Below are 111,752 nucleotides of genomic sequence, written 5' to 3'. Positions count from 1 at the left end.
GAAGTCAGTAACATATATATACGGCAAGGCGACGCTGACGTGGTTTGAAGAGATTTTGAGTATAATCTTTCTCGAAGCGCTATTACCCCTTTTTTGTCCCCTGAAATCGAGTAGGAGCTAAGACTAGCTCCCTTATCTAAGTATCGGAATACGGCTGTTCAACTAAACTTTAGAAAGAACTTCTCCCCCTTCTCTCAGTTCACAGAAGCGTTTTATACATACCGTCCTATATTTCATGAACAAGACGTTTTCAGGCTAGCATCCTATCAGACAATCTATTTTAAAGATAACCGTGACTCAGGATCACTTCTATCTGTCGTTTTCTCTTTATAGTGATAGACCTCACGGGATAAGTCATACATCTTTCCTCGTGTATACAAGATATGAGGACGTTAAAAGGTTACAGTGAAAATAGAAAATCTTAGTCCGAATTCAATTACTCTCGTGCTTTATGTATATAGGTTACGACTACCTTTTTAGAATTTAGAGTTTTGAGCCCCCTTATCTACTATATACGCCTTACTATCACGTTCCTGTTCGTAGAGCCACGATTTCGCTATCCCTTCCCCTGACGATTCTTATTTCCAGCGTCAGACTTAAAACGATCTATCCCCAGACCGTTTTAATCCGCTACCTCACGATAGTCAGGCTTGGGAATCGCTATTTGACTCGCCGAGAACTTTGACATCAGATATACTATAACAAAGTGAAATAAGAATTAAACAATTTAATTTTGAAATCCAAATCAATTGATAACAATATTTTAGAAGATATGCTGTGCTATTCCAAATTCAGTTTGCTATATATCCAGTCGTACCACAAAATTCCGTGTCTGATGAGGCACGGAATTGTTTAGCTTCTTTACTGAGATGGATTTTCCTTTTTAGTTCGTGCCAATCTCAGAGCACGATTTGGATTGAGACGATTAAATAGTTCTTCCAATTTCTTTTCATTCCAAACGTCTGCGGCGGAAACAAAATTGCCATCCGCATCTCGGAAAGATATCGGTTTATCTCCCATACCAATCTCCTAGTCTACAAATTCAAACTCAAATTTACCAATGCGAACCAAGTCCCCATCCTTAGCACCACGCGCACGAAGGGCTTCATCAACCCCCATACCACGAAGCTGGCGGGCAAATTTCATGACTGATTCGTCACGATCAAAGTTGGTCATATTGAAGAGTTTTATGAGTTTTTCACCAGAAAGTACCCATGTCGCATCGTCATCACGACTAATTTCAAAGGCTTTCTCTTCCTCGTCAAAGCCGTAGTAAGCTTCTTCTTCCATATCTGACTCGTCATAGAGCAAGAATTCTGGTGTCTTGTCTAACAATTCAGCTGTCGCATCCAAAAGCGTTGCCAAACCTTGCTTGGTCAATCCAGAAATTGGGAAAATAGCTGGTAACTCTTCAAATTCATCGTAGTTTTCAGCCAATTTTTTCTTAAATTCTTTAAGATTTTCTTGACTCTCAGGCATGTCCATTTTGTTGGCTACGATAATCTGTGGACGCTCCATGAGACGAAGATTATACGACTCCAGCTCTTTATTGATCGCTAGGTAGTCCTCATAAGGATCACGACCTTCGCTAGCTGACATATCAATGATGTGAAGGATAACACGTGTACGCTCAATGTGACGGAGGAACTGAGTTCCCAAACCAACACCTTGACTAGCGCCTTCAATCAAACCTGGTAAATCAGCTACTGCAAAGGATTCACCTGATTGGGTGCGAACCATACCTAGATTTGGCACAATGGTCGTAAAGTGGTAGGCGCCGATTTTTGGTTTAGCAGATGTGATAACACTTAAAAGAGTTGATTTCCCTACAGATGGGAAACCTACTAAACCGACATCTGCCAAGATTTTTAGTTCCAATTGTAACTCACGTTCCTGACCTGGTTCTCCATTTTCAGAGATTTCCGGTGCAGGATTTTTTGGTGTCGCAAAGCGGATGTTTCCACGTCCACCACGACCACCGTGGGCTACAATAAATTCTTGCCCATGTTCAATCAAATCTGTTAAAACTTTGCCAGTCTCTGCATCACGGACAGTCGTACCTTGCGGCACTCGAACTCTGAGGTCCTCTGCACCACGACCATGCATCCCTTTAGTCATTCCTTTTTCACCAGAATCAGCCTTGAAATGACGGTTATAACGGAAATCCATCAAGGTACGTAGTCCTTCGTCTACAACGAAGACGACATTGCCTCCACGACCACCGTCACCACCCCAAGGACCGCCATTAGGGACATATTTTTCACGGCGAAAGGCAACCATGCCATCACCACCATTACCAGCCTTGACCTTAATCTTGGCTGTATCTAAAAACATACTCATTTTTTCTTCTCACTTTAAAAAAGGGCTGGGAAATCCCAGTCACTAAATTTTCTTGAATCTATTTTATAGATTACTGAGGGCACCAATTGCAGTTGCGAAAATTCCCAATAAACTTGCTACTAGCATGATAATCACGATAAACAAGGTTATTTTCTCAAACATCGTTTTTTTACGATTTCCATTATCTCCAAATGCCATTTTTATCTCCTTCGTTACATTCTATTTTCTATTATCTTAGCATGAATTGAGCTAGTTTTCAATAGTCACTTGCTACTGGTGCAATAATACATAAAATGATATAAGCTACAATTCCCGCTCCGTAACAGCAAGCAAGAACACCCCATATTACGCGAACGATAGTTGGATCAATATCAAAATAATTTGCGACCCCAGCACATACTCCAGCAATTTTTTGATCACTACCACTTCTCATCAATTGTTTTTTCATAGCTATTCCTCTTTCTATTCTTCATGGTCTTTCCAATAATCTCTGATGCTGATTAACTGTGTTTTTGAAGCCTTCAGCATGCGTCTAGAGCCTTTTACGGGTACAGCAACCACCTGTTGTGGAAGATACAAAACTGTCTTAAAGATACGCTGACTGACCGTATCATCTTTGGCTAAATCTTTCTGGAAATTATTTGAAATAATAGCATCAAGATAAAATTCATGCACCCGTTTTCCAAAATTCTCAGCTGAAATCTCATACAATTTTTCTGATAAGGTATGCTCATTCATATCTGGCGTTGCAATCAGGGCTTCTAAAATGGCTCCAGCCAAATCATACTCGCCGTAATACAAGGTACCAAACATTTTATCACTAATAAGATTGTCCAGATACGGATTTCCGTGAGCAATAACAGGCGTTCCACTAGCTAAGCTTTCCAAGTAGGTCAAACCCTGCGTTTCACTTGTCGATGCCGAGATGAAGAAATCTGCCGCCTTATAATAAAGAGCCGTCTCACTAGGAGCAATCATCCCTGTAAAGACAACAGAGTCTTGAATCTCTAGTTTCTGAGCTTGCTCTTTGAGATCATCCAGATAAGGACCATCCCCAGCTACCACCAGTTTAACCTTGTCTTCTTCTTTCAGAACTTCTGCAAAGGCTGCTAAAACTGCTTGAATATTTTTTTCATAGGAAATTCTCGAAAGACTCAGCAACATCTTTTCATCATCTTGAATTCCTAGTTTACTACGCAGTTCTTTCAAATTTTCCTGCTTGATTTCTGGACGCTCAAACTTAGCTAATTCAATCCCTGTTGGAATGACCCGCTTTTCAACCTTGACCTTATAGTCAGATAACAAGTCACGGACAATCTCACTCGGGCAAATAACCCCATCTACATCATGCAAGAAACCTCTAACCAAGTACTTGACCATACTCGGACGAATCAGCATTCCCTTAGCAATATAATGCACATAGTCTTCGTACTGGGTATGATAGGTATGGATAACTGGAATCTTCAATTCACGCGCAATCCAAATCCCCAACAAGCCAAGAGAAAATTCTGTCTGGGTATGGATAATATCTAACTGGTACTGTTTGGCAATTTCCAGTGCCTTGCTAAAACCTCGATAGGCAAAGCGGCGGTCCTTAAAAGCAAAGAAGGGAACACTTGGGATGCGGATAATTTGCCAATCTTCGTAGCGATTGACATCCTTATCTGTCGTCGTAAAGATAAAAACAGCATGTCCCTGCTTTTCAAGTTCTGTTTTCAAGGTTCGAATACTGGTTGCAACACCAGAAACCTGAGGAAAATAGGTATCTGTAAATAAACCAATTCGCATAGATTACCTCACTTTTTACTTTCTCCCTAAAGCGGCTTGTTTCTCATAAAAGTTCAACCAGATTTGTAACAGATGCTCTTCAGAATACTCTCTGGAAATATTCTTAGCCTTTTCTTTGAGATCTTTTAAGGCAGCAGGATTTGCTTGATATTCCAAAATAGCCTCTTTCATCTCTTCTCTACCCGCTGTCGCCCGATAATTTCCCTCCAAAATCACCTTATAGAGATCTAAATCACGCAACATAATAGGAGCCTCACAACTCGCAGCTTCTAAAATAGTCATAGGAAAGAGCTCATTGTAACTAGGCAACAAGAAAAGATCCGCTAGAGCATACAATTCGCGCATCCGCTCTGGCGATACAATGCCTGGAAACATCAAATTTTCAGGTGGATTTTCCATGATTTTCTTGTAGCGTTCATAACCATCTGTCATGCCACCAAAAGAGAAACCGCCAGCCCAGATAAAGGTAATCTGTGGCAATTCCTCAGCCAGACGGATAAAATCATCAATCCCTTTGCGTTTCTGAACTTGACCAGCACCTACTACGATAAACTGATTGTCACTAAGACCTAGCTCTGTTCGCAGTCTGACTACCTCTTCTTGTGGAAGTGGATGCCATTTTTCCTTGTTTACAAAGTTAGGAATATAAGTCACTTTTTCACGTGGAATACCAGCTGCCACCAAATCCTCGATAAACATCGGATTGACCACCACCAAGTGCTCCATCCGGTTGTAAAAAGAAAATACATAGCGTTTCACAATTCCCTTTAAGAAAAATGGAATTTTCAAACTTCCCTCAAGTGTATCAGGCAAGAAATGCACATAGCCAATCTTTCTCCCTGAGCGTTTCTTTTGGAATGTTGATAAATAATAGGGGAAATCAATTGTATGAAAGTGAGTCACATCTGCCTCTATTGGAAGATTTTCTGTAACAATCAATTGGTCCTTGGCATCACGGTGAAGAAGACGAACTAATTCACGGTAAGCACCTGAAACTCCTTGTCCTGCTACTTTCTCACTTGAACTCAACATATTGATGCGTAATTTCTTTTTTTCCATAACTACTATTATATCATTTTCTTTGAATAAAATCAGCAAAAGAAAGGAGAGACTAGAGGAAAAGAGGGGGAAATTTCCTCACTTTTCCAACGGTCTCTCACATGCTTTTATATGTTTACTTAATGCCTAGGGCAATGCGTGCATAGCGACTCATTTTTTCAACTGTCCAGGCCGGATACCAGACTAATTTGACCTCAGTATCCGTTACTTCTGGCACCTCTGTCATAGCATCATAAATCTGATCCGTCAAAAGGTCTGCTAGAGGACATCCCATAGTTGTCAAAGTCATATCAATCTCTGTTTGCCCTGTGTCGCCGTCAAAACGAATCTCATAAATCAAACCAAGATTGACAATATCGATTCCCAACTCAGGGTCGATAACTTCTTCCAAGGCTGATAAAATTCGTGTTTTGATATTTTCAATTTGCTCTTCTGTATAAGCCATATTTTCCTCACTCTTAGTCTTCAATAAAATCACGAAGCGGTTTGCTACGACTTGGTTGGCGTAGTTTTCTCAAAGCCTTGGCTTCAATCTGACGGATACGCTCACGAGTGACATTAAAGACTTTACCCACATCTTCAAGGGTGCGCATTTTTCCATCATCTAGTCCAAAACGTAGACGCAGAACATTTTCTTCACGGTCTGTAAGAGTATCCAAGACCTCATCCAACTGCTCACGCAAGACGATACGAGTTGTATAGTCCACTGGATTTTCAATCACTTCATCTTCGATAAAATCCCCAAGGTGGCTATCATCCTCTTCACCGATCGGTGTTTCAAGGGATACCGGTTCTTGAGCAATCTTCAAGATTTCACGAACCTTATCAGGTGTCATATCCATACGTTCAGCGATTTGTTCTGGCGTTGGATCCTGTCCCAATTCTTGAAGGAGATTACGCTGTTCACGAACAAGCTTGTTAATCGTTTCAACCATGTGAACTGGGATACGAATAGTACGAGCTTGATCCGCAATAGCACGAGTGATTGCTTGACGAATCCACCAAGTTGCGTAAGTTGAGAACTTGAATCCTTTAGAATAGTCAAACTTGTCAACCGCCTTCATCAAGCCCATATTTCCTTCTTGAATCAAGTCAAGGAACTGCATACCACGGCCGACATAGCGTTTGGCAATAGAAACAACCAAACGAAGGTTGGCTTCCGCAAGACGTTGTTTGGCTTCAATATCACCAGCTTCAACAGCTAGTGCCAATTCTTTTTCCTCTTCATTGGTCAAGAGAGGAACGACCCCGATTTCTTTCAAGTACATACGGACAGGGTCATTAACCTTAGCCGAAGTTGAACCAATCAAGTCCTCATCGCTGAGTTCTGGCTCTTCTTCAGTGCTAAGAACACGCGCACTTGGATTTCCTTCGTTATCTGTGATAGAAATTCCTGCATCTTGAATCCGTTGCAAGAGATCTTCAATCCCATCAGTGTCCAAGGTAAAAGGAACGACAAGACTAGCATTGATTTCATCATCTGTTGCTGTCCCTTTTTGCTTATGATTACGGATAAATTCTGCTACTTGTACGTCAAATGTTGTTACTTCTTTTTGTTTTGTTGCCATTATTACTCCATTCTTCTCTTTTGGGAAATTAAACGTTCCAATTCTTCTAGGGCTGTGTCTGTATCTCCTACATGGCTAGCTTCCTGCACCTTCTTTTTGATTCTCATATTGTCCTGATTCAAGAGAGCCTTGTTTCGAGTCATTTCTACTTCACTAAGTTCCTGCGGTGACATCTCAGCAGGCAAATCCTGAGCTAAGACTTGGTACCAAGCTCTTTCAACTTCCTCTGTCTGTTCTGCTAGAACTTCTGGAGGAAGATTGCCATACTGGCCAAGCAAGTCATATAAGACCTGAAATTCAGGTGTGTTAAATGAAAAGTCTTCTCGCAAACGGTAATCGTTTAAAACAAGAGGGGAGTCCATCATTCGATAAAGTAGATGAGCTTCTGCCCTCATAATAGCCGATAACTGCTTGGTGACAGGCATAGTGATTTGCGTCGGTCTGGAAACCCCTTCCATGCGATTCTGCCTTTGTGCCTGACGGCTTTCATTAACAATCTGCTCAATCTGGGCATAATCAAAGGATGCCAGACTGTCAGCTAAAATATGAATATAGCTGTTTTGAGCAGTGATAGACTTTTCTTGAACAATCAAGGGAGCTATTTTTTCAATAAACTCAATCTGGGCCTGCAGATTTTCACTGTTTTCAGGCTTGTACTGGTGAATGTAAAACTCAATCGGACTAATACGAGTTTTTGTTAATAGATAGGCCAAGTCTTCTGGTCCATTTTTTTGTAGATACTCATCTGGATCCAAGTTATCAGGCATGCTGACGATTTGAACAGGTATATCACCAATTTCGTCCAGCGCTTTCAAAGTCGCGGCTTGCCCAGCCTTATCGCCATCGTAAACAAGAACCAACTTCTTGGTTAACCTTTTCAGATGCTCAACATGCTCACGACTCAAGGCTGTTCCCATGGACGCCACAGCATTTTCGATTCCAGCCCGATAGGCTGCAATCACATCCATGAATCCTTCCATCAGATAAATCTCACTGGCTTTTCCAGAAGATTTTTTTGCCCTATCCATATGATATAATTCGTAACTTTTGTTAAAAATTGCAGTCGATCGGCTATTTTTATACTTAGAAGTTTGTGAATCCGTTTTCTGCCAGATACGACCTGAGAAGGCAATAACCTTTCCTTGGTCATTTGTCAGGGGAAACATAATCCGATTGTGAAAGGTATCTACAAATTGATTTGCATCTGAGAGGTAAAACAGTCCTGAATCTAGGAAATCCTCATCACGATACTGACCAGACAAACGTTGATAGAGATAGTTTCGTTCTGGAGGTGCTAAACCAATCCGAAAATGCTTGAGCACTTCATCTGTCAAACCACGCTGATAAAGATAGTTTCTGGCCTCCTCCCCTATAGTCGTTGTCATGAGAATAGCATGATAAAATTTAGCCGCATCTTCATGCATATCATAAAGAGCTTGGTGAGGCGAGGCTGGTTTCTGTTCACTATAAAGCGGTTTTTCCACCTCAATCCCAACACGCTGACCTAAAATCTGCACAGCCTCCATAAAGGGAACCCCTTGGTACTCCTCGATGAACTTAAAGACATCACCTGAGCGACCACAACCAAAACAGTGGTAAAACTGCTTGTCCTCTACAACGTTGAAAGAAGGTGTTTTTTCACCATGAAAAGGACAGAGCCCTAGATAGTTCCGTCCTGCCTTTTGTAAAGAAATCACATCTCCTATGACTTCCACAATGTTGGCATTGTTTTTGATTTCTTCAATGACTTGTTTGTCAACCATACACAATACCTCCATGTTATCATAGTTTACTTTATATAGTATACTTTATTTCAGAAAAAAAGTAAACCATTTCACTCGTTTTCCCTACTTTATTCAAAGAGTTGATAATAATCAGAGATTTTCATTTTTGCTTTTTCTTCTTGGTTCAAATCTTGGATAATTCGTCCTTCTTTCATGACAATTAATCGATTGCCATACTTAAGAGCATCTTCCATATGATGAGTAATCATAAGCGCTGTCAGCTGGTCATTCTTAACAAATTCATCTGTCAATTCCATCAAAGCAACACTAGTCTTTGGATCAAGGGCTGCAGTATGCTCGTCTAACAAGAGTAATTCAGGACGCTTCAAGGTTGCCATCAAGAGACTCAAAGCCTGTCTTTGCCCACCTGATAAGAACTCAATCGGTGTATTCAAGTGTTTCTCAAGACCATTTCCTACTTTTTCAATGGTCGCCTGAAATTCATCCTTATAAATAGTCAAGCGTCGTGGTAACAATCCACGCTTTTCACCACGAAACTTGGCAATCAAGAGATTCTCTGCCACTGTCATACGAGGAGCTGTCCCCATCTTTGGATCTTGGAAGACTCGAGACAGATACTTAGCCCGCTTTTCTGGTGAAAACTTGCTAACATCCTCACCTAAAATACGGATGGTTCCACTGGTTAAGGACAAGGTTCCTGCAATAGTGTTAAAGAGAGTTGATTTCCCAGCACCATTTCCACCTAAAATCGTGATGAAATCCTGTTCAAAAATTTCTAAGGAAACATCATTTAAAATAATCTTCTCTTCATCAAAGCCATTTTTAACGATTTTGGTTGCATTTTTTAATTCTACAATTGCTGTCATTTGCTTAACTTGGCTCCTTTCAAGATGGTTTGCTTAAATGTTGGAATCATGAGGCAGACTGCTAAAATCACGGCGCTGTACAAACGAAGGTAACTTGTATTAAAGCCAAGCGCAATAACCGCCCACACTAAGAATTGATAAGCGATAGAACCTACAACGATGGTAACCAGATGTTCTGCCAAACTCAAACTCTTGAAAATAACTTCCCCAATAATCAAACTTGCAAGCCCCACAACGATAACCCCGATCCCTCGAGATACATCAGCATACCCTTCTTGCTGGGCAATGAGAGCTCCTGCAAGGGCAATCACACCATTTGATAAGACCAAGCCCATGAGCTCCATGCGTCCAGTATGAATCCCGAAACTTCTAGCCATATCAGGATTGTCACCTGTAGCAATATAGGCTTGTCCGAGTTTGGTATCCAAGAAAAAGAGCATGAGAGCAATAACAAAACTGACAAAGATAAGACCTGTCAAGAGTTGGTTCAAATCTGAATCAAAAGGCAAAACATCCTGGATTTGCTTGGTTCCAAGTAAGCCTAAATTGGCACGTCCCATAATCAAGAGCATGATAGAGTGACAGGAAGTCATCACCAAAATCCCTGAGAGCAAAGTTGGGATCTTCCCTTTTGTATAAAGAAGTCCTGCTGCCATACCAGCCAAACAACCTGCTCCTACAGCAAGCAGTGTCGCTAAAAAAGGGTTCACGCCTTTGGTTATCAGAGTGACAGCAACAGCTCCCCCAAGAGGGAAGGAACCTTCTGTTGTCATATCTGGAAAGTTTAAAATCCTAAATGTCATAAAGATTCCCAGACCTAGAATAGCCCAGACAAATCCTTGAGAAATAATGGAAACAATCATATTTTATTTAATCCTTTCTATATTCATCTTTTTAAAAAATGGGAAGAGTCTCCTCCTCCCTACCTTATTTATTCGATGACTTGTCCTGCTTCTTTGAGAACAGACTCAGGAATCGTAATACCTAGTTCTTGAGCTATTTTTTTATTGATCACTGACTTACCAGTTGAAAAGACATTGACTGGGGTATCAGCTGGTTTTGCACCTTTCAGAACTTGCGCAATCATTTTTCCAGTTGCCACACCAAGGTCATGTTGGTCAACTACAACGGATGCCAAACCACCTACTTCTACCATAGCTGCCGCACTTGGATAAATTGGTTTCTTAGAACTTTGATTGCTAGAGACAACCGTTGGAAATCCTGATGCAATGGTGTTATCAATTGGAACCCAAATAGCATCTACCTTGCTAGTCATAACAGTGACAGTTGAGGCAATTTCATTTGTTGAAGGAACTGCAAATGTTTCCACTGTCAGACCTGCTTTTTCAGCATAAGCCTTAAATTCTTCGACCTGTGTTTTTGAATTGTCTTCGCTACTTGAGTAAAGAGCTCCGATTGTTTTCACATTCGGTGTCAGGGTCTTGATGAGTTCAACTTGTTGTTGAGCTGGATTGTGGTCAGATACCCCTGTAACGTTGCCACCTGGTCTTTTCAAATCTTTAACCAAGTTAGCACCAATTGGGTCTGTAATAGCAGCCATGATAACCGGTAGGTCTTTTGTGGCACTAGCCAAACCTTGAGCAGCTGGTGTTGCGATACCAACCACAAGATCATTCCCATTTGCAACCAATTGTTTACTCATTGTCGCAACCTTACTTTGGTCACCTTCTGAGTTCATAAAATCGATTTTAACTTGGTCATCTTTATAACCTTCTTCTGCAAGCCCATCTTGGATTCCTTTATAAATCAAATCAAGAGATGGATGGCTCACAAACTGAAGCACACCAATCTTGGTTATTTTCTTCTCATCCTTATTATTCTGAGCTTCTGATTTATTCATTGAAGAGTAAATCAAGCTTCCTGCTACTAAGACTGCTAATGCAGCGATAATTCCAATTAAACGTTTATTTTTCATTCTATTTCTCCTTTTTAATTCCTTTAAAAACTTCACTTATCTAATACTATTCGAAAATCTCTTCAAACCACGTCAGCTTCACCTTGCCGTAGCTATGGTTACTGACTTCGTCNNGGCTAGCTTCCTAGTTTGTGCTTTGATTTTCATTGAGTATAAACAAGTGACGCCATCGTTTTCTTTCCATACTAACCTCCATCAAAAAAATCCTCACACAAAAAACTTGTGTGAGGACGTCGATGCGCGGTACCACCTCAATTATAGGGAATTTCCCTATCGCTCTGTCTCGCAATAACGAGATGCACTGTAAGGTGTGCTCACCGAATTTTTATGATTTCAAATTCTAAATAGCATTCAGCCCAATTTTCATCATTACCACTTATCTGTTTTCAGCTATCACAGACTCTCTAAAAAGTTTGAATGATTACTTTTCTGAATGGTTAAATTATATCATTTTTAAACTACTTGTCAAGACTCTTTTAGCATTTTTTTGATACTCACTCTTGAAAATTATCAACCTGAATTACGCAATCCTGTTGCAATTCCGTTGATGGTGATATGAATCAATCGTTCTTGATCACTGGACAATTCTCCACGACGTTGGCGTTTAATCAACTCTAACTGAATATAGTTGAGAATATTAAAGTAAGGCATACGGTAATCCAGACTAGCTTTTAGATATGGATTGTCAGCTAAGAGTTCGTCATGTCCTTCAATAGCCAAGATAACGTTCTTAGTAACTTGCCATTCATTTAAAATAGTCTCATAGATGGCCTTAACTTGCTCGTCTTCACAAAGTTTAGCATATTCAAAAGCAATATTCATATTTGATTTTGACAAAACCATATCAACATTTGAAAGAAGCGATTGGAAGAAAGGCCAATTTTGGTACATATCTCGTAAGATAGCAATATTCTCTGGATTTTTATCGATAAATTCCTTGAAGCTTGAACCAACCCCGTACCATCCAGGGAACATAACACGACTCTGTGACCATGAGAATACCCAAGGGATGGCACGCAAACCACCGATTTCAGTAATCGTCTTACGAGCTGCTGGACGAGAACCAATATTAAAACTTGAAATAGCCTTGATTGGACTTGACTCGAAGAAATAATCATAGAAATGGTCATTCCCAAAGACCAAATCACGGTAGATATCGTAACTACGGTCCACTACTTGATCCATAATGGCTTCATAACGATTTGAGGTATTGGTATCGCTCTTCTTCTGAGTAATCATACGGTTAATAGCTGCCGATACTAGCATTTCAAGATTATAGTAAGCGGCGTCTTTGTTACCGTATTTATTGCCAATTACCTCACCCTGCTCCGTCAAGCGGATACGATCCTTGATAGACTTGAGCGGTTGAGATGTGATGGCTTCATAGGTTGGCCCACCACCACGACCGACAGTCCCACCACGACCATGGAAGAAGGTAACCTTAACGCCAAATTCATCTCCAATAGCAGTCAATTGTTGTTGAGCCTTGTAAAGGGTCCAACATGATGACAAGTAACCGCCATCTTTATTACTGTCAGAGTAGCCAAGCATGATTTCTTGGTAGTTATTTCGTGAGGCAATCCATTTTTTGGCAAGAGGAAGAGAAAGATATTGTCTCATTGTTTCCTCTGAATGATCCAAGTCTTCAATTGTTTCAAAAAGGGGAACAATCTGAACACGCGCCCTTTCCGTATCCACCAGTCCTACTTCTTTTAATAGAATAGCTAATTCTAGCATATCAGAAAGGCTAGTAGCGTGCGAAATGATGGTCTGGCGGATGACATCATCTCCCAACTTATCTTTCAAAACACGAGCCGTCTTAAAAATAGCTAGTTCTTTTGCTAATAATTCTGATTTTTCTGCGTGAGTCGCAGAAAGAATTCGGGGATCTTCTTCTAATTCTTTCAAGAGAAGGTCACATTTTTCTTCTTCACTCAACTCACTATAGCGAGAATGAATTCCTGCTGATTTCAAGAGTTCTGCCACACAGGCTTCATAGACGCTAGAGTCTTGTCGCATATCAATTGATGCTAGGTAAAAACCAAATATCTCTACTGCCTGCAGTAATTCAACAAAATCACCTGAAATCAAGGACTCGCCCTTATTTTCTAGTAGAGAATCTCGAATGGCAATCAAATCCTTGTAGAAATCATTGGCGGTTTCATAACGAGTCCCAACTTCCTTATCCTCAATCAGATAGGTTTTTGTTGCTTGGATTTTTGACTGAATATCAAACAAGGCACGACGGTAAAGCTCTTTTTCGCGGTAAATCGAGTTATCCTTGGATTGACGAGCCATTTCTCTGACTTGCTTGCTGACATTGACAATGCTAGTTGAAAGAGAAAATTCACGATAAAGTTGGTAAATCTTTTCATCATAGTAGTTCATGATGACTTCACACTGAGTGAGTGCAGACTGTTTCAAGGTCTCTGATGTAACAAAGGGATTTCCATCACGGTCACCACCTATCCACATACCCATGGTGATCGGTTTAGCCTGTTTTAAATTCAATCCATGCGCTTGCGCTAAGCGCTTATACTCCGTCGTCAAGTGAGGTACAGCTTTCAAAAAGGAGCTGTTGTAATATTCCATAGCATTCGTGATTTCGTTAGTCACTTTTAATTTTTTCTCACGAATCATGTCTGTCTGCATGATAATTTCGATGTAACGACGCAAATCATTGTGCCATTTTTCTTTATTGATCAACCCCAACTTAACATCACGGTATTTACGCAAAAGACTATGGATATGATTTGTTAAATCCAACATACTTTTGCGTTGCACTTGTGTTGGATGGGCTGTCAAAACAGGGACAACATTCAAGTGTTCTAGGATCTCAACGGCATTTTCTTTTTCAGCAACCATTTTGATCGTTGTAGATAATTTACCTAAATAGTCCTGATCAATATTATTTTGATGATTGATTTCATAAGCTAAATCCACATCCTCTGAAATATTAATCAAAAGAGGTAAGATTGAAAAATAGCGTGAAATATAGACCATTTCATCATTTGATAAGCTAGTCACTAGACGGTTTAGACCTTGATAATCTTCCTGCGTTGATAATTCTTTCAACTGCATGATTTTTTCAAAGGTCTCTGGGGCAAGCATATTTTTAGTAATATCTTCCAGCAATTCTGTTAGAATCAATACTTCTTCTTGCACAACACTTTTATTACTATAATTTTCTAATTTTTGAAGAGACATAGACTATCCTTTCTTTATTCTACTTCACAGAAGGTTCATTGGTTGATTTTCCAATTCTCGGTACAACTTAGCGCGTTTTTCACTGGCATCAATATTTAAGACAAAGGCCACTGCCACTGACAAGACTAGAAGACTATTCCCCCCCTGGGATAAGAAGGGGAAGGTTACTCCTGTAGATGGAATCAAGCCCGAAATCCCTCCGATATTGACAAATACCTGAACCAACATCATCCCTCCGACACCGAGTGCAACCATGGCATTGAAAGGATTCTCCGCTCGGATACCGACCAAGATAATCCGCAAAATCATGAAAAACAAGAGAGCTAAAATAAGACTGGCACCAACAAAGCCAAATTCTTCAATCACGATAGAAAAGACAAAGTCTGTATGAGCTTCTGGTAAATAACCTCGTTTTTCAATCGAATTCCCAAGACCTAGACCAAACCAACCGCCATTGACCATGGCAAAATAAGAATTAGATAACTGGTGACCCGCATCCGCACGATCGGCAAAAGGATTAAAAAAGGCACTAAAGCGCTTGGCTACATAGCCAAATACTGGAATTTTTGAAAAGGTCTCAACACCGATTAGGCTGATAGTGGTCAAGAAAAAGACAGAAGCGGCAGATACGAGGGCCAGAATGGTTGAAAACCAGCGATAAGCGATTCCACTAACTGTATACATAATCAAGGAAACCAAGACTAAAATAGTCGCATTTCCTAAATCAGGGAAAATTCCCAAACTTCCAATCAGAACTAGGAGAACGAATCGCCAATCATTAAAAGCACGGGGAAGCCATTGATTTTGAGTCAAAACTTGAAAATCATAAATAGCTATTTCTTCTTGCTGTTTGGAGAATCGGTGAGCCAAATACCAAATAATAATGATTTTTAAGTACTCAGCTGGCTGAATAGTTACTCCTGCAACCGAAATCCAACCGTATGCCCCGTTTACGGAAATACCAATAAAACGAGCTAAGAACAATAAAAGCATTTCTATCAATATAACTAAAATGATTAGTCGCTCATTTCTCAAAAAATCTAGTCTCAATTTATAAATTAAGGCAATCAGTATCAAACTAACAATCCAAAAGATTCCTTGGTTTCGAACCAATTGCAAGGCGCTCTTGCCTTCTTCAATTAAAATAGCGCTGGTGGTCGAATAGACCACAATCAAGCCCAAAATAGATAAAAGCAAGTAAGGAATCAAGATGGAATAATTTAATAAGTGCCTCTTACTAATCTTCATAGTATCACCACTCTACTAGGATACAGACAAATCTGTTCCAAATTCCGTTTTATTTTCTAGTTTTGATTGCTATTATACCATTTTTTCAGAAAGAAAAAAACTCTTACCTTACAATCCTTCGAATTTTACTGTTTTTACAGAATTAAGGCAGAATTTGAAATCGTAAAACCATTTTGAATAAGAGTTGCTTCAATCCATTGACTCCGACTAATTATGTTGCTTTCGTGAATGCCAAAATCAGCCGCAATTTGTTCATAAGTGCACTATTCTCGCATGTATTGAATAGTTACCATGAGGAGATCGTCTAGGCTTAATTTGGGTTTTCGTCCACCTTTTGCGCGTTTACGTTGATAAGCTGTTTTTAACACAGCTAACATCTCTTCAAAAGTCGTGCGCTGAACACCTACAAGGCTCTTGAAACGGCTATCGCTTAATTGCTGACTTGCTTCAGAATTCATAGTTTTATTGTATTATATTTTGTTTCGCAGAAAGTCTATTATTCCTTTCGTTCAAAGGTTTCTACGCTTTTAGCAACAAAGCTACACACTGAGCGTTTCGGACTTACCTTATCGTTTCGTCGTAAACTCCTTACTCTACGACAGCTATCCCATTGGCGGAGAATCTACTTCTACTTCGCTGATGACTCAGCTCGTACAAGCAATCCTACACACTCCACGTGCGTTGTTTTCTTTATTTGTACACTTTTTTTCGTCATCGGTTACGGCATTAAAACACAATTTATCATTATCTATTTTAGCATTCTTTCTTTTAGATTTGTAAGATTTTGCATCTTTAGTCGAAGAATCTCCCGTTTTAAAAATTATAGTCAACATTGCTGGATCAATTTCTCCATCAGAATTTATTCCGCCTACTATTATTTTTTCAACGATACTTTCAAAAATGTCCTTGTCAAACTCCGTCAAAGTTTTTTGTGAAGTTAAAATTTCTTTAAAATTCTCTAATCTACTTTTTATATCAACTTCTGATTTTAAAGTTACTTCTAAATTTACTTTTTCTTCTAAAAGTTTTTCTTTCTCAATTTGTATTTGATTGAATTTATCTTCATATACAGAATCACTTATTTTTCCATCTAGATTCATTGAAACTAATTTTTCTTCTTTTTTGTACAACGAATTTAATTTACTAACTATCTTAGTCAACTCCACTTTTAAGGTATCATCAGTAAGCTCTTCTTTTATAATTTCAAGAAAGTCTTCAGTTAGGTTATTATTTTCATAAAACAACTGTTGGTAGCTCTGTAAAAAAGCATTTTCTATTGCTTTTTCCTCTATTCCTTTACTATGAGTGCAATACTTTTTACCTCTCTTTATAGATGTTGTACAGTGCCAAATAATCTTTTTGTACTCTGAACTAGAGTGCCAACTTCTTCTAGACAGAACAGTACCACAAAAACCACATTCTAATCTACTGCTAAAAGGGTACATTCTTGAATATCTTTCTCGTTTACCTTTTGTATTTGCTATGGTTTTTTTGTTTCCTGATCTCCGTAATCGAATTTCTTGCGCCTGTGTAAAAATTTCTGGACTAATTATCGCATCATGATTATTTTTAATGTAGTATTTATCTTCTTCACCGAAATTTATTAAACGTCTCTTACTAATGGGGTCAACAGTGAAAGTTTTTCCCATTAGAATATCACCTTTATACTTCTCGTTTTTAATAATTCCTAAAACTGTTGTATCTTGCCAGTGATCAAGACCTCTCGGAGTTTTATAACCTAGTTCATCAAGTTCTCTAGCTATTGCCCTACCCCCAATACCATCAATGTATCGTTCAAAAATATAACGTACTATCTTGGCTTCTTTTTCATTTATTGATATCGACTTTGTATCTTGATTATAGTCATAACCAAGACAACCTTGAAAACCAATAAGTTCTCCACGTTGCATCTTCATTTTTAACCCCTTTTTAACATGGGCAGATGTATTTTCAACTTCCTGTTGAGCCACTGAACTTAATATCGTCAATAGTAACTCACCATCCATAGTTAAAGTATCAATATTTTCTTCTTCGAAAAATACACCAATTTGTTTATCTTTGAGCAAACGAACATATTTGAGAGTATCTAATGTATTTCTAGCAAAGCGAGCAATGGCTTTGGTAATGATATAGTCTATTTTTCCATCAAGGCAATCTGAAATCAATCTTTGAAAATCTTGTCTTTTTCCAACTTGAGTTCCTGAAATCCCTTCATCAGCATAAATGTCAACCAAAATCCAATCTTGGTGCTGTGATATATACTCTCTATAATGACGAACTTGAGAATCATAGCTATTTTTTTGATCATCACTATCGGAACTAACACGACAATATGCTGCTACTCTCCTCGATAAAGAACCACTATTATCATTTCTTCTAGTTACTAAAGGATTTGCTTTTATAATTTCAACGTTGTTTGACATGGCTTAACCTCCTATTTCTCTGCATTTATTTTACCGCAACCAATAAAAAAGGTCAGCTAATTTGTGTATATTTTACGCAGTTTCAGCTTTATTTTTTCATATTCTTTTTCGCTAATAAGTTTTTTTAAGAATAATAGATTTAGCATCTCTAGCTCGACTATATAATTTTCTAAATTTGATTTCAAAAAATCACTTCCCTTTTATCTTTTATTAATCTCCTCCATGGCATGACTGATGAAGTCATCATAAGAATTTCACTTGCTGCTCTTTTACGTTGGCAGCCTGAACGGTCAGAAGTATCATTGTATATCATTTGTATCATGGCATATAAAGTATCGCTCTATTTTATTGATGGTTTTAATGTCGCTCTTATCATGGCGAGCCATTCAAAACTGCTCCACAAATGAGGAAAGTACCATTTTGGACTATTCAATTGTCAATGTGCTTTCTTAACCTAATACTTTTTGGAGTAATGGTCTTCTTTATTATCCACTCGACCTACAAGGTAATCTAAACTTACATTATAAAAATCTGCAAGTTTGATAAGGTCATCTATAGAGATTAACCTGGTACCTGATTCCATTTTAGAATACGCTGATCTTGTACAATTTAAGATTGTTTTTGCAACATATTCTTGTGTCAAATCATCATCCTCGCGTAAATCTCTAATCCTTTTCAACATCCAATGTCTCCTAAAACAAGTATAATATAGTTATTTTCTTATTTTTAAATATGTGACAAATTGGCACATGAAACTATTCTATATATACTTTTTAGGAAACTGTTTACTCTAAATGTATCTCATTTTCCTTAATAGATTTCATATTTTGTTTTTCCTTATATTTCTTTATTGTTTTATTAAACATTTCAAATAAATTTATTGCTTCTCTATGTTGTTCCTTCAGTGTTTCAATCTTTCCTTTATATATGTATAAATCCTTCTCTATTGTATCTACTGAACTTTTACCTTGAATACTATTTTCTAAATTGCTAGAACTATTTGCCATATTATTCAACAATACTTCCTCTAAATTAGTTAAATCATCAATTTTATTTTGGACTTGTTCAATCATATTCTCTAGATATGATATTTGGGCAATGAAATCATTTGTTATATCTTCAAAATCATTCGGACTATTTTCCGCAGATATAAGAAAATCTAATTGTTCTATTTTTTCTTTAATTTTTCTAAGAGGAATTCTTCTATACATATGCTGCGGTTCATACTGAAGATTAAATTGCCTAATCAAAGTTTTACCTTTCATAAAGCGATTTTTTTCTGCTGAGTCTTTATGGTATACATAGTAAGAACTAGTTTCTCTGATAAATACTTTAACTTTTTCTTCTTCCATATTGATTTGAATATTTGGTACAAAAATAAGTCCTTCTTGTCGGATACCAAACTGTACTTTAATGTAAATTCCATCGTCTACTACTTCTTCTATTTGATTAAGATTTAACTCTACTTCAAACTCATGAACTGCATCCCTATTTCTCTTGAAATCTTGATAGGATTTCCATACCACCTCTTCTGTCGGCAACTCTTTTTCTTTAATTAGCTTTTCTTCATTGTAAAGTTCAACTAAATTTTTATTATCTAAGACAACAGTTTCATTTTTGTTATTAAAATATTCTTGAAAATAACTAACACTATACCGATTCGTTTTTCCCAATTCCTGTTCTGAAAGCTTTATCTCATCAAATTCAAATTGAACATGTTTTTCTTTCGGAATTATTTTTAATCCAAAAAATTCTGCTCGTTGAATCAATTCATTCATATTCTTCATTTTCGGAAGTAAAAATTCTAAGATGTTTATGATTTCCCTTTGAACAAACTTTTTCTTAAAATAAGTTTCATTATAAGGTTGTTTTCTACTCAATTTACTATCACGTACGACTTGTTTCATATTTGAATCAGTCATAAAAAAAGTAACATGCTTGTGTCTAAAATCAATTTTTAAATGTAAAGCTTTAGCTTTTTTCTTAAAATCTTCAAAATTTTTTGAGTTCTTGATTAGAAAATATACCCGTTGTTTTATTTCATATTTGTAATTTGTTTTGCGATAAACTTCATACTGACGATGCGAATAACGATTTTCTATAATTTTTGCCCCTGCAATTTTTGAAAGACGATCAGAAACCATTCGTAGATTACGTTCTGACTTATAATCCCATAGAAACTTTTTATCAGAATTCTGATCAATTGAATTTAGGATGATGTGATTGTGGATATGATCTTTATCCATATGAGTTGCTACGATAAAACGAAATCTACCTCCTGTCAACTCTTTAACTGTCTCATAACCAATCTGATTGATTTGTTCGGGAGTAAGATTGTCATCTGGAGAAAAGGACTGAATGATGTGATGAGAATGAATTTTTCGTTGATTTACTTCTTGCCTATCATGACGAAATTCGTAAAGACTATCATTACTTAAAAAATTATCATTGTACATCTTCACTAGTTCTTCATAACTAGGAAAATCTAAATAATTTCTCATTCCAAAATCTGAAACTAGTGTTAGTTTTTTTGTTTTACTTGGATTCAAAATATATTTGATTAGTTTACTACGATAATTTTTTCCATGAATCGCAAAGTGTTTAGTGATGACCATAAAATTTCCTCAATTTTTCAGATTGAATAAGAAAATCTTTCTCCACTTCTACTATTAACTCTTCTATACCTTTTCTCAATTCATCTAATTCAACTTTCTTTATTAAATTCGAATAATTTATGCTTCTGGCTATTTGATTAATATTATTTCCGATTCGTTTTAATTCAAAAATCAAATCTTGATAACTATTTGTATCAATGGTGATAAAATTCATACCAGGATTTAGTAGAGTTCGTCTAGCATATTCTGAGAATGATAAGCAGTTACTTTTCGAGATATTTTCATTCAATTTGACTAATTCTAGGTCAGATAAAAAGACTTTTTTTAAATTTGTTCTATATCGGTGCTCCACTCTACTACCTCATGTATTTGTTACGAAAATTTTCACTAAGAGGAGCTGTTTTTTCTACCTCTTTAATTAATTCCTGAATACAAGTTAACAAAATAGAAACATGTTCGTGAGTAACCTGATGATTTGTTTTAGCAATTATCAATACTTCATAAACATCACGGCTAATTTGTTCCAACTTTTGCTGTTTCCAAAGACTGAACCATTTTTCCATCTGTTTTTGTCCATCAGACAATAGTAAGCTTTTACGGAGAAAATCAGAAAAATTATCCTCTCCTTTCTCTCTCATTAAATCTAGTATTTGTTTTTCTTCCGTTTCTGTTAAGCGAAATTGTTTCCGAATACTACGTATATCTCTTTTCATATGACTTTTCCTCCTTCATTGATACCTGTACTGACAATGTAAGCTTACAGACACTGTCAGTACATTTTTCAAAATAGCTTCAACATTTTTGTAAGGCTTTGCGAGCTCAGATATTGTGTCCACAATATCCCAAAAATCATATCGCCTGCCATTTCAAACCTTACGGTTCAAAAAACAAACGATATGACAATGTGGTGGCACGCCCCCAAACCCCCAAGATAAATCTAAATTAAAAAAAGTATAACAAATACTTTTTGATAAAATTATCACAGAAAAAGAGCCCTGTCGGACTCTTACAAATTAAAACAATGTCTCTGATATTCATACTGTCTAATGCCACTACTGTCTTTGTTCATCTTGATAGAAAAAACAAAGTAATGATCACGACCGTCTAAAGATTTGCTTTTATTAAGTTTAAAATAATGTTTTTGAGACATAGCCATTGTGCGTAAAATGTCATCAGTGATAAATGTTAACGGTATATCTAAAGCTGAATACTTGTAAAAATCTGATTCAAACCGTAAATAAGAATCAGAAAAATAATCTAGCTGCAATTTATCATCATATAATTCTTTCCGATTCATCTAGACTCTCTCCTTCTATCTGAATATCGAGTATATCTTCCCATTTTAATAGTAAAAAACCAGTGTCTGATTTAATAGATATAGACTCTTTTCTAATTTCTTTTACAATACCTGATACTACTTTTCTTCTATTCGAATGCTTAAAAACAAAAGTTGCTGGGAAGACATTTGTATACAGTTGCCGAACAAATAGAACTTTCTCTTCCATTGATAGGGAAATGGAGATATCTTCTTTATTTTTTTCTTCCCAAAGAGAACTTGAATGTTCTGACAAAAAGAAGCCCATCCACTTAGCCATCCCACGATCTTGATACTCTCTTGCAGACAAAAAAGGCAAATAAGAACGATTCATCATTTTAGTCCATCTAATCCTCCAGCTGAATGACCACCAATAAGTTTACTTCTTGCAATTGTTCTAGAAGCTTGATCTAGGGCATTTCCTTTCAATAGTGAAGTAAAACCAAATTCTGTTCGAATAGCATCGATTGCGGACTGGAGCCTTTCTTCTTTTTCTATTTTTTCAATATCATCAAATAATGAAATCAATCCAAAGGATTCATCCACTAAACCAGAATAATTCACTGCCACATTCCTGATAGCTCCTGAAGTATATTTAGTGTGAAATAACTTTAAAACGTAGTTTGTCAGTAGTGCTGTTTGATTGGTTGGTTCAATCTTGATTTGAGTATGAATAGATCGTTTCTGTTCCGCCTTAGAATACCCCAAGTGTATAGAAACTACTGTTGCTTTTTTACCAGCTCTTCTCAATCTAACTGCAACTTGTTCTGCCATCTCACGAAGTATGATCTCAATATCTCTTTGTTTAATATAATCTCTTGGTAAAACTTGAGAGTTCCCTATCCCTTTTGACTTTGGCTTATAAGGTTTATGAACATTACTTTCATCAATCCCATTGGCGTGGAACCATAACTCTAGACCCATAATGCCAAGCTCTTTTTTTATCAAGTCAGGATTAGCCTGTGCCAATTCTTTAATCGAAAAGATACCTAAACCATGTAATCTCTTCTCCATCCGATTTCCAATTCCCCAGAAATCTGTCATTTTAGGAATAGCCCATACTTTCTTTTCGACATCCTCATAGGACCAATTGGCTCTCATTGTCGGAGTCTTTTTCGCTTCATTATCTAGTGCTAACTTAGCTAATAAGGGATTGGAATTAGACATGCCTACAGTTGAATAGATTCCAGTTTTTCTCCAAATCTTTTTTTGAATAGCAGCCGAAATAATATCTAATTTATCTTTCCTACTAATACTTTTATCTGGTACAAAATAATTTAATGAACTTGTTAAATCAATAAATCCTTCATCAATTGAGTAGGGATAAATATCATCTGGTGCCGCAAAATCATGAAAGATTTTTTGAATCTCCATATTGACTGCTATATAAGTATCCATTCTCGGAGGGACAATCACGGTTGATTTTGCCCATTCCTCTATATAGCGGACATAGTCTATCGTTGTCGGTAAACCTTGCTTCTTAGCATTATAATAAGAGAATTTGCGAGTCTTTACATCAAATGGTAAATCATAGGAACGTCCAACGTTCGACTTTCCAAAGACCTTTTTAAACATAGGAGAGGAAGCAAGAATTAAACCAGCAGAATTATCTGCACGACTCATAACACAAAGCGAAGTCTTAAGTGGGTGTAATCCTCTATCTACACATTCTACACTTGCGTAAAAAGATTTCATATCAATAAAGGCAATGTCACTTTGAGGTTCTAGACTATAATCAAACCAACTCATGCTTAGTCCTCTAAAGGCATAAAGTTCCCAACTATTTTCCCTATAATGCGAGGATTCTCATCATAAGGCGCAAACTTATCTGAATAGTTCCGATTGAGTGAAACTAAACGAAGCCCATTTTCTTCACGATACACTTTCTTAATATAGGTTTGACCATCCCAATCTATGGCATAGATAGCCCCGTCATAATCAAATCCCGTTTGCTTAATAAGGGCTACAGAACCATTTTCATATGTCGGTTCCATTGAATTTCCAAACACCCATGATGCAAAGTCATAATCAAATTGATGATTAAAATAAACTGTATCGTAATTACCATCATCAAAATAAGCTGTTCCTGTACCAGCTGATAATTTTTCGTAAACTTTATAAGCAAAACGCTCAGGAATTTCTACAACCTTCGCATTCTGTTTGTTCAACAATTCTGTAGCATAATGAAGTGTTGCTTTTTGATTCTTTTTAGTTAGCTTGAGATAGGTTTCTACTATTTCATACTCTGATTCAAAATATCGAGGGTCTACATTAAAAATCTCACTCAATTTGCTTAGATTATTTTGATTCGGTTTTGTTTTACCTGATTCCCAATTAAAGTACGAAGCTCTACTAATTCCCAAACTGGATGCAAGTTGAGATTGAGATAAGCCCTGACTCTCTCTTTTTTCTTTTAATTTAGTAGGTGAAAACATCTTTTCTCCTTTGTAAGTTTATTAACTAACAAAAGAATACCATAGCTTCTTGAAAAAATCAAGAGTTTAATAAACCCCAAAGATTTAAAATAATCATAAACTGCGCTAAATTTGTACTTATAGTGTTAGGAAATCATGACTGAAGAATGCTAAAACTTTTGAAAAAATATGAAGAAGAAGAAAATAGAGAGTATAAAAAAGGATCGTTATTTTTTAATTGACGATCCAATAGACTTTATTTTAAAAATCTAACTCTACAAACCATTTCGTTTAGTTAAATCTTTCAATCTTTCTTCTCCAGATTTAAGCATCTCTTTCTCAACTGGATTCCATTCTCCAAATAGTAAGTCATGAAGAACGGTTGCCGCTGAAGTTGTATTTTCTCCTGAATCATATACACAACTTCTATCTCGTTGATACATTTGAATTCTTTCAAAGATAGCCAGTTCTTCCAATTGTCGTGTATTATCAACTAGATGATTAACAATGAAATCATGATGTTCTTTTGGAGTTGCACGTGCTTGATTTGGATTGATAGCGTACAGTTCTTCGTATCGGATAAGGGTACTCAGATAAGACAGTTCAGGCTTTGTCGCAATTAAGGCTAATTGTACTTCATATCCCTTATTTTTCAAGAGTTGTGTGGTTTTCTTTGGAACATCAACTGTTCGTAAAGTTCCCTCTATCAAAAGATTGTATCCTAATTGACTCAATTCTGTTACTAAAGACTCTACCATTTTCCCCGCAAACTCTTTGGTGTATTCTACACTATCTTTGCCATATTCTTGCTGCAGTTCTAAATAGTGTGGATGTTGAGAGCGAAAACTATCGCCATCTATGATAACAATATTTCCTTGAAATTCTTTCTGTTTAATACGATGAATTGTAGTCTTACCAGCTCCACTTTGCCCTCCAAGCAAAATCGCTATAGGTTGCTTACTGGACTTTTTTCCTCTTGTCAGAGAACGAAGATTCCGTGCTAGAGCATGTTTGAATTCACTATCAGTATAATCTTGGATTTCCATTAGGCTACCATCCGTTTTTCAGATATCTCTAACATACGTTCAATTCCATCCAAATAGCCGCTATACCTCTCTATTTCATCAAAATTATCTACTAAATAGATATTCGTATGAATCAAGTCAGATAGATCATCACTCATTAAAATCCAAGGATTAGATTCATCATCAATGCTAATTCCCTGACTATCTTGATAACGATAGAGTCGTGATAATAGATTAGCTCCTCTTTCTTTCACAATTTCAATTTTTAAAGTCAATTCATAATCTTCAACAGGATTGAGCATTTTATCTTCTCCTACAATATCGACATAAGATACATTAAACTTCTGACAAATGATGTCTATTAGTTCCGTAGAGACTGAACTCGTTCCATTTTCATACCGGCTCAAGCTATTTCGAGAAATTCCTACAATTCGGGCAAAGTCGTCTTGTGTTAAGTCATGTGTTTTACGTAAGGATTTTATGTTCTTTCCAATCATGGCAAACTCCTTTTATTTTTATACCACCATTATAACATTTAGAAAAAGTAAATGCACCATTTTTGGTGCATTATTGGCTGTTTTTCCTAAATCTCTCTAAATTCTTCTCCAATTGTTCCTTATGAAGTTGATTCTTAGCTTCCTTTAATGTGTCGTCCAAAGTTTCTTCTCTGTAAGTTGCTTCTGTTTTTAGTTGTTGTGATTCTTGATTTGGAGTGAAAATGATATCTAGCAGTCGGTCTATTTTTTCAAGATCTTGGACAGACATATCAGATAGTCTATGAATCAGCTTTTTAAATACATCACTATTGTCGTGATTTTTCTTAAAAAATGTTGTAAACATCTATAACCTCTCAAAAAAAGCAGCCTATCAGGACTGCTTAGTGTAATTCGGAAATCGCATCATAAATTGACTGCAATTTCTTATTGTCTTTATTCTTTGTGTCGATCAACGTATGTAGCTCTTCAATTTTCTTTTGACTACTTTGAATATCGCTATTGTTATCCGCAATAAGTCTTTTAAGATGTTGCTGATAACTTGTAGTGATATCTGTCTCTTTTCCTGTTCTAACCTCTGTAACTTTGGGCTTAGAACTAGAATTTGATTCCGTCACAGGTGCTTGTTTACGCTTTTGAAAAGCTGCTTCATAATTTACATCATTACCTCCTTGATGATTTCCAAATAAGGCCGCAATTTTATCTGGATCTTCTTGATTTTCTGATTTACTTTCTAATGGTTGATTAAAATTCCAATCTTTTGTCATTCACTCATTTCATCCTTTCTAAATTCAGAATCATCGAATTGTCTTTCTTTACCAAAGGCATGGTCAAGAGCTTCTTCAAAACTCATGTGACTAATGCTTTGACGCCTTTTGAACGTCGCAAACATCGCTGTCTCCAGTTGCTCTTTATAAGCAGCTAGTTTTTCTGTCTCTCTTGCTACCTTACTTTCTTGCCTAGTGACCTTTTCTTCTAAGCGTTCAATAATGGTCATATACGATCCTCCTTCATTCTAATATTAGCTAAAACACCTTGATTTTGTTATCACAATTCTAAACATTGAGAGGTTTGTCTTACTGGTTGATTCCCCAATGCCTCCTTTGCAGTCTCAAGCATCAAATGTAAGTCTGATTTCTTTTCTCGAAGGACATCATTCCAGTCTACTTTTTCTTTCCCAGTTTCATTATCAGGGAAATCCAGGAAAACAGGCAATCCAGCTTGAGATAACTTATCGGAAAAATCTTTTCCTGCATCATCACAATCTACCGCAAGTGTCAATAAATCAGGATGATTATCAAAATAGCTGGTGGTATCACGAATTGTATTCATCAAAGGCAATAACTTTGAAGGTATTACTGTATCTAAGAATTCCAACTTCTGATTTTCTTCAGCTATTAGTCGTAAAGTTTGATAAGCAACAACAGACCTTTTTAATCCCTCTATAGATACCAAACGAACATCAAATAGATTTTGTTGATGAAGTTCGTAATAGCTCATCAAGTCGATGAACGATTCACAAAAGACCAGTCTATTTGGTTTACCAATGTCAAAGGATATTCCAACATGTCCATGGCTTCCTTTTAGAATCGTTTTTAACCTTTCTCTAGGAAGAGAGTGATTCTTATAAATTCCTTGTAAGCTTGCTGCCTGCAGCTTGTGGCGATGATCAAAGCTTTTAAAAACGTTAACAGGTTCAACTGTTTCATTTGTTTTCCAACTAGCTTGTGCTATCAAACCTTGTTGAATCATCTTTTGTATGATTTCTTCTGAGATTCCTCTACATTCTGTTAAGTAATATCTAGTCAAACTGCAGTTAGAATCTTCTACTCTCTTTAAAGGATAATAAAATGGTCTCTCTCTTTTTTCTTGAATAGCTTCTTTTTGAAAAGGTTCTTCAGAAAGAAAGGCTAGAGCTTCTTTAAAGGAAATTCCCTTAACAAGTCGAACAAAATCAATGACATCACCTTGAATATCTCTTGAAAACCATTTAAAAGTATTGGTAGTTGAAAAAATCCGAAATGAATCGTGTTCAGGATGTTCATAGACACTGCTCGAAACTTGTTTAAAGGAGATACCTAAACGATTGGCTACATCAAGAATTGAAATTTGCTTACATTCTTCTATTCCCATGCAATATCATCATTTTGTCGTAGTATTTGGCAGTGATGGTATTGATGATGATTCTTCTAAAGTTTTAGGAGTTGCATTATCTAAATCATCTAACCCAGATTTCCAAACCTGTACTTGATTGACCAATAACTTACCTGGTAGTTTCGAATAAGACAACTTAACCGTTCTGGTTTCTGTCTGATTGGTCTTTGATTGGTTGGCATTCTTTAAATCGGATACATAGGTTACATTATAAGACACCATAGCAATGGCTTGATTCGTAGTCTGATTGACAAAGATATCAGCTTTTTCAAAATGATAATCCAAAATATAATCCTTATACACTTGGTTCATGGCATCATTTTGACTTGACAATTCTTGAGAATAAGCTGATTCAGTCATATAAGGTTGAATACGTGTATTATTTTCTCCGAGCTTTTCTTTCGTATAGTACTGTGTCAAAAATTCTTTTACAGTATCTGATGACAAAATACTTGCTTTATCTTCTGCTTGTTTGTCCTCTACAAGTTTAGCTGCAGCCAATTCAATCTCTTTACGACTTTGTTTAGCAGTAGAATGTTGACCAGCAGTATATCCCATCATGAGAATAAAGCTAGTTGCAGCCACTGCTCCAACACTAATTAAGGCTTTAGTTTTGACTTTATTTAACATCTTAGACCTTCTTTCTATAAAAACTAGGTCAAGAATAACAAAAAGAACTTGTAAGTTTTATCACATCACAACGAAAGGTAATTCCTACATTTCAGGCGCAAAATCGTACAGTTCAGAGAAAAAAATAAAACTAGCTGTCTTTGAAGTATAATAGACTTATTGGAAAAAAATAAAATGCATACTGTACTATGCTATACTATAGTTAAGAAAACTATTTACAAAAGATCATGCAACTAACTTCTGAGAACTTTAAATTATTTATTAGTGTAAAAAAGGACACCTTCCCAACGAAGATATCCTGTCTAAATAAAGCTTATAAAACCAAACACTATAAAGGAGGACGTCCAAAAACGCTAAGTCTATAAAAACAGTTGATGCTAAACTTGCGTTATTTATTCTATTGACCAACTCTACGTCTCCTAGCTTTTGATTTTGGTCTTGGATTAGCGACAGTCACCGAACGATAATATTGGTAGAAGATACTCTTCGTTCTTCAGGTCTATTTGCCTTAGACAACTTAAAAGCAGCAAGTGTCACTATAGCTATTGATGTCATAGAAAGTCCTATTTCAACGTCCTAAAAGAAACCAAAGTAAAATTATTCAGGAAAAAAGAGACACACCATGAAGACACAAATCATACTCGATTTAACACCACTTCATGCCTGCTAATTAGTTTTTTAAGAAGGTCATACACATGATTTTACTCTTTTTAAGAAAGGATAGGTCAAGTTTGCCAGAGCAATCACTTGATTTTCTGTATTTGGATTATTTATGCATTATGAATATTCATAATATAACCTTCATTCCTGTTAAAAATTCTAAAAAGCATCTATTGACTGAAGAGGATAAGAAGTTTAATAGAGATACTTGTAATACGTATTAAAATTGAGCATTTTAATGCTAAGTATAAAACTTTTCAATTTATGGAATCATCAACTATGAGTTAAAATAATTTTCGAACAAAGGCTGTCCAAAAAACTTGATATAATGCGTTTTATTATGGGAATATTCATTTCATTTACTCCTGAAATTGAGTTTTTACCCAGACTCATTAATGTTATTGATATAATCCAATAATAATGATAATATCAAATAGTAATAAAAAAATTTGATAGTATTTTTTCATAATCTGTCACGCTTTCTAATGATTTTTTATGGTAAATGGAGATAAATATGATTATAGGTGAAACTTATAGAAAAATACGAGAAGGAAAAGGTATTTCTATTTCTTCATTAGCAGGTGCAGAAATTTCAAAGTCTCAAATATCTAGATTTGAATTAGGAGAGACAGAAATCTCATTTTTTAAATTATTATATCTACTTGAAAAAATAGGTGTAACACTAGAGGAGTTTTTGCTTTCATGTAATAATTATCAGCCTTCAGACTTCAATACCTTGATACGCTTAGTTCAACAGGCTGCATACAATCAAGAAATCAAATCATTACTTAATATGGTAAGCAAAGAGATGGAACTGTTTAGAGAAACCAAATCTCATTATCATAAGTTAAACGCTATTTTCATTGAAAGTATTATCTATGGAATTGATAATACTCATCAATTGAGTAATCAAGACACCTCTTATCTTACTAATTATTTATTTTCTGTTGAAAACTGGGGATATTACGAAATTCTTATTCTTGGAAATTGTTGTCGAGCAATATTACCAAATTTATTATTTAGATATGCCAAAGAGGCGCTTAAAAAAGGAAAGTTGTATAGTTCTATACCTAGAAATAAACAAGCTCTCGTTCAATTACTTCTTAATTCACTTCTTATTATGATTGAAAACAGCTTATATGAGGAAGCTTTATTTTTAGAACAAGCTACTAAGAATATATTATCTAATTCCACAGATTTTTTTGAACAAACTATTCTTTTGTATTTAGAAGGATTTTTTGAACTTAAATTTCATCATAATCAAAAATCAATTTTAAAAATAGAAGATGCTTTAAAAATTTTTGAATTATTCAATAAAACATTATACAAAAATTATAAAGATTACTACAAAAAAAATATTATCATTTTATTACAATGTGGTAATTCCTATTTTGAATAATTGCTTTTTTTGAAAAACTTTTTAATTCATCTAAAGAAATCAATTCCAGCTCTTCAGCAATACTATCCCAACTTGGAATATCAAATAATTTTTCTCTACAAATTGTTTTTAAATATTCATTTTTATTAACTTCACAATTTATGTACAATTCATTGATTACTCTTTTTTTAGCCTTATAAAATAATAGTTCATCAGATAAATCGGATTCATTAACAAGATTGTTCTCCAGTGTTTTAATCAATTTTTTCTTATAGATTGTAGGTGTTATAGTTACTATTTTTAGTAAAGTCATATTACTATAAAATATTGGGTATGATACAATACTATATATCCATTGCTTTTGTGTCCTTAACTTATGGCCTAATAATGAATCTTTAATACCAGTTAACATCGAGTTTAAGATACTTAACATTGCCATTTCATGAGATGATGCTACCATACCAGATATATCTAGATACATAGAAATTTCAGAAAGTTCTTGTTGTTTATCTAATTCCGTTAAACCAGTTGAAAAAGCCGGAGAGTTAATTTCTACAGATGATCCACTTAAAGGTAACATATTTTCAATACTTATGATTTCACTTTGTAGAAAACTTGGACCAGCAATAGCAATCTGGAATTCTCCTGCTTGAATATTTTTCATATAAACAAAGTATAAATTTCTAATTATCTTTTTATATTTTCTTAAATGCTCGTAAAGCCTTATTCTATGTGCTTTCGAGTATTTTTACTGTAGGAAGATACTTCACGTTTCTTTGCATATTTCCTCATGTCTTAGCTGTCAGAAGTGGTAAATAAGTAGTAAATTCATTTGTACTACTAAGCAACAAGACGCTCCTGTTGCTTCTCTTTATTCAAGCGTTTCATTTCTGCCATTGCAGAATCGAATGTTGCATGTGCGTAATAGTTCAGCGTCATGGCTATATTAGCATGTCCCATAATGTACTGTAATGCCTTTGGATTCATTCCTGCATTTGCATAGTTGGTACAGAATGTATGTCGCAAACTATGTGGAGTGATGTGTGGCAATTTATCCTCGTTATACTTATTGTATTTCTTAACAAGACCTTTCATCATGCCGTTGTAATCACTTGCCACTTTTGGATAGTTCTTTCTATTAAGAAAGAGGAAATCACTATATCCATCAATCTCAACACGCTTATCATTCTTTCGATTCGCTAACACTCGCTTAAATGCTTGATAGGCTTCTTCAACCATAGGAACTTGACGTTCGCCACTTTTGGTCTTTGGTGTTTCAATGTAGTACCCAATTTCAGTATCTCTCAATAGCTGATGGTCTATATTGACAAGACGATTCTCAAAATCTAAATCTGGAAGTGTCAAACCACCAAACTCTGAAATACGAAGACCTGTTTTTAAGAGTATCAGAATTTCATCATAATTTTTGCTGTAGGTTTTATCAGCTTTTGCAAAGGCTAACAGTTTTTCTTCCTGTTCTTCTGTTAGTACGGTCTTAGGGACAGTATCATCATCAAGAACTGCTTTCAGTTGAAAGTCAAATGGATTCTTCCGAACACAATCATCTTGTATCGCAATATAGAATGAAGCCTTTAAAGAACGTTTGTAGTTATTGATGGTTTGATAAGCATAACCATTTTCACTCATTCTAATAGCCCATTCTTTAGCGTCTGATGGCTTAATACTGTCAATACTTCTTACACCTAACTTGTCTTTCTTCAAAATATCCATAAGATATTTGCGTCCAGTTTCAGTGTTTTTTCTAACCTTTGGTCTTTGAGCGTTCTGTTTTGCGTAAAGCTGGCAGAGTGTCATTTTCTTTCCTACAACATCAATACCATCATGAATGTCTTTCTGTAACTCTGCGATTTTCTCTCTAAGTGAGATACAATCACGCTTTCCTGCTGGTACTCGGTCTGTAGCCACAAGTTTCCACGAGTAAACAAATTGCGGTTCTCCAAATGAATCTATATATTTGTATAAGTATCTTCCGTCTTTTCGTTGGCTCTCTCCAGTCTTTAAGATTCGACCTTTATTGTCACGTCTTTTTTCTGACATGGCATTTGCTCCTTTCCTTTATGGAAAGAGCCTTGATACGACTTAATACTATTTTATCATATACAAGACCCTTTGGCGACGCTAGATTGCGTCCAATGTATCTATAATTTTTTCAAATTGTTTTCGTTTAATCTGAATACGATTGCCATTCATAATCAGCCAATTTGCATTTTTATTTTCCTCTGCCAAGCGTCGTAGCTTGTTTTCGCCAATACGAAAATATTTTGACGCTTCTTCAATGGTTAGGGTATAACGTTCCCAAATAGGAATGTCAGTCTGCTTCATAAAATCCTCCTTTCCAAATCACTTATTTGGATTTCATAAAAGTTGTTTTACCAGCAATCGAACAGCTTTAGCAAAGCTCACGGGAGTTCCACCCCTGCATGGTTCTCATGTAGCCATACTCATTGCCTGCGACGGTTTTATCACGCTCGGACTATTGACTGTATGGGAGTATCATTATCACGATAAGAATGTCGTTGCAGGCAATCCTGCTAAAGATTGCTTCTCGGATCACTAACATGAATCGCTCGCTATCTTTATAAGATAGGTCATGGCGGTTAGTTCCGTTGGCTCTTTTCTTATCGAAACGTATTCGATTACTTTTATTCAGTTTTCAAAGAACAATGGCTCGTTAGCCTATCAAAACACATTGAAAGCTCAATATGCTTTGGTGGAATAACAAACCTCCCTGTTCGGGAAGCGTGGAATGGTTTAGCACGCTTCCACGAAAGGAGAGAGGATATTACTTAATTTCAAATGACAAAATCTTTGTAATCAGTCTGGTTTCCATTCTTCCACGTAAGACTTCATCAACGACCATACTTTGATTGCCATATTCATCTTTCATAAGTCGTAGGGAACGCTTCGTTATGTACCCTCTGTAATGATGTAGAATCTGGTTAATCGCTTCGGTATCGCCATCTGTTGCCTTTACAATGAGAGGAAAGGGAATCATAGGATATTGTGTTTTCATTCTTCAAATTCCTCCATAAACTTTTTAATTAAGGCTAGTCCACTGGTTCTATGCCGATAGACAGTAGAACGGTTCAATTTCAACAGGTCTGCAATTTCTGAATCGCTCATGTCCATAAAGTAAAACAGCAGTAGAATTTCACGTTTCTTGTCTGGCAACTCACGTAATGCTTCACTCAATAAATCATTTTCAACACCAACTGATATTCCATTGAGTGTAAAAATCTGAAAGTCAGTTGAATAGTTATCTGTTGTCGCAAACTGGCTAACAAGATAATCGCCAACATCAGAAAAGGACACTTCACGCTTTGCGATCCTTGAAAGATAAAGCAGATAATTCTTTCGCTCGTCTTCCATAGCACGTTTACAGATATAGTCAAACTGATTTTCTATTGTGGTCTGAAAAAAAGATGGTTTCATGTTTCTCACCCCCTTTCTGTCTAGGAAAGGAAGTGAGCCTTGCTCTTTTATCTCCTTTCACTCTTAGTCCCAATGTGAAAGGGGGATTTGTTGCATTACTGATGAATAAACTTTGTAAAAAAGTTCTGAATAACCAAAAAAGCACACAAACAGATTGATTTCTCTGTTTACATGCTTTTATTTTTCTATCTATATGATTTATAAAACCACATTGGTGGACGTACTTATCTATTGCAGATAGACGACTTTTTTTGATAAATACTCAATGTGGGGAACTTGATTGTATGTGATATACTTCATGGCGACTTTGACCTCCAACAAACCGCCATTTGGAAGTAAGATACAATATTTTAACAGCATAAATAGCACTACCATATAACGGTTTTTTTTATTGGCGTTTAGTAGTGCTTTTTATTAAATATGAACCTATAAACTATATAACATGTTTTTCTATACCTGTTTCTAATTCAATAGGAACAGTAAAATGTATAGAGGTGGTCTACTATGCGTAAAAAAGAAGATAAATATGATTTTAGAGCCTTTGGTTTAGCCATTAAAGAAGCTCGATTGAAACGAGGTTTAACTCGTGAACAAGTGGGAGCATTGATTGAAATTGACCCACGTTACTTAACTAATATTGAAAATAAGGGGCAACACCCCAGCATACAAGTTCTTTATGACCTTGTATCGTTACTTCATGTTTCCGTTGATGAATTTTTCTTACCTGGGGTCCCGAGCGCTTAGTGGGAATTTGTATCGATAAGGGGTACAAATTCCCACTAAACCAATGTTTCAAGGCCTATTTATTTTTTATATTCAATTCTCTTAAGTGTTTAGGAATAGATAACAAGTCAAATTTATACTCTCCAAGAAAAGTGATATGCTCCCAATTAATAGGAGATACATGCTTCATATACTTAGTTACTTCGGGATCTATTTTGACGAGATAATTATAAGCTGCTTGTAAGTAGACGGCGTTCCATATACTTATTGCATTTATTAACACATTAAGCGCACTAGCACTTTGAAGTTGTCGGCGAATATCGCGCTCCATAAATTTTCCGCGTCGCCCAAAAAATAGTTCTCTAGCTAAAGCATTAATCGCTTCTGTCTTATTTAGTCCATGAGTGATCCTTCGCCGTAGCTCACTATCTGTAATATAATCTATCATAAAAATGCTCTTTTCAATGCGACCTAGTTCTCTCAGTGCAAGAGCTACTCTATTCTTACGTGCGTATGAGCCTAGCTTTCCTAATAGTAAAGAACTAGATACTTTTCCTGTTTGAATCGAATAGGCGATTCGTTTAATTTCATCATAGTTTTCTTCAATAATTTTTACATTGATTTTTCCGCTTATATCTTCTGATAAGTTAGGGTAGTAGGAAGGTGATTTGATAGAAAATAATTGTGATTTTTTTATATTTCTGATGCGAGGTTCAAAATCAAAGCCTAGTAATGCGGTCATTCCAAACACCTGATCAGAATACCCATTTGTATCAGTAAAATGTTCCTCAATATCTAGATCTGTTTCATGATAAAGTAGGCCATCAAGGGTATGAGTAGCTTCCCTTGTATTAGTTGAAGCAACCTCGATATGATGAGTCGTATGCCTATCATTTATTGATCGAATCATTGTAGCTCCTTTTTCCATACTTTTGTAATGTGGATTAACATCGGATTTTAGAGCTGAGACGCCCACTGGGACGCGCATTCCGTCTGAAGCAGTGGTTTTTCCTTCACCCCAAAAGTCTGCAACAGGAAGCTTTAACTGATAATTAACCAAAACAGATTGAGCACGAGTCAGAGCTTCTTTATAAAAGCGCCATTGTTTGGCATTGGCTAACTGAGAATAAGAAATTCCAGGAGTTGATTGGGCCATTTTTTCAAGACCAATATTCATCCCTAAACCCAGCAAAGCAGCAAAAATAATTTTTCTTTCTTGTTCACTCGGCGGTTTCCCTGTAGAATCATGACTAAATTCTTGTGAAAAGTTGGTCCAACTGTCCACCTCAATTAAAAGATCACTAAGCCTTATCTTAGGAATTATTGAATAAAGTTTTTTTCTATATATTTCTGCTTCGCTAGGTGTAACTTTTTCCAACTTTTTAAGGTTTGCTCTTGAAATTCTCTTATCAACTGTCGAATAAAATTGAAGCTGTAAATCTAAAATTATTTCCCGATCCTTTAAATAGTCCTCAAACGTGTCTGGAATAGTTTCTGAATCAATACAAGCAGATAAATCAACTAAGTAATCATCAATATTTCGATGGATCATACTTCCTTCAACTGAAATATCTCCTGATCGAATATTGTTCTTTAGCTCGGTGAAAGCTACTAACTCATAGTAAGACCGATCTATTTTCCCCTCTTCTGGCCGAACAAGGCTTTTCCATTTTTTACTCACAAAATCAGTAGAAGTATCTGCCGGTATTTTTCTTTTACCACTATTGTGTAAATCAGTTAGTTGAGTTAGGGCCATGAGGACTGGATTTGCTGCCGGAGTTGCTTTGAACGAAAGGGTCCTCAATAACATTGGCGTGTATCTTCGGAGGTAATTAGCTTTATTTCGAACCATTTCTAAATAGCCATGATTTTTATTACCTGTAATTTTTTTAGCTTCTTCTCCATCTTGTACTAAATCTTCCCAAGGCATGATTCGTTCAATTTCGTCAAAAGGATTACTATCATTATCTTTTGCAAAGTGAAGAGCATCAATTAAAGAAGCATAATGTTCCAATTTTTTAGTAGCCAATTTTCCTTTTTCTTTTAACTGTTCTTGTGAATCACGTGTCCCTTTGCGTTTAATACTTGCTAAAATGCGGTCATTAATCTCAATCAGTTGATCGATCAGATATTGATGATGATTGACTAAAAAAGCAATAAGTAAAGAGTATCTTTTTTCAAGCTCAAAACGGGAGAAGTCATATGCATCATAATTTTCCCCTAGTCTAGCTAGCTGAAGAAACCTGTTCCGATTAATATGGGAGACATTAATTGTCCCGAGTCCCATGGAAGCAATCACTTCCACTTTTTTACAAATACTCATAAAGCTTTCTGGATTTGCCTTACCTGGAATGTCTTTTAGCCAAGCGAGTTTAGTTATTTTCGTCTCTTCATAAATTTGAAACAAACTCTCTAGTTTTTCAATTTGTATATCTGTTAATGAACAGAGTAATATTGAAAATAAGTTGTTTTCTGCTTTATCTCGACAGCGGCTTATAATGTCTTCAAGTGTAGCTATAGATGGAAAAATAATTCTTTTTCGAGTTAAGAAATCAATTGTTTTTTTCATTAGATAGATAGAGTCATCATTTTCTAAAGCTAGTTCAATTAAATATTCTATTAACTGTTTTTGTGTATTAGCACTACCGAATCGATGATAGTTGAATACTTCTAAGATCTCGTTGAAGTGATTTGCACGTGTATTTCTATGATCATATGAATTTAAATCAATTGCATCAAGATGGAGCTGTCGACTCACATAAGAAGTTAGTCTGGTTGATTTAATCGGCCAATTACTTAAAGAACACCCAGGATACCGGGCCAAACAAAGTTGTATCGCAAATCCTAGTTTATTGACCTTTCCACGGTGTTGATTAATAACCTCCAGATCATAATCAGAAAAACTAAAATACGCTTTAAAATCCTCTTCTGATAAGTGGTCTACAGAAAGAAGTTGTTCACGCTGTGAAGTAGTTAAAATTCTTTTCATAGCCATATCTTAAGCATTCCTTTTATTGAGGTAACGGTAAAAGGTTGTTTTGCTTAATTTAGAGGCATCAAGAATTTGACGAATAGAATACTCTTTGCTGTCATACATTTTTAAAGCTAAATCAATTGATAGCTTACCTTTACTTGGACGGCCCCCTTTTTTTCCTCGGACTCTGGCTGCCTTAAGACCAGAGTTAGTTCGTTCAATAATAATATCCCGTTCCAGTTCTGCTAAACTAACCATAACTCGGAAAAAGAATCTTCCCATAGACGTTGAAGTATCTACGTTATCTTGAATAGATATAAAATTGACACTAAGTTCTTCAAATAATTCAGAAAGTTCAATCAAATGTTTAGTTGATCGTGAAATTCGATCTAACTTGTAAATGACAACAGAATCTCCTTCACGTAGTAGGTTGATCATTTCTTCTAATTGCGGTCGGTCTTTTTTCGCACCAGTTACTTTTTCTTGAAATAATTTATCAATTCCATAATGAGTAAGTGCATCAATTTGTAAACTAAGATTTTGATCATCCGTACTCACTCGAGCATAGCCAAAAATCATAAAAAAACCTCCTTAATTTTATAATTTAAATGTACCATAACTCATTAAGTATAACTATATAGGAACTATGAAAAAGGAACGGATTTTGGTACTTGATTTACTTAAAAAACATTTAGAAAAAGCAGGAAAATGAAAAGGTACCATAAACGGTCGTTTATGGTACCTTTCAAATTTATCCTTATTGTACAAAATAACAGCGAAATTTTTAAATCTATTCCTTATCGATACAAATTCCCCGTAGGCGCTAGGGACCTCTTTAGCTCCTTGGAAGCTGTCAGTAGTATACCTAATAATTTATCTACATTCCCTTTAGTAACGTGTAACTTTCCAAATTTACAAAAGCGACTCATAGAATTATTTCCTCCCGTTAAATAATAGATAACTATTAAAAATAGACAATACTTGCTCATAAGTAACGGTACTTAAATTGTTTACTTTGGCGTGTTTCATTGCTTGATGAAACTGATTTTTAGTAAACAGTTGACGATATTCTCGATTGACCCATTTTGAAACAAAGTACGTATATAGCTTCCAATATTTATCTGGAACATCTGTGGTATGGCGGGTAAGTTTTATTAAGACACTGTTTACTTTTGGTTTAGGATGAAAGCATTCCGCTGGCAGCTTAAGCAATTGCTGAATCGAGACTTGAGTGTGCAAGAGCAACCCTAGTGTTCGGTGAATATCCAAGGTACGCTTGTAGAATCCTTCTTCAACAATCAGATAGATGTCAGACGCATGGCTTTCAAAAACCACTTTTTTAATAATTTGTGTGCTTAAATGGTAAGGAATATTCCCAACAATTTTATACCTCTGTTTGTTAGGGAATTGAAACTGTAGAATATCTTGGTGAATTAAAGTGACACGAATGTTCAGTTTTAATTTTTCTGACGATAAGTTGAATAGATGACTGTCTAATTCAATAGACGTTACCTGTTTACTTATTTTAGCCAGTTTCGTCGTTAAATGCCCTTTACCTGTTCCAATTTCGTAAACGGTATCGGTTTCTTTTAAATTCAATTGTTTTATTATTTGGTTGAGTACTTTTTCACTCGTTAAAAAGTTTTGAGAATATTTTATATTTTTGTTCATGTAATCACTCCTGAAGTGATTACATCTATAAATAAATACAGAAGTTAAACGATTTGTTTGTAATTTTAGTTATCTGTTTAAAAAGTCATAAGATTAGTCACTGGTAGGAATTAATCTAACGTATTTATTTATCTGCGTAATCACTGTTTTTAGTCTGTTTCAAAACAGTAGATGTTTTATCTACATTACGCATTTGGAATACCAACATGACGAATCCCTCCTTCTTAATTACAAATTTTTAGCATCTAATTTAACTTCAATTCCTATTATACAAAATTTTAAGATAATGCACAATCAACACACTCTTAAGTTTGCTTCTAAGTCTTATTTCCATAACTTTAGGGTTAACCATACGCAAGACCAATCACTCTCGGACAATACTCATGATTTTAATGATAAAATCCATGTTAAACCCATAGATAAGAAATACACCTGCAATAACCGTTACCTGTTTGTGCCAATTTAAAAATGCACCACTTTTTTATAATTAAAACGGTTGAAAACTGTACCACTAATAACTCACAATAGAGAGATGTCACCGTCAAGTTAAATGTACAAAATAACAGCGAAATTTTTAAATCTATTTCTTATCGATACAAATTCCTCGTAGGCGCTCGGGACCCCTACCTGCTAATAACTTGGTAAGAAGCACCCGACGATTACAGATAGAGAAATACATGGATAGCTTTACAGACAAAGAACTATCCTTAATGGAATCTTTAGCCAGCGGTATCAACGAAGCAAGAAACATCGAAGACTAATTAAAAGAATCCATACATAACGGAAAGAGCCGATAAAATGAGATTGTATTAATCTCATTTTATCGGCTCTGCGTCTTTGCGTCTGGCTCTGTAATCACAGTTACTTTGAACTGCTTTATTTCAATTAAATTTTCTTGTCTGCATTTCGGACAATAGAGGGGGAATTTTTTTAATTCAGTATCTTCCCTTATCTTTAATCGTGTTTTATTTCCACATACAGGACACAATATCCACTTGTAGTTTATAATAACTATCTCCTCCTTTACACTTTAATTCAAATCTTTATTAAAAAATATTTCATCTTATTTAACAAGAAACCATATTTATATAACAACATAAAATACACTAAGTTATTTTATTGAACATATATCGTACTTTATCTATCCGACTATTTGGACGACGGGGCTGGCAAACAGGTTCACCGGTAGTAACATGGTACCCTTTTAACTCTGTTAAACAAACACTACGTCCATTTGTAAAGAAAGTTAAATCACTACGATATTCTTGAATACACCGAGCAGGGATTTCTCCACTAAGAATGACCTCATTATTTTTCAATTGAGTGTCTACGATGTTCGCACAATATTTAGGAGCATCGTTGTATGCTCGTGAAAGATATTCCTGTGGCGCATAAATTTTAAAACTAAGATATGGCTCTAACAATTCTGTTCCAGCTTTTTTTAAGACTTGTTCCAATACAATAGGAGCAAGCATCCGAAAATCTGCTGGGGTACTAACAGGGCTATAGTATAAGCCATACTTAAAACAGATTTTACAATCCGTCACATTCCAACCATATAATCCTTGTTCGCAACCATAGCGTATCCCTTCCATAACTGCATTTTGAAACGATTGATTTAAGTATCCAAGAGAAACCGAGCTCTCATACTGTACTCCGCTCCCTAATGGAAGCTGTTCTACAGATAGACCAATGGAAGCCCAGAAAGGATTCGGTGGAACTTCGATGTGAATGGTATACTCTGCTTTTTTTAACGGTCTTTCCATATAAATGACTGTAGGCTCTTTTATTTCTATCTCCACATGATACTTTTCTTGCAGCAGAGCACAAGTCACTTCCATTTGTACTTTCCCTAAGAAAGAAAGTATGATTTCATGTGTCGCAGAATCCACATAATATCGCAGAAGCGGGTCACTGTCGGAGATTTCTAAAAGTGCATCAAGTAACATTTCCCTTTGTTGAGGTTTGCTCGGTTCAACAGTCGTTTGCAGCAGAGGGAGGGGATTTTCAATTCTCTCTCTCTGTGGCAATAGCTTTGTATCTCCAAGAACACTATTTAACTTCAAAAACTCATTCTGCAAAATAACAATTTCCCCGGAATAAGCCTTATCGATTTTACATAATTCACCATTTATTGAAGTATACATTTCTGTAATTTTTATTTTTTCCTTTTCCGATATTCTAACCGAATCTCGCAAATGCAGTACGCCACTATAAAGACGTATATATGCAAGACGCTGTCTTTTTTCCGAATACTCAATTTTGAAAACTTTTCCGCAAAGTTCAGACTGACCTCGATGTGTTGATGAATAAAATTTATTCGTAATCACTTCTATAAGGTTATCAATCCCTATATTGTTTTTTGCACTTCCGTGATAAACAGGGAACAGAGAACAATTCTGAAATCTTATGCTTTCCTCTTGTTCGAGTTCCAATGCTTCTAATGATTTACCGGACATATATTTCTCTAAAAGGTCATCGTTTCCCTCTATTACCGTATCCCATTGTTCAGATTCGGTAAAGTTCGTCACACACATATTAGGATACAGTTCTACCTTCTGTTTGATTACAATTTCGGCAGAAAGTTTCTCTTTAATATCCTGATAAACCGTTGATAAATCAATTCCATTTTGGTCAATCTTATTGATAAAAAAGATTGTGGGAATCCCCATTTTCCTAAGTGCATGAAATAATATACGAGTTTGTGCTTGTACGCCATCTTTTGCAGAAATCAGTAGAATTGCCCCATCTAAAACTGATAATGAACGATATACTTCTGCTAAGAAATCCATATGTCCTGGCGTGTCTATGATGTTCACCTTCGTATTTTCCCACTGAAAAGAGGTTATTCCTGTCTGAATTGTAATTCCTCTCTGACGTTCTAAAAGCGTATTATCCGTCCTCGTTGTACCTTTGTCCACGCTTCCTAATTCTGTAATCGCTCCACTGTTATATAATAAGCTTTCTGTTAAGGTAGTTTTTCCTGCATCAACATGAGCTAAAACTCCAATATTAATAATTTTCATGTGATTTTCCTCCATTCAAAAACCCAAAAGGGCATAAAAATCCCAGTGATAAATACTCTTATCACTGGGATTTTTATGCATAACCATAGGCATACAAAGCATACAGATATTCTCCGGATACTTTAGAATCACATGATAAAGGTATTCTTAAACTGGGTACAAAAAACTAAGCCCTCCTAAAAAAGGACATCCAACTATTTGTTCCCACTATCAAATTGACAGTTTATTTAAGAATACCTTGCCGCATATTTATTAACTCCTTTTAAATAGATACTTAAATTATAGCACGTAAGAGCATATTTGTAAAGGAATCTCCAATTTTTTATCAAAGAGAGTACGTGATTACAAAATAGCTGTAATAATGTACCAATATTTGTTATTCTATAATCTTCCAATTACTCCCGTTCTTTTCAAGTACCAAATCAAATTGAGATACCTGCGTTGCTTTGGTCTGCTGGTCGATATACTCCACTGTCAGCGATACCGTGACTTGATTATCCTTACGATTGTGAATAGGATTTACCAGTTCTTGAAAGATGTACTCTTTTCCGATTGGTTTTAATATCCCGTCATTCACATAGTAGGAAAGTTCACTGGCTGTCGCTGTAGGATAGAGCTTGAAGAACGTCGTTAAAAACTCATTGATTTCATTGGTTGTAATGGAATCAACCGTCCCCTCACTTTCAATGGCTTTTGGTTTATAACTTGATTTCTTAGGTATGTTGGTAATGGTCGGATTCTTAACCAGTACCATATTTCCAGAACCATCTACATAGACACTCACTATATAAGCAGAGTGGACGGTCTTTGTATTTTCTCCCTCTGTAATGAGCTGGTCTACACTGTAGGTTACATTAAACTCATTGTCGCCAGTTGGCTCTACCGTCCATATCTGAAATCCTCTTACAGAAGACGATACAGGAATATCTTTACGAACTGTATCGACATTCAGAGCTTGAAGTTCCTCTGTCAGATATGCTTTCAGGTTTTCTATGCGATTATCAATGGACTTATCGGATTGCTCCCATGAATAGTAGACTTTCGCAAAGTTCTCTACAAAATTTTCTACATGATGAGTATCAACGTATTCCTTTTCTATGATAGTTGTTTCGTGAATAGTATGAGTATCTATAGCTGTAAAGTGCTTGAATATCGCAAAGCTGAAACTAAGCCCTAAAAGTACCCACAAGGCAATCACAACCTTTTTATGAGGATTGACCTTATAGACACGAGGTTTCTTTTCCTTTGGTATCTGTTTTTCTTTATTCTGATTTTTTCTAAATTTCATCATTAAATCTTCCTTTCTCATTGTTTGATTCGTCCTGCTCCCACTAAATGCTGTTGCCAGTAGGGGCTTGTTAAGTCGGCATAACCGATTGGGTCGCCTGCATGAAACATACGGTTATTGCCAAGGTATATCCCAACATGAGTAATATAAGAGCCAGCGTTATAGGTAGAATGAAAGAAAACCAAATCGCCAGCTTGTGCTTCCGATAGTGGGATATGCTGGGTCACATCATATTGCTGTTGTGCGGTTCGTGGTAAGTTAATTCCAGCTTTTCCATACGTCCATTGTGTCAGTCCGCTACAATCAAAAGAAGTAGTCGGGGAAGCTCCACCGTAAACGTATCGCCAGCCCTCATATTTCAGTGCTTCGTCCATGATGGCTTGTACCGTATCATCATCAAACTCTGTTGTGACAAGATACTGCGTTACCAGTTGCACATAAAACATATTGCCATAGTTGTATCGCCAGCCCCCATTGATAGGTATGGCTATGGGATTGGGGTAAGACACTTTTTCGCCACCTGAATACTCTTTTGAGAAACTTTGAGCCAGTTCAAAGGTATATTTATTTCCACGATTAGCCACATACCCTAAGAAACCACCACCATAATTGTAGGACTGGATAACCGATTCTAAATCTACACTGAGCCTTTCGCTACTGGCTAATAATTCACTGAAATACTTCACACCTTGCTTAATGGATTCTTCTGTACTCAATGAATTAGGTGGAAGACCGAGGGATTCCGAGGACTGCATAACATCTTCTGCTGTACCACCCGATTCCACCTGTATAATCGCAAGAAGTATATTGACGTATTCTTCAATTCCATATTCTTTGGCAACTTTTTCTACCATAGGCTTATGAGCCAGCACTTCTGCGGAAACATCCACACCGCCATAGTGAATGTTGGAAAAACCGCCATCTTGTTCATCTGAAAATAAAATGGCGACAAACAGAAGCAGTGAGAAGACCATCAAGAATAATCCCGAACCACCAATCACTAAAGTTTTCAGCTTCATGGTTTCTTACTGCCTTTCTTAATGGTGGCGGTTTTGATTGGTGGTCTACTTTTTGTATTTTGTAGTGGTACTCTTTGAACAGTAGACGGACGTTCTTTTGTGATTGAACGTTGTGAAGCTCTATCTGTTGGTGCAGTTGAAGTTACTGGCTTTTGAACCGTTCTTTCTTGAACTGTATTACTTTGACGTTCCGTTTTTAAACTTGAAGAATCGGACTTAACTGTTGGACGCTCTTGTTTGGCTTGTTGAGATTCCCTATAGGAAGCCTGTACAGTTGTTTGCCTTGAAGTCTGTCCATCATGAGATTGTTCTTGCTTAGTGGCTGGTCTTTCATGAACGGAAGAAGCTGGCTGTTTTTTCTGTTTGACCTGTTCCATTTCAGAGCGACGCTCCGCAATGGTTTTCCGTCTTTGTTCCTGCTGTTTCTTGCGTCCACTGGCTTTATCCGCTTTGGTTTGAGAAATACTTCTGGTTAAATCATGGACATTATCCGTCACTTTAGATTTTCCTTGATATACTGCATATCTTGCATTGGTCGGCAAATCCTTAACCTGTTCTTTCAAATTACCAGCAGTATCTACCATTCTGTCTTTGGTATCAGCTACTGTACCGATGGTTTGACCGATACGCTTTCCTAGTGTTGATTTTTCCTGCCCGTTTGGTCGAGAGTGATCTGCTTGTGTACTCGCAGAACTTCCCGAACCCGACTGTCCTTTTTTACCCGTAGCACTGGCAATGGCAGACCCAGCCCCTAAAGCAGTCACGGAGCGTCCAAGTTTCCGCTGTAGACGGTGCATGTGAGCGTGCATAAGCATACGAGGTTTTCTCATCATACGACTTCCCACACTTTGAGAATCGTTACTCTGTAGAGAAAACATACTCATTAAATCGCCCAGCTTAAAGTAGATTCCTGCAAAGGTCACAATCTGTAGAAAAGCAATCAAAAAGAACGGATAACCAGCCGATAAGGTATAGAGCATGGTTGAAATACTAAATGCTGTCGTAATAATCAATGTGATTCCAGCTCGTGTCAAAATGGTATTAAAGAGCTTTGTTATGGCTCGTTTTGACATACCATCAAATGATGGAATCATGCTTAAAATAAAGCTCACAGGCAGAAACATAGCATAGATGATAAAAAGTACCTGCGAGAAAATCATGATTCCTGTTAATAGGAATACAAATATGGAAATCCCAATATTGAAGACAAATAGGAAGAAGACTGTACCTAAACGGTTAATCGTCTTTGTAATCGTCATATTGGTATTGCTTCTATCTTCAATTTCTTCCGCAACAATTTTTTCTCTGTCTTCCCCATTGTTGGAATCTGGACTGGTTGAGAGCAGGCTTTCCACACGGTCAATACCAATACTTTCAATGTCTGAACTGTTATATTGAAGCAGTAGCCACGGTTGCTGAACCTGTATGGAAAATAGGCTGTCACGTATCAAGTCCACACTGTCCTTGCCTTGACTATCTGAATGGGGCATGACAATTTTTGTACCCAGTGACAAACTAGCGTTGCTGATGTCTGATGAAAAGTCATTGATTTTCTTAATATAATCGGGAGCATAGGCAATAAAGGAAGCCGATAGGATAAAAACCAGCACAAAATTCATGAGGGCATGAATTGCCTTTGTGGTTTCTCTCTTTATCAGTCCTGTATAGGCAACATAAACCCCAAGAACCAAAATCAAGAGTAAAAGGAATCCAACATAGAAACCCTCTGTTGATAGTCCACTAGGCGTAACCCCTGCAAGGGTCTGCATATTCTTGCCAATGGAATCTGCTGTAGCGGAAATGAAGTCTAAGGAATAGGCTTCCTGTACTAAGTAACCCGTCGCATTGGAAACATAAAGACTGATTGTCCAAATAAAATTGGTAATGGCATATAGTCCATACATGACTTGTTTTCCAATTCCGTCCGACCAGTTCCACGGTAGCCAGCCCCAGCTATTATCCACATAAAAATCCAGTTGATAGTTTTCAAGTGGGTATCGGCTGTATTCATTTGCCACATTGACCGTATCATCTACCAAGCCCGCAGCTTGAACCACCGTTCCCAGCATGGCTAAAAGAAAAATGGCAATCACAAGTGTGAAAGCCACTGTCATTGCCACTTTACCTAGACGTTTCAGCGTCCAGTTTGATTTTATTCTGTTTAATATTGATGGTTTCACATTTACACCTCTTTTCGCACAGGTGGTCTGGTATCAAAGGCATGGAGCAGTTCTTCAAATACAGGGTGGAACTGTATCACACCGACACGACCATATAAATCACTGATAAGGCATTGCCCGTTTTCCAAATCACGCAATCGCTTCTGATTGTTTTCGTCCTCTGGGTCTACACCAAAAAAGGCAAGGGTTTTTTTAATCTCGTTAAGGTCAGTGGAACGAAAGGCAAATTTTAAGCCGAGGTTATTTTTCAGTTTTTCATCTAAGAGGTCATCTGTATTTTGGGTCACGAAATATACCCCAGCGTTCATAGCACGACCAGCACGAACCAGCTTCATAGATAGTGTTTCCCCTTGTGCCACCTGTAAGAAGCTCCATGCTTCGTCTAAGTCTACAATCTTGAAAATACTTCGGTCTGTATGGATAAAGTCCAACGCAAAGGTACTAATGACAATCAGCATTGCTACCGATAGTAACTCCATTGTGGTATATTCCTCAAAGGAAGTTTCCTTGTCAGGAAGTACCAAGTCGGCAACCTGTATAATGTTCAGTTGTTTTTCAAGGCTGATAGACTGCTCTACATAACCATCACTAAAAAGCAGATGGGCAAAGTCATAGTCTGTAAAACTTTCGATATGGTCGGCTATGCTGGTACTTAGTGGCGTATTCTCAACCCGTAATTCTTCAATCACTTTCATCAACCCTCGCACTTCACTATTGGTTACTGCACGAATGGCTTTTCTAAGGATTGGGAAGCGTTCCCCATCACGAGAGGAAATCCCCGTAAGGAATGTCAAAATATCAATAGCCAGTGATTCAGAATCTTTGGTATTTTTCATAATTACATAAGGGTCAAGTAAGCCTTTGTTTTTCTCATCAGAAGTCAGATTGACGATATTGATTTCATGGGAAATCTCTGGCAAGGTTTCTTTCCATCTGCCACGTTCTGCTTTTGGGTCTACAATCACTGCTTGTGCCCCATAAAGCACTGCATAATAGACGATAAGGTTATTCGCAAAGGATTTACCACCACCCAGCGAACCGACAAAGGCAGACGCTAACGCATTGGTTACTGAACCCTTAACCCCTTGACTGGCAAGAGCAGGTTTCAGATAGACATTGCGTCCAGTATCTAAGCTGTAGCCAACATAAATCCCCTCATTTTCACCCAGCATTTGAGTAGCACCAAAACCTAAACCAGCGAGGAAATCAGAGGTCACGTATTGAATATAGTCATTCATATATCTTTTGCTGGCAGGTAAAAATTCTTCATGTAAGCCCAGCATATCCCCAAAAGGTCGTACCAGTTTCACGCTCAAATCATCATAGAAATCTTTCACTTCATTACAACGACGTTTAAGTTCGTCAAGGTCATTTGCTGATACCCTTACAACATAGGACAGCTTATACATAGATTCCTTGCTTTGGTCTAAATTGGTTTCCAGCTCGTTCACACTTTCCAGAGCTTCCGCCACATTAGAGCTGGTTTCATTATCACTTTGCCATGCGTGGTTATCCAAGTCTTTCAGTTCTTTCTTTTTATTGCGGACAGTAGATAGGGCTTTACGATTCGCTACAATTTCCACATTCATTGACGTATCAATCGGAAAGGTAAATTGCTGTTGCTGGTAGTAGAAGATTTCAGAGGACGGGAAGTCCAGTTCGCCGACAATACTGTTGATGGTAAAGTAAGCTACATAGGCGGTTTCGTCTTCCTGCTGGATTTTCAAATATCGCTGTTTTTCTTCCACCAGACAGCGAGTAGGCTTAATGAGGTCATAGGTTTTAATCAGTGTTTCATGTTCCAGCTTTTTCTTTGATAGAGGATACTCATACTCTTCATAGGCAGTGCCTGTCTGTCCGTAAAGGTGTTCAATCAGATAGCCGAAGTCGTCCTTATCTAATCTTCGGATTTTGAAACGACGGGAGATTTTATTTTCTAAAAGCTTTTCCATCTTCTGAAAACGCAGGATTTCATCATTACTCATACTAACAAAATCGCCCATCAGCTTATGGTTCACATCATAGACAAAATCAGTAAAAGCATTTTTTGCTTCAACGGTAAGACTTTTCATAGAAAACTCCTGATCGTTGAGAAGCAACTTAAAACCGATAAAGAAACGGTAGTCCACTTGATTTTCGCCAATCATGGATATTAAAGCGTCTGTCTGTTGGTCGATTTTGTCATAGGCAACCGTTTTGAGCTTTCCAGTGACTTCATTTTTGGAACGTTCTTGTGCAGAAAGTATGCTGGATTCTGTACTGATTTGTAAAGCATGAATCTTGCCATCACGATTTTGTGCGATAAGCTGTCTGAAAGAATCATGTACTTGTATTTTCTGTTCCGGACTTAGAAATGAGTAATTGTAGGGAACAAGCTCATAGTAAGCGTAACATTCCCCATCTTTATTCCAGACCAGATTGTTTTCAATATATTTAATTGGATATGCCATAAAATTCACTCCTAACTGCTGTAATGGCTTCTTGTGGCTGGTTTCTGCCAAGCGTTACTTTTTTTCCTGCATAGGTCAGTTTTCGTCGCAGTGCATAAGCAATGACAGACTTCAAAAATCCATAAGGCTTTTTACCATCAAAGGTTTTTGTAGACATAAACCATGTGAAAGCCACAGGAATCCCAAAGTATTTGAGAAATGCTCCCTCTATCATAGAAAGAGGGGGCAAGTTGCCAAGTATCATAACTGCAAAGAGTGACACGACAAACCATGTCATTTGCGTAAAGGTTATGGGAAACGGAAGTCTAAAGTCATTGATGGAGTACAACACTTTCTCAACAGACCAGATACTGGTATAGCTTCGTATTTTCTTCATGTAATCAATCCTTTCATAAAAATGGGGATAGTCTTTTGACTACCCCGTAAACAAGAAAATCTGCCAGTAAGAATGTACCGACAGATTTAATAGACGATTTCAAAAATCCCGTGATTGGTTGAGATAAACGTTCCCGAAAGGTCTAAATCCCGACCATAGGATTCATAATCAATATAGTTTTGAAGACTGGCTGGCACTTCGCCTAAAGCACCCGTTTCTTCAATGTAGTAGCGTGCCACGTCAGACATATCATCACAATCGGAATGAATGATAATATCTTCTTGATGTTCGCTTAATTCTTCAATACTTGAAAAATGAGTGAGCAGAGCAGATAGCTCCGATTGTAGTTCTTCTGGCAACTCCGATACCATTTCCCATAGGCGATTGAGTTCGCTAATAGAAGTGTATTCGTCAACCGTAAAGGGTAACTCGTAATCATGAATGGCGTATTCCTCATATTCATCATTCAAGCCGATTTTCTCTTTGACTTCCTCAAAATCAATGGGAAAGGTAAACCATGCACCAACTAATTCGCCCTCATTGTATTTGCCTAAATTGGCAATGTAGACTTGCATATCGTCCATGTATTCACACGTCCTTTCTTTATAGAGATTCAAAAATCCCTACCGCACTTCGTTTGGTGTACCATTCTTTTGCGGAACATAAGAAAACCACTTATATTCCACAAAATAACGGTTTAATTTAAGCACCAATAATGCGATTGAATAGCTCTAGTAAAATGTCTTTTACTCCAGCAGCGTTGAAGACTAAGCCTACCGCAATAATCGCAATAATGAGAAAGCCAATGAGTTTACTGAACTCACGCTTGAAGCCAAGATACAAGCCAATCACAACGATTGCTAAAAGTACCAGTGATTGAGCGTTTGATAGAAACCAGTTATAAAGGTTTTGTCCAAAATTCATAAAAATGTTCTCCTCTCTATATTCAATGAATTTGTGTTTAGGTTATTTCTTTGTCGTTATCACGTCCTTATCTTTTGCCGACTGTTGCTTCAAAATCTGCTCATGCCGGTCTGTCAGTTTCGCATGGTCGAGAATGTCTTTCACAACCTGCGTCTGGTTGATTTCATCAAGTTTAATCGCAACCTTTAAAGTGGGTGCGACTTGATGGGAAAGCCAGTTCAGCGTCCGCTGGAAAGAGTAAGGCTCTGGTTTTGTGGTTAGTTTTAATCGTTCACGGTTGTTCCCAATAAACCAAGCCCATTCTTCATTCAGCTTCCAATCAGAACGAGGTTTGGAATCGTCTTTATCTACAAAACGGATATACCGATTGATAATTTTAAAAGCAGTCTTTTCTGGATTGTCATAGACGAGTAAATCACGGACTGCATAATAGGCACGCTCATTTTTCAGCCGAATCTCAAAACGGTTTTTTACTTCTGCGTCTTCAATGGGAATATCATTTTTCTTGTACTGTTCATAGTCCTTTTCATAGATACAGAAATAAACTTCACTCTGTAATGAACCGATATAGAGGGTATTTCCCATACATTCCTTTTCATCTTTGCGTACCAGTTCGCCACTGCGATAGCTTTTGAAACTGCGGAAGACGGAGATACATTCTTCCTGTCTGCATTTTTCAGTGAGTACAGGGATATTCAAAATCCCTGTCTTATCGTTAATGGCAAGGTCAAGGCGTTTCATCACACCGCCAGCCACCAAAGCGTCCATAAAGAACTCATACCAGCTTCTTTGTTGAGCCAGAAGATAGCTTTCAAATTGCCGACACCCACGACCTTTCAATTCCACCAGAACTCCTTTGTCCAGTTCGTGGGAGCAGAGAACGAATATATCGCCTAAAGCATAATGCTCTGAATAAGAATAGAAACCATAGTCCTCATGAAGAAAATAGGACAGTTTCAGTTGTAAGATGTTTTCGACCACATGCTGTACGTCCGTTGTGGGAAAGCGAATTCTTACATAATCAAACAGCATTTCAAGGGGAGCGTCGGGATTGAAGCGTTCCAGAGCTTCCCAAAGGGACTGCTGTAAATCCTCTGATGGCTTGACTTTTCCTGTTTCAATATCGCTTAGATACTGCCTTGTAATACCAGTCGCAACAGCTAAACGGTTTTGAGATAGTCCATAAGCCAAGCGTTTTTCTTTTAAATGCTGTAACCAAGTTTGTTCATTCAGTAAAAATCCCTCCAATCAAAAAGGCGTATGTCAACTTTTAAAGCCCATTTGACATACGCTGAAATTTTGTAAATCCCTTGTAACCAAAGGATTTTCTAATGTTTTTTTGACTGTTTCCTGTCGATTTGTACCCCCCTGTTAGATACGGGGGGTTAAGTGCTGGCGTGGCTATTGCCACACCAGCCAGCAAGATCAGTCCACACCTGCGACTTCCGCTTCGCACGTCGCCTGCGTGGACTGTCTGCTGTTGGATAACTTTTTAATTTCCTCCAAGAAATCATATCCTTTTGGTACAAGGGGAGTATAAAACTCTGATATGACACTTGTTCCTACATCAACATAGCCACGACCTTTGATTCGCTTTAAGAAGAAATCCTTTTGTACGTCACTGCCAAACATCATGCCATAGCCCATTTCAGACATACGACCTAAAGCCACTCTGAAATTAAACTGATCACGGATTCCGTCGCCTAAATATTTTGCGTCTGGACGTTGACAAGCCAGTATTAGAAAGAAGCCAGCTTGACGACCTAACATGACAATCTGTTTCAGCTTATTCATAACTGCGGTGTTTTCTTTTGTTCCCAGCATTTCCATGAAAGCGACGTATTCATCAAAGATTAAGAAGTGTGCCGGGAGACCTAAGTAAGCATAATTTTTGCCAGTCTTATAGTTCTTCATCTGCTTCATTTCCTCACTACGTTTCATCATTTCTTCATAGAATGTTTCAATGCAAGAAAGCAAGTCTTCTTTTCTATAGTAGACATTTGCCATCACAGAACCTAAGTCCGCAAGATCAGCATTTTTCGGGTCAAGAATATACAGTTTTGAATCTGTATGAAGCAAGGCTTCAATCAGTGTCAGTATAAAGTAAGTTTTACCGCCACCTGTACCACCAGCAATCAACATATGAGGGAGCTTATCATATTCCCACCATACGTTTTTCATTAAGCGAAGTTTACCATCTTTAGCTTCTACTTCATCAATAGAAATACGACTGGCTATGGTGTCATAGAGCAAAGTATATTCCACATAGGAATCCTTTAACTCTTTATCCGTCAGCTCACAGTACAAGCCACTCTCTAATTTCTTTTCCAAGTGTAAGAGTTGGTCTTGATATTTTCCCAGCGTGATTTCCACCCGTATCTGTATCAAGCCATTTTTAAGTCGATAATACATTTTAGGGAAGTAGGTTATCTTTTCCTTTGTACGACCAGCACTATCTTTAAAGAAACCCTCTGTTTTGACCTGTTCAGATTCATACCACTTGTTTTCAAGTATCATCTTTGCCAGTTTTTGACGGTGGTAAAGTTGTTTAACCGTATCATAGCGAACCCGTTTGAATACAAACGCTACCAGCAAGCAGATAAGAATTGCGACACTGAAACTGATAATTAAATAGGGAATGTCAATCTTATCTGCTTGTGATAGGTTAAAATCCTGCCAGTTGATCTGCTGGATTGTCTTCACATGAAACAGTCCGACAACCAGCAGGAAAACAGGCAGGAGTGACGCTATCGTAAAATGAAAGACTAAATCTTTACCAGATGGGCGAATCCTTTTACCACGCTGTTTCATGCGAAAAAGTCTCCTTTCTACCTAGCGACTATTTGTCTTGTGTCGGTTCTTTCTTTGCTTGTGGTTGAGCTTTGAATGAACTAGAATCCTTTGTCAGCACAATATCGTCTGCCTTGATATACCAGTCAACATCTGCTCCTTGATAGGTGGCAGTAGCAACGGTGTCCGCAATGGGATTGATAAGTTCCACCCGTGCGTTATAATCAAACTCTTTCAAAGGCACGCTGGCAGGAATACTTACTTGAATCATGCGTCCTTGTCCTTTGGATTTTAAGTCATAGGTACGTTCCTTGATTTCATCTGAAACCGACCCGTCTTCATTTTGGATTCTCACTTCACGACGTAGAGCAGAGAATTTCAATTCTCCAAAAGTCGTGTCTTTATCTAATACAATGCCATTTGCTAATCTCATCATTTTTCCTCTCTTTCTTTATTCTTTTATCATGTCGTCAGCATGTAAAAGGTAATTTGTAAAACCACGAGTGCCGATTTTGTAGCCCTCTGCGGTAATACGTGGATTGACTAACTTCACACGTTCCTCAAAGCCGAAATGTTTTTCGCCAGCTTCAGCAGGAAGCACCACCACAATATCATCTGCTCTTTGAACATCAGAATAGAGATTATAGCTTCTTGATAAGACAGTTAGCCGTCCGTTGATTCTTCGCTGAACGACTTTATCCTCGCCAGCAAATTCTAAATTGCCGAATGTTTTTTCCATGTTGGGAATCACAAATTTAAGTTCCATATTTTTACCTATCCTTTCTTTTTTATTGGCTGAATGAATGTTTGATGGTCTTAAAGAGTGGGGAACGACCTTTTGATTCTTGATTTTTTGTTTTCATAAGTTCACTTCCTTTCAAAATCGGGTAAAAAAATAGACACCTCATTTTTTGAAGTGTCTACCTATTAAATATTCAAATTTTATTGGAAGTATCTTTATATCTTCACTTTTCAAGGATAAATCGTCGTATCAAAGCTCATTCATAAGTAGTAAATTAGTAGTAAATTGAGTGGTTTTGACCTTGATAAAGTGTGATAAGTCCAGTTTTTATGCGGATAACTAGATTTTTATGCTATTTTTTATATAAAATTTATATATAGTTTCTAAACTAACATACTCAATATTACCTCTAGTACCAATAATATCTATTGACCAAGAACTATTTTTAAAAATTACTCGATTATCATTAATAGATTTTTTACTATTTTCATACTGATTTAATTCAATTAAGACTATTTTCTTTTCCCTCAATAGTTCATCTTCAGTAATAGAAAGATTGAAAATCCTACTTATCAGTATTTTAAAAATTTTATTGAAATCTTCAGCTAGACAGTAACCACTTAAATTAATATAATCTCTAGATGTCTCTCCTTTAATAGCTGCACCATTCATATCAAACAATTCATTTAGTGATTGTTCATTCCCTGCTCGTATTAGTAAATGTTCAATAAGATGTGAAAATCCTAATTCATTTACTTGCTCAATACTAGTACCTGCAACAAACATCAATGAAAAATATGCAAATTTACTTGCTTGATTTTTTTTAAATATAATTTTCTTATTCATCAATTTTTAGAATCTCCCAGAGTTTACTTTTATCGAAATCATGACCACATGTAGGACAATGAGATTGCTTAGAGAAGTGCTTGAATTCATCTTCCCTAAAACTATAAAAATCAAATCTAAATAAAGTATTCCAAACATTACTATTTTTCTCTGTTACACAATCTAACCATTTCTTCACAACCCGTGATGACAATAATAGAATATTAGTTAAAATATTTGCAGTTATTAATTTTCCATCATAGTTTGAAAATTTTTTAACTAAATTTTGAAAGTTATCACTATCTTGTTCATAAAGTAAACAATCAACACAGCCTATATTTTGAATATTAGGATTACAAAATAAGAGTTTACCTGCGCTACGTTGGCTAAAACAGTATATACTAGGGATATTAAATAAATAGCATGCTCTATTTACTAATCTTTGTGCTATATAAGGAGGTTCATCCATACAACAAAATACCCAGTCACTTTCAGAAATTTCTTTTTTTACAGCATCAACAGTGCTCATTTTTAATTTTCTTTTTGTGACTACACACTGATAATTACGTTTTAGAATACAATCTTTTACACAGTCAACTTTATATTTACCAATATCGTTAAAGGTAAACATAGATTGCCTATTTATATTATTTTCTTTAACAATATCATCATCGACTAAATGAAGTCGCCCTACCCCTAATTGGGCTAATTGTAATGCGATATGAGAACCACCGGCTCCACATCCTAGTATGGTAACTTTTAAATTACTCAATTTTTCAAGTAATTTAATCCCACCAATACCTTCACTAGAATAATAAGTTTCTAGTGATTCATTAATTAAATAGTGATCAATTTGATTTACAGGTCTATCTAATATTTCTAATAAATTACGATCAGAAAATTTAGATATATATTTTTCTATAATATTTTCGGATATATCATATTTTTTTCTTAATAAATCTTTAATTTCTTCAAAGCTATTAATTCCATTGCAACAAGAAATTAAATCTGACCAAAAATCTGAGTATCCTGTAATTTCTAATACATCAACATCATCAGCTCCAATTCTTAATCTGTCGTTCTTCCATTGGTAAACGATTCTATCCTGGTTCCATTTTGGGAAATAATTATCCATTTTATATCCTCAACTATTTGATAAAAGCATGCAAGATGAACATGCATGCTTCTGTTATACACGAGAAGTCGATTAATATTATTGACTTCTTTTTTATTAATACAAACTAATTTAAACTCTCTTTTTAAGAGTTTAAATTAACTAAATCTAAAATTATCTTAGATAAAGTACCAATTAGTTGTATCTTCTTCACGAATTTCTTCAAATTCTAACTCCAAAATGTTGAAATCTTCCATAATCATGATCATCACCTCCTTTCTATTATAAAACAATAATCTGATCAAACTCTTCCAATATTTCTGGATTTTGATCATGAGTAATGACAATAACAATTGCATCTTTAATGGATAGAATGTAATCCATTATTTCTTTTGCTTTTATTGGATCAAGGTTACTTGTAGGTTCGTCAAATATATAAACTGAATATGTTTTGACTAAAAACCTAGCTAAATCAATTCGTTGCTTTTCTCCTTCTGAAATGATTTGGTTTGATTGAGCTAGGTTTTTACGAAGGAAGTCTTCATTAAAACCTAAGGATTTTCTTAATTTTTCAGTTAAATGAAGGTTTCTAGCCAATTTGATATTCTCTAGAATATTGCCTTCAATCAGAAAGTCATTTTTTTGCACAAACGCAATATCTTTATATAACTCCTCTGAGGAAATATCAATATTCTGTTTTCCGTTGATTTTTATTTCTCCATCATAAAGATTTTTTGGATAATAATTTAGTATTAATTTTACTAAAGTTGTTTTCCCAGCTCCTGAAGCACCTATAATTGCATAGCGCTTGCCTTTTTTAAATTCATAGGAAAAATGATCAAATAATATTTTATTTTCAATTTCATAATGTAATTGGCTAATAGAAATGGTCGAAATGTTATCACAATCAATTGTACTTGTTTTATGGGAAGTTCCTTGATTTGTCTCATATAGATTTTCCTGGATATTATCAATAATGGACTTGCTACTGCTGATTAAATTTTTATTGTAAAGAATAGATTGTAATGGAGCAAAAACACCGTTTAATAATTGAATACTTGCTACTAGTAATCCAATAGTCAGTAAGTTATTTCTTACAAAAAAGATACCAGCGACCATACAGGATAGTTGAGAGCCAAAACTTAGTAAAATCCCAGTAGTTGAAGCTAAGTCTTTTAAGAATTGATATGTTTTTCTGGACTCTTCAAATTCTAAACTGATTCCCTGAATTTTTTCTTGGGTCCAGCTTTGAATATTTAATAACTTAATTTGTTCAAAACCATTAATAAAGTTTGTCATTTTTGACAAATAGTGATTATTTTGTAGAGAATAATTATTTGTTGATTTAGTCATTAACTTTCCAGGAATTTGTGATAGGAAAACCGTTATACTCGACAATAAAAGGAAGACTAATGCTAATCGCCATTCTATATAAATAATAGCAACCACACTCATGATAAGGCTCCCTAAATTTGCAATTAGAGAGATTTTAGGGATTAATAAATTTTCTTGAATAAGGTCACTGTTTTTGGTGATATTATTTAAGAAATCTGAATGGTTACGGTTGTCAGTTTGGTTAAATTCACGCGATAAATAATGTAATAAGAGACGCCTTTTTAGATCTAAAATAACTTTTTTTACATATTCGTTTTTAAGATAGGAATAGGAAGAAGAAATCAAGAACCACAGTAAAATCGAACCTACAGAAATAGTGATATGAAAGAGTAATCCACTATTTGAATTAGATATACTATCAAGTATTCTTCCTAATTGCAGAGAGAAGAATGTCATTAAAAGAGCACTTGTCAAACTTAATAAAATAATCAAGAAATATAGTAATTTATATTGTTTCATAATCTGGTTCATATCTTACTCCTTAAGTAACTCTGATGAGAATATTATAATCCAAATATGAAAATCAGAAACAAACTTCCCGTATTGGGGACGCAATGAATAGTTTACACTAAATATAAAAAAAAATTATAAAATAATTATTTTTTAAAATAAGAGGAGAACTCATATTTTTATTTAACAATGAATATATCACACTAAACCAGATAGAATATACAAGTTAATTTGTACCGAAATTACTATATATTATAAGAAAAATAGAAACTCTAAAGCATTCTGTACACTTTAATTTTAATTCATCTCTTTTTGTTTCTAATACAGGGTATTGAGACTGGATTATAAGCACATCAACAAAAAACTTTATTCAAACCTACCTTTGAATAAAGTCTTTTAACTATCTAAAAAGTTCACATTTTATGCTTATTTATGGAGTTAATGAAGCGCCAACTAAATCCTAGAACCAACATCAGATTGATGAAAAAGTACACAGCCGTAAAACTAGTTAAACCATGTTGTCTGATATCATCAAAATATAAACTAGGTTCAGTAAAGAACAGATAAATTCCATAGACCTCCACGAAAATAAGAAAACTGATAAAACCAATAAGGAAAAGTCCACTGGCAATAAGAAAGAGTCTCCATAAAAGAATGAGAATTCCTCCTACTGCTAAAAAAATTACTGGGATAAGGAGTAAATCATTCATGACTTTCTCCTTTCTAATCAATCAACTGACGATAATGGGTGGCAAGAGAGGAATCAAACTCTTCTAATTTTTGAACTAAGTCCAAATACTCTTCTTTTTCATGTTCTTCAAAGTCCACACCTTGATGATTCTGAAGAGCGATTTCCAATTGACTAGTGAGCTCTCGTTTAGAAAAACTGTAATCCCCTGTCACTTCCTCATAATGTTCCTTTAACTCCTTGTAGGCTTGGTATTCTTCAGGTGTTTGAAATCCCTGTACCAAAGCCTCTTCTAATTGATAATAGGTATCTTCCATCATAATCGTTACCTCGTTTCTTTCTATCTTTATTCTACCGCGCTTTTCTTTTCTTGTCCGCTATTTATATCTATTTTTTAATCTAATTCAAAAGAAAGTTGTTCTTGCTTTTCTTTTCCTTTTTCGTGGAATTGTCGTAAGGCCTGATCAATAATATCTAAATCCGTTTCTGTTTCAATCAATGGCGCGAGTACATCGTATTCGGCCTTTTTAGTTTGATAATCCTCTTCCTTTAGAAAATTTTTCTCAATTTCTACCTTAGCAGTAGTCCATTTATCCTTTAATTCATCCAATAAGTTCTGAGTTTTCACTTGGTCATCTTTAATGTGGTCTATCGTATGCTGAAGCCTTTGAATTGTCCCCAAAGGAGAATACAAATCCAAACTGACAGAATACTGATTTTCTCCTACAATCTTAACAGAGAAGGTTTCAGGAAGAGGCTGATTCGTTGGTAGACTAAGCATTTTAATGTCAAATCCTCGATAACTTGCTAGGGTTCGAAATTCTTTGCTGTCAGATTGATTATGACGGATAAGACGGTGTAGGGATTCACCTGCTTCAGCTCGTTGCTCAAAAACTTGTTTACCTATCGTCATAGAAAATGATTGGTCTTTCGACATTTCAGACTGTTGAATGTCGCCTTCATACTTGCTTAATCGTTTCTCAAGAATGGGCATATTTTCTTCACAGTAAGAGATTGTATGACGATAGTGATCCTTGCTGCGTTGAAAGGCGCGTCTTTGATTTTCTAATAGAGTTAGATCATTCTCTAGTTCCATCTTATATTTGAGATAAGGATTACCTGTTGCTAGTGCCTTAAAATCAGAAGCTGTCATAGTCTGTTCATCAATATCTTCCGCAGCACGAATCGGCTCCTTAGAAGTCATAATCTGCTTAATATAACGGAGTTTGTTCTCCTGAGTTGCCCATAGATAATTATCAAACGAACCTTTGGTAATATAGTGGTAAATATCCACTTCCTTGTTTTCATTTCCCTGTCGGATAATACGTCCATTACGTTGCTGAATGTCACTTGGTCTCCACGGTACATCCAGATGGTGAACTGCTTTCATCTTGCTCTGAACATTTAAACCTGTTCCTCCTTTTTCAGTTGAGGCAAGAAGAACCCGAACCTCTCCTGCATTAACCTTTCGAGACAAGCTATTCTTCTTTTCATCACTATTGGCATCATGTACAAAGGCAATTTCCATACTAGGGATTCCTCTATCAACTAATAAAGCCTTAATCTCAGAATAAACATCAAAGCCATTATCTTTTTTCTTAGGTGTGCCAATATCTGAAAAAATCATCTGAGTAGCCTTATTTTCCATTCCCTCACGATAAATTCTTTCAACATTATCCACTACCTGAAGCAGTTTATGATTGTCTGCTAGACTATAACTAGAGTCCAATAAACGCATATCAATAGCTAGTTTCCGCGCCTCACCCGTAATCTTCAACATGTTATCCTGGCTCGGATCAACTGTTCCACATTTGACCATATCTGACCTCATAACTAATTCTTCTAAATAGAGTTTCTGGTTTTCAGTTAACTCACTCTCAATAGGGATAATATGAGCTTCTGGAACAGGTAAATCCAACATATCTTGTGTTTGAATGTCGGCTGTTTCTTTATAGATTTTCATCAACTCAGGTAGATTGACAAACTTTTTAAATCGTTTCTTAGGTTGGTACTTATCCCCTGTAGGAGCTAATTCCATAGAGTTTTGAATTTCTCCAAAAGCACCTACCCAAGAGTCAAAATAATCAACTTGATAGCGTTTTAAGATATCTGGTTGAATGTAGTTCATCATAGTATATAACTCACTAATAGAATTGGAAACAGGTGTTCCTGTCGCAAAGACAATGTTTTTAAAATCATGTTCTTCCTGAATCTGTCGAACCTTCATTTCCATATCCACATTCTTCTTAGACGTTGTATTGGTAATCCCTGCTACATTTCCAAGTCCAGTAATTGGACGTATATTTTTAAAGTGATGTGCTTCATCCACAAAGAGAAAATCAATTCCTAAGTTCTCAAAATCAATAAAACTATCACGATTAAAGCGTTGGAGTTCTTCCAATTGTCTCTCAAGACCACTTATTGATTGCTCTGCTTCTTTAACGGTGTACTTATTTTCAGAATGTGTTTTAATCTCTCGTAGTTCATTGAGTTTGTCCTCGATATAATTCATCTGTCTTTCCTTACTGACAGGGATTTTTTCAAATTGAGAATCCCCAATGACAATGGCATCGTAATCTCCTGTAATGATACGTGACACAAATTGTTTTCTTCTCGCCTTCACAAAATCTTTCTTAGTGGTCACAAAGACTTTTTTAGTAGGGAAAAATTTCATGATTTCTTGGCCAAACTGAGCAGACAAACTAGAGGGCACCACATACAAGGGCTTATGAACCATCCCCAACTCCTTTAATTTAAACCCAGCACCAAGCATGGTCAAGGTCTTTCCTGAACCTACCTCATGAGCTAATAAAGCTCTTTTTTCTTCTACGATTCTTTGAATAGCATTCTCTTGATGAGGACGAAGACTGATGTTTTGTGCCAAGCCATCAATGACTAGATGGCTACCATCATACTCTCGACTAACTGTTCGATTATAAAGACGATTATAGCTTTCCTCAATGACCTGTTGGACTTCTGGATACCGTGAGACAAATTCTTGAAAGAGCTCTTGTAAATGCTGCTCTTTTGCTCTTAGAACAGAGGTTTTTTCCAAATCTGTGATAGTCTTTTTCTTTTCCCCTTCCGTAACAGTCATGGTAATCGTCGGTTGGTTCGAATTAAGTAAATTCTCAAAAATCTTTCTTCCTGTATCATAACGTGACCCACTAACTCCAAGACTACTATCTTTGGCACTTGGATAGCGATAAACAAATGATGTCCTTAAATGAACCTGGCCATCGACAGGATTCACTTCAATGACTTGTTCAACATCTGGCGAAGACAATTCAAATTCACGATTGGTAAAACATTCAAAGGCAAATTTACCATAAACGGATTGAGGAATCCAACGTGACCCTATTTTGAACTCAATATCTGCCAGATGAATCCGTGGAGGGCGAACAGATTCTAACAAATCTAAAGCATGAGACCAGTCAAATTCTTGGTTGTTTTCATCTACTAATAGTTGAACTACTTCTATCTTATTGAGAATATCTCCTGACAAAAACTGGTTCTTAGAAAGATATTTTCTTTCCCCTCTTAAATAACTTTCTGGATCCATTAAAACCTGGTCACCTAACTCATCTAAAATAGCAGCTTGGCTATGTTCGGGATAAATTGATACCATATAGTCTAAATCAACTCCTCTACCATCCGATAAACTGGAGTTTAAGGCATCTAAAGCCGTTGATACTCTTGTAATCTCTCTCTCTGGTCTAACCAATGCTTTCTCAAAGGCTAAAGATTTTTTATATTTTACTTTCTGGTCTTTAGAATCGATGTATTCATCTTCTAAACTTGCTAGTAAAGAATACTTATCGTCACTATCAAATAAGTTCCGATTGACTGAGGCATTCAAGTATCCAAATTGACTTACAAAGCGGTCATAGTTATGATTGAGTTTACTAAGTAACACCTGAAATTCTGTCCGACTATAATCTTGATGACGTTGAATTTCAATTAAGGATTGATAGGTCTCTCTCAAATCAACCATGCCCTTAATGCGACTAATATCCTTATCCGATAAGGGACTTTCATAAAAGACAGTTTTTTTGAACAGTCCCTTATATTTCCCTCTTTTACTCGCTTCTTCTGACTTGTAAACATCTAGTGCTTCCTCTTCTGTCAAATGAAGTTGCACGAATCGGTCTATTTTATGTTCAGACAAAGAACTGTCCCAAGCTTTAAAATCTCCCTTCTCATCTACATAATAACTAATTTCGTCTACTTTTGAACTTTTCCGAATGCCATGCGTATCTCGGTAATAAATTTGATTTCCCTCATATCCAAAAGAATAGAGCGCTAAGTCCTCACGTATACGACTTGGGATCGAATTATCCACTTCTTCTTGGATAAAAACAGGTGCTTTCAAAGAATTGTCAATTTGTTTAGGTGCTTCCACATTCTCGAATGCTTTCATTATATCAGTAGATAATGTTTCTGATTCCCCCTTTACATTGAGGGTTCCTCCATTAAAATTACGTACTTCATATTCACCCAAAACTTGTGTGTTGTATTTCCCATCAAAATAAGGATTGATCCAGACACGCTTATCTTCCTCAAAGGGAATAGAGCCACTAAAGACAAGTTCCTCCTCATTAAGATTCTTTGCTTGAACCTTTTGAAAGAAGAGGAGGTCTGTGGTCACTCGAGTACCTGCAATCTTTTTAAAAGCCGTATCCGGCAAACGAACTCCCCCTAAAAAATGAGTGTTGGTTTTAATCTCTTGTAAGACATTATCTGTTCTCTTATCCATTGTCCCGATAGATGAGATAATCGACACTTGTCCTCCGTCTCTTACTAAATCAAGCGAGTGTTTGACAAAGTAGTCATGAATCATATAAGGTTTATCATAGTTTTTATCAGCAATGCGAAAATTTCCAAATGGTACATTCGTTAAGACTAAATCAAAACTATTATTTTGATAGGGGACTTCTTCAAATCTTCGCACTTCAATATGGACATTTGGATGGAGTTGTTTTGCGATTGCGCCAGTCACACTGTCTAATTCAACCCCATAGAGTTCTGACCTCTCTCGTATACTTCTAGGCATAGCCGCAAAGAAATTCCCAGTCCCCATAGAAGGATCTAATATCCTTCCTCCCTCAAAACCATCATCCAGTAACTTTTGCCAAATCTGGCGAATAATCATTGGGTCTGTATAATAGGCTGTGAGAGAACTTTGTTTCATAGTGGAGTATTCTGATTTACTTACTAAGCTCTTAAGAGTTAAACGTTCTGTTTCATACTTTGGATTGAGTTCATCGAAAAATTCATTGGCAAGACCACCCCAGCCGACATACTTGGCTAGTAGCTCTTGTTCTTCTGACTTCGCTTGTCGTCCCTCTTTTTCTAATCTTTTAACAAGTTCAATTGCGGCGATATTCGTTTCAATTTTTTCTCGATTTGTCTTAGGATAAAAGTCCTCTAAATCATCTGGAAAAACAAAATCTTGAACAGGGACATCCGTCTCTTTTATACCTGAAATTAAAGGTTTTGTTTCCTTATCCTTTTCATTATCTTCTTCCAGATAGGAAAACAAATCTATTTCCTGGCTTTGACTTGATGAATCCATCTCAATCTCTGAATCTTCTTTTTCAAGTTCTACATGAGACAATACTTGTTCAATCTCTTCCAAACTGTTCAAGTATAAGATAGGATTCTCTTCAAATAATTGATTGGAATCATTGAATAGCTCTAGGCGAACTAAGCCATTTAACTGTGCATTTTCAATCGAAACCAACTGAAATACTTGTCCTTTATAACTTACTTGTGAACCAATCGGATATTCCCTCAAAGCTTCTTCTACAATTTTATCTACTTTAGATAGGGAATGAACTTCCACATTTTCTTCTACCTGGTCAATATTATCTAAAGGTAAGACTGCTTCCTCTACTTGCTTAGACTTTTCGCTTCTTGCTTTTACCTCATCAAAATGAGTAATAATCTTTAGTTTTTGTGTCAGTGGGAGTTGTTGGTAGTTGTCTTCATGATGGACAAGATTTGTAACTGTATCTAAAGCAGCCATCAACTCTGAACCCAAATAGGCTAGAACTTCTCCCTCTTTTTCTTCAAAACGAATCTCAAGAACTTCTTTTTTAAGCTCTTTTGAGTCAACCATTAGAAGAAATTCCTCTATATCTCTACTAATGCGGTCAGATAGGTTATTCGCAACCCGATAGACATTGACTAAATTGACATCCTGATTCTGATGAAATACAAGCTCACTTAATGGTGTTAGCTTCTCTTTTTCAGATTGGATATAAAATCGAGTGGAAAGGTTATAGGTTGCGACTTCTAGCACCAAGTTTTTCTCAAAATTACTTAATTGAGATAATTTACTTAGACCTGCTTGTCCAAAATTTCTTGTGTAACTTTCTAAATCTTGGTCATTGTTTTCAGAACTAGCCTCTAGGAAAGAAATAATATCTTGATGAAACGAATAGACATGAGGTATCTCTTCTATCTTGCCATCTTCAGCCAAAAAACTCTCTACCAAGTCTTGCCATTTCTCATCAAAATGTTGCGCTTGATAACGAAGAAATAGGGTCATTTTCTCCCTATCTTTTGGAATTGTTCCACGAAACATAGCCAATAATTGCATTACTTCCATACTTGCTCCTTTCATCTATACGAAAATAGGAGAATCACATGATTCCCCTACAACTCTATCTCCATTTCAACCTCTTGAGGACTGGTTTCTAAATCACTAGACAAAAGAGAAACGGCATCTGTTCTCATGTAGTAAGTATATAAGTCTTCAAGGTCTTGTTCGTTTTCAATCCCTGTTTCAATACTAATAAGAGCCTTTATAAATTCCTTGTAGTGACTCTCCATCATATCTGAAATCTTTTGTTTCATTTCCATAAATACTGAAGATGGTTCAGTTATACTTGTTTGGTCTATGTCTTGTAAATCCTTTTCTAAGGGATTAGTTCCTTCTTCTATTTCCACTAAATCTGAACGACCATCACCATCAGAATCTGCGCTAAGAGGATTGGTTCCTAGCGCTAATTCTTGAGCATCAGTTAGTCCATCTTGATCCGAATCACGTTGATAAATGGCTTCCATATACTTCCTTCTTTCCTAGTTAATCTTTTTTCACTCCAATCCTACCAAATATTCCTTGAAAGAAGTATCACAACAAAAAAGAGAACGAGCCAAAACTGCGTTCTCCTGGAAATGATAAAAATATATTTTATGCCACAAAAGATATGTAAACTAATCTTTTAAATAATAAAAAAGTTCCGACGTTTGTAAATGTTTTGAGTAAATTGAAATTACTTTTTGACCTTTTGGAAATACTGTCTTTCTCTTCAAATCTAATAAAGATTGAGGAACAATTTTCCTTGATGTCTCTTTCAATGTTAATGCTAGTATCTGTTTTCTTGTACGTAAAGCATAATCAAACTCCAAATACAAATAACGTCCTGAACCAGTTAGATGAACATGCTTTCCCAACAACTCCTCAATGGATCCTAAAACTTGTAACTTTTGCATTGTGGTTCCATCTTTTTTTATTTTCAACTCATCAATTATGACATGCCTATTTAAACAATCGTCAAAGAAACTGCCTGCACCTTTTCGGTAATCAACACCACATAGGTGCATGAAATTAGTAGGTGAAAAATGAAGTTCAACACTTTCTATTTCTGTTTCATAATACATGATTTTGCCAACGAAGTGTTCTTTAAAAAAAGAAGCCGCAATTTGTAACTGAGTAAAAAAACGCTGAAGTTTTATTTTTTCGGTGTAATTTGGATTACGATAATCTCTAGAATTTGCCATATTTTCCTCACAAAAAAGGTGGTTTACAGAGTCTGTAAGCCACCTAGTCAGTCGGTTTATTCTGGTGTCTGCCACCGCTTGGCCCTTACGTCCAAGATTGCTATCGGATTTCGTTCTGGTGTCCGCCACCGCTTGGCCCTTATGTCCAAGATTACTATCAGATTGACCATGAGCCGACTACTCATCTACACTATTTATTCTACCTGAAAATGGTTAAAATTTCAAGTGTAAACTCTTCTATTTCGTAGTATAAGCAAAACTGATGGCACTATCTGCTTGAGAGATTTTTCTAAAGGTATAGTTAGGGTTGCCACCATAGTTGGTTTCAGACACAAGGAAAGAACCGTCATCATATACTTTCTCGATAAAAGCCACATGACCGTAGATGGCTGGTGTGCCATGTGTACCTCCCACAAAAGAAACAATGGCACCTGCTCTTGGTGTAGAGCCAGTTTCCCCACCAAGACTTGAAGCTGTCGCAACCCAGTCCTGACCATTTCCCATGGTATTAATGATTGAAATCTTTTCTCCATTTCTACCTTTTAATTTTAAGCCTAACTGGTTCATACGAGCCGCAACCCCCCATGTACATTGTCCATAGGCATAGGCCATACCATCTCCACCACCAGGAACAGAATGCTCATACAAGTCTCCACGAACACCTTCAAGGGATTGCGGGTCACTCTTTGCCTGTCCTCCATTTGTTTGACTAAAGCCTTTTTCAATTTGGTAATACCATTCCGTTGCTCTGGTTTGTCTTTCCAGTAGTTTGTCACCAGAATTTCCCTCCCAATAGGTAAGGAAGAGTTGGGCCAAATTGGCTGCACTGCCCGTATTTCCAAAGAAATCCTTTAACCAACTTTGATAGTAAGGACTATCCCCATGAAGCATAAAATGAAGTTGGAGGTCTAAATCATACCATTTCTTATTTTGGGTGCGTGCATAATTTAACAAGGCTGTATGACGTGTTGACCCATCTACGGTATCTGTCCATTGCCCTAAACCTAGACCTCTATGAAGAATATTAGGATAAGCACCACCATAAATGGCTGGCCCTCCTATCGCTAACCAGTTTTCATCATCCCATGAGGAATCGGTAGCGCCAACTGGAGGTGATAAATAATCTCCCTCAGCTCGTTTAGGATTGATAGAAGACTCTACCGACCAATTTCCTAAAATAGCCGCAATAGCTTGGGGACTTGCTCCTTGAGATTTCAAAAAATCATAAATATGTTTTGCTCGTTCAAACTCATCCCCACCAAACTGACCAATGGCAGGTAAGATAGTTGTCTGAAGTTGAATGACTTTGGGAAAATAAAATTGCGGATTGACATACACCAATTTTTCTTTCTTGTTCTTATACTTTTGATAGGAAACTTTCAAACCTGTATCGTCTGATGTTTCACCAATAATATCACCCGTTAGGACTCTTGTACCCTCAATCGCACGGCCATTATGAATAGAATACAAGGTCAATCGACTCTCATTCTCTCCTTTTCCATTAGTGAGAATTATATTGTCACCATCTAGTGATACGATCCCATCCATTGGTGCGACAATCGTTTGGTGAGCCTTCGCTTCTAGTAGAATGTACTCCTGAAGAGTAGGTTTTCCGTCTAAATCATAGTATCCGTAACGATAAGTCATGGTTAGACTATCTTCGTTGCTTTTCCCCTCAAATGGATTGTCTAATTCCTGCATGGAAGCATACACACCCTCTTCTTTTAGTTCCTTAATTTCCTCTTGATCGTCTTTTGATAGTTTATACTTAGGGGTTTCATAGAGGTCTTGCATGGATTTCAAATCTTCCCCATCGTTTAAATCATGCCACAAAGTAGATAGATAATCCTTGTAAGTTTCTGAACTAAATAAGTGAACTAGTTTGTGTAACTCATAGTCATGGAATTTAAAGTTCATATACCCCATCACATCATCAACTTTTGTGTAATAAGTAATTCCTTTGTCATTTGTGCGAGTATGTTCTGCATCTTCCCAAGTCAGGTGGGTATAAGCTTTTGTTAATTCAAATTCATCTTGTTGAATCAAACTAGCAGATGAAAATCCTAAAAAGAAGCTCATCATAAGTAAGAGAAGAAAAACTATTCCTCCAACTATCCAGGTTGCAGGATTTCCAGCCGCAAATGTAAAGAAGGAAAAGGCTGCTTTTAGTTTTTGATAGATATTTCGGACACTGGTTAGACCTTGTTTCTTTAATTTTCGAAACTGATTTTTAAAGGAACTTGGGTTATCTTTCGCTAGTTTCCATCCTTTTCCAGCCTTAAAATGATGGTATCTCTCTTTTGTGTTGGTCAGTCTTTTCTTGGTAAAACGACCTGTTGCTTGTCCTGTTTTGACACTAGCTTTCCCAAGATTATAAGAAAGCCGACTGTAGCGTTTCCCTTTTCTAATGGTCTCTTGAAGCGTGCGATAGCCTTCTAAATCTTCATTTTCTGAAGCTAACTCCCCACCTTCACGTCCAAGGACATAAAGAAAATTTTTGACTTTCCTACTGACTTTTTTGGACTTATAGGCTTGTTTAGTCGATTTTAGATTCTCTTTTGCGGCCTTGACTTCTTTCTTAGCTTTTAATTCTTCTAAACTCTTCCCTTGAAAGAAAAAATTAGATTTTTGTTTCGATTCCTGACCGTAGAAAAATTTTTGATTGGTTTTTCTTTCTTTACGACTCTCTTTTCTTTCTTCTTTTGTTTCTACCTTGGCTTCTCTAAATTGCTTCTTGGCTATTTTCAATCGTTTCCTAGCATGAGGCAATCGTCTGTCTCTTAATTCTTTACGAGTCAAAAGAGATGGAGGACTATTTTGAAGAATATGATTGTAGTCTTCATTTGCTTGTTTTACTCTCTCCTTTGAAGCTTCTCTCATCTCCTCTAGCTTTTGCTTTATCTCTTTTTTCCATGCTTTATCATCCAGTACAGCGGAATCTTTTTTCTGTTTCCTCACCTCCTTCTTTCCTTTTTTCAAGAATTTTTTCTCATCTTTTAGGCTTCTTCTAAATGCCTTTCGGGCACGTATAATTTCTCTTTTATCCTTCATTTACCTTCCCCTTAATTAGAAGCCATTTTATCAGGATCCGTACTCATGATATCAAACAATTGAGTACCTTGAGGAATCTTATTTTTAAAGGGTACGACAACGGAACCAGCTTTTATCAGTCCTGCCCCTTTTTCTGGATTGACAAGGTATTTTTCGAGTTCTTTTGACAAGCCTAAGAGTTGAACCAGTTCTTCTCGGTCATTTTTTGCTTGCTTGAGGAGAATCATAAATTCACTATTTGCAATAATCCGTCTACCATTTGGATCTAACAATAAGGTTTCGACATTTTGGGTTATCCCAGTCGGACTAGCTCCATATTTTCTGACACGACTCCACAATTTAAAGAAGAAATCACTGGCATATTTATCTAGTAAGAGAAGCTGCATTTCATCAAAATAAATCCAGGTCTTCTTCCCTAATTTTTGATTCCTAACAACACGATTCCATATCTGATCAAAAACCACCATAAGGGCGATTTGTTTCAGCTCATCTCCTAACTTTTTAACATTATAGATTAAGAAATTGGATCCTGTCTGAATATTGGTTTTATGTGAAAAAATATCAAGAGAACCTTCGACATACAGTTCCATATCAAGTGCCAAGTTCTGCGCTTCTTCTTCTGGTTGTTGGCTCAAGACAAAGACCCATTCTTCCAAAGAAGGCTCTTTAAATGACTGATAGGTGAGTCTGGTAACTCGGTCGATAATCGATTTTTCTCTTCCATCCATTTTTCTATCCAATAACTTGCCGATAAAGGATAAAAGAAATTCTGATTTTACCTTTACAGGATCTTCATCCATATTTTCTTCAGACAAGTCAAGGACATTGAGATAGGTTTGGGAATCTGGCGCAATATCAATCATTTCTCCACCAAAAGCCCGTCCAATAACACTGTACTCTGCTTCTGGATCCACAATGATAATTTCAGTATTTTCACCAGATTCTTTGATTTTGGTCGTGATAATTTCATGCTTGGTTGCCATCCCTTTCCCAGCTCCAGATGTCCCTAAAATCAGACCAGACGGTGTATTTAATAGGCTTCGATCAATGGTAATAATATTGCTTGAGATTTGATTGATACCGTAATATTTCCCACTGCGGTCTTGTAAGTCTACTGAAGTCCATGGAGAATTCACTGCTACATTGGACGTTAATAAACTCCGTGATACGCCCTCTAAAAAATCACAACCAAATGGCAGCAAACTATTAAAGGCTGCTTCTTGCATATATGGAAGTTTATCAATCATTAGGTCATTTGAGCCGGCCACTTGTTGGATAGTGTCTAGGGCTTGTTTAAGTTCTTCTTCATCCTGACCAAAGACCCCAATCAAGAAGACCGTTTGAAACAGTTTATCACCTGTCTCAGTCATGGTTTTTAAAAGTTCTTCAACTTCATCGATATTACTTTCTAATACATGGCCTACTTTTTCCAAATAGATACCTGTACGAGCTAGTTTTTGTTGTTCCCCAATCTTTTGGGATTCCATCAAGGTCTTCTTTGTTCGTAGTTTCTTCATCGCATCCGCCTTAGTCGAACTTTGAGCATGAAGGCTTACAATCAATTCCAAATCTCCTTGCATGAGGTCTCGAATAAACTGATCACCTAATTCCATGCCGTAGTCTCTGACATAGACAATCTGTAATAAGCGGTCATTGATTTGTAGGTAATTCTTGTTTTTAAAATCCAAGAGATTAGGCGCTATGAAGTGACGAGTTGTCTGACCAGATCTCGTTAAATCACGGTAAGAAAAAGGAAGATGGTGTTCTCCTCTAAGCATATCGGCCAACAAGTTGACACGCTCTTCTCCAGCCAAGGATTCAAATCGTGCATCAATTTCTGAGAAACCACTCTTGAAATATTCTCCAATTTGAGACAAGGAACGATAAGCTTGTTTGGGATTATAATCCTTTCTACCAAAGCTAATCAGTTTCACAGCTGAAAAATTATTTTCACCACTGTCTAAATTCTGATTCATCATCCGATTCAATTCTTTACGATAGGTATCATATCCATCTTCTTTTTCCTCATACAAAACACTTTGTCTAAACTTTTCTAAATTCAATCTTTTATTAAAGATAGTCAATTGGAAGTTAGTTTGGTCATCTAGTGAGTTAATCAAATCAGAATACTTCTCAATGATTGCCCCCTTGTCTTCTAAACCAACAGTCTGGTAATTGACATCACCAAGTAAATAGCTTTGTGAGAAATAATCTTCTTTCACCTGCATCAGACCATTTTGATACAGGGCTTGATAGGAAAGAGTATTAGCCGTTGATGGTAACACTTCCTCTTTTTTATCTTTAACTTTTTCCTTTTTATTAGTCATTGAAGTTTTTTGTTTCTTTAATGTATTTGATTTTCTTTTCATGTTCAGATCCTTTCTTTCCTGTAATTGTGCGTAGGGGAACCGTTAATTCAAAATGTAGACGGTATTTCAAATAATGTTCAAAATATAAATCATTGGGTTTATAGACTCCAAAAAGCATGAGGGGGATGGTAAAGGCAAACACAAAACCGTAAACAAACCAATCTCCAAATTGCCAGAAAAAGAGGTTCAAGCCCAAAACAATAATTGTGACAATAAAGGCTGGTAAAACAAAGATGATTTGTCTTGTGGTGAAACCTAACCAAGCCCTGTGTTGGTATTTTGAGATGTCTTTAAAGACACGTGTATTCATGACTTTCCTTTCTAAAAAGGCTAAGAAGCAATCACTTCCTAGCCTTTATCTAATTACATACCTAAGATTGAGCGAGCCGTACGTTGAGAACCAACGAGGGCAATAATCAGTAAGATAGCTTGTATTAAACTACCAAACATAATCGCAAGAGATTGCAGGACTCCTGCACCATTTGAAACAGCTATTTTCCCAGCAGATTCAAACAAAGGAACAAGAGAAACAATCAGAAAAATAAGAACCCCTTGTACCGCATAGACCATAATATTTTTTAAATAGCCAATACCAATAGACTTCCACTCATCACTTAAAAATGTTGGAATCGTAAGAGGGGCAAATGGAATCATAAGGTAGAGTTGAATAAATCGAATGGATACCAAAAGATTGACCATGGCTGCACTTACTATCCGAACAAGCCAGATAAGGAGAGCGAAAAAGCCCACAATCATCCGGCCAATAAATCCTGAACCTTTTAATCCAGAGATGGTATCATACTTTGCCCCACCGTGAGCAACAATCGAGGCCACCTGTTCAATGGCGTGACTCGCAATCCCGATGATGGCTTCTACAATAACGGTAGTGTTGGTAATCACGACTGCGACCATGATATAACTAATCAACATCGGCGCTAATGCTTCAAAGGTCATCGCTCCACCTGAGTTAGCAATTTTCTTTGCCATCTTCGAAAATTCTAGGATGAGAACAACAGATAAAATCGCAACTCCAAGAGGCTGCATGACACTTTTGGTGATACTAGACATGTAAGTCCAAACGGTTGGATTGTAGCTAGATAGGGATTTAATCAGATCTACCGTAGATTGTAAATCTACATTAAATCCTTCAAATAAATTTTCAGCTGATATTTTTTCAGATGCAAGGTAAACAAAGGGTGAGACTAAACTAAGATTCATGTCATTGTTTATCCTCCTAAATTGAAATCTGAGTTACAAAGGCTCCAGCAGCCCCGACCATAACTCCACCGACAATTTCAAGAATGGCATTCCGAACACCTGGTCCACCATCTTTAATGTTGGTTGCAAGGTTGACAATCCCCACAACAACGAGAAAGGCACCAACTGCAATCAATCCCTTCTGTAACAAAGACATAGCTTGTGCAAACATAGCACTTGCGTCTACTCCATAAACAAAACCTTTAAAATGCGTAATCATCTATTTCCTCTTTTCTATTTTTATTTTAAACTAGATTCAAAAGTTAAATCACGAATTCTAAGGCCTTCAAGATGATTTTCTTGTCTTTGATTCAAAGGATTGATTTGATAGTTCCACCACCGTTCATCGCTTTCTTGATTGGCTAGGTATTTCCAGTTTGGATGCTTGATGGAATTATACTTTTTGCTTTTAAAGACAGGCATATTGGCAATTCGGACCAAGCATTCATGCCGTTTCATATTTCCGACTTCATCGGGTGTCATTAAATCACGAGCAATCTTTTGATGAGAAAGGGATCCTGAACCTGTCTGGCCAAAGGAACGACTAGTATTTCGAACATCAATGGTTTGTTTACCGAGTAATCCACTCATAAATTTAAAGGTATCTTCATCATTACCACCTAAGTAGACTAAGCTATCACAGTTCCCAAGAATGGTTTTCCAAGCTTCTTTTTCTTTATAGAGCCCTTGAAGTTGGGCAATATTTTGAAGAATAGGAACGAGACTCATATTACGAGAACGAACTGTTGAGGTTTGTTCAGCAAAATCTGGAATTTCTCCGATATTTGCGAACTCATCTAAATAGACTCTCACATGAAGAGGCAATTGACCCTTAAAATCAATATCTGCTTGTCTTGTTAGGGTTTGAAATACGGTTGAAAAAAAGAGGGCTGAAAGAAAGCGAAAGGTACTATCGTTATCTGGGATAACTAAGTAAACCATTGATTTTTCCTTGCCCCATGTCTTCATATCAAGGGTATCTCTTTTGGTCAAATCCATGACACTTTGAATATTGAAGAGGGCAAATTTAGCAGTAGTTACAGCTATAACAGAATCCAGAGTCTTATCCTTATAATTTTGAAAATCTGCCCAATTTCGCATGGTAAAATTTTCAGTTCCATACTTTTTAGCATAATTTTCAAATAGAATTTCTAAGACACTTTTTTCTTGATTTTCACCCTTGGATAAGTGTTTAATGAGTTTTGAGATTTCAGCAAAACTTGGATAACGCCCTCGTTTTTTTCGCTCTTCCACTTCTTTTTTTTGACGTTTCAACAAGTTTTGGTATTCCTTTTGACTTAAACGACTCTCTTCAATGAGCTGTTCTCTTGTTTTGGGTGGATTATAGAAATCGACCAAGTAGGAGGCTAAAGCTCGTACCAAAGTCATAGAAGCTTCATCCCAAAATGGGTCACTTCGGGAGCCAGAGCCTTTGGTGTTATTAAAATAAACCGTCAGCATGCGATTCAAATCATTTTCTGTCTCTATATAGCGAAAAGGATTGAAGCCATCTGAGTTCATCATATTGACTAAATCTAGCACCTTTACTTGGTAGCCATGTTCCAAAAAGAGTCTTCCTGTTTTCTCAGCTAAGTGATCTTTAGGATCCACGACAATATTGGAACTATTCATCTGAATCAGATTGGGTTTTACAAAGCGAAATGTCTTTCCACTTCCTGAACCTCCGATCACCGCAATATTCTTATTTCTATCATATTGGGGTGATTTTTTATCTAATAATGTCAAACGAACATCTTGGGCTAAGATCGTATCATGAGAAAATTCCTTACCGTAAAAGAGCTTCTTTTCTTTTAGAGTTCCAAAACGGGCGCTCCCGTATTCTACCCCTTCTCGGTATTGTTTTTTACCAGTCTCTAGATAGAGATAAACCAGCAACATCATCACAAAACCTAGTAGAAAAAAAGCACTTGATTTTCCAGTAAAGGAAACATTCCATGGCGACTGAAGAACTTCATCTTGACCTTCCATCAGAAGATGAGTCCATTTATCTAAGCTATTTCCAGTATAGGAATCATACAAAAGCGTCAAACGATGAAAAAGATAGCCTAGTAAGATACCTAACAGTGAGAATAGTAGGAATTTCTTTCCACTGTACATCATCTCACCATCTCTTTCTGTTTGACGGCTCCTTCTTGTCTAAAGGTAATTTTGGATTTAGCCTCATCAATTGCATCGTCTAATGACTTATCCATGGTAAAATCAGCTAATTTCTCCGGATCATTAACCATTTTTTCTAACAGATGGTCTAAATGATTGTCTAGAATCGAACGGTCTTTCGTGTAGAAATGTAGAGAATCCCCTTGCCAAGCGATGGCTAAAGGAATCTCTTCTTTTTCTAAAAAAGCTTTAAATTTCTCTATATCAATTGGTTTGTCTAAAAAATCTTTTTTCAGATTAATCGTATCAATCGAATAAGGAGATTGTAGCAATTCTTCTAATTTCTGTACCCCTATCTTATAGGCGGAATCCTGTGCTAAAGCCTGACGTCTAGACCATTCTAGAATTTTTAAAAGACTTTTTACAGTAAATAAAAGACTACGCTCTGCATATTGAACTGCCATTCGTTCCTGTTGTTCAGAGGACATCCGAGGCCTCCTTCTTCACAAATAGTAGCTTTCCTTCTTTATAACGATAAGCTATCAATTTCTGACGTTGCTTAATCGACTTGACAACCTGCAGTAGATCTCTCGAATAAGGTTCTCTAAGAGTAACTTCTACTGCCTTCCCATCAAAGATACCAACACGTTTAAATTCAATGTAGTCTTTTTTGAGATGTCCTAAGCCCATACCAAAAGGAAAGTGATGAATCAATTGGATGGTAAAACCACCTTTATTTCCCATTTGTTTCAAATCATACAAGTTTACTACCTTCATGATTAACTCCTTTATCTAGTTTGTCGCATCGTTTGAGTCTGGTAACGATAAACTCCGTGTCTGTTAGAAAATTCTCACACACGTCTTGTGCCAGTTGCCCTTCACAGGGAAATACTCTCAGTCCCTACTTACACAGGCACGCTAATCAAGACGGAGTGGATTCAATTTTCAAAGAACAGGTAGCTTTATTATAGATAAGAGTAGTTGAAATTTTTATCACATTTTTTATTTTTCTGTCGAGCTAAATTCATATTAATCAAAGAGTTTGAAATAAAAGACTAACATTGTTACATAACGTTAGCATTTCATTTCCCTAAAATAAGCTAATTTGGTCTAAAAAAGCAACAAACTATAAACTAGTAGGTTCCACACCAAATGCAGCCCCATACTGCCCCATAAGTCCGATTTATAGCGCACCATCCCTAAAAACATTCCCAATGAAACATATAAACACCAAGCTAGAATGGTTCCTGGATGATGTACTAAGGCAAATAAAACACTTGTCAAAGCAACTCGAATATCTAATTTTCTGACCAAGTTCCATAAAATTTCTCGATACAAAAATTCTTCAACCATACTCGCATTGATTAAGAACAATAAAAATGAAAACCAAGGAACTTGATGTTGAAGTCCAATTAAGTTTGCTTGATTCGTGCTTCCTTGAGCATGAATCAGACTAAAACATAGACTTATAATCAGTAGGCTAACGAATCCAATACCAAGCCATTTTATCCTAGTTTTCATATTGACCTTGGCCACTTGTTTACGTTGACCATACATCCATAAAAAAGAAATGAGCGACCCACCATAGAGAATCTGTAGTATAGTTAACTCACCGATACAAAGCAATTTCAGTAAGTATAGGGATAGTAATAGGACATTTACTTGTTGGAATATATAAACTGGAATGATTCTTTTCATAGTTACCTCCGAAATAAATCTTCATAATCTAAATCTAATACCTGCACAATCCTTTCTACCCATGGACTTTGAGGCATTCGTTGTTCCATCTTATAGTGACGAATCTTTTGATACAAACGATTCAATTCACTTGGATAGTGAAACTCTCCCGCAAACATTTTTCTGGTTAACTCAATCCAGCTGATATTTCTTTCAGCCAAAATAATGGACAAGTTCTCCCAAAATCGTTCAGCCATATTGCTTCTCCTTTAGTTAGATAAATAATGTGTTTGTGCCATGTAAATCAATTGTTTCGTATCTCTTGGCAATAAAGCTCTAGCTTCCTCCAAATTTAGATTTGGATAAACTCGCTTATTTGAAACCGCAAGAGGAAGTCTGATGGTTAGTTCAGGATTTTTTAATATCATTTCAATGAAATCCGTTAATCTTAAATTGTCACGGTTCTTAAATCGTAATAAATTGGGAGATAAAAACTCAAAACAATCTGAAGAATAGCTCATCATCTCAATTAATTTATCCCTTGTCATTTCAGAAATCGAATGACAGGATACCTCAATGCCATAGTTTTGGAAGAATTCTAAAAGAAGTTGATTTCTTTGGCTATTTTTACTTAGATAGAGATCAATCATGGGAGACCTCCCAAAGATTCGGTTCCATTTGATATTCTGAGACGATTAAGGAATCTAATAAATTGGAGAAGTTAATTGATTTCTTGTCTTCATCATAAGCTTTTACAGTTACTTGGGTTGTAAGTATTCCCTCTTTTCCCTCGGCTCGATAGCCTTGCCCATATAAAACAAAAACAAGATTATGATTATCATCTATAAAGGCATCAGCTCCATTCTTTATATCCTGACTTTCAAGGAATTCCATAATGTTTTGAAGATAGGATTCATAAAATAAGGGGTAATTGTGTTTTTTATGGTAATAATCTAAAAATTTCACTTCAAACTCACATGGATAATTGGGCATCAAAAATATTTGTTCATCCAACTGCATCATTTCTGCATCATGTAATTCTGTTTCTAATTCATCACAATATAGTATTGACTCTTTATTTAACGCTTTCATCTTTTTCCTCTATTTCTTTTAATTTCTTTGCGATTGCGGCAATCACAGGTACGGTTACACTATTACCAGCTTGTTTATAGAGCTGACTATTACTAGAGACTTTTCTAGCAGCTTCAAAAGCCCAATCAGGAAATCCCTGCAGGCGGAAACACTCTTTAGGGGTGATTCGTCGTATTCTCAAACGGTAAAATTGTCCATCTATTAAGACACCGGCTACATGGTAAACTTGTTTATCTTCTCCTTCATAGCTAGCCACTACTACTCCCATTTGACCACTAGTTGTCAAAGTATTAGCTATACCTTTTCCAACTCTACCACGCCGATACTGAGAACTCGGTCTTTCTAAATTGATTGAATCTCCTATTTCCGCTTGAGTATATCCTTTTTTCGTTGCCTCTCGGACTTTTAGAAATTGGATTGGTTCTGGAATCAGTATTTTGGGGATTTTATCTCCACCTTGCATCGTAGTCAGTGTTGGAGATAGCCCCTCACTTCCATAGACGCGACCAGTTTCCTTAAAGCTAGTTGGTAAATCTCCAACAACGACAATACCATGGCGATCCTGAGTATTTAAAGTAAACATTGGCTCTTGATTATCCTTGAAACGTCTACCATTTTGTCTTTTTTCTAATCTGTCTGGTGTCATACAAGGAATCGCAACTTTAAATCCTTCTCCTTTTCCACGAACTAAGGTTGGAGCAAGACCTTCTGAATAATATACTTTACCACTCATTCCACTTCTTGATGGATTCAAATTTCCTAGTGCTTTCAAAGTCTCAGAGTTAGTTGCTTGACCTTCTCGTCTGAAAGGAAATAAGAGTCTGGTACCTTTCTTTCTAGAATGTCCGATAATAAACACCCTCTCTCTGTTTTGGGGAACGCCAAAATCCTTACTGTTAAGCACCTGCCACTCAACATCAAACCCCAACTCATCAAGTGTGGTAAGGATTGTGGTGAACGTCCGTCCCTTATCGTGATTGAGTAGGCCTTTAACATTTTCAAGAAAAAGAAAACGTGGTTGGATTTGTTTGGTCGCTCGAGCAATTTCAAAGAACAAAGTTCCTCTAGTATCTTCAAATCCCAATCGTCTTCCTGCGATTGAAAATGCTTGACAAGGGAATCCCCCACAGATGACATCGACTTTCCCTCTAAGTTTTTTAAATTCGTCATCTGAAACATCTCGTATGTCATGAAATTCTATTTCTCCTTCCGTTTGAAAAATGGACTTATAAGATTTCCTAGCAAATTTATCAATCTCACAAAATCCAATACACTCGTGTCCAACACTTTCCATTCCTAGTCGAAAACCACCGATACCTGAAAATAAATCAATAAATTTCATTTCTTTATCACCCCTTTCTGATCGACTATCAATGTCCAAATAGTCACACCACTTGAAATGACAATGAGCATAACTAATATCCACTCGATTGGCGACATTTAACCACCTCCTTTTCTAACACGGTTATTCCAAACAGAATACAAGCCGTTAAACACAAATTCAGCCAAAACTTCCGCTCGTCTAACAAAGCGAACATTGTCAAGAGCATATTGATAGATTCTCTCAAAATCAGTCATAGCTATATCACTGGCTGTTTCAGAAAAACCTTCTCGTCTAAATTGATCTTGTACCAATCCCCAAATATAATCTCGATCATATTTTGTGACCTTTTCTACTTTTCTTCTCAAGATAGGTTGAGTATTCCTTTCTTCCTCATCCTCAATAAATAAAGAATCAGTCTCACTATATTTAGTCTCACTAACTTCAGTCTCACTAGGGGCTGAATATGAGACGGGGCCCGTTTCATTTTCAACCTGCCCTAGTCTTTTTTTAACACTAGGCCTATTTGAATTACCTACTGGGGTAGAAGACAATTCCCCTAAATAAATCTTATTAGCTAGCCTCCCTTTCTCACTTGAAGACTGTTGGACTTCATCAATTAGGTCATATTTTTTAAGAGTTTTTTTGATGGACAGTAATTTTGACTTCGAACAACCTAATAGCTTCATCAGTTTAGAATTAGAAAATACTAAATAAACCGCTCCTTCTTCATCTATCCAACCACGACTGAGAGATAATTCTAAACGATCTTTTAAAATAGAATAAGCCACCTTTACTTCTAATTTCATATCCATATATTTCTCATCCTCAAAAAGAATTTTAGGTAATTTGTAATATCGTTCTGAAGTTTGGTATTGATTTGCGGTAATTCGTTTCATAGCGCTCCTCCAAGTTCTTTGAGTATTAAATCTCCACTTGATTCCAATCGAACCAAGCCGCTTTTTTCTAATTCAGCCATAAGAGATATGGCTTCAACAATGTCAATTCCCATTTCACGTACTAAAAATGAAATGACAATATAGCGTGATGATTGTAATTCTTTTGTCATTTTTCCTCCTGAAAATAAAAAAAGGAGAACAATATTCAATTGTTCTCTCCTTAGATAAATATTTATTGTTGTATTCATTTTTCCGATGCGCAAACGACATCTACAAATACATATACATCTATGTGCCTTTTTAGGACTTTTTTGACGTCAAAATTGCCTTTATCTACAAAGACAAAATGCTTGTAAAATAGCTTAAAATCAAGGATTTTCACCCTTTTTTTCGTTGTAGCAACACTACACACTCCACGTGGTGCGTCTGCGGAAAAAGATCAACCGGCTGGACTTTCTTCAATTCATATCCCAATTCTTGGTAGAGTTTGATATCACGCGCCATGGTTGCGACATTACATGAGATATAGGCGATGCGGTTAGCTCCTGTTTGGGTACTAGCTTTGATAAAACTCTCGGTGAGTCCTTTTCTTGGTGGATCAACTAGGATAAGGCTTGGTTGAATTCCATCTTTAAGCCAATTCTTCATGGCGTTTTCAGCTGTGTCACAGACATAGTTGGCATTTGAAATATTGTTCAGTTGAGCATTCTTCTTACTATTCTCAACCGCTTCTGGAATTACTTCAACACCATAGACTTCCTTGACGTGTTTCGCAACAGAAATACCAATCGTCCCGATACCAGAATAGGCATCAATGACCACATCATCTTCTTTTAATTCAGCAAAGTCAATAGCTGTTTGATAAAGTTTTTCAGCCATTTCAGTATTGACTTGATAAAAGGCAGGGCCAGCGATTTGGTAGTCATTTCCCAACATCTGGTCAGTGATAAAATCTTGTCCATAAAGCGTACGCCATTCCTTACCAAAAATAGCATTAGTGTTCTGGTCATTGATATTTTGCATAACAGACACAATCTCTGGAAACTGCTTGATGACTTGTTCAATCAATTGGTCAACACGAAAAACTTTGGGACGAGTTGTCACCAAAATGACCATGATTTGCCCTGAATAGTGCCCACGACGCACCACAAGATTTCGAATCAAGCCAGATTGTTCCTTTTCATCATAAGGTTTCAAATCATAACGACGTAGCAAGTCACGTAGACCTACTACTACCTCATCAATCACAGAATCTTGTATAAAGAAATCTTCCAAAGGCATGAGGTCGTGGGAATTCTTACGGAAAAATCCTGTTTCCAAAACACCATTCACTCGACGAACAGGGACCTGTGCTTTGTTACGGTACTTGACTGGATTTTCCATACCTAAAGTTTCAGCAACCTCTATATCATCAATTCCAGCAATCTTATATAGACTGTCTTTGACTTGCTTGGTTTTAAACTTGAGCTGTTCTGGATAGGCAAGATGACCTAAATCCGCGATTCCTGAACGCAGGTAAGCCAAATCTAAATCTTGATTACGGTGTGGTGATTGGACAAGGTATTCTTCAACTTTCCCAAAACCAATCTTTTTATTAACCTTGAGGACACGCATAAGGATTTTTTCACTCGGTAAAGCATTCTCAACAAAAAATACCAAACCATCCACCTTGGCAACTCCTGCCCCTTCATGGGTCAAGTCAACAATCTCAACTTCTACAATATCATTTTTCTTTAACATTATTTTCTCTTTCTATTGGCCGACAAAAAAGACGGCAACGTTAGGGTTACCATCTATTATACCATGAAATTTCTTAAGAACCAAAACTCTTGAAGAAGTTGACAATGGCTTGCCAGAGGGAACTTAAGAAGTTCCCACCGTCCTCTAGCGCCTTATCAGCATCAAAGTTAAGGTTGATATTTTTAAAACTGTCGCCAGCTTGTGAAACAATACTTTGTTTAAGGTCATTTAGAGTTTTAGTGAAGTCTGTATTGCTAAGAATATCACTTTTTGAGAGATTCAAAGCAAAATTGATGATGATATTGATTTGGTTTCCTGTTATAACCTGATCAAGTTTGTAATTTTTCAAGGTATCTTCAACAATTTTACGGACATCTTCCTCTGTCAGATTTCCCTTACTTTCTTTAGCTTTGGCGAGTCCTGACTTAATATCTGCTAAGGCAACGTTTAATTTATTAGCATCATAGCCTGTTTTGTCCTTGTTTTCAGCATTGATATCGGACAAAGCCTTTAGCTCTTCTTGAGCCAAATCTTTGTTGGCTTGTGGCACCTTGGCTCCATTAGCTTCTAGCGAATAATAAATCCCTGCTAAAGCACTCTCACCTGTAACTGGAATAGGGGCTGCTACAGTGATTTTAGCATGTTCCACACCCAAGGTTACTGCTGCATTTCGGTACATATCCTGAGTCACCTTAGTGATGTTCTCTGGTGTTTCAATCTTGACCTCAAGTGGCGACTTGTCACCTAGTTTTTGAATCTTGGCTGATGAATACAATTGTAAGCTAGAGTCATTGGCCACATTCATAATCTTAGAATAGACATCAGGTGTCATGGTCTTGAGTTCTTTGGTGTCTGTTGAGGCATTGTAGCCTAGTTTTTTAAGGGTTTGATTTTTTTGATCTTCAGACAATGATGAACCTAGGACATATTCAGGTTGAACATAGGTTTCATCGATAACTTTTTGAACATCTGTTGCTGCATGGGCGCTATTCATAGCTGTTACTGCCCACAAGACCGCAGCACTGGTCAGAAAGAGTTTCTTTCTCATAGGGAATTCCCTCCTTTACCTTTTTAGAGTAATATATCTATCTTAAAGAAAACTTATAACAAAAACACCTGGATTAGCCAGATGTTGAAAAGAGAGTGAAACATTTGATGATGTAAAGGTTAAGATGAACCTGCCTAGAATAGTAATAGTTTCCTCCATTTACATAAAGTTCAGCACCGTGAAAAATGGAAATAGGGTGAATATAACTATAAGTCTTTCCAGTGGTATTACCAAGCAAGGGAGCAACAGTCTCACGAGAGTACTGTTTGGCCAGAGCCAAGGTATTTTCCTTGCCATTTTGGGCGATAAAATCGATATAGGCTGGTCCAAAATTATAGGCTTGAACAGCCGTCCAGACATCAACACCCTGCTTCTGGGCCAGATAGAGATTGTCTGTCAGAGTTTGAACGCCTTGCCGAATGCTAGAGGCGTTATCATTTATGGTGTTGGTGGAACCACTGGCAGACTCACTAGACTGCATGACGTCGCCTTCTTTTCCTTTTGTTTCGGTATAAATCATAGCGAGCACAAGCTCTTCGTTTGCTGGGGTGTCTTTTTCACTCAAGATTTCTCGCACCATGGGTTGATAGGTCATAACTTGCTTAACATCTTGGTGAATGCGGTAAGCTTTATATCCAGCAAAAAGGAAGACTGCTAGTACAAGCACTCTTCGAATTCGTTTAAACATTATTTACTTTGGATATCCTCGATATTTTTGATTAAGATAGAGTAGGTTCCATTGTCGTTTTGGATAAACTCAACAGACTCGGCGTCTTGATAGACGTTATTGGGAACGATGAGCTCAATTCCATTTGACAAGGAAAGTTTTTGATTTTCAAATTTCTTTAATTGGCGACTGGCATCAATTTCATCAAATTGAACAGGTTCTGGTACGGCTTCTTTGACTTGGTCAATAAAGCTCAAACGAGCCGTCAGATTGTTGTCAAAAAGGTCATTGGCCAGTTTCTCTGGTGACAATTCATTGCTTTCTTCTAGGTTGTTGAAAATCGCTGATTTGACCTTGGATTGAAATTGAAAATCATCTGTGTTAAAAGTCTCAGCAATGCGCTGTGCTGTTTTTTCCAATTCCTTGATAGATTTCTTAGGAGAAATCTTAGGAGCGACAGCAAGAAGATTATCTGAAAAATAGTTCAAGAAAGCCCCGTTATACTTGATTCGTTTTTCAATCAGATGGTACTTGCGACTCTGAAGATTAACCACCAAGGCCTCATCAGCCCCTGTTCCAAATCCAGGCAGGTTATTCTGAGTCAGCTTGATTGGATTATCAACTTCTCCTCCGAGGTGAGTCAAGGTCTCACGCAGGGCAATTCTCAAGAAAGCGAAATGTTCCACACCTTCTTTAGACAATTGCACAAAAATCAAGTCATTGGTCTTGAGATTTTCAGAAATGCTAAACTCCTCTTTCCAGAGATTAGCCAGTGTTACTGATGTCTCCAATAAATCGTCTGTGATGTGATTGAAGAAGGGATTTTCTTCCTCGAAAATCCCAGTCTTGGCTTCATCTGAATACACACGTTCAATTTTTTTACGCAGGTATTCTTCGATTTTTGGAGTAATATTGAGAAGCTTATCCGCTAGGAACAGCTCGGTATCATCCGGACTGAACTGGTGAATAATGGCTTTCTTAATATAAATGTCCATAAAAGTTTTAGTCCTCGTATAATGGGAAGGCATCTGTCAATTCTTTGACTGCACTTCTCACTTCTTCTAATACAGCCTCATTTTCTGCATTTTTAAGGGTTTTAATGATGAGTTCAGCCACTTTGCGACTTTCTTCTTCACCAAATCCACGTGCAGTAATGGCTGCTGCTCCGATACGAATCCCACTTGTCTTGAATGGTGACAAGGTTTCGTAAGGGATTGAATTTTTATTTAGGGTAATATTGACTTCATCCAGCAAGTTTTGAGCAACTTTTCCGTTTTCTACAACCTTAGTCACATCAACAAGGAAGAGATGGTTTTCAGTTCCACCTGAAATAATACGGAAATCAGGGTCTTGCAAGAAGACATCTGCCATAGCCTTGCTGTTCTTAATTACATTGGCAGCATATTCCTTGAAGGCTGGATCCAAAACTTCTTTGAAGGAAACTGCCTTAGCCGCCACAACATGCTCTAAAGGACCGCCCTGAATACCTGGGAAAATAGCTGAATTGATTTTTTTAGCAAGTTCTTCGTCATTGGTCAAAATCAAACCACCACGAGGTCCACGAAGGGTTTTGTGGGTCGTTGTTGTAGTGATATGAGCGTATGGTACTGGGCTTGGATGAAGGCCAGCCGCAACCAAACCAGCGATATGAGCCATATCTACCATGAGCTTAGCACCAACGGCATCTGCAATTTCACGGAATTTTGAAAAGTCGATAATTTGAGAATAGGCTGAAGCACCTGCTACGATCAATTTTGGTTTTACTTCTTGGGCTTGCTTCAATATAGCATCAAAGTCCAATAATTCCGTTTCAGGATCTACACTATAAGAAACAAAGTTGTAGGTTTGACCTGAGAAGCTAACTGGAGCTCCGTGGGTCAAGTGTCCACCTGCTGCTAAATCCATCCCCATAACGGTATCACCTGGCTCAATCAAGGCCATGTAAGCCGCACAGTTGGCTTGGCTTCCTGAGTGAGGTTGGACATTAGCAAATTTTGCACCGAAAATTTCTTTTGCGCGTTCAATAGCAAGAGTCTCTACCACGTCTACCACATCCGTTCCACCATAATAACGGCGGCCTGGGTAACCCTCGGCATATTTGTTTGTCAAGATAGACCCTTGAGCTGCCATAACAGCCTTGGAAACTACGTTTTCCGAAGCAATCAACTCGATATTATTCTGTTGGCGTTCTTCTTCTTTGGCAATAGCATTCCAGAGATCAGCATCGTATGCTTTAAAATCATCTTTGTCAAAAATCATAGGTCTTCTCCTTTTATTGTGTGACTAGTCCATTAGTTTAATTTTCTTATTAGAAAATCAAACTAAAAGATGCGAATAAACCGTTTCTGCATTTTATCACAAGTATAACCAACTTTTTCATAAAATGCATGAGCACCCAGACGATGATCGGCAGAGTTTAAGCGGATAAACCCATAACCACGTCTTTTTGCTTCTTCTTCCAACCCTTGTAATAAGCTTTTACCAATACCTTGACCTTGCGCTTGAGGTGAAACTGCTAAAGCTAAAATATTAAATCCTGCTTTAGAATAAAGTGATTCATAGACCTCAGCGTGGACATATCCAAGCAAGGCATGACTAGCTTCATTCTCATAGCCAAGTAGGAAATGATGGGAATCCTGAGATAGTCTAGCAAATTGACTAGCCGTGTCCTCTGGACTAAAAGAATAACCCAAAGCCTCTTGGTTGATCTCACATATAGCGTTCACATCAGTTTCTCTTAAATCTCTTAGCATCTCATTCCTCCTCAAAAGAAATCTCTGGCAACTGAGCAAGAATATCTTCTCGCTTAATGGCCCCTTGGCGTAAGATTTTCACCTTGTCTCCAGACAAGTCCAAAATAATCGAATCCTGTCCAGTTAGAAAAGCATCGTCTTCTAGACCCAAAACCTCTTGGTCAAAATCCTTCAGAATTTGTTCAAAGGTTACACCACTTGACTGACCTGAAATATTGGCAGACGGCCCAATCAAGGGTCCCGTCTCTCTAATCAAATCAAGCGTGATGGGATGACTAGGCATCCGAAATCCCACCGTTGCGAGACCCGAATTGACCCAATAGGGAACTCGGTCATTAGCTTCGAGAATAATGGTCAAGGGACCTGGTAAAAAGGTCTCTACAAGTTTTTGAAGATAAGTTGGCTGATTCTTTGAAAAGTGCAAGATATCCTCTAAAGAGGCAATATTGAGATTGAGTGCCTTGTCTCTGGGACGACGTTTAATCTGGTATACATGATTAACTGCTTTTTCGTCTAGAGCCTTGGCAAAAAGACCATAAACAGTCTCTGTAGGCAGAACAACAGCTCCACCCTTTTCCAACTCTTGCCTAATCCTGTCCATCATCAACCACAACCATCCTATCTTGACCAAATTGATCCTTAAGCGTTCTTACACGTTTTTCAGGAAGATGCTTCCTAAAAAGTTCAGGAACACTTTGACCTTGCTTGTATCCAATTTCAAGGTAAATCTTACCACCATCTTTGAGATAGTCTTTTGCATCTTCCGCAATTCTACGGTAAATAGCTAGGCCATCCTCGTCTGCAAAGAGAGCTAGATGAGGCTCCGAATGCAAAACATTCAAGCCAACCTCTGACTCATCTTCACGAGAGATATAGGGTGGATTGGAAACAATTATATCATATTTTTCAGAAATTTCTGTAAAACAGTCAGATTTTTTTAAAAATATTTGAAGATTTTGATTTTTAGCATTTTCGTTAGCTAAATCTAAAGCATCTTGGGAAATATCTGCTGCTGTCACTGACCAATCTGGTCTATTTTTTGCTAGAGCGAGAGCAATAGCTCCACTACCTGTCCCGATATCTAGGACCTTAAGATTTTCTTCAGAATTTTCAGCCAGGATAAGCTCGACTAATTCCTCTGTCTCTGGACGGGGAATCAAAACCCGCTCATCAACTTTTAACTGCATTCCATAAAAATCTGCCTGTCCGATGATATACTGTGCTGGTTTATGATCTACTAACTGTTGAAAAATTCCTTTTACAAATTGTTTTTCTTCCTCTGTTACCTCTTTCTGGAGGGCAAAAACAAAATCTGTGAAAGGAAGATTTTTCAGGCCACGATAGACAAAAGAGAGGCTTTCAGCTTCCTCTCCTTGTCTTATCAACTCTTCTTCAAAATCTGAAAATAATTGAGCTAATATCATTATTTATTTAATTCTTCTAATTTTTGTGTTTGGTCATAGAGCACCAAAGCATCCACAACCTCATCCAATTTACCAGACAAAATAGTATCTAGTTTTTGGAGAGTCAAGCCGATACGGTGGTCTGTGACACGGTTTTGTGGGAAGTTATAAGTACGAATACGTTCTGAACGGTCACCAGTACCGATTGTTGATTTACGCTCAGCGTCTTGTTCATCCTGAGCAATTTGTGCAAAGTGGTCAGCAACACGCGCACGGATGATTTTCATGGCTTTCTCACGGTTCTTCTGCTGGGTACGTTCTTCCTGCATCTCAACTTTAATATTGGTTGGCAAGTGAACGATACGAACGGCTGTCGCAACCTTGTTGACGTTCTGTCCACCAGCACCAGAGGCGTGATAGATGTCGACACGAAGGTCTTTTGGATCAATGTCGTATTCAACCTCTTCAACTTCTGGCATAACAAGAACTGTCGCTGTCGAAGTATGAACACGGCCTTGGCTTTCTGTCACAGGGACACGTTGCACACGGTGGGCACCTGATTCGTACTTGAGTTTAGAGTAAACCGACTGACCAGAAACCATAGCAACCACTTCTTTAAAACCACCGACACCGTTCATAGAGGCTTCCATGACTTCAAAGCGCCAACCTTGGGCTTCCGCATACTTTTGGTACATAGTTAGCAAATCTCCAGCGAAAAGTGCCGCTTCGTCTCCACCAGCTGCTCCACGGATTTCAAGGATGATATTCTTGTCATCGTTTGGATCCTTTGGAAGGAGCAAAATTTTCAGTTTTTCTTCATATTCTTCTTTTTCAGCCTTGGCATCTTTGAGTTCTTGCTTGGCCATTTCTTCCAAGTCCGCATCTCCGCCTGATTCCTTAATCATCTCTTCGGCATCGACGATATTTTGAAGGACTTGTTTATACTCACGGTAGGCTATTACGGTGTCACGATTGGAAGCTTCTTCTTTTGAAAGCTCCATAAAACGCTTGGTGTCTGAAACGACATCAGGGTCACTCAGCAATTCTCCTAGTTCTTCATAACGGTCTTCTACAGCTTGTAGTTGATCATAGATGTTCATTTTTCTTCATTCTCCTTATTGATTTCAGGGGCAAAATAATGTTTACGGCAAACCGAGATATAGGTTTCATTACCACCAATCTGGATCTGTTCTCCATCGTAAACGGGCAGTCCATCCTGTGTTCGCAACACCATGGTCGCCTTTTTCTTGCAATACTGACAGATGGTCTTGATTTCGTCAATCTTGTCTGCTAAAAGCAAGAGATATTTGGAACCTTCGAACAATTCATTGCGAAAGTCATTTTTCAAGCCAAAAGCCATGACGGGTATGTCTAACTCGTCCACAACACGAGCTAGGTCGTAAACATGGTGGCGTTTAAGAAACTGGGCTTCATCGACCAAAACACAATAAGGTTTTTCTGGTAGGTCTCGGATATAGCCAAAGATATCCGTTGTTTCCTCAATCGCAAGGGCAGGGCGTTTCATGCCAATTCGACTCGACACATAGCCAACACCGTCACGCGTATCCAGAGCCGAGGTCATAATGACAACACCTTTTCCTTGCTCCTCGTAGTTATAGGCCACTTTGAGAATCTCAATCGTTTTACCAGAGTTCATGGTCCCATAACGATAATACAACTGTGCCATGTTTCTTGCTTCACGTCCATTTCTAAATTTTTGCTACATTCTAGTATATCATAATTTTCTGAAGCTTTAAACGGCAAAATGTGGTAAAATGGAAGAAATCAAAACTAGTGGAGGAAGCTATTATGCCATTTGTACGCATCGATTTATTTGAAGGACGCACGCTCGAGCAAAAGAAAGCTCTTGCTAAGGAAGTAACGGAAGCAGTTGTCCGCAACACTGGAGCCCCTCAATCTGCTGTCCATGTCATCATCAACGACATGCCAGAAGGAACTTACTTCCCACAAGGGGAAATGCGTACTAAATAAGCTAGCTTAAGCAGAATTGCTTAGGCTTTTTCAATCTCCAAGTAGCATCCATTGAAGAAATAGTTCAAATTTGTTACAATTTGAAAAGAGACTTGGAAAAATTTCCAAGAAAAGAGTTATTGATTAAAGGAAACATTATGATTACACGAGAATTTGATACCATCGCTGCTATCTCTACTCCACTAGGTGAAGGGGCTATTGGTATTGTCCGCTTGAGCGGAACAGAAAGTTTTGCTATTGCGCAAAAGATTTTTAAAGGAAAATACTTGAGTCAGGTTGCTAGCCATACACTTAACTACGGTCACATCGTTGACCCTCAAAATGGTAAGGTCATGGACGAGGTTATGGTTGGAGCCATGAAGTCTCCAAAAACCTTCACTCGTGAAGATATTATCGAGATTAACACTCACGGTGGGATTGCGGTGACCAATGAGATTCTCCAGCTAGCTATCCGTGAAGGAGCTCGGTTGGCAGAACCTGGTGAATTTACCAAACGTGCCTTCCTAAATGGACGTGTTGACTTGACTCAGGCTGAAGCCGTTGTGGACATCATCCGTGCTAAGACAGACAAGGCTATGAACATTGCAGTTAAACAATTAGACGGCTCACTTTCTGACCTTATTAACAATATCCGTCAAGAAATCCTTAACACACTTGCCCAAGTCGAGGTCAATATCGACTATCCTGAGTATGACGATGTTGAAGAAGCGACTACTGCTGTGGTCCGAGAAAAGACAATGGAGTTTGAACAATTACTAACCAATCTCCTTAGAACAGCCCGTCGCGGTAAAATCCTTCGTGAAGGAATTTCCACTGCCATCATCGGACGCCCCAACGTTGGGAAATCAAGCCTTCTCAACAACCTCTTACGTGAAGATAAGGCAATCGTAACCGATATTGCTGGTACGACACGTGATGTCATTGAAGAATACGTCAACATCAACGGTGTTCCCCTAAAATTGATTGACACAGCTGGTATTCGTGAAACGGATGATATCGTTGAACAAATCGGTGTCGAGCGTTCGAAAAAAGCCCTCAAGGAAGCTGACCTAGTACTACTAGTGTTAAATGCTAGTGAACCACTAACCGCCCAAGACCGCCAACTCCTAGAAATCAGCCAAGAAACCAACCGAATTATTCTCCTTAACAAAACTGACCTGCCAGAAGTTATTGAAACCTCTGAACTTCCAGAAGATGTCATTCGCATTTCAGTCCTTAAAAATCAAAATATCGATAAGATTGAAGAGCGAATCAACAACCTCTTCTTTGAAAATGCTGGTTTGGTTGAGCAAGATGCTACTTACTTGTCAAATGCCCGTCACATTTCCTTGATTGAGAAGGCCGTTGAAAGTTTGCAAGCTGTTAATGAAGGTCTTGAACTGGGGATGCCTGTTGACTTGCTTCAAGTTGACTTGACCCGTACTTGGGAAATCCTCGGAGAAATCACTGGAGATGCGGCTCCTGATGAACTCATTACCCAACTTTTTAGCCAATTCTGTTTAGGAAAATAAGAAAAATCCATGATCCTTCATTCGGTCATGGATTTTATTGTCTTATTAGTAATCTGGTCTTAAGACACCTGTTACAGTTGCCTTGGTCGCTTCGTAGTCGCCATCTACGACGACTTTGATAATGCGTTTGGCATCTTCTTCTGGTGCTGGAACTAGAGGTAATCGAGTTGGGCCAGCTTCAAATCCCATATAGTTCAAAACTGCCTTAACTGGAGCAGGACTTGGATAAGAGAAGAGGGCATTGACTTTAGGAATGAATTTACGCTGAATAGCTGCAGCTTTCTTCATATCACTTTCTGCAATAGCAGTAAACATCTCGTGCATTTCATCCCCATTTGTATGGGATGCAACAGAAATAACCCCATCCGCACCAAGGTTCATGGCATGGAAAGCATCTCCATCCTCACCTGTATAAATCAAGAATTCTTCAGGCTTGTGCTCAATTAAGTAAGCCATATTGGCCAAGCTGGTACATTCTTTGACACCAATAATATTTGGATGATCAGCCAAACGAAGCATGGTTTCTGGAGTCAATTCGACAACCACACGACCTGGAATGTTATAGATAATAATAGGCAGGTCAGAAGCATCTGCAATGGCCTTAAAGTGCTGATACATTCCTTCTTGAGAAGGTTTATTGTAGTAAGGTACAATAGCAAGCCCAGCAGCAAAACCGCCGAATTCCGCGACTTCTTTGACAAACTCGATAGAGTCACGCGTATCATTGGTACCAACACCCGCAATCAAAGGAACGCGTCCATTGACAATCTTTTGTACAGCCGCAAACAACTCCAACTCTTCATCGTGAGTCAAGGTTGGACTCTCAGCAGTGGTCCCTGCGAGAAGAATTCCATCCGTATGATGAGCCAACAAATGCTCAATCAAGGCTGGAATAGCATCAAAGTTGATGGAACCATCCTGATGGAAGGGGGTAATAAAGGCTGTGATGATTTTACACTCTTTTAAATCTTGATAAGACATGAAAACACCTCTCTATTTCAAAGAAGGAGTTCATCTGAACTCCTAAACGATATGACTATTTTAATTCAAATTTCAATTCAGCTGTTGGACGAACCAAGCCACGTTCATGAAGAGTTTCAGCAATCTGAACTGAGTTCCAAGCAGCACCTTTGAGCAGGTTGTCTGAAACAACCCACATGTGGATTCCTTTTTCAGCATCCAAGTCTTTACGGATACGACCAACAAAGGTATCACGCGAACCAACTGCATTGATAGCTTGAGGATAAATTTGATGAGCTACATCATCTTCAAGAACAGCACCCGGGAAGGCTGCGATAGCTGCTTTGACTTCTTCGATTGGAGCCACTTCTTTTGTTTCGATATAAACAGACTCAGAGTGAGCTGATAAGACTGGAATACGAACACATGTTGCTGAAACGGCAATACTATCATCTTCCATGATTTTCTTAGTTTCCTTAGTCATCTTCATCTCTTCATAAGTGTAATCATTGTCAGTGAAGACATCAATTTGTGGAAGAGCATTGAAGGCGATAGGATAATGTTTCTTGTCACCACCTGAAGGCAAGATTTCGGCATGCAAATCACGTGGGGTTACACCATCATTCAAGACTTCACGAAGTTCACGTTGTGTCTCAAGAATTGCTCCCATACCAGCACCTGAAACTGCTTGGTAAGTTGAAACAATGATACGGTCCAAGCCCCATTTTTGGCGAACTGGCTCAAGAGCCACCATCATTTGAATTGTTGAACAGTTAGGGCAGGCAATGATCCCATTGTGGGCATCAAGTGCGTGAGCATTGACCTCTGGAACAACCAAAGGAACGTCTGGATTTTGACGGAAGTAAGATGTATTATCTACTACTACCGCTCCAGCTTTCACTGCGTATGGTGCATACTTAGCTGATGTAGAACCACCTGCTGAAAAGAGAGCAATATCAACTCCTTCAAAAGCTGTTTCAGTCGTTTCTTCAATCGTAATATCTTGATCTTTAAATTTCAAAGTCTTGCCTGCTGAACGTGCAGAAGCAAGTAAACGAATTTTATCGATTGGAAGTGTTGATTCTTCCAACATTTTTATCATCTGAGCACCGACAGCACCTGTCGCGCCGACTACAGCAACTGTATATCCCATAAATAACCTCTTTCGGAATTTTCTAAAAATTTCTATAATAGAAGTATTATACTACTTTTTCCATGAATTGCAAAGCTTTTTCATCATTTTTTGGAAAATAAAAATCCCCAGTCGTTAGACTAGGGACTAAGAGGCATCTTCATGTGATGAGCAGGTTCACACAACTCATCAAGGTCCGCTCCTGCGTTATGACCTCCTTATGCTCAATAGTAGTCCGAAGACTACCTATCGACTCATCGCATATTCTATATTACTAGAGATACTTGATTTTGTCAATAAGAAATTTTTTCGATCGAGTATAACAAAAAACTCTCGTATTCAAGAGTTTCCCTATACATATCATGCTAATTGCCGGGATTGAACCGGCGACCTCATCCTTACCATGGATGCGCTCTGCCAACTGAGCTAAATCAGCTTACTTAAGTAAGTATACTATAATCAGAAAAACTTGTCAAGTTTTCTTAGAAATTTTCCATAAGAAAAAGCCAGGTAAAGGCTACCTAGCTTGTCCTGTTCTATTTGCTTAAATCGATTCGACGACCAATTTTACCAATGATAATCGCTCCAATAATCAATGAGGCAAATTCACCAATTCCTGTTGTAAACCAAGTAAGGAAAAATGGTAATTCTGCTACAATATTTAACTCTGCAGCGATGGTAAACATGGAAATTGAAAAGAGGATTGAAAAGAAGAAATGATCTTTTCGAATCAATCCGTTAAAGAGGTAATCCTTGCTATATTTTGCAAAAAGCCAAACACCTAAACTGAGGAATACCAAGGTTGATCCGCCACCAACAAAGACATCTAGTAGTCCGAAGCTAAAGAAATTAGCAATCATACAACCGATAGTAACTCCGATGATGTACTTGGGATTGTAAAAAGCCATAAAGTTCATCATTTCTGAAATACGAAACTGATAAGCACCATAGCTGATGGCATTTAGGGGCGGTGTGACAGTCAAAACGACATAAATAGCAGCAACGATTGCAATATCTGCAACATCACGAATAGTTAATTTTTTCATTTTTTCTCCTTTGGCGGTTATCCGCGTGTAATATGCTTGGTGAAAGAAGCTAAGCACCAAGGGTTGCTTTATTCAACCTTACTAGTATAGCACAATAGCCTGCTTTATGCTATACTTAAAGCATGAAAAAACCTATTCAAAAATTTTTTAACAATGAAATCTTAGCCTATCTCTTTTTTGGCCTTGCAACAACTCTAGTTTCGATTCTCTCGCGATTGGTCATTTATCAACTAACTCATCAGGAACTTCTTGCTACGGCCTTGGCAAATATATTTGGTATCCTATTTGCCTTTATCACAAATGATAGGCTTGTATTTAAGCAAGCAAGGAAGAATCGGCTTATCCGTTTAGTGAAATTTTTTCTTGCCCGCCTTTCTACTTTTCTGTTAGACTTGTTTTTAACTTTTCTCTTTGTAACTCAATTCCCTCATATCATAGGGCAATTTGTAAACGAAAATCCTGATAAGGTAAATGCAATTGAAACAATAATTGCACAAATACTCATTATTATCATCAATTATATCTTGAGCAAGATCTATATTTTTAGAAAATAATGCTCCATTTATGAGCCTTTTAATTGCCTTCTATAATGATTTAGGATACAATGAAACACGAAACATTGAAAGGAAAACAGTATGTTAAAAAATCTAAAATCGTTCTTGCTTCGAGGAAATGTTATTGACCTTGCTGTCGGTGTTGTCATTGCCTCTGCTTTTGGTGCTATCGTTACTTCACTTGTAAACGACATTATCACTCCTCTTATTTTAAATCCCGCTTTGAAAGCTGCTAAAGTCGAACGTATCGCTCAACTTTCTTGGCATGGAGTCGGCTATGGTAACTTTTTAAGTGCTATTATCAATTTTATCTTTGTGGGTACCGCCCTCTTCTTTATTATCAAGGGTATTGAAAAAGCACAGAAACTGACTGGTATAAAGGAAGAAAAAACTGACGAAAAAAAACCAACCGAATTGGAAGTCCTTCAAGAAATCAAAGCCCTTCTTGAGAAAAAATAATCGATTAAAAGGATCTAGCACAAAGCTAAATCCTTTTTCTTTACTCTTTGGGCAACTTGCCTGCTTTTTCTAGCATCTTCTTGATAAGATAAGGCATCTTAACATTCTCCCGCCCTTTTTTCTCAATCAGTTTTTTCACAAATTCCGGCATTTGTAAATCTTGAGATTCAGCCAAAATGTTTTTCGTCTCGTCTGAAGGAACTAACTCATCAAAGGTCTCTTCTTCTGGGAGAAATTCCTTAAACTCTTGATGTTCATTGGCTCTAACTGTATTGACCAAGGCATCAATCAAGCGAGAATCTGTATTTGGCATTGGTGGACGATGGTAGTTTACCCCAAATTCCTGACACAAGTCATAACATTCCACATCATTATCAAACAAGACTTCAATGTGCTCACTGATAAAGCTGATTGGAACAAAAATATAATGGTCTGGATGTTCTGTCTGTTCTCTGAGATACTCCAAAACATCTGGCTTAATCCATGGAATCCCAATATCACTCTCACTTTGCCAGGTATTTGTATATTGATCGGAACTCAAACCTAGTTTTTCAGCAACTAACTTGCTATTTTCGAAAATTTGATCGATATAAGGATCTCCAAAATCCAAGGCAAAAATGGGCACACTATGGGCTGAAAAGATGACTTTAAAGCTATCCTGCTTTACTTCTTCTTTTAAAATTTTAGCAATTTCATCTGCCCAATAGTTTAAAAGTGCTTCTTCCTGATACCAGTCCTTAATGACCAAAAATTGAATTTGTTTGCTTTCTAAAAATTTTTCATAGCCCATGACAGAGTAGAAAGAATAATGAGGCTCCAAAATCAAACAAATACACTGTTCAATTCCGTCTGCTTCCATTTGACCGATCACATCTGGAATAAAGGGACTGGAAAACTTATTAGCAAAGTAGACACTGTATTCATTCCCCAGCCTAGCTTCTACCAAGGCAACCTCTTGACGGGTAATTTTTTGCAGAGGCGTGCCTCCAATTCGTACATAATTATCATAGAGAGTCTGAATCTCGTGGTCTTGAGGTCTCACTCCACGACGAATATTTGTGAAAAAATCAGCTACACCTTCAAAGGTAATCTCTTCTGGCGAACCGAAGGTCATCATTAAAATTGCTTTTTTCATAATCGCTTCCTTGTGATGTTTTTATCAAGTTTATTTTATCATGAATCCACTGATAAGTAAACGCTAACATAGCAGATTGCCCTAACTTCTGTCTTTTGTTTTTCTCTTCTTTCTATGATACAATGGAAAAAATAAATTCAAAAGGAGTTTTTTATGACTTATCCAAATCTCTTGGACCGCTTCTTAACCTACGTTAAGGTCAACACGCGCTCTGATGAACACTCTACTACTACTCCAAGTACACAGAGTCAGGTTGACTTCGCAACAAATGTCCTAATTCCTGAAATGAAACGTGTTGGACTGCAAAATGTTTACTATCTACCGAATGGTTTTGCTATTGGAACCTTGCCAGCCAATGATCCATCTTTAACACGTAAGATTGGCTTCATCTCCCACATGGATACTGCTGATTTTAATGCTGAAGGAGTCAATCCACAGGTAATTGAAAACTACGATGGTGGTGTGATTGAACTTGGAAATTCTGGTTTTAAACTGGATCCAGCCGACTTCAAGAGTCTTGAGAAATATCCAGGCCAAACGCTCATTACAACTGATGGAACAACCTTGCTAGGTGCTGATGACAAGTCTGGTATTGCTGAGATTATGACAGCTATTGAATATCTGACTGCTCATCCTGAAATCAAACACTGTGAGATTCGTGTTGGTTTTGGTCCAGATGAGGAAATCGGTGTTGGTGCTAATAAATTTGATGCAGAAGATTTTGATGTGGATTTTGCCTACACTGTTGATGGTGGTCCACTAGGTGAACTTCAGTACGAGACTTTCTCAGCCGCTGGTGCTGAATTGCATTTCCAAGGCCGTAATGTCCACCCTGGTACTGCCAAAGGGCAGATGGTCAATGCCCTTCAGCTAGCAATTGATTTTCATAATCAACTTCCAGAAAATGACCGACCTGAGTTAACTGAAGGTTACCAAGGTTTTTACCATCTAATGGATGTGACAGGTAGTGTTGAGGAGGCGCGTGCAAGCTACATCATTCGTGATTTTGAAAAAGATGCCTTTGAAGCGCGTAAAGCATCCATGCAATCTATCGCTGATAAGATGAATCAAGAACTTGGGAGCAACCGTGTCACTCTCAACTTGACAGACCAGTACTACAATATGAAAGAAGTCATTGAAAAAGATATGACTCCAATTACCGTTGCTAAAGCCGTTATGGAAGATCTAGGTATCACGCCTATTATCGAACCAATCCGGGGTGGAACAGACGGCTCTAAGATTTCCTTTATGGGAATCCCAACTCCGAATATCTTTGCAGGTGGCGAAAATATGCACGGACGTTTTGAATACGTTAGCCTTCAGACTATGGAACGTGCAGTTGATACCATCATTGGCATCGTAGCTTATAAAGGCTAAAAAGACGAGGTGGCTCAGCTACTTCGCCTTTCTGTTTATTCTACTGCTTTTTCTTGATTACCAGTGCTTGTTGTAGATTCAGTTGATCCCTTTTCTGAAGTTAATTCAGCAGGTTTAGAATCTCTTGTGTTGCTTGCTTTGTTTTCGTCGCTAGCAGTTTCGCTGTTAGATTCTGTAGTTGCGTTTGGTTGGTTCTCAGCACTGGTGTTATCACCATTTGCTTCAGCATTTCTTGCTGGACTTGTTTCTTCACTTGCGCTAGCTTTTGACTGGATTTGGTGATTCAAAACTAGAATAGCTTTTGTCAATTCAAGTAAAGCTGCTTTGTCTTTACTCTTAGCAGAAAGTTGATCTAGTAATGCATCCACTTTATCAAAGTCCTCATCAGAACCATTATTACTTTCTAAATAAGAGTGAAGCGACATGAGAATATCGTAGAGTTTTTGATAGAGTACAAGTGTCTGAGAATCTTGCTCAGCATTTTCCTTTTCTTGTTGAAGGGCGCTAGCGATACGAGTCAAAACATCTTTTACCTGACTGTTTACTTCATCCAAGTCTGCATCAGCCTTGTTTGTGGCAGCTTTTAGATTTTCTACTTCTTCTGCCAAGGATTGTCTGATTCCTTCTTCATGGATTTGTTCCAAGAGTTGATTTGCCTTGTTCAAAAGACTTTCTACTTCTTCCTTGCTGACATGATTGACATATTCTTCTTTTTTAAGATCAGGATAAAGATCTTTCAAAAATTCATAAATCGCTTGCTTAGCAGATTGGTTATCAACTTTTTCTTTATCTAAAACTGTTTCATTTACTTTTGCAGTAGCTGGCTGATTTTTCAAAGCCTCTTCTACTTCTTGTTTTGTTTGGTAAATGCTTGGGAACAGTTTATTCAAGTCCACAGCCTTACGGAAGGATTGAGATTGATATAAAGTAAAAGTCAAATTAGCTACTTTATTACGAAGCTCATCACTTAAACGACCATCGTTTACATGCTCATAGAAGTACTTGATGTATTCCACTGTTGTATCGCCAGTACGGTCATTAAAGTCTTGAAGAGCTTGAAGTTGTGATTCAACCGCTGCTAAAGCAGCCTCATCTTTAGCCAACTTAGCCTCTTGGAGTCGAACGAGAAGGTCTTTCTTAGGAAGTCCATAAGTATCTGTATCTAGCGTATTGATTTTATCAATCAAGGCCTGATATTTCTTATCTAAAGCACTTGTTTCAACAGGTTTGACACTTTCATCAATATGGATATATTGCTTATCAAAGAGGTCAAGTGTTTTTAGATAACCTGCTGTAGAGTTAGTTGCTAGTTTCTTCATATTTTCAGTAAACTGACCTAAAACTAACTCAATCTGTCTTTGTTTGATTGGATCGTCTTTATAGACGTTTCGACTTTCAGCAAGAAGTTGATCTACTTTTGCCAAGACTGCCTTCTCATCAAAAGTTCCAGGTTGATAGTTGGATTGCAGGGCTGGAATTTTGTTTTTCAAGGCTACTTCATAGCCCTTAGTTTGAACCTTGATGTAGTGATTGTGGTCTCCATGACTCATGACAAAACCTGATTCATCTTCAGCGATAATACGATTAGCATCAAATCCGTATCCATCTTCTTCATGTTTCTCATGTGAAGTTCCTGGATTGATTGGAAGAGATGGAGAAGGTGTTGCTAGACTATTGTTTGGAAGAGTCGGTTGCCCAATTTGATTTGATTTTGGAATGTAATGGAAATGATCACCATGTCTTACAATATAAGCTATAGCCGTTTCTTCAATGATATCTTTTGGATTAAAAATATAACCATCAGATACTGAAGAGAGCTCCTTACTTGTCGTTAAAGAAGAAGGATTGCTTGAAAGACTGCCTAGACTAGACACTACTTCATTAGGTTTTGCATTTGTAGAAACTGTAGAACCAGTTCCACTGATAGACACCATTCTGGCAATCTTTTCTTCTAAGGCAGAAAGCTTGCTGTAAGGAATAAAGTGGTAATGGTCGCCATGCGGAATCGCAACTCCATTTGGTGTAAGACTGATAATCTTAGCAGGGTCAAAGACCAGGCCATCTGATTCACTGTAACGTTGGGCGCTAGGTGAATCATAGAGTTCCTTCAAAAGACTCTGGAGATTTTCAGATTTATTTGCTGGCTTGCTAGTTGATCCTTTTGCTACAGATTGCGTATTATTGTCACTAGCTGTTGAAGAATAGCTTAACTGACTCGGTTGCATATTTTTTCCAGCCAGATGTGCTTTAGCTGCTGCTAATTCACTAGCAGATAAATCGCTTTTGGGAATGTAGTGATAGTGACCTCCATGAGGAACGATATAAGCATTACCCGTATCTTCGATAATATCAGCTGGATTAAAGACATAGCCATCATTTGTCGTATATCGTCCCTGAGACCTTGCTACAGCAACATCAGAGCTGACCTTCTCCTTATCTTTGACATGTTCTTGTTTTTGACGATTGATTTCATCTTTGGTTCGAACATTATCAGCATGAGCTACATCTTTCAGGTAGACATAATATTTTCCATCGACCTTGATGATACAACCATCCTTGACTTCATTGACAATATCAGCGTCTTTAAGTTGATAGTTTGGATCCTTCATCAAGAGTTCTTCACTAAAGAGGGCATCATAAGGAACTTTCCCATTATAGTAATGATAGTAGTCACCGTGTGACGTTACATAGCCCTGACCTGTAATTTTGATTACAATTTGCTCAGCCTGAATTCCTTCTTTCTGGCTAACCTGGTCTGGTGTCAAGTTTTCACTTTTCTGACTTGACTGGCTGCCATCCACATAAGAGACACGATTATTGTCCTTATTTTCCTGCGAACGATGCTGGTTTTGTCCATAGGCACATAGACTCAAGGATACGATAACAGCTGATCCAGCTGCTATATATTTTTTACTGAATTTCATAAATCCCTCATTTCAATAAATGATGAAACTTTTTCTTAACTTCTTTTTTCTCGGTTAAACAATTTTTCTAAACCGCTTATTTAACCATTTAATTAACCAGTAAATAGTTTACTATTTAAAATTATAGAGAAATGAAATAAGAATAGGACAAATTGATCAGGACAGTCAAATCAATTTCTAACAATATTTTAGAAGTCAAGGTGTACTATTCTAGATTCAATCTATTATACTTCTGTCAAGTTTCTGTTACTTTCTTCTAAAAAAGAGAAGCAACACGAAAGGTTACTTCTCCATAAAATATGCTTCATTCTTTTTACTACTGTATAGGAGTCGGTTGACTCTCTTTTAACAAAGCCAAGAGCCTATCTAATTCTGCTGAAATAGTGTTACTGTCTTTCGTTCCGAAAAGAAGACTGCTGTTTAGACCAGACAATGTCTCCATAGCATTTTGGCGAGTACGAGAATCTGTTACTTTTTCTAGCAAGGTCTCCGCCTCTGCTATCTTAACGTCAATAACAGAACGCTCTACTTGTGGAACTTCATCCTCATCTGTAGTATCTTCAGCTTCTTCCTCTGTCTCTTCCGCATCAGTGCTTGGTCTATAAAGATTATCTGCTGAAGGATTTAAACCAGCGTGATTCTCTTTTTCATCAGATTCAGAATGAGTTGGCTCACTTACTTCATCATGTTCCTTATCTTCATCAGGTTTACCGTTTTGGTCTGCCTTATTTTTACGAACATGGTCGCTAGCATTACCCCAACCATTATCTGAATGAGGACGTTGGTCAGGATGTTCAACGTAGTATTTCACTGTCGCAAATAAATCTTCTAAGGTATAGCCTTCAGGAGCTGAGTAAAGTCCTTCATCAAACCATGCAAACTTAAGGTTATGATAGTGATCAAAGTGAGGAATTATAAAGTGACCATTTTGTACAGCTACAGTATACTGTAAATGATTCGGTATTTTTTCTAATGGTACCTTTTTCTCAGCTTTTACGCGGTTATAGATAGCTTCTGTCCCTGTTGCCTCTGGTTTTGCTTCTGTTGCTTCAGTAGAATTTGGAGCTTGTAAGCCTTTTTCTTTAGCATAAGCCTGAGCTGCTGCTCTTTCAGCTTCAGATAAGCTGTCTTTTTTAATCCAGTGGCTATGGTTCAAGTGTGGAGTGACGTAGGCATTTCCTTCATCACTTTCAATATCATGCTCATCAAAGATATAGCCATCCTCTGTTGTATATTTACCTGCTAATTTCGCTAATTTAATTTCATCGTCTGTATAGGCAATTTGAGCATTTGGTTTGCCAAGTCGCTCTGGATGGGTAATTGGTGCTAGGAATGCCAATAAATCATCTACCAATTTTACTTTATTAGAAGATTCATCATTCAAGCGCTCTGCTAATTTGTCTAAAGTTTGGAAATCAGAAACGCGACCTTTATTTTCAGACAAGGCTTTATGAGCCTGGGTTAACAGATTGTAGGCTTTATCATAAAATTCTTGGTCACGAGAAGCGACATTTTCTTTTTTAGCAACTAGAGCATGTGTCTCTTGAGTTTTCTTAGACAAGAGATTTTCAATAGCATCAATCTTATCCTTAGCCAAGTCTTTAGCAAAAACATAGTGACTGACACCAGCAATTTCCACAACATATCCTTCCCCAACTTTTCTAACAACCTGTTCTACTGTAAAATCAGTTTGTTTTTTCTCAGTTGATGGTTGAGCTTGCGGTTTTGGTGCTGGTTTCAAATAATTCATTCCCGGCAAGACTGCACCATTTTGTCCCTTAATAGCTATCATACGAGCCAATTTTTCTTCCAAAGGTGACATTTGTGAATAAGGGATAAAGTGATAATGGTCTCCGTGCGGTACAGCAACACCATTAGCTGTACGATTTGTTATTTGTGCCGGGTCAAATACTAGTCCATCCGATTCTACATGGCGTTCTGATAAGGGTTTAGCATACAATTCACGTAAAAGGCTTGGAATGTCTTCCCCTTGATTTTGATGATAAGTTGGAGTGACAGTCAAATTGTGGTTCTCTGACAAGCTTGGTTGAGCTGGATTTGCATTATGACTAGAACTTGAAGAAGGACGAGACCCCTGCTTCCCATTCCAATAGGCTTGGGCTGCAGCCAATTCTCCTGCAGACAAATCACTCTTAGGAATATAGTGAAAATGATTTCCATGCGGTACAACAAAAGCGTCACCTGTATCTTCAATCACATCTGTTGGACTAAAGACATACCCATCATCCGTTGTATAGGCTCCTCCAGTTGCTCTATTCGGTGCCTGCGTATTGAGATTAAAGTTTGCTTTAATGGCTGAACTTGGTTTCGCAGGACTGCTTGGTTTCGTATTATCAGAATGCTTTTGAACTGGCTGACCTCCAATTGGTAGATTTCGAGCCAATTTTTCTTCCAAGGCAGACATTTGCGAATAAGGAATGAAATGGAAATGATCTCCGTGAGGTACTGCCACACCATTTGCAGTACGTTTTGTAATCTGTGCTGGGTCAAATACTAATCCATCAGACTCCACATGACGTTGGCTAAGTGGCAAAGCGTACAATTCTTGAAGGAGACTAGCTAAATCCTCATTTTGACTCTCAGGAGTTGTTGTAAGATTTTGAGGAGTTTCAGATGGACTCGTTCTCACACTAGATCTTGTTTCTCCCCTGCTAGAACGATATTCAACCGTACTTAATTGACCGCCTTTTCCAGATAAGAAGGCTTGGGCAGCAGCTAATTCACTGGCAGACAAATCACTCTTAGGAATATAGTGGAAGTGATTGCCATGAGGAACAATATAGGCATCGCCTGTATCTTCAATGATATCAGAGGCATTAAAGATATAACCATCATCCGTTGTATAACGTCCTTGGGCTCTGGCTGCAACTACCGCCTGATTGTTTGAACCGCCACCGTGATTACTACTATGTTCCTGCTTCTGACGTTTAATCTCTTCTTTTGTCCGAATATTATCCGCATGGGCCGCATCTTTAAGGTAAACATAGTATTTACCGTTTACCTTAATGACATAACCACCCTTGATTTCATTGACAATGTCTGAATCCTTCAACTGATAATTCGAATCTTTCATGAGGAGCTCTTCACTGATGATGGCATCATAAGGAACCTTGCCATTATAGTAATGATAATGGTCTCCATGAGAAGTCACATAACCTTGATCCGTAATCTTGATAACAATTTGTTCAGCATTGATTCCCTCTCTCTTACTGACTTCATCTGGTGTTAAGTTCTCTGCCTTTTGACCAGCCTGATTACCATCTATATAAGCAACTCGATTAGACTCTTTCTTAGCCTGACCAGCTTGGTAACGACCAAGTTCATAGGAACAAACACTTAGGGCAAGAACTGCCACTGAACCTGCTAGATATTTTTTATTGATTTTCATTTTTTCCTCACTTTAATTCTTCTGCTAGAACACTTATATTTTCTTCAAGATTTTCTAAATAGGTCTTGTCATTTTGTGGGTCTGCCTCTAAAGGATTCAGAGTTTTAAGACCTACACCTGTTGATTTGACAAGAGTTTCAGCTACTTTTGAAGAAGCGTTACTTTCTGTAAAAATCGTTTTAACCTTATAGGTTTTAACAAATTCCTGAATTTCTGTTAGTTGTCTTGGACTTGGTTCTTGTTCCGGAGAGATACCTGCAATACCAAGTTGATTGAGTCCAAATCGCTTAGCTAAATAAGAAAAGGCTGTATGTTGTGTTACAAATGTTTTCTGAGTCGCTTTTTCAAATTTAGGCTGGAATTTCTTAGTCAATTCTTGAGCTTTTTTGATAAAGGCTTGCGCATTTTTTTGGTAAGTTTCTTTATGCTCACTATCCGCCTCCGAAAGCTTATCAGCGATAATCTGAGCTTCTTCGCCAGCTTTTTCAGGATCTAGCCAAGTGTGAGGGTCATAGAGCGTTTTTTCATCAACTCCATCCCCTGCTTCTACATCTTCTAGCCCTGGGACGCGGTCTAAAGTCATTCCCTCTGAAGCCTCTAAAACCTTCACTTTGGATTTTTTTAGATTGGGATCTAAACTTCCTGCCCAAGATTCGAGCGTATGTGAATGGTAAACAAAGACATCTGCATCATAGATGGCTGCGATATCATTTGCCGAAGGTTCAAAGGAGTGAATCCCACTACTTGACTGAATCATCCGAACATCATTCAAGTCACCAGATACTTCCTTAACCATAGCATAGATAGGATAAAAACTGGTCACAATTTTCATCCCCTTTCCTGTCTGACTTTCCTTTTGACTACAGGCTCCTAGCAATAAAAGAAAGACACTTAACAAGACTAAAAATAAATTTTGTTTCTTCATGAACAACTCCTTAACTGTTTAATTAACTAGTAAACATTCTACTCCTAAAAACTTAATCTGTCAAGATATTTTTAGAAAAAATTTGAAATTTCTTTCACATATAAAAATCTGCTGAGTTTCAACAACTCAACAGACTTTTACTTTATTCTTCTATGGTAGAATGCTTATAGCCATAAGTGAAGTAAATAATACTTCCTACTAACAAGGCAACTAGGAAAGCAATCCAAGTTTCCATATTATACTGTAACATAAAGGATAAACAAATGATGATTGATAAAATCGGTAACAGGGGTACCAAGGGTGTTTTAAATTCCCCAGCTTTTGGCATCCCTTTTTCTTTCCGTAAGCGAATCAGGCCGTAAGCCAGCATGATTAAGTAGGCCAAGGTACAAATGTTTAAGAAGGCTGCAATACTAGCTAGCGGGAAGATTCCTGCTGCTACTGCTGAAGCTAGACCTGTTAAAATAGTAGCATTCTTTGGTACCTTGCTAGTCTTCGTTAGTTCTTTAAAGGCGGCAGGCATTAAGCCATCGCGCGCTAAACTGTAAATCATACGCGATAGGGCATAGGTCATCGAGATACAAACTGTAATCAAGGTCAAGATAGCCACTAATGACACATAGTTGGCTGCCCAACTGATCCCAACGCTACGAAGGGCAAAGGCAACGGCATCATTGACATTTAAATGACTATAGTGAACCACACCAGTCAAAACAAGCGTCACCAAGGCATAGAGAATGGTTACGATAGAAAGCGATAAGACAATCCCTCTAGGAATATTTTTTTGAGGAGTCTTGACCTCATCTACAGCCATAGAGATGGATTCAAATCCCAAAAAACCGAAGAACATCAAGGAGGCACCAGCCATAATACCAGTACTAGCACCATAGATTTGTCCAAAACCATAAGGAGCAAAATTACTCCAATTATCAAGTTTGATATGCCAAATTCCTACTAAAACAAAGAGAGCTAAAGCCGAGAATTTCAAAATAACTAGAATAGAATTAAAGCGTAAGGCTGCTTTAGCATTGAGTAAAACAAGCGAGGTCACCAAGACCAAGACAAGAATAGGCAATAAATCAACAAATGTCCCTGCTTGAGGATTAAAGGTACCATTTAAAGGCTGAGGAAGGGCTATCCCGTATTGAGAGAGCAAGCCTTTAAAATAAGCTGCCCAACCCGAAGCTACGCCTGATATGGCTGTCATGAACTCCATCATGGTTAACCAACCAGCCAACCAGGCTGGGAATTCTCCTAAAATAGCATAGAGATAACTGTAGGCACCACCTGTAGCAGGTACTCGTGAAGCAAATTCTGCAAAAAAGAGGGCTGATAATCCCACACACAAGGCAGAAATGACGATTGAAATCACTAGGGCTGGACCAGCAAGTGTGGCAGCTGCAGTACCTGTAATTGTAAAGATGCCTGTCCCTACCATGGCTCCGATACCCAGCAAAATCAAATCCCATAACTTCAAATGCCTGTGCATCTCCGTTTTATCCAAACTTACATTCTTTGTTCTAAATATATTCATATTTCTTCTCCAAATAAAATGATGATTCTATTTTACCATAAATATAGGAGATTTGTGACTATTTATAAAATATTTTTCTAAAAAAAAAAATCTGACTACATCTTGTAATCAGATTTTTATCGATTCTAGTTCATTTCTTTAAATGCTGCTTCTGCATCCGCATTACTGATAGCACCAAATTGAATCTTTCCAATCTTTCCTTGACTATCAATTAGGTATTCTGTAGGAATGCTTCGAATTTGATAAGCTTGGAAGGTTGTTGCTTTAGTATCATAAAGAACTGGGATATCTTTATATCCTTGTTCTTGGAACCATTGTGGGAATTGATTAACAGTTTTTTCACCTTGAATTCCTGGTGCAATGACAGTAAGAATTTCAAAATCGCGATCTGGTTTTGCAGCTAATTCCATCAACTCAGGCATACTTTTCTTACATGGACCACACCAGGAAGCCCAAAACTTCAAGTAAACCTTTTTACCCTTAAAATCAGATAACTTGACTTCTTTACCATCCATGGATTGCAAGGTGAAGTCTGGAGCATCTTTCCCAACAGCAATTTGCTGTACAGGCGTTTCTTGTTTTGGCTGTTGTGGGGCTTGAGTTTTTTTAGTTTCTTCCTCACCACAGGCTATCAATACAACTAATGACAAGAGACTTAAGCCAACAAACATTACTTTTTTCATCATTTTCTCCTTTATTCAAAAATTCCAGCTAGAACATTTACTTGTCCTAATAGTAACAAAATTCCCATTAAAATAATGAGGAAACCACCAATTTTCTTCATTAGCATCATATGACGTTTGATTTTACTAAAATAAGGCATGACTAGACCTGAAGCTAGAGCCAAGACCAAGAAAGGAAGAGCCATCCCCAGAGTGTAAATAAGAGTATAGATAGCACCTTGCCAAGCTCCATTGCCTCCAGAAGCCGCAAGCGCTAAAACAGAACTTAAAACTGGACCAATACAAGGCGTCCAACCAAAGCTAAAGGTAATACCGAGTAAAAAGGCTGACCAATAACGATTGGCTTCTGATTTCTTAAAAGTAAAGCTTTTTTGAACCTCTAATTTCTTAAAATGAAAAATTTCCATCTGGTGAAGTCCCAAAATGATAATAATAGCTCCCATAACATATCGAAACCAATTGGCATAGAGAATATGACCAAAGTAACCAGCACCAAAGCCTAGAATAAAGAAAATGAGAGAAATACCTGCGATAAAGCAAAGTGTTCGAATCAAGCCTGACCAGAGAACCTTTCTCCCAAATAAAGAAAAGCTTTTTGCACTTTCCTGATCATCCAATAAAATTCCAGCATAGACTGGCAGAAGTGGAAAAATACAAGGAGAAAAAAAGGATAAAACACCTGCTAAAAAAACGGAAATTGAAAATACTATCGTTTCCAATAAAGAACCAACTTTCTTAAGATTTCTAATCCTATTTTACTATATTCAATTTAATTTGTATGCTTTCTGCTACGCAAAATCGTATCGGGAACTATTGGACTAATCTTTTCTTTTGCTAGTCAAGGTGGATCTTGTCCCCAAAATAGCCAAAAAGCAACGACAAGGGTTACTCGTCGCTGCTTTTGTGAACGGAAATGTCTTTTAGGTCTGACATTTCATAACTCATGTTTTACTTGAGTTTGGCAAGGATTGCTTTAAGTTCCTCTACTAGTTTAGCTTCTGTCTCTGCTGATCCATTTTCTTCTTTCACGAAATCAAGGGTTTCTTGGAGAAGTTTTTGGGCTTTGGCAAGGACTTTTTTATCCGCTTTTTCTGCATCTAGCTGTCCAAGAACTCTTGTCAATTCCGTGATTAATTGCTGGATTTCTGACTCTTTCTTACGGCGAACCAACCAGAAGGCAATCACGCCTAGAAGGGCGAGTAGACCGACTACAATCACTCCTGCTGGAACTGAGTTTGTTTCAGTCATCTTATCTGAATCCTTACTATCTTCCGTTCCTTGCTTAGTATCCTTCTTGTCCTGTGCAGGCTTGCTGTCGCTAGCATTTGCTTTCACATCTTTGAGAGAGTCCAAGGAAGCCTTCACAGACTCTACTGCAGTACGTAGACCTTGCTCTGTCAAGGCACTATCTTCCAGAGCTTTTTGAGCATCTAGGAGGACCGCCTTGGCTGCATCGATTTTCGGATTAGATACTGTTGCCAAAGCTTTCAAGCGTTGGTCTAACTCTTGAGTCAAGGCACGAAGTTCAGACTTGTCAACTTGCTCTTGAGCTGGAGCTTGTGTGCTCGTTGAGCTAACTGAAGGACTTGCTGCCGCTCTAGGTGCTTGAGTCGGAGCTGGAGCAGGACTTGCAGGTTGACCCGAAGCAGTTGGTTGAGACGGTTGTGGAGCTGGCTCAGATGGAGCTGTTGGAGTCTCAGTAGCTCCTTGGTCTGGCTGAGTAGGAGTAGAAGGTTGCGATGTTACGTTATACGAATCGGGAATTGGATAATATCGTTTTGATGGCAAGCTGACTGGTGTTGAAGAAGCACTAACTTCACTATTACCATGTTTAGCTGTCGCACTTACTTGAGTTCCTGCACTAGCCGCATTATGGGAAATTGTAACAACACCACTTACTCCATCAATGCTGACACCTGATTTTGTTGGTGTTAGGCTCCAGCTTGACCCTGATTTCGTAGCTACAACTTTGTCGCTTCCAATGCTAATTTCTACATGGTCTGCATTCGCACTTGGTGTTACCGTTACATTGGCATTCGCTTCGCTAGAGGCAACTGTTGGTTTTTCAGGTGTTGCTTCTTTAGCTACTGGTACTGTCGCTCTTCTTTCATCACTAAACCAGGAACCACGTTCTCGTGGATTACCATCGTTTACGTTATTATTTACTTCGATAACAGTGAGTGCTCTAAATTTATCTGTTCCTATCTTATTAACTCCAGACTTATAATCAGACTGGGTAATAGTAATTTGGCGTGCAGAACCATCCCCATCATTATTAGGAGATATATCTTTAGAGGCAAGTATATTATAACCTTCCGGATAAGCTAATCCATCCGTACTCCCTCCATAATTAGAAATATCCGAACCTCCGGTTACCAAATATACTTTCATCTTTGCGCCATTAGGTAATTTAGGAACATAAGGAATTGTCACATCAATATTAGGTTTTTCATTAGCTTTACCTGCTAAGCTCGGGACACTTGCATCTGTACTATCATTTGGTGTATTAATAGTCGGCTTCTGAAAAGGGAGATAGTATCCAAATTGTGTCGTCTGACTACCGCTTGAAGTAGTTACTGTTACATTCAATAAATACTGACCCCTACGCGGAGTAATTCCGTCGAAAGTCAAAGATGCTTCACTCCCATTGACAGAAGATTCGACCTTTAACCCCATGTTTTCATGACCAGTTACAGATATGCTAGTAATTTTCTCATGATTTGATTTAGCACTAATTTTCAAAATATTACCAAATACTCTATCTCCACCTGGTACTACTAGTATATTAGAAACTTCTATTTGTTTACGTACTGCATTCCATCTCCCAATTGTTAATCCTGCTATATTCCGTCTTTTTCTTACATGAACTCCTCTTTCCTCAGAATTTTCCTCACTATCATTTTTTGACATCATCACTTGATTACCATCTAGTAACTTGTGAGCTTTTTCGACAAGTTCTCCAGAAATCTTTCCGTCGTCTGAAAGTCCTAACTTTTCGTTGATAGTATCTGCTAAGTTTTTAAAAGCTGCTGCCGACTCAGGATTGGATTCTTTCAATCTTTTAGATGCATCTATCAATTTATCATATAACTGATCCCCATCTTCTTCTTGGGATTGATCTATCTTATCTTCTCTATTAGCTTCTTCTTTGATAATTGAGGATTTTTCTTCCAACTCTGGTTGAGCTTCTTTTTTATATTTCTCTACCTCGGACACTGGAGATAACTCACTCGATACAGGTTTAACTACACCATCAACTTTTCGTCACCTTTATTCTCTACTGTTGACTCAGCTTTTCCTTCACCATCTTTAGCTTGGCTGTCTTGCTCTTCTTTATCTGTCTCTTGAGTTTTTGGTTTATCCCCTTCTTGTTCTACGTTAAGATTTTGATTGCTTGTATCTGATGGCAGTAAGACAGATGGATTCCCAGTGTTGCCATTTCCATCCTGACTGACCACTTCTGTATTTACTTCCGCCGCCTGGACTTCTGTCGCTGGATTAGCTATAAAAAAGACAGACCCTAGCAAGACTGAGACTGCTCCAATTGAAAACTTGCATATAGAAAAGCGTTGGCGCTCATTCATTTTAAACTGTTTCATGGTTTTTTACCTTTCTTTCTACCCTGTCTTTGCTCCTCTAGCCATGGTCATGCAGGCATCAACTCGCAATAAAAACAGGAAAACATGACCTTTTTTCATCTTAAACAAATGACAAAAAGCCCAGTGTTTACTAATACTTCATTATATCAACTTAGTTCCCTTCCTTCAACCTCACTTTGTTTTAGAAAATCGATGATTATATATATATGCATGTTGCTTATTTTAAAGGATTTAGAGGCTCCTTATTTGAAAATTTAGTATATTTTTCGTTATTTTCAGAAATTTTAAATTTATATGACATTCAAAAGAAGCTGTTCGTCTTGCTATCTATCGCCAGCAAGAACTATCCTAGACTCAGCAAGTCATAACCACCCGT

At 37.3% G+C, this 111,752-nt stretch carries 104 protein-coding genes, 1 tRNA gene, 6 pseudogenes, 1 riboswitch and 1 other annotated feature; of the genes and pseudogenes, 9 read left to right on the top strand and 102 right to left on the bottom strand.

Annotation, left to right across the window (positions count from 1 at the left end; genetic code table 11):
• Positions 1-861: 861 nt before the first annotated feature.
• From HT688_RS05195 to HT688_RS05045, 31 genes and pseudogenes are all read right to left on the bottom strand, one after another.
• Complete coding sequence (locus HT688_RS05195; protein WP_001808548.1) at positions 862-1,020, bottom strand: hypothetical protein; 159 nt, start codon at positions 1,018-1,020, stop codon at positions 862-864.
• Positions 1,021-1,029: 9 nt separating this feature from the next.
• Positions 1,030-2,340, bottom strand: a complete 1,311-nt coding sequence (gene obgE / locus HT688_RS05190; protein ID WP_050207537.1) for a GTPase ObgE — start codon at positions 2,338-2,340, stop codon at positions 1,030-1,032.
• A gap of 63 nt (positions 2,341-2,403) precedes the next feature.
• The gene (locus tag HT688_RS05185) at positions 2,404-2,538 is read right to left on the bottom strand and encodes a DUF4044 domain-containing protein (RefSeq protein WP_000863859.1); all 135 of its coding nucleotides are present in this window, start codon (positions 2,536-2,538) and stop codon (positions 2,404-2,406) included.
• Between the two features lie 58 nt (positions 2,539-2,596).
• The gene (locus tag HT688_RS05180) at positions 2,597-2,773 is read right to left on the bottom strand and encodes a PspC domain-containing protein (RefSeq protein WP_166727871.1); all 177 of its coding nucleotides are present in this window, start codon (positions 2,771-2,773) and stop codon (positions 2,597-2,599) included.
• A 29-nt stretch (positions 2,774-2,802) separates the two neighbouring features.
• The gene (locus HT688_RS05175; protein ID WP_050207536.1) at positions 2,803-4,128 is read right to left on the bottom strand and encodes a glycosyltransferase family 4 protein; all 1,326 of its coding nucleotides are present in this window, start codon (positions 4,126-4,128) and stop codon (positions 2,803-2,805) included.
• Positions 4,129-4,143: 15 nt separating this feature from the next.
• Positions 4,144-5,187: an alpha-galactosylglucosyldiacylglycerol synthase gene (cpoA, locus tag HT688_RS05170; RefSeq protein ID WP_166727866.1), complete on the bottom strand. Its 1,044-nt coding sequence runs from the start codon at positions 5,185-5,187 to the stop codon at positions 4,144-4,146.
• 115 nt (positions 5,188-5,302) lie between these two features.
• Positions 5,303-5,632, bottom strand: coding sequence for a metal-sulfur cluster assembly factor (locus tag HT688_RS05165; RefSeq protein ID WP_000331925.1), 330 nt, complete (start codon positions 5,630-5,632; stop codon positions 5,303-5,305).
• Between the two features lie 13 nt (positions 5,633-5,645).
• Positions 5,646-6,755 carry an RNA polymerase sigma factor RpoD gene (gene rpoD / locus HT688_RS05160; RefSeq protein ID WP_172923619.1) on the bottom strand — a complete coding sequence of 370 codons (1,110 nt, stop codon included), beginning with the start codon at positions 6,753-6,755 and terminating at the stop codon, positions 5,646-5,648.
• A gap of 2 nt (positions 6,756-6,757) precedes the next feature.
• Positions 6,758-8,518, bottom strand: coding sequence for a DNA primase (dnaG, locus tag HT688_RS05155; RefSeq protein WP_166727867.1), 1,761 nt, complete (start codon positions 8,516-8,518; stop codon positions 6,758-6,760).
• An 89-nt stretch (positions 8,519-8,607) separates the two neighbouring features.
• Entirely contained in the window at positions 8,608-9,366 is a 759-nt protein-coding gene (locus HT688_RS05150; protein WP_000125403.1) for an ABC transporter ATP-binding protein, read from the bottom strand.
• The gene (locus tag HT688_RS05145; RefSeq protein ID WP_172923618.1) at positions 9,363-10,229 is read right to left on the bottom strand and encodes an ABC transporter permease; all 867 of its coding nucleotides are present in this window, start codon (positions 10,227-10,229) and stop codon (positions 9,363-9,365) included. Before HT688_RS05145 ends, HT688_RS05150 begins: the two co-directional genes overlap by 4 nt.
• 68 nt (positions 10,230-10,297) lie before the next feature.
• Entirely contained in the window at positions 10,298-11,302 is a 1,005-nt protein-coding gene (gene trpX, locus HT688_RS05140) for a tryptophan ABC transporter substrate-binding protein (RefSeq protein ID WP_101514597.1), read from the bottom strand.
• Positions 11,303-11,525: 223 nt separating this feature from the next.
• Positions 11,526-11,743, bottom strand: a binding site (T-box leader).
• A gap of 69 nt (positions 11,744-11,812) precedes the next feature.
• The gene (ppc, locus tag HT688_RS05135) at positions 11,813-14,509 is read right to left on the bottom strand and encodes a phosphoenolpyruvate carboxylase (protein WP_023938109.1); all 2,697 of its coding nucleotides are present in this window, start codon (positions 14,507-14,509) and stop codon (positions 11,813-11,815) included.
• Between the two features lie 24 nt (positions 14,510-14,533).
• Positions 14,534-15,757 (bottom strand): cell division peptidoglycan polymerase FtsW, encoded by a 1,224-nt coding sequence (gene ftsW, locus HT688_RS05130; RefSeq protein ID WP_000703356.1) that lies wholly within the window; start codon positions 15,755-15,757, stop codon positions 14,534-14,536.
• 143 nt (positions 15,758-15,900) lie between these two features.
• Positions 15,901-16,215 (bottom strand): annotated as a pseudogene (locus HT688_RS05125) (transposase family protein); the annotation flags it as partial.
• A 186-nt stretch (positions 16,216-16,401) separates the two neighbouring features.
• Positions 16,402-18,180 (bottom strand): recombinase family protein, encoded by a 1,779-nt coding sequence (locus HT688_RS05120; protein ID WP_172923617.1) that lies wholly within the window; start codon positions 18,178-18,180, stop codon positions 16,402-16,404.
• A 454-nt stretch (positions 18,181-18,634) separates the two neighbouring features.
• The gene (locus HT688_RS05115) at positions 18,635-18,862 is read right to left on the bottom strand and encodes a helix-turn-helix domain-containing protein (protein WP_000919632.1); all 228 of its coding nucleotides are present in this window, start codon (positions 18,860-18,862) and stop codon (positions 18,635-18,637) included.
• 103 nt (positions 18,863-18,965) lie between these two features.
• Positions 18,966-20,795 (bottom strand): SAG1250 family conjugative relaxase, encoded by a 1,830-nt coding sequence (locus HT688_RS05110; protein WP_172923616.1) that lies wholly within the window; start codon positions 20,793-20,795, stop codon positions 18,966-18,968.
• Positions 20,782-21,147, bottom strand: coding sequence for a plasmid mobilization relaxosome protein MobC (gene mobC, locus HT688_RS05105; protein ID WP_172923615.1), 366 nt, complete (start codon positions 21,145-21,147; stop codon positions 20,782-20,784). Before mobC ends, HT688_RS05110 begins: the two co-directional genes overlap by 14 nt.
• 4 nt (positions 21,148-21,151) lie before the next feature.
• The gene (locus HT688_RS05100) at positions 21,152-21,508 is read right to left on the bottom strand and encodes an SAG1252 family conjugative relaxosome accessory protein (RefSeq protein WP_150923003.1); all 357 of its coding nucleotides are present in this window, start codon (positions 21,506-21,508) and stop codon (positions 21,152-21,154) included.
• A 293-nt stretch (positions 21,509-21,801) separates the two neighbouring features.
• The gene (locus HT688_RS05095) at positions 21,802-22,092 is read right to left on the bottom strand and encodes a DUF5960 family protein (RefSeq protein WP_037606793.1); all 291 of its coding nucleotides are present in this window, start codon (positions 22,090-22,092) and stop codon (positions 21,802-21,804) included.
• A complete protein-coding gene (locus HT688_RS05090) occupies positions 22,070-22,447 on the bottom strand; it encodes a hypothetical protein (protein ID WP_125393988.1) in 378 nt (125 codons plus the stop codon). The genes HT688_RS05095 and HT688_RS05090 overlap by 23 nt, the downstream gene beginning before the upstream one ends.
• Positions 22,444-23,859: a Y-family DNA polymerase gene (locus HT688_RS05085; protein WP_172923614.1), complete on the bottom strand. Its 1,416-nt coding sequence runs from the start codon at positions 23,857-23,859 to the stop codon at positions 22,444-22,446. The genes HT688_RS05090 and HT688_RS05085 overlap by 4 nt, the downstream gene beginning before the upstream one ends.
• A 2-nt stretch (positions 23,860-23,861) precedes the next feature.
• A complete protein-coding gene (locus tag HT688_RS05080) occupies positions 23,862-24,545 on the bottom strand; it encodes a LexA family transcriptional regulator (protein ID WP_045773573.1) in 684 nt (227 codons plus the stop codon).
• 254 nt (positions 24,546-24,799) lie between these two features.
• Entirely contained in the window at positions 24,800-25,570 is a 771-nt protein-coding gene (gene pezT / locus HT688_RS05075) for a type II toxin-antitoxin system toxin PezT (protein ID WP_172923613.1), read from the bottom strand.
• The gene (pezA, locus tag HT688_RS05070) at positions 25,570-26,046 is read right to left on the bottom strand and encodes a type II toxin-antitoxin system antitoxin PezA (RefSeq protein WP_022524938.1); all 477 of its coding nucleotides are present in this window, start codon (positions 26,044-26,046) and stop codon (positions 25,570-25,572) included. The genes pezT and pezA overlap by 1 nt, the downstream gene beginning before the upstream one ends.
• 70 nt (positions 26,047-26,116) lie before the next feature.
• Positions 26,117-26,389: a hypothetical protein gene (locus tag HT688_RS05065; RefSeq protein ID WP_000495446.1), complete on the bottom strand. Its 273-nt coding sequence runs from the start codon at positions 26,387-26,389 to the stop codon at positions 26,117-26,119.
• A gap of 37 nt (positions 26,390-26,426) precedes the next feature.
• Positions 26,427-26,810 carry a DUF5945 family protein gene (locus HT688_RS05060; RefSeq protein ID WP_002933294.1) on the bottom strand — a complete coding sequence of 128 codons (384 nt, stop codon included), beginning with the start codon at positions 26,808-26,810 and terminating at the stop codon, positions 26,427-26,429.
• Positions 26,807-27,040: a DUF5965 family protein gene (locus HT688_RS05055; protein WP_000152419.1), complete on the bottom strand. Its 234-nt coding sequence runs from the start codon at positions 27,038-27,040 to the stop codon at positions 26,807-26,809. The genes HT688_RS05060 and HT688_RS05055 overlap by 4 nt, the downstream gene beginning before the upstream one ends.
• Before the next feature lie 50 nt (positions 27,041-27,090).
• The gene (locus HT688_RS05050) at positions 27,091-28,176 is read right to left on the bottom strand and encodes a toprim domain-containing protein (protein ID WP_172923612.1); all 1,086 of its coding nucleotides are present in this window, start codon (positions 28,174-28,176) and stop codon (positions 27,091-27,093) included.
• Between the two features lie 9 nt (positions 28,177-28,185).
• Positions 28,186-28,827 (bottom strand): hypothetical protein, encoded by a 642-nt coding sequence (locus HT688_RS05045; RefSeq protein ID WP_050078401.1) that lies wholly within the window; start codon positions 28,825-28,827, stop codon positions 28,186-28,188.
• A 1,174-nt stretch (positions 28,828-30,001) separates the two neighbouring features.
• Here HT688_RS05045 and HT688_RS05040 point away from each other — a divergent pair.
• Positions 30,002-30,886 carry a helix-turn-helix domain-containing protein gene (locus tag HT688_RS05040; protein WP_000583376.1) on the top strand — a complete coding sequence of 295 codons (885 nt, stop codon included), beginning with the start codon at positions 30,002-30,004 and terminating at the stop codon, positions 30,884-30,886.
• Here HT688_RS05040 and HT688_RS05035 read toward each other — a convergent pair.
• The 5 genes from HT688_RS05035 to HT688_RS05015 form a co-directional block, all read right to left on the bottom strand.
• Positions 30,849-31,529, bottom strand: coding sequence for an insulinase family protein (locus HT688_RS05035; RefSeq protein WP_050269752.1), 681 nt, complete (start codon positions 31,527-31,529; stop codon positions 30,849-30,851). The two genes, HT688_RS05040 and HT688_RS05035, sit on opposite strands and share 38 nt — an antisense overlap.
• Before the next feature lie 176 nt (positions 31,530-31,705).
• On the bottom strand, positions 31,706-32,923 hold the full coding sequence (locus HT688_RS05030) for a tyrosine-type recombinase/integrase (RefSeq protein ID WP_001291561.1): 1,218 nt from the start codon (positions 32,921-32,923) through the stop codon (positions 31,706-31,708).
• Positions 32,924-33,004: 81 nt separating this feature from the next.
• Entirely contained in the window at positions 33,005-33,208 is a 204-nt protein-coding gene (locus HT688_RS05025; protein ID WP_000814511.1) for an excisionase, read from the bottom strand.
• 460 nt (positions 33,209-33,668) lie between these two features.
• Positions 33,669-33,899, bottom strand: a complete 231-nt coding sequence (locus tag HT688_RS05020; protein WP_000857133.1) for a helix-turn-helix domain-containing protein — start codon at positions 33,897-33,899, stop codon at positions 33,669-33,671.
• Positions 33,896-34,318 (bottom strand): sigma-70 family RNA polymerase sigma factor, encoded by a 423-nt coding sequence (locus HT688_RS05015; RefSeq protein WP_000804599.1) that lies wholly within the window; start codon positions 34,316-34,318, stop codon positions 33,896-33,898. Before HT688_RS05015 ends, HT688_RS05020 begins: the two co-directional genes overlap by 4 nt.
• Positions 34,319-34,822: 504 nt before the next feature.
• Between HT688_RS05015 and HT688_RS05010 the strand changes: the two are divergent.
• A pseudogene (locus tag HT688_RS05010) lies at positions 34,823-35,044 on the top strand (helix-turn-helix domain-containing protein); the annotation flags it as partial.
• 73 nt (positions 35,045-35,117) lie between these two features.
• Here the strand turns inward: HT688_RS05010 and HT688_RS05005 are convergent.
• The 5 genes and pseudogenes from HT688_RS05005 to HT688_RS12000 all read right to left on the bottom strand — a co-directional run.
• Positions 35,118-38,036 (bottom strand): Tn3 family transposase, encoded by a 2,919-nt coding sequence (locus HT688_RS05005; RefSeq protein ID WP_001240982.1) that lies wholly within the window; start codon positions 38,034-38,036, stop codon positions 35,118-35,120.
• A gap of 3 nt (positions 38,037-38,039) precedes the next feature.
• Positions 38,040-38,594 (bottom strand): recombinase family protein, encoded by a 555-nt coding sequence (locus tag HT688_RS05000; protein WP_172923611.1) that lies wholly within the window; start codon positions 38,592-38,594, stop codon positions 38,040-38,042.
• Positions 38,595-38,948: 354 nt separating this feature from the next.
• Complete coding sequence (erm(B), locus tag HT688_RS04995) at positions 38,949-39,686, bottom strand: 23S rRNA (adenine(2058)-N(6))-methyltransferase Erm(B) (RefSeq protein ID WP_001038790.1); 738 nt, start codon at positions 39,684-39,686, stop codon at positions 38,949-38,951.
• Between the two features lie 124 nt (positions 39,687-39,810).
• Complete coding sequence (locus HT688_RS04990) at positions 39,811-39,894, bottom strand: 23S rRNA methyltransferase attenuation leader peptide (RefSeq protein WP_001814874.1); 84 nt, start codon at positions 39,892-39,894, stop codon at positions 39,811-39,813.
• Positions 39,895-39,942: 48 nt separating this feature from the next.
• Positions 39,943-40,026 (bottom strand): annotated as a pseudogene (locus HT688_RS12000) (MLS leader peptide); the annotation flags it as partial.
• Between the two features lie 283 nt (positions 40,027-40,309).
• Between HT688_RS12000 and HT688_RS04985 the strand changes: the two are divergent.
• Positions 40,310-40,447: pseudogene (locus HT688_RS04985) on the top strand (XRE family transcriptional regulator); the annotation flags it as partial.
• Between the two features lie 59 nt (positions 40,448-40,506).
• Here HT688_RS04985 and HT688_RS04980 read toward each other — a convergent pair.
• The 22 genes and pseudogenes from HT688_RS04980 to HT688_RS04870 form a co-directional block, all read right to left on the bottom strand.
• A complete protein-coding gene (locus tag HT688_RS04980; protein WP_000336323.1) occupies positions 40,507-40,674 on the bottom strand; it encodes a cysteine-rich KTR domain-containing protein in 168 nt (55 codons plus the stop codon).
• A 118-nt stretch (positions 40,675-40,792) separates the two neighbouring features.
• On the bottom strand, positions 40,793-42,712 hold the full coding sequence (gene tet(M), locus HT688_RS04975; protein WP_172923610.1) for a tetracycline resistance ribosomal protection protein Tet(M): 1,920 nt from the start codon (positions 42,710-42,712) through the stop codon (positions 40,793-40,795).
• A gap of 15 nt (positions 42,713-42,727) precedes the next feature.
• A pseudogene (locus HT688_RS12280) lies at positions 42,728-42,775 on the bottom strand (hypothetical protein); the annotation flags it as partial.
• 313 nt (positions 42,776-43,088) lie between these two features.
• Positions 43,089-44,021, bottom strand: coding sequence for a conjugal transfer protein (locus tag HT688_RS04965; RefSeq protein WP_172923609.1), 933 nt, complete (start codon positions 44,019-44,021; stop codon positions 43,089-43,091).
• Positions 44,018-45,019, bottom strand: a complete 1,002-nt coding sequence (locus HT688_RS04960) for a bifunctional lytic transglycosylase/C40 family peptidase (RefSeq protein ID WP_000769862.1) — start codon at positions 45,017-45,019, stop codon at positions 44,018-44,020. The genes HT688_RS04965 and HT688_RS04960 overlap by 4 nt, the downstream gene beginning before the upstream one ends.
• Positions 45,016-47,199, bottom strand: coding sequence for a CD3337/EF1877 family mobilome membrane protein (locus tag HT688_RS04955; RefSeq protein ID WP_172923608.1), 2,184 nt, complete (start codon positions 47,197-47,199; stop codon positions 45,016-45,018). Before HT688_RS04955 ends, HT688_RS04960 begins: the two co-directional genes overlap by 4 nt.
• A gap of 2 nt (positions 47,200-47,201) precedes the next feature.
• The gene (gene tcpF, locus HT688_RS04950) at positions 47,202-49,649 is read right to left on the bottom strand and encodes a conjugal transfer ATPase TcpF (protein WP_172923607.1); all 2,448 of its coding nucleotides are present in this window, start codon (positions 49,647-49,649) and stop codon (positions 47,202-47,204) included.
• Positions 49,633-50,025 carry a conjugal transfer protein gene (locus HT688_RS04945; protein ID WP_002345009.1) on the bottom strand — a complete coding sequence of 131 codons (393 nt, stop codon included), beginning with the start codon at positions 50,023-50,025 and terminating at the stop codon, positions 49,633-49,635. The genes tcpF and HT688_RS04945 overlap by 17 nt, the downstream gene beginning before the upstream one ends.
• Positions 50,026-50,111: 86 nt before the next feature.
• Complete coding sequence (locus tag HT688_RS04940; protein WP_002345010.1) at positions 50,112-50,609, bottom strand: antirestriction protein ArdA; 498 nt, start codon at positions 50,607-50,609, stop codon at positions 50,112-50,114.
• Between the two features lie 118 nt (positions 50,610-50,727).
• Positions 50,728-50,949, bottom strand: a complete 222-nt coding sequence (locus tag HT688_RS04935; RefSeq protein WP_001009056.1) for a hypothetical protein — start codon at positions 50,947-50,949, stop codon at positions 50,728-50,730.
• Between the two features lie 42 nt (positions 50,950-50,991).
• Positions 50,992-52,197 carry a MobT family relaxase gene (mobT, locus tag HT688_RS04930; RefSeq protein ID WP_172923606.1) on the bottom strand — a complete coding sequence of 402 codons (1,206 nt, stop codon included), beginning with the start codon at positions 52,195-52,197 and terminating at the stop codon, positions 50,992-50,994.
• A 177-nt stretch (positions 52,198-52,374) separates the two neighbouring features.
• Positions 52,375-53,760: an FtsK/SpoIIIE domain-containing protein gene (locus HT688_RS04920; RefSeq protein WP_000813488.1), complete on the bottom strand. Its 1,386-nt coding sequence runs from the start codon at positions 53,758-53,760 to the stop codon at positions 52,375-52,377.
• A gap of 28 nt (positions 53,761-53,788) precedes the next feature.
• Positions 53,789-54,175: a YdcP family protein gene (locus HT688_RS04915; protein ID WP_000985015.1), complete on the bottom strand. Its 387-nt coding sequence runs from the start codon at positions 54,173-54,175 to the stop codon at positions 53,789-53,791.
• Positions 54,176-54,190: 15 nt separating this feature from the next.
• Complete coding sequence (locus tag HT688_RS04910; RefSeq protein ID WP_000420682.1) at positions 54,191-54,505, bottom strand: YdcP family protein; 315 nt, start codon at positions 54,503-54,505, stop codon at positions 54,191-54,193.
• 315 nt (positions 54,506-54,820) lie between these two features.
• The gene (locus tag HT688_RS04905) at positions 54,821-55,327 is read right to left on the bottom strand and encodes a M16 family metallopeptidase (RefSeq protein WP_001034978.1); all 507 of its coding nucleotides are present in this window, start codon (positions 55,325-55,327) and stop codon (positions 54,821-54,823) included.
• Entirely contained in the window at positions 55,320-56,441 is a 1,122-nt protein-coding gene (locus HT688_RS04900) for a HesA/MoeB/ThiF family protein (protein ID WP_172923605.1), read from the bottom strand. The genes HT688_RS04905 and HT688_RS04900 overlap by 8 nt, the downstream gene beginning before the upstream one ends.
• Before the next feature lie 261 nt (positions 56,442-56,702).
• Entirely contained in the window at positions 56,703-58,286 is a 1,584-nt protein-coding gene (locus HT688_RS04895) for an ATP-binding cassette domain-containing protein (protein ID WP_001071847.1), read from the bottom strand.
• Positions 58,287-58,678: 392 nt separating this feature from the next.
• Positions 58,679-58,975 carry a DUF5966 family protein gene (locus tag HT688_RS04890; protein WP_000998890.1) on the bottom strand — a complete coding sequence of 99 codons (297 nt, stop codon included), beginning with the start codon at positions 58,973-58,975 and terminating at the stop codon, positions 58,679-58,681.
• Positions 58,976-58,988: 13 nt separating this feature from the next.
• On the bottom strand, positions 58,989-59,273 hold the full coding sequence (locus HT688_RS04885) for a DUF5962 family protein (RefSeq protein ID WP_000969637.1): 285 nt from the start codon (positions 59,271-59,273) through the stop codon (positions 58,989-58,991).
• Positions 59,274-59,347: 74 nt separating this feature from the next.
• A complete protein-coding gene (locus tag HT688_RS04880) occupies positions 59,348-65,566 on the bottom strand; it encodes a helicase-like domain-containing protein (RefSeq protein ID WP_172923604.1) in 6,219 nt (2,072 codons plus the stop codon).
• 47 nt (positions 65,567-65,613) lie between these two features.
• Entirely contained in the window at positions 65,614-66,024 is a 411-nt protein-coding gene (locus HT688_RS04875) for a thrombospondin type 3 repeat-containing protein (RefSeq protein ID WP_172923603.1), read from the bottom strand.
• Positions 66,025-66,174: 150 nt separating this feature from the next.
• On the bottom strand, positions 66,175-66,741 hold the full coding sequence (locus tag HT688_RS04870) for a PBECR4 domain-containing protein (RefSeq protein ID WP_000013900.1): 567 nt from the start codon (positions 66,739-66,741) through the stop codon (positions 66,175-66,177).
• A gap of 18 nt (positions 66,742-66,759) precedes the next feature.
• Between HT688_RS04870 and HT688_RS04865 the strand changes: the two genes are divergently transcribed.
• Entirely contained in the window at positions 66,760-66,948 is a 189-nt protein-coding gene (locus HT688_RS04865) for a hypothetical protein (protein WP_001860875.1), read from the top strand.
• 30 nt (positions 66,949-66,978) lie between these two features.
• On the opposite strand, the gene HT688_RS04860 is transcribed toward HT688_RS04865, so the two are convergent.
• The 25 genes from HT688_RS04860 to HT688_RS04740 form a co-directional block, all read right to left on the bottom strand.
• Positions 66,979-69,792 carry a phage tail tip lysozyme gene (locus tag HT688_RS04860; RefSeq protein ID WP_172923602.1) on the bottom strand — a complete coding sequence of 938 codons (2,814 nt, stop codon included), beginning with the start codon at positions 69,790-69,792 and terminating at the stop codon, positions 66,979-66,981.
• A gap of 11 nt (positions 69,793-69,803) precedes the next feature.
• Positions 69,804-72,161 (bottom strand): VirB4-like conjugal transfer ATPase, CD1110 family, encoded by a 2,358-nt coding sequence (locus HT688_RS04855; protein WP_172923601.1) that lies wholly within the window; start codon positions 72,159-72,161, stop codon positions 69,804-69,806.
• The gene (locus tag HT688_RS04850) at positions 72,112-72,471 is read right to left on the bottom strand and encodes a PrgI family protein (protein WP_001097591.1); all 360 of its coding nucleotides are present in this window, start codon (positions 72,469-72,471) and stop codon (positions 72,112-72,114) included. Before HT688_RS04850 ends, HT688_RS04855 begins: the two co-directional genes overlap by 50 nt.
• A gap of 53 nt (positions 72,472-72,524) precedes the next feature.
• Positions 72,525-73,379, bottom strand: a complete 855-nt coding sequence (locus HT688_RS04845; RefSeq protein WP_001054256.1) for a VirB6/TrbL-like conjugal transfer protein, CD1112 family — start codon at positions 73,377-73,379, stop codon at positions 72,525-72,527.
• 16 nt (positions 73,380-73,395) lie between these two features.
• Positions 73,396-73,638: a hypothetical protein gene (locus tag HT688_RS04840; protein WP_000627865.1), complete on the bottom strand. Its 243-nt coding sequence runs from the start codon at positions 73,636-73,638 to the stop codon at positions 73,396-73,398.
• A gap of 20 nt (positions 73,639-73,658) precedes the next feature.
• Positions 73,659-75,536, bottom strand: coding sequence for a VirD4-like conjugal transfer protein, CD1115 family (locus tag HT688_RS04835; RefSeq protein ID WP_172923626.1), 1,878 nt, complete (start codon positions 75,534-75,536; stop codon positions 73,659-73,661).
• On the bottom strand, positions 75,536-76,024 hold the full coding sequence (locus HT688_RS04830) for a hypothetical protein (protein WP_049478754.1): 489 nt from the start codon (positions 76,022-76,024) through the stop codon (positions 75,536-75,538). Before HT688_RS04830 ends, HT688_RS04835 begins: the two co-directional genes overlap by 1 nt.
• The gene (locus HT688_RS04825) at positions 76,014-76,313 is read right to left on the bottom strand and encodes a hypothetical protein (protein ID WP_172923600.1); all 300 of its coding nucleotides are present in this window, start codon (positions 76,311-76,313) and stop codon (positions 76,014-76,016) included. The genes HT688_RS04830 and HT688_RS04825 overlap by 11 nt, the downstream gene beginning before the upstream one ends.
• 333 nt (positions 76,314-76,646) lie before the next feature.
• On the bottom strand, positions 76,647-77,234 hold the full coding sequence (locus HT688_RS04820) for a CPBP family intramembrane glutamic endopeptidase (RefSeq protein ID WP_172923599.1): 588 nt from the start codon (positions 77,232-77,234) through the stop codon (positions 76,647-76,649).
• A 2-nt stretch (positions 77,235-77,236) separates the two neighbouring features.
• Positions 77,237-77,470 (bottom strand): hypothetical protein, encoded by a 234-nt coding sequence (locus HT688_RS04815; protein ID WP_000840776.1) that lies wholly within the window; start codon positions 77,468-77,470, stop codon positions 77,237-77,239.
• Positions 77,471-77,482: 12 nt separating this feature from the next.
• The gene (locus HT688_RS04810; RefSeq protein ID WP_005589856.1) at positions 77,483-77,863 is read right to left on the bottom strand and encodes a thioredoxin domain-containing protein; all 381 of its coding nucleotides are present in this window, start codon (positions 77,861-77,863) and stop codon (positions 77,483-77,485) included.
• Positions 77,856-78,305 carry a hypothetical protein gene (locus HT688_RS04805; protein WP_050198646.1) on the bottom strand — a complete coding sequence of 150 codons (450 nt, stop codon included), beginning with the start codon at positions 78,303-78,305 and terminating at the stop codon, positions 77,856-77,858. The genes HT688_RS04810 and HT688_RS04805 overlap by 8 nt, the downstream gene beginning before the upstream one ends.
• Positions 78,289-79,647, bottom strand: a complete 1,359-nt coding sequence (dcm, locus tag HT688_RS04800) for a DNA (cytosine-5-)-methyltransferase (RefSeq protein WP_172923598.1) — start codon at positions 79,645-79,647, stop codon at positions 78,289-78,291. Before dcm ends, HT688_RS04805 begins: the two co-directional genes overlap by 17 nt.
• A 98-nt stretch (positions 79,648-79,745) precedes the next feature.
• Positions 79,746-80,525, bottom strand: coding sequence for a replication initiator protein A (locus HT688_RS04795; protein ID WP_172923597.1), 780 nt, complete (start codon positions 80,523-80,525; stop codon positions 79,746-79,748).
• Complete coding sequence (locus HT688_RS04790; RefSeq protein WP_000159607.1) at positions 80,522-80,695, bottom strand: hypothetical protein; 174 nt, start codon at positions 80,693-80,695, stop codon at positions 80,522-80,524. The genes HT688_RS04795 and HT688_RS04790 overlap by 4 nt, the downstream gene beginning before the upstream one ends.
• A gap of 208 nt (positions 80,696-80,903) precedes the next feature.
• Complete coding sequence (gene rlmD, locus HT688_RS04785) at positions 80,904-82,265, bottom strand: 23S rRNA (uracil(1939)-C(5))-methyltransferase RlmD (RefSeq protein ID WP_057487439.1); 1,362 nt, start codon at positions 82,263-82,265, stop codon at positions 80,904-80,906.
• 73 nt (positions 82,266-82,338) lie between these two features.
• Positions 82,339-83,313, bottom strand: coding sequence for a DUF1002 domain-containing protein (locus HT688_RS04780; RefSeq protein WP_001227752.1), 975 nt, complete (start codon positions 83,311-83,313; stop codon positions 82,339-82,341).
• 73 nt (positions 83,314-83,386) lie between these two features.
• Entirely contained in the window at positions 83,387-84,001 is a 615-nt protein-coding gene (pmp23, locus tag HT688_RS04775; RefSeq protein ID WP_000476369.1) for a cell wall hydrolase Pmp23, read from the bottom strand.
• Entirely contained in the window at positions 84,001-84,975 is a 975-nt protein-coding gene (locus HT688_RS04770) for a nucleoid-associated protein (protein ID WP_031222414.1), read from the bottom strand. The genes pmp23 and HT688_RS04770 overlap by 1 nt, the downstream gene beginning before the upstream one ends.
• Before the next feature lie 7 nt (positions 84,976-84,982).
• The gene (glyA, locus tag HT688_RS04765; RefSeq protein WP_023938113.1) at positions 84,983-86,239 is read right to left on the bottom strand and encodes a serine hydroxymethyltransferase; all 1,257 of its coding nucleotides are present in this window, start codon (positions 86,237-86,239) and stop codon (positions 84,983-84,985) included.
• A gap of 62 nt (positions 86,240-86,301) precedes the next feature.
• Entirely contained in the window at positions 86,302-86,733 is a 432-nt protein-coding gene (locus HT688_RS04760) for a GNAT family N-acetyltransferase (RefSeq protein WP_000942969.1), read from the bottom strand.
• A 1-nt stretch (position 86,734) separates the two neighbouring features.
• Positions 86,735-87,337, bottom strand: coding sequence for an L-threonylcarbamoyladenylate synthase (locus HT688_RS04755; RefSeq protein ID WP_172923596.1), 603 nt, complete (start codon positions 87,335-87,337; stop codon positions 86,735-86,737).
• Complete coding sequence (prmC, locus tag HT688_RS04750; RefSeq protein WP_000599420.1) at positions 87,321-88,157, bottom strand: peptide chain release factor N(5)-glutamine methyltransferase; 837 nt, start codon at positions 88,155-88,157, stop codon at positions 87,321-87,323. Before prmC ends, HT688_RS04755 begins: the two co-directional genes overlap by 17 nt.
• Positions 88,157-89,236 (bottom strand): peptide chain release factor 1, encoded by a 1,080-nt coding sequence (prfA, locus tag HT688_RS04745; protein WP_001028801.1) that lies wholly within the window; start codon positions 89,234-89,236, stop codon positions 88,157-88,159. The genes prmC and prfA overlap by 1 nt, the downstream gene beginning before the upstream one ends.
• Positions 89,233-89,823 carry a thymidine kinase gene (locus HT688_RS04740; RefSeq protein WP_000068143.1) on the bottom strand — a complete coding sequence of 197 codons (591 nt, stop codon included), beginning with the start codon at positions 89,821-89,823 and terminating at the stop codon, positions 89,233-89,235. The genes prfA and HT688_RS04740 overlap by 4 nt, the downstream gene beginning before the upstream one ends.
• Positions 89,824-89,945: 122 nt before the next feature.
• Here HT688_RS04740 and HT688_RS04735 point away from each other — a divergent pair, with 122 nt between their 5' ends.
• The gene (locus tag HT688_RS04735) at positions 89,946-90,128 is read left to right on the top strand and encodes a 4-oxalocrotonate tautomerase (protein ID WP_001117401.1); all 183 of its coding nucleotides are present in this window, start codon (positions 89,946-89,948) and stop codon (positions 90,126-90,128) included.
• A gap of 137 nt (positions 90,129-90,265) precedes the next feature.
• Positions 90,266-91,639 carry a tRNA uridine-5-carboxymethylaminomethyl(34) synthesis GTPase MnmE gene (gene mnmE, locus HT688_RS04730; RefSeq protein ID WP_172923595.1) on the top strand — a complete coding sequence of 458 codons (1,374 nt, stop codon included), beginning with the start codon at positions 90,266-90,268 and terminating at the stop codon, positions 91,637-91,639.
• A gap of 45 nt (positions 91,640-91,684) precedes the next feature.
• On the opposite strand, the gene dapA is transcribed toward mnmE, so the two are convergent.
• The 4 genes from dapA to HT688_RS04710 all read right to left on the bottom strand — a co-directional run bounded on the left by dapA (position 91,685) and on the right by HT688_RS04710 (position 94,777).
• Positions 91,685-92,620 carry a 4-hydroxy-tetrahydrodipicolinate synthase gene (gene dapA, locus HT688_RS04725; protein WP_023935945.1) on the bottom strand — a complete coding sequence of 312 codons (936 nt, stop codon included), beginning with the start codon at positions 92,618-92,620 and terminating at the stop codon, positions 91,685-91,687.
• Positions 92,621-92,675: 55 nt separating this feature from the next.
• Entirely contained in the window at positions 92,676-93,752 is a 1,077-nt protein-coding gene (locus tag HT688_RS04720) for an aspartate-semialdehyde dehydrogenase (RefSeq protein ID WP_000542464.1), read from the bottom strand.
• A 342-nt stretch (positions 93,753-94,094) separates the two neighbouring features.
• Positions 94,095-94,167: transfer RNA gene (locus HT688_RS04715), tRNA-Thr, on the bottom strand.
• 100 nt (positions 94,168-94,267) lie between these two features.
• A complete protein-coding gene (locus tag HT688_RS04710; RefSeq protein WP_000737071.1) occupies positions 94,268-94,777 on the bottom strand; it encodes a QueT transporter family protein in 510 nt (169 codons plus the stop codon).
• A riboswitch (PreQ1 riboswitch) is annotated at positions 94,775-94,871 on the bottom strand. (Overlaps the previous gene by 3 nt.)
• A 28-nt stretch (positions 94,872-94,899) precedes the next feature.
• On the opposite strand from HT688_RS04710, the gene HT688_RS04705 reads away from it, so the two are divergent.
• Both HT688_RS04705 and mscL read left to right on the top strand, forming a co-directional pair.
• Positions 94,900-95,331: a GtrA family protein gene (locus HT688_RS04705; RefSeq protein ID WP_000743002.1), complete on the top strand. Its 432-nt coding sequence runs from the start codon at positions 94,900-94,902 to the stop codon at positions 95,329-95,331.
• A gap of 81 nt (positions 95,332-95,412) precedes the next feature.
• Positions 95,413-95,790, top strand: a complete 378-nt coding sequence (mscL, locus tag HT688_RS04700) for a large conductance mechanosensitive channel protein MscL (protein WP_000916792.1) — start codon at positions 95,413-95,415, stop codon at positions 95,788-95,790.
• 40 nt (positions 95,791-95,830) lie between these two features.
• On the opposite strand, the gene hemH is transcribed toward mscL, so the two are convergent.
• On the bottom strand, positions 95,831-96,925 hold the full coding sequence (hemH, locus tag HT688_RS04695) for a ferrochelatase (protein WP_050222852.1): 1,095 nt from the start codon (positions 96,923-96,925) through the stop codon (positions 95,831-95,833).
• Between the two features lie 153 nt (positions 96,926-97,078).
• On the opposite strand from hemH, the gene pepT reads away from it, so the two are divergent.
• Complete coding sequence (pepT, locus tag HT688_RS04690; protein ID WP_000222060.1) at positions 97,079-98,302, top strand: peptidase T; 1,224 nt, start codon at positions 97,079-97,081, stop codon at positions 98,300-98,302.
• Positions 98,303-98,337: 35 nt separating this feature from the next.
• Here the strand turns inward: pepT and HT688_RS04685 are convergent, their stop codons facing one another.
• The 9 genes and pseudogenes from HT688_RS04685 to HT688_RS04645 all read right to left on the bottom strand — a co-directional run bounded on the left by HT688_RS04685 (position 98,338) and on the right by HT688_RS04645 (position 111,376).
• The gene (locus HT688_RS04685; RefSeq protein WP_023938121.1) at positions 98,338-101,226 is read right to left on the bottom strand and encodes a pneumococcal-type histidine triad protein; all 2,889 of its coding nucleotides are present in this window, start codon (positions 101,224-101,226) and stop codon (positions 98,338-98,340) included.
• 316 nt (positions 101,227-101,542) lie between these two features.
• A complete protein-coding gene (locus tag HT688_RS04680; protein WP_023938123.1) occupies positions 101,543-104,635 on the bottom strand; it encodes a pneumococcal-type histidine triad protein in 3,093 nt (1,030 codons plus the stop codon).
• A gap of 7 nt (positions 104,636-104,642) precedes the next feature.
• A complete protein-coding gene (gene adcAII / locus HT688_RS04675) occupies positions 104,643-105,560 on the bottom strand; it encodes a zinc-binding lipoprotein AdcAII (protein WP_000744536.1) in 918 nt (305 codons plus the stop codon).
• Between the two features lie 142 nt (positions 105,561-105,702).
• Positions 105,703-107,094: an APC family permease gene (locus tag HT688_RS04670; protein WP_001020307.1), complete on the bottom strand. Its 1,392-nt coding sequence runs from the start codon at positions 107,092-107,094 to the stop codon at positions 105,703-105,705.
• Positions 107,095-107,219: 125 nt separating this feature from the next.
• Complete coding sequence (gene sdbB, locus HT688_RS04665) at positions 107,220-107,777, bottom strand: thiol-disulfide oxidoreductase-associated lipoprotein SdbB (protein ID WP_172923594.1); 558 nt, start codon at positions 107,775-107,777, stop codon at positions 107,220-107,222.
• An 11-nt stretch (positions 107,778-107,788) separates the two neighbouring features.
• Entirely contained in the window at positions 107,789-108,496 is a 708-nt protein-coding gene (gene ccdA2, locus HT688_RS04660; RefSeq protein WP_172923593.1) for a thiol-disulfide oxidoreductase-associated membrane protein CcdA2, read from the bottom strand.
• Positions 108,497-108,725: 229 nt separating this feature from the next.
• Positions 108,726-109,142, bottom strand: coding sequence for an LPXTG cell wall anchor domain-containing protein (locus tag HT688_RS04655; RefSeq protein ID WP_171039212.1), 417 nt, complete (start codon positions 109,140-109,142; stop codon positions 108,726-108,728).
• A gap of 27 nt (positions 109,143-109,169) precedes the next feature.
• A pseudogene (locus HT688_RS04650) lies at positions 109,170-109,367 on the bottom strand (hypothetical protein); the annotation flags it as partial.
• A 1,655-nt stretch (positions 109,368-111,022) separates the two neighbouring features.
• Complete coding sequence (locus HT688_RS04645; protein WP_240148161.1) at positions 111,023-111,376, bottom strand: YSIRK-type signal peptide-containing protein; 354 nt, start codon at positions 111,374-111,376, stop codon at positions 111,023-111,025.
• Between the last annotated feature and the right edge of the window lie 376 nt (positions 111,377-111,752).

The sequence above is a fragment of the Streptococcus sp. 1559 genome (assembly GCF_013276735.1).
Lineage (GTDB): Bacteria > Bacillota > Bacilli > Lactobacillales > Streptococcaceae > Streptococcus > Streptococcus pseudopneumoniae.
This window is presented reverse-complemented; position numbering and strand designations above follow the sequence as displayed.

What these genes read in the sequence shown, in the direction of transcription:
- HT688_RS05195 (WP_001808548.1), bottom strand. Translation starts at nt 1,020, where the DNA reads ATGGGAGATAAACCGATATCTTTCCGAGATGCGGATGGCAATTTTGTT.
- obgE (WP_050207537.1), bottom strand. Translation starts at nt 2,340, where the DNA reads ATGAGTATGTTTTTAGATACAGCCAAGATTAAGGTCAAGGCTGGTAAT.
- HT688_RS05185 (WP_000863859.1), bottom strand. Translation starts at nt 2,538, where the DNA reads ATGGCATTTGGAGATAATGGAAATCGTAAAAAAACGATGTTTGAGAAA.
- HT688_RS05180 (WP_166727871.1), bottom strand. Translation starts at nt 2,773, where the DNA reads ATGAGAAGTGGTAGTGATCAAAAAATTGCTGGAGTATGTGCTGGGGTC.
- HT688_RS05175 (WP_050207536.1), bottom strand. Translation starts at nt 4,128, where the DNA reads ATGCGAATTGGTTTATTTACAGATACCTATTTTCCTCAGGTTTCTGGT.
- cpoA (WP_166727866.1), bottom strand. Translation starts at nt 5,187, where the DNA reads ATGGAAAAAAAGAAATTACGCATCAATATGTTGAGTTCAAGTGAGAAA.
- HT688_RS05165 (WP_000331925.1), bottom strand. Translation starts at nt 5,632, where the DNA reads ATGGCTTATACAGAAGAGCAAATTGAAAATATCAAAACACGAATTTTA.
- rpoD (WP_172923619.1), bottom strand. Translation starts at nt 6,755, where the DNA reads ATGGCAACAAAACAAAAAGAAGTAACAACATTTGACGTACAAGTAGCA.
- dnaG (WP_166727867.1), bottom strand. Translation starts at nt 8,518, where the DNA reads ATGGTTGACAAACAAGTCATTGAAGAAATCAAAAACAATGCCAACATT.
- HT688_RS05150 (WP_000125403.1), bottom strand. Translation starts at nt 9,366, where the DNA reads ATGACAGCAATTGTAGAATTAAAAAATGCAACCAAAATCGTTAAAAAT.
- HT688_RS05145 (WP_172923618.1), bottom strand. Translation starts at nt 10,229, where the DNA reads ATGATTGTTTCCATTATTTCTCAAGGATTTGTCTGGGCTATTCTAGGT.
- trpX (WP_101514597.1), bottom strand. Translation starts at nt 11,302, where the DNA reads ATGAAAAATAAACGTTTAATTGGAATTATCGCTGCATTAGCAGTCTTA.
- ppc (WP_023938109.1), bottom strand. Translation starts at nt 14,509, where the DNA reads ATGTCTCTTCAAAAATTAGAAAATTATAGTAATAAAAGTGTTGTGCAA.
- ftsW (WP_000703356.1), bottom strand. Translation starts at nt 15,757, where the DNA reads ATGAAGATTAGTAAGAGGCACTTATTAAATTATTCCATCTTGATTCCT.
- HT688_RS05120 (WP_172923617.1), bottom strand. Translation starts at nt 18,180, where the DNA reads ATGTCAAACAACGTTGAAATTATAAAAGCAAATCCTTTAGTAACTAGA.
- HT688_RS05115 (WP_000919632.1), bottom strand. Translation starts at nt 18,862, where the DNA reads ATGTTGAAAAGGATTAGAGATTTACGCGAGGATGATGATTTGACACAA.
- HT688_RS05110 (WP_172923616.1), bottom strand. Translation starts at nt 20,795, where the DNA reads ATGGTCATCACTAAACACTTTGCGATTCATGGAAAAAATTATCGTAGT.
- HT688_RS05100 (WP_150923003.1), bottom strand. Translation starts at nt 21,508, where the DNA reads ATGAAAAGAGATATACGTAGTATTCGGAAACAATTTCGCTTAACAGAA.
- HT688_RS05095 (WP_037606793.1), bottom strand. Translation starts at nt 22,092, where the DNA reads ATGAATCGGAAAGAATTATATGATGATAAATTGCAGCTAGATTATTTT.
- HT688_RS05090 (WP_125393988.1), bottom strand. Translation starts at nt 22,447, where the DNA reads ATGATGAATCGTTCTTATTTGCCTTTTTTGTCTGCAAGAGAGTATCAA.
- HT688_RS05085 (WP_172923614.1), bottom strand. Translation starts at nt 23,859, where the DNA reads ATGAGTTGGTTTGATTATAGTCTAGAACCTCAAAGTGACATTGCCTTT.
- HT688_RS05080 (WP_045773573.1), bottom strand. Translation starts at nt 24,545, where the DNA reads ATGTTTTCACCTACTAAATTAAAAGAAAAAAGAGAGAGTCAGGGCTTA.
- pezT (WP_172923613.1), bottom strand. Translation starts at nt 25,570, where the DNA reads ATGGAAATCCAAGATTATACTGATAGTGAATTCAAACATGCTCTAGCA.
- pezA (WP_022524938.1), bottom strand. Translation starts at nt 26,046, where the DNA reads ATGATTGGAAAGAACATAAAATCCTTACGTAAAACACATGACTTAACA.
- HT688_RS05065 (WP_000495446.1), bottom strand. Translation starts at nt 26,389, where the DNA reads ATGTTTACAACATTTTTTAAGAAAAATCACGACAATAGTGATGTATTT.
- HT688_RS05060 (WP_002933294.1), bottom strand. Translation starts at nt 26,810, where the DNA reads ATGACAAAAGATTGGAATTTTAATCAACCATTAGAAAGTAAATCAGAA.
- HT688_RS05055 (WP_000152419.1), bottom strand. Translation starts at nt 27,040, where the DNA reads ATGACCATTATTGAACGCTTAGAAGAAAAGGTCACTAGGCAAGAAAGT.
- HT688_RS05050 (WP_172923612.1), bottom strand. Translation starts at nt 28,176, where the DNA reads ATGGGAATAGAAGAATGTAAGCAAATTTCAATTCTTGATGTAGCCAAT.
- HT688_RS05045 (WP_050078401.1), bottom strand. Translation starts at nt 28,827, where the DNA reads ATGTTAAATAAAGTCAAAACTAAAGCCTTAATTAGTGTTGGAGCAGTG.
- HT688_RS05040 (WP_000583376.1), top strand. Translation starts at nt 30,002, where the DNA reads ATGATTATAGGTGAAACTTATAGAAAAATACGAGAAGGAAAAGGTATT.
- HT688_RS05035 (WP_050269752.1), bottom strand. Translation starts at nt 31,529, where the DNA reads ATGAAAAATATTCAAGCAGGAGAATTCCAGATTGCTATTGCTGGTCCA.
- HT688_RS05030 (WP_001291561.1), bottom strand. Translation starts at nt 32,923, where the DNA reads ATGTCAGAAAAAAGACGTGACAATAAAGGTCGAATCTTAAAGACTGGA.
- HT688_RS05025 (WP_000814511.1), bottom strand. Translation starts at nt 33,208, where the DNA reads ATGAAGCAGACTGACATTCCTATTTGGGAACGTTATACCCTAACCATT.
- HT688_RS05020 (WP_000857133.1), bottom strand. Translation starts at nt 33,899, where the DNA reads ATGAAAACACAATATCCTATGATTCCCTTTCCTCTCATTGTAAAGGCA.
- HT688_RS05015 (WP_000804599.1), bottom strand. Translation starts at nt 34,318, where the DNA reads ATGAAACCATCTTTTTTTCAGACCACAATAGAAAATCAGTTTGACTAT.
- HT688_RS05005 (WP_001240982.1), bottom strand. Translation starts at nt 38,036, where the DNA reads ATGGCTATGAAAAGAATTTTAACTACTTCACAGCGTGAACAACTTCTT.
- HT688_RS05000 (WP_172923611.1), bottom strand. Translation starts at nt 38,594, where the DNA reads ATGATTTTTGGCTATGCTCGAGTGAGTACGGATGATCAAAATCTTAGT.
- HT688_RS04990 (WP_001814874.1), bottom strand. Translation starts at nt 39,894, where the DNA reads ATGTTGGTATTCCAAATGCGTAATGTAGATAAAACATCTACTGTTTTG.
- HT688_RS04965 (WP_172923609.1), bottom strand. Translation starts at nt 44,021, where the DNA reads ATGAGAAAGGAAGATTTAATGATGAAATTTAGAAAAAATCAGAATAAA.
- HT688_RS04960 (WP_000769862.1), bottom strand. Translation starts at nt 45,019, where the DNA reads ATGAAGCTGAAAACTTTAGTGATTGGTGGTTCGGGATTATTCTTGATG.
- tcpF (WP_172923607.1), bottom strand. Translation starts at nt 49,649, where the DNA reads ATGGCATATCCAATTAAATATATTGAAAACAATCTGGTCTGGAATAAA.
- HT688_RS04945 (WP_002345009.1), bottom strand. Translation starts at nt 50,025, where the DNA reads ATGAAGAAAATACGAAGCTATACCAGTATCTGGTCTGTTGAGAAAGTG.
- HT688_RS04940 (WP_002345010.1), bottom strand. Translation starts at nt 50,609, where the DNA reads ATGGACGATATGCAAGTCTACATTGCCAATTTAGGCAAATACAATGAG.
- HT688_RS04935 (WP_001009056.1), bottom strand. Translation starts at nt 50,949, where the DNA reads ATGAATTTTGGACAAAACCTTTATAACTGGTTTCTATCAAACGCTCAA.
- HT688_RS04920 (WP_000813488.1), bottom strand. Translation starts at nt 53,760, where the DNA reads ATGAAACAGCGTGGTAAAAGGATTCGCCCATCTGGTAAAGATTTAGTC.
- HT688_RS04915 (WP_000985015.1), bottom strand. Translation starts at nt 54,175, where the DNA reads ATGATGAGATTAGCAAATGGCATTGTATTAGATAAAGACACGACTTTT.
- HT688_RS04910 (WP_000420682.1), bottom strand. Translation starts at nt 54,505, where the DNA reads ATGGAACTTAAATTTGTGATTCCCAACATGGAAAAAACATTCGGCAAT.
- HT688_RS04905 (WP_001034978.1), bottom strand. Translation starts at nt 55,327, where the DNA reads ATGAATAAGAAAATTATATTTAAAAAAAATCAAGCAAGTAAATTTGCA.
- HT688_RS04900 (WP_172923605.1), bottom strand. Translation starts at nt 56,441, where the DNA reads ATGGATAATTATTTCCCAAAATGGAACCAGGATAGAATCGTTTACCAA.
- HT688_RS04895 (WP_001071847.1), bottom strand. Translation starts at nt 58,286, where the DNA reads ATGAACCAGATTATGAAACAATATAAATTACTATATTTCTTGATTATT.
- HT688_RS04890 (WP_000998890.1), bottom strand. Translation starts at nt 58,975, where the DNA reads ATGAATGATTTACTCCTTATCCCAGTAATTTTTTTAGCAGTAGGAGGA.
- HT688_RS04885 (WP_000969637.1), bottom strand. Translation starts at nt 59,273, where the DNA reads ATGATGGAAGATACCTATTATCAATTAGAAGAGGCTTTGGTACAGGGA.
- HT688_RS04880 (WP_172923604.1), bottom strand. Translation starts at nt 65,566, where the DNA reads ATGGAAGTAATGCAATTATTGGCTATGTTTCGTGGAACAATTCCAAAA.
- HT688_RS04875 (WP_172923603.1), bottom strand. Translation starts at nt 66,024, where the DNA reads ATGGAAGCCATTTATCAACGTGATTCGGATCAAGATGGACTAACTGAT.
- HT688_RS04870 (WP_000013900.1), bottom strand. Translation starts at nt 66,741, where the DNA reads ATGGCAAATTCTAGAGATTATCGTAATCCAAATTACACCGAAAAAATA.
- HT688_RS04860 (WP_172923602.1), bottom strand. Translation starts at nt 69,792, where the DNA reads ATGAAGGATAAAAGAGAAATTATACGTGCCCGAAAGGCATTTAGAAGA.
- HT688_RS04855 (WP_172923601.1), bottom strand. Translation starts at nt 72,161, where the DNA reads ATGAAAAGAAAATCAAATACATTAAAGAAACAAAAAACTTCAATGACT.
- HT688_RS04850 (WP_001097591.1), bottom strand. Translation starts at nt 72,471, where the DNA reads ATGAATACACGTGTCTTTAAAGACATCTCAAAATACCAACACAGGGCT.
- HT688_RS04845 (WP_001054256.1), bottom strand. Translation starts at nt 73,379, where the DNA reads ATGAATCTTAGTTTAGTCTCACCCTTTGTTTACCTTGCATCTGAAAAA.
- HT688_RS04840 (WP_000627865.1), bottom strand. Translation starts at nt 73,638, where the DNA reads ATGATTACGCATTTTAAAGGTTTTGTTTATGGAGTAGACGCAAGTGCT.
- HT688_RS04835 (WP_172923626.1), bottom strand. Translation starts at nt 75,536, where the DNA reads ATGTACAGTGGAAAGAAATTCCTACTATTCTCACTGTTAGGTATCTTA.
- HT688_RS04830 (WP_049478754.1), bottom strand. Translation starts at nt 76,024, where the DNA reads ATGTCCTCTGAACAACAGGAACGAATGGCAGTTCAATATGCAGAGCGT.
- HT688_RS04825 (WP_172923600.1), bottom strand. Translation starts at nt 76,313, where the DNA reads ATGAAGGTAGTAAACTTGTATGATTTGAAACAAATGGGAAATAAAGGT.
- HT688_RS04820 (WP_172923599.1), bottom strand. Translation starts at nt 77,234, where the DNA reads ATGAAAAGAATCATTCCAGTTTATATATTCCAACAAGTAAATGTCCTA.
- HT688_RS04815 (WP_000840776.1), bottom strand. Translation starts at nt 77,470, where the DNA reads ATGGCTGAACGATTTTGGGAGAACTTGTCCATTATTTTGGCTGAAAGA.
- HT688_RS04810 (WP_005589856.1), bottom strand. Translation starts at nt 77,863, where the DNA reads ATGATTGATCTCTATCTAAGTAAAAATAGCCAAAGAAATCAACTTCTT.
- HT688_RS04805 (WP_050198646.1), bottom strand. Translation starts at nt 78,305, where the DNA reads ATGAAAGCGTTAAATAAAGAGTCAATACTATATTGTGATGAATTAGAA.
- dcm (WP_172923598.1), bottom strand. Translation starts at nt 79,647, where the DNA reads ATGAAATTTATTGATTTATTTTCAGGTATCGGTGGTTTTCGACTAGGA.
- HT688_RS04795 (WP_172923597.1), bottom strand. Translation starts at nt 80,525, where the DNA reads ATGAAACGAATTACCGCAAATCAATACCAAACTTCAGAACGATATTAC.
- HT688_RS04790 (WP_000159607.1), bottom strand. Translation starts at nt 80,695, where the DNA reads ATGACAAAAGAATTACAATCATCACGCTATATTGTCATTTCATTTTTA.
- rlmD (WP_057487439.1), bottom strand. Translation starts at nt 82,265, where the DNA reads ATGTTAAAGAAAAATGATATTGTAGAAGTTGAGATTGTTGACTTGACC.
- HT688_RS04780 (WP_001227752.1), bottom strand. Translation starts at nt 83,313, where the DNA reads ATGAGAAAGAAACTCTTTCTGACCAGTGCTGCGGTCTTGTGGGCAGTA.
- pmp23 (WP_000476369.1), bottom strand. Translation starts at nt 84,001, where the DNA reads ATGTTTAAACGAATTCGAAGAGTGCTTGTACTAGCAGTCTTCCTTTTT.
- HT688_RS04770 (WP_031222414.1), bottom strand. Translation starts at nt 84,975, where the DNA reads ATGGACATTTATATTAAGAAAGCCATTATTCACCAGTTCAGTCCGGAT.
- glyA (WP_023938113.1), bottom strand. Translation starts at nt 86,239, where the DNA reads ATGATTTTTGACAAAGATGATTTTAAAGCATACGATGCTGATCTCTGG.
- HT688_RS04760 (WP_000942969.1), bottom strand. Translation starts at nt 86,733, where the DNA reads ATGCTAAGAGATTTAAGAGAAACTGATGTGAACGCTATATGTGAGATC.
- HT688_RS04755 (WP_172923596.1), bottom strand. Translation starts at nt 87,337, where the DNA reads ATGATGGACAGGATTAGGCAAGAGTTGGAAAAGGGTGGAGCTGTTGTT.
- prmC (WP_000599420.1), bottom strand. Translation starts at nt 88,157, where the DNA reads ATGATATTAGCTCAATTATTTTCAGATTTTGAAGAAGAGTTGATAAGA.
- prfA (WP_001028801.1), bottom strand. Translation starts at nt 89,236, where the DNA reads ATGAACATCTATGATCAACTACAAGCTGTAGAAGACCGTTATGAAGAA.
- HT688_RS04740 (WP_000068143.1), bottom strand. Translation starts at nt 89,823, where the DNA reads ATGGCACAGTTGTATTATCGTTATGGGACCATGAACTCTGGTAAAACG.
- HT688_RS04735 (WP_001117401.1), top strand. Translation starts at nt 89,946, where the DNA reads ATGCCATTTGTACGCATCGATTTATTTGAAGGACGCACGCTCGAGCAA.
- mnmE (WP_172923595.1), top strand. Translation starts at nt 90,266, where the DNA reads ATGATTACACGAGAATTTGATACCATCGCTGCTATCTCTACTCCACTA.
- dapA (WP_023935945.1), bottom strand. Translation starts at nt 92,620, where the DNA reads ATGTCTTATCAAGATTTAAAAGAGTGTAAAATCATCACAGCCTTTATT.
- HT688_RS04720 (WP_000542464.1), bottom strand. Translation starts at nt 93,752, where the DNA reads ATGGGATATACAGTTGCTGTAGTCGGCGCGACAGGTGCTGTCGGTGCT.
- HT688_RS04710 (WP_000737071.1), bottom strand. Translation starts at nt 94,777, where the DNA reads ATGAAAAAATTAACTATTCGTGATGTTGCAGATATTGCAATCGTTGCT.
- HT688_RS04705 (WP_000743002.1), top strand. Translation starts at nt 94,900, where the DNA reads ATGAAAAAACCTATTCAAAAATTTTTTAACAATGAAATCTTAGCCTAT.
- mscL (WP_000916792.1), top strand. Translation starts at nt 95,413, where the DNA reads ATGTTAAAAAATCTAAAATCGTTCTTGCTTCGAGGAAATGTTATTGAC.
- hemH (WP_050222852.1), bottom strand. Translation starts at nt 96,925, where the DNA reads ATGAAAAAAGCAATTTTAATGATGACCTTCGGTTCGCCAGAAGAGATT.
- pepT (WP_000222060.1), top strand. Translation starts at nt 97,079, where the DNA reads ATGACTTATCCAAATCTCTTGGACCGCTTCTTAACCTACGTTAAGGTC.
- HT688_RS04685 (WP_023938121.1), bottom strand. Translation starts at nt 101,226, where the DNA reads ATGAAATTCAGTAAAAAATATATAGCAGCTGGATCAGCTGTTATCGTA.
- HT688_RS04680 (WP_023938123.1), bottom strand. Translation starts at nt 104,635, where the DNA reads ATGAAAATCAATAAAAAATATCTAGCAGGTTCAGTGGCAGTTCTTGCC.
- adcAII (WP_000744536.1), bottom strand. Translation starts at nt 105,560, where the DNA reads ATGAAGAAACAAAATTTATTTTTAGTCTTGTTAAGTGTCTTTCTTTTA.
- HT688_RS04670 (WP_001020307.1), bottom strand. Translation starts at nt 107,094, where the DNA reads ATGAATATATTTAGAACAAAGAATGTAAGTTTGGATAAAACGGAGATG.
- sdbB (WP_172923594.1), bottom strand. Translation starts at nt 107,777, where the DNA reads ATGAAAAAAGTAATGTTTGTTGGCTTAAGTCTCTTGTCATTAGTTGTA.
- HT688_RS04645 (WP_240148161.1), bottom strand. Translation starts at nt 111,376, where the DNA reads ATGAAACAGTTTAAAATGAATGAGCGCCAACGCTTTTCTATATGCAAG.